This is a genomic window from Chromobacterium sinusclupearum (assembly GCF_002902845.1).
Lineage (GTDB): Bacteria > Pseudomonadota > Gammaproteobacteria > Burkholderiales > Chromobacteriaceae > Chromobacterium > Chromobacterium sinusclupearum.
Genome location: NZ_PPTF01000068.1, coordinates 132164 through 242624, shown reverse-complemented (window position 1 = coordinate 242624; position 110461 = coordinate 132164). Strand labels below are relative to the sequence as shown.

At 63.5% G+C, this 110461-nt stretch carries 114 protein-coding genes, 1 tRNA gene, 1 pseudogene and 1 riboswitch (1 of these 117 only partly in view); of the genes and pseudogenes, 64 read left to right on the top strand and 52 right to left on the bottom strand.

The genetic code is table 11. From position 1 onward, the window contains the following. Both C2134_RS15145 and C2134_RS15140 read left to right on the top strand, forming a co-directional pair. Positions 1-540, top strand: the 3' portion of a protein-coding gene (locus tag C2134_RS15145) for a glycosyltransferase family 2 protein (RefSeq protein ID WP_103320969.1). It extends 213 nt beyond the left edge of the window; 540 of the gene's 753 nt are visible here — the last part of the coding sequence; its start codon lies off the left edge, out of view; the stop codon is at positions 538-540. 56 nt (positions 541-596) lie between these two features. Then, complete coding sequence (locus C2134_RS15140; RefSeq protein ID WP_103320968.1) at positions 597-1049, top strand: GNAT family N-acetyltransferase; 453 nt, start codon at positions 597-599, stop codon at positions 1047-1049. A 471-nt stretch (positions 1050-1520) separates the two neighbouring features. Here the strand turns inward: C2134_RS15140 and aac(6') are convergent, their stop codons facing one another. The 5 genes from aac(6') to C2134_RS15115 form a co-directional block, all read right to left on the bottom strand. Further along, a complete protein-coding gene (gene aac(6'), locus C2134_RS15135) occupies positions 1521-1961 on the bottom strand; it encodes an aminoglycoside 6'-N-acetyltransferase (RefSeq protein ID WP_103320967.1) in 441 nt (146 codons plus the stop codon). Continuing rightward, positions 1958-3268 carry a hemolysin family protein gene (locus C2134_RS15130; protein WP_103320966.1) on the bottom strand — a complete coding sequence of 437 codons (1311 nt, stop codon included), beginning with the start codon at positions 3266-3268 and terminating at the stop codon, positions 1958-1960. Before C2134_RS15130 ends, aac(6') begins: the two co-directional genes overlap by 4 nt. Before the next feature lie 80 nt (positions 3269-3348). Next, positions 3349-4071, bottom strand: a complete 723-nt coding sequence (locus C2134_RS15125) for a uracil-DNA glycosylase (RefSeq protein WP_103320965.1) — start codon at positions 4069-4071, stop codon at positions 3349-3351. Between the two features lie 113 nt (positions 4072-4184). Beyond that, the gene (locus C2134_RS15120; protein ID WP_103320964.1) at positions 4185-4511 is read right to left on the bottom strand and encodes a rhodanese-like domain-containing protein; all 327 of its coding nucleotides are present in this window, start codon (positions 4509-4511) and stop codon (positions 4185-4187) included. A gap of 2 nt (positions 4512-4513) precedes the next feature. After that, positions 4514-5173: a protein-L-isoaspartate O-methyltransferase family protein gene (locus C2134_RS15115; RefSeq protein ID WP_103320963.1), complete on the bottom strand. Its 660-nt coding sequence runs from the start codon at positions 5171-5173 to the stop codon at positions 4514-4516. Between the two features lie 114 nt (positions 5174-5287). Continuing rightward, a riboswitch (TPP riboswitch) is annotated at positions 5288-5434 on the top strand. 76 nt (positions 5435-5510) lie between these two features. On the opposite strand from C2134_RS15115, the gene thiC reads away from it, so the two are divergent. Further along, the gene (thiC, locus tag C2134_RS15110; protein ID WP_103320962.1) at positions 5511-7409 is read left to right on the top strand and encodes a phosphomethylpyrimidine synthase ThiC; all 1899 of its coding nucleotides are present in this window, start codon (positions 5511-5513) and stop codon (positions 7407-7409) included. A 105-nt stretch (positions 7410-7514) separates the two neighbouring features. Next, positions 7515-7754 carry a DUF2789 domain-containing protein gene (locus tag C2134_RS15105; RefSeq protein ID WP_103320961.1) on the top strand — a complete coding sequence of 80 codons (240 nt, stop codon included), beginning with the start codon at positions 7515-7517 and terminating at the stop codon, positions 7752-7754. A gap of 72 nt (positions 7755-7826) precedes the next feature. Here C2134_RS15105 and C2134_RS15100 read toward each other — a convergent pair whose 3' ends face one another. Genes C2134_RS15100 through C2134_RS15090 form a run of 3 tightly spaced genes read right to left on the bottom strand, consistent with a single transcriptional unit; the run spans position 7827 to position 9919 of the window. After that, entirely contained in the window at positions 7827-8159 is a 333-nt protein-coding gene (locus C2134_RS15100) for a gamma-glutamylcyclotransferase family protein (RefSeq protein WP_103320960.1), read from the bottom strand. A gap of 12 nt (positions 8160-8171) precedes the next feature. Then, a complete protein-coding gene (locus C2134_RS15095; protein ID WP_103320959.1) occupies positions 8172-8855 on the bottom strand; it encodes a M24 family metallopeptidase in 684 nt (227 codons plus the stop codon). A 20-nt stretch (positions 8856-8875) separates the two neighbouring features. Then, positions 8876-9919, bottom strand: a complete 1044-nt coding sequence (locus C2134_RS15090; protein WP_103320958.1) for an FAD-binding oxidoreductase — start codon at positions 9917-9919, stop codon at positions 8876-8878. 101 nt (positions 9920-10020) lie between these two features. Here C2134_RS15090 and pdxR point away from each other — a divergent pair, with 101 nt between their 5' ends. After that, positions 10021-11463, top strand: coding sequence for a MocR-like pyridoxine biosynthesis transcription factor PdxR (gene pdxR / locus C2134_RS15085; RefSeq protein WP_103320957.1), 1443 nt, complete (start codon positions 10021-10023; stop codon positions 11461-11463). 48 nt (positions 11464-11511) lie between these two features. Here the strand turns inward: pdxR and C2134_RS15080 are convergent, their stop codons facing one another. From C2134_RS15080 to C2134_RS15070, 3 genes are all read right to left on the bottom strand, one after another. Further along, positions 11512-12633 (bottom strand): GGDEF domain-containing protein, encoded by a 1122-nt coding sequence (locus tag C2134_RS15080; RefSeq protein ID WP_103320956.1) that lies wholly within the window; start codon positions 12631-12633, stop codon positions 11512-11514. Between the two features lie 142 nt (positions 12634-12775). Next, positions 12776-13345, bottom strand: a complete 570-nt coding sequence (locus C2134_RS15075) for a PTS sugar transporter subunit IIA (protein WP_103320955.1) — start codon at positions 13343-13345, stop codon at positions 12776-12778. Between the two features lie 109 nt (positions 13346-13454). Next, on the bottom strand, positions 13455-13748 hold the full coding sequence (locus tag C2134_RS15070; RefSeq protein ID WP_043626996.1) for a hypothetical protein: 294 nt from the start codon (positions 13746-13748) through the stop codon (positions 13455-13457). 147 nt (positions 13749-13895) lie between these two features. Here C2134_RS15070 and C2134_RS15065 point away from each other — a divergent pair, with 147 nt between their 5' ends. Then, positions 13896-14255 (top strand): EthD family reductase, encoded by a 360-nt coding sequence (locus C2134_RS15065; RefSeq protein WP_103320954.1) that lies wholly within the window; start codon positions 13896-13898, stop codon positions 14253-14255. Positions 14256-14258: 3 nt separating this feature from the next. Here the strand turns inward: C2134_RS15065 and C2134_RS15060 are convergent, their stop codons facing one another. Next, a complete protein-coding gene (locus C2134_RS15060; protein ID WP_103320953.1) occupies positions 14259-15467 on the bottom strand; it encodes a winged helix-turn-helix domain-containing protein in 1209 nt (402 codons plus the stop codon). A 133-nt stretch (positions 15468-15600) separates the two neighbouring features. On the opposite strand from C2134_RS15060, the gene C2134_RS15055 reads away from it, so the two are divergent. Beyond that, entirely contained in the window at positions 15601-15972 is a 372-nt protein-coding gene (locus C2134_RS15055) for a VOC family protein (protein ID WP_103320952.1), read from the top strand. 19 nt (positions 15973-15991) lie between these two features. On the opposite strand, the gene C2134_RS15050 is transcribed toward C2134_RS15055, so the two are convergent. Beyond that, positions 15992-16756 (bottom strand): substrate-binding periplasmic protein, encoded by a 765-nt coding sequence (locus C2134_RS15050; protein ID WP_103320951.1) that lies wholly within the window; start codon positions 16754-16756, stop codon positions 15992-15994. Positions 16757-16887: 131 nt separating this feature from the next. After that, positions 16888-18294 carry a pyruvate kinase gene (pyk, locus tag C2134_RS15045; RefSeq protein ID WP_103320950.1) on the bottom strand — a complete coding sequence of 469 codons (1407 nt, stop codon included), beginning with the start codon at positions 18292-18294 and terminating at the stop codon, positions 16888-16890. A gap of 749 nt (positions 18295-19043) precedes the next feature. Here pyk and glpK point away from each other — a divergent pair. The 4 genes from glpK (at position 19044) to C2134_RS15025 (ending at position 23886) form a co-directional block, all read left to right on the top strand. Further along, on the top strand, positions 19044-20546 hold the full coding sequence (gene glpK, locus C2134_RS15040) for a glycerol kinase GlpK (protein ID WP_103320949.1): 1503 nt from the start codon (positions 19044-19046) through the stop codon (positions 20544-20546). A gap of 64 nt (positions 20547-20610) precedes the next feature. Next, complete coding sequence (locus C2134_RS15035; RefSeq protein WP_103320948.1) at positions 20611-21312, top strand: MIP/aquaporin family protein; 702 nt, start codon at positions 20611-20613, stop codon at positions 21310-21312. Positions 21313-21569: 257 nt separating this feature from the next. After that, positions 21570-23081: a glycerol-3-phosphate dehydrogenase gene (gene glpD / locus C2134_RS15030; RefSeq protein WP_103320947.1), complete on the top strand. Its 1512-nt coding sequence runs from the start codon at positions 21570-21572 to the stop codon at positions 23079-23081. Between the two features lie 148 nt (positions 23082-23229). Continuing rightward, complete coding sequence (locus tag C2134_RS15025) at positions 23230-23886, top strand: B3/B4 domain-containing protein (RefSeq protein WP_103320946.1); 657 nt, start codon at positions 23230-23232, stop codon at positions 23884-23886. A gap of 224 nt (positions 23887-24110) precedes the next feature. On the opposite strand, the gene C2134_RS15020 is transcribed toward C2134_RS15025, so the two are convergent. The 8 genes from C2134_RS15020 to C2134_RS14985 all read right to left on the bottom strand — a co-directional run bounded on the left by C2134_RS15020 (position 24111) and on the right by C2134_RS14985 (position 35334). Continuing rightward, the gene (locus tag C2134_RS15020) at positions 24111-25733 is read right to left on the bottom strand and encodes a methyl-accepting chemotaxis protein (protein ID WP_103320945.1); all 1623 of its coding nucleotides are present in this window, start codon (positions 25731-25733) and stop codon (positions 24111-24113) included. A gap of 350 nt (positions 25734-26083) precedes the next feature. Further along, positions 26084-27202 (bottom strand): ABC transporter ATP-binding protein, encoded by a 1119-nt coding sequence (locus C2134_RS15015; RefSeq protein WP_103320944.1) that lies wholly within the window; start codon positions 27200-27202, stop codon positions 26084-26086. Between the two features lies 1 nt (position 27203). After that, positions 27204-28721 carry a beta-N-acetylhexosaminidase gene (gene nagZ / locus C2134_RS15010; RefSeq protein ID WP_103320943.1) on the bottom strand — a complete coding sequence of 506 codons (1518 nt, stop codon included), beginning with the start codon at positions 28719-28721 and terminating at the stop codon, positions 27204-27206. Continuing rightward, on the bottom strand, positions 28718-29572 hold the full coding sequence (locus tag C2134_RS15005; RefSeq protein ID WP_103320942.1) for a carbohydrate ABC transporter permease: 855 nt from the start codon (positions 29570-29572) through the stop codon (positions 28718-28720). The genes nagZ and C2134_RS15005 overlap by 4 nt, the downstream gene beginning before the upstream one ends. A 9-nt stretch (positions 29573-29581) precedes the next feature. Further along, the gene (locus tag C2134_RS15000) at positions 29582-30451 is read right to left on the bottom strand and encodes a carbohydrate ABC transporter permease (RefSeq protein WP_103320941.1); all 870 of its coding nucleotides are present in this window, start codon (positions 30449-30451) and stop codon (positions 29582-29584) included. 75 nt (positions 30452-30526) lie between these two features. After that, complete coding sequence (locus C2134_RS14995) at positions 30527-31783, bottom strand: extracellular solute-binding protein (RefSeq protein ID WP_103320940.1); 1257 nt, start codon at positions 31781-31783, stop codon at positions 30527-30529. 37 nt (positions 31784-31820) lie between these two features. Continuing rightward, complete coding sequence (locus C2134_RS14990) at positions 31821-33212, bottom strand: OprD family outer membrane porin (RefSeq protein ID WP_103320939.1); 1392 nt, start codon at positions 33210-33212, stop codon at positions 31821-31823. Positions 33213-33633: 421 nt separating this feature from the next. After that, positions 33634-35334 (bottom strand): HAMP domain-containing methyl-accepting chemotaxis protein, encoded by a 1701-nt coding sequence (locus C2134_RS14985; RefSeq protein WP_103320938.1) that lies wholly within the window; start codon positions 35332-35334, stop codon positions 33634-33636. 206 nt (positions 35335-35540) lie between these two features. Here C2134_RS14985 and C2134_RS14980 point away from each other — a divergent pair, with 206 nt between their 5' ends. The 13 genes from C2134_RS14980 to C2134_RS14920 all read left to right on the top strand — a co-directional run bounded on the left by C2134_RS14980 (position 35541) and on the right by C2134_RS14920 (position 45973). After that, the gene (locus tag C2134_RS14980; protein ID WP_103320937.1) at positions 35541-37517 is read left to right on the top strand and encodes a peptidase U32 family protein; all 1977 of its coding nucleotides are present in this window, start codon (positions 35541-35543) and stop codon (positions 37515-37517) included. 244 nt (positions 37518-37761) lie between these two features. After that, complete coding sequence (locus C2134_RS14975) at positions 37762-39072, top strand: glycosyltransferase (protein WP_103320936.1); 1311 nt, start codon at positions 37762-37764, stop codon at positions 39070-39072. Positions 39073-39350: 278 nt separating this feature from the next. Next, positions 39351-39752, top strand: coding sequence for an MAPEG family protein (locus tag C2134_RS14970; protein ID WP_233196466.1), 402 nt, complete (start codon positions 39351-39353; stop codon positions 39750-39752). A gap of 168 nt (positions 39753-39920) precedes the next feature. Beyond that, positions 39921-40970, top strand: coding sequence for a linear amide C-N hydrolase (locus tag C2134_RS14965; protein WP_199179950.1), 1050 nt, complete (start codon positions 39921-39923; stop codon positions 40968-40970). Between the two features lie 57 nt (positions 40971-41027). Further along, on the top strand, positions 41028-41471 hold the full coding sequence (locus C2134_RS14960) for a YiiD C-terminal domain-containing protein (RefSeq protein ID WP_103320935.1): 444 nt from the start codon (positions 41028-41030) through the stop codon (positions 41469-41471). A 73-nt stretch (positions 41472-41544) separates the two neighbouring features. Beyond that, positions 41545-42726 (top strand): alkaline phosphatase family protein, encoded by a 1182-nt coding sequence (locus C2134_RS14955; protein WP_158248778.1) that lies wholly within the window; start codon positions 41545-41547, stop codon positions 42724-42726. Positions 42727-42816: 90 nt separating this feature from the next. Further along, positions 42817-43272, top strand: coding sequence for an NUDIX domain-containing protein (locus C2134_RS14950; protein ID WP_103320933.1), 456 nt, complete (start codon positions 42817-42819; stop codon positions 43270-43272). 32 nt (positions 43273-43304) lie between these two features. Then, positions 43305-43613, top strand: coding sequence for a putative quinol monooxygenase (locus tag C2134_RS14945; protein ID WP_103320932.1), 309 nt, complete (start codon positions 43305-43307; stop codon positions 43611-43613). Then, positions 43606-44103 (top strand): DinB family protein, encoded by a 498-nt coding sequence (locus C2134_RS14940; protein ID WP_103320931.1) that lies wholly within the window; start codon positions 43606-43608, stop codon positions 44101-44103. Before C2134_RS14945 ends, C2134_RS14940 begins: the two co-directional genes overlap by 8 nt. Positions 44104-44155: 52 nt before the next feature. Then, positions 44156-44629, top strand: a complete 474-nt coding sequence (locus C2134_RS14935; protein ID WP_146042171.1) for a P-loop NTPase family protein — start codon at positions 44156-44158, stop codon at positions 44627-44629. A 72-nt stretch (positions 44630-44701) separates the two neighbouring features. Further along, on the top strand, positions 44702-45091 hold the full coding sequence (locus C2134_RS14930) for a YkgJ family cysteine cluster protein (protein ID WP_103320929.1): 390 nt from the start codon (positions 44702-44704) through the stop codon (positions 45089-45091). A 41-nt stretch (positions 45092-45132) separates the two neighbouring features. After that, on the top strand, positions 45133-45495 hold the full coding sequence (locus tag C2134_RS14925) for a nuclear transport factor 2 family protein (protein WP_103320928.1): 363 nt from the start codon (positions 45133-45135) through the stop codon (positions 45493-45495). Then, entirely contained in the window at positions 45455-45973 is a 519-nt protein-coding gene (locus C2134_RS14920) for a DMT family transporter (protein WP_199179949.1), read from the top strand. Before C2134_RS14925 ends, C2134_RS14920 begins: the two co-directional genes overlap by 41 nt. 32 nt (positions 45974-46005) lie before the next feature. Here the strand turns inward: C2134_RS14920 and C2134_RS21285 are convergent, their stop codons facing one another. After that, complete coding sequence (locus C2134_RS21285) at positions 46006-46185, bottom strand: hypothetical protein (RefSeq protein WP_146042170.1); 180 nt, start codon at positions 46183-46185, stop codon at positions 46006-46008. Positions 46186-46855: 670 nt separating this feature from the next. After that, entirely contained in the window at positions 46856-47299 is a 444-nt protein-coding gene (locus C2134_RS14910) for a Spy/CpxP family protein refolding chaperone (protein ID WP_103320925.1), read from the bottom strand. A 348-nt stretch (positions 47300-47647) separates the two neighbouring features. Here C2134_RS14910 and C2134_RS14905 point away from each other — a divergent pair, with 348 nt between their 5' ends. Further along, a complete protein-coding gene (locus C2134_RS14905) occupies positions 47648-48169 on the top strand; it encodes a DUF2946 family protein (RefSeq protein ID WP_103320924.1) in 522 nt (173 codons plus the stop codon). 65 nt (positions 48170-48234) lie between these two features. On the opposite strand, the gene C2134_RS14900 is transcribed toward C2134_RS14905, so the two are convergent. The 7 genes from C2134_RS14900 to C2134_RS14870 form a co-directional block, all read right to left on the bottom strand. Continuing rightward, on the bottom strand, positions 48235-49494 hold the full coding sequence (locus tag C2134_RS14900; RefSeq protein ID WP_103320923.1) for a CynX/NimT family MFS transporter: 1260 nt from the start codon (positions 49492-49494) through the stop codon (positions 48235-48237). Between the two features lie 9 nt (positions 49495-49503). Further along, positions 49504-50193, bottom strand: a complete 690-nt coding sequence (locus C2134_RS14895) for a FadR/GntR family transcriptional regulator (protein WP_103320922.1) — start codon at positions 50191-50193, stop codon at positions 49504-49506. A 74-nt stretch (positions 50194-50267) separates the two neighbouring features. After that, complete coding sequence (gene fliD, locus C2134_RS14890) at positions 50268-51800, bottom strand: flagellar filament capping protein FliD (RefSeq protein ID WP_158248777.1); 1533 nt, start codon at positions 51798-51800, stop codon at positions 50268-50270. Between the two features lie 156 nt (positions 51801-51956). Further along, positions 51957-52211 (bottom strand): hypothetical protein, encoded by a 255-nt coding sequence (locus C2134_RS14885; protein ID WP_103320920.1) that lies wholly within the window; start codon positions 52209-52211, stop codon positions 51957-51959. A 41-nt stretch (positions 52212-52252) separates the two neighbouring features. Beyond that, positions 52253-52930, bottom strand: coding sequence for a molybdate ABC transporter permease subunit (gene modB / locus C2134_RS14880; protein WP_103320919.1), 678 nt, complete (start codon positions 52928-52930; stop codon positions 52253-52255). Then, complete coding sequence (gene modA, locus C2134_RS14875; protein WP_103320918.1) at positions 52927-53655, bottom strand: molybdate ABC transporter substrate-binding protein; 729 nt, start codon at positions 53653-53655, stop codon at positions 52927-52929. Before modA ends, modB begins: the two co-directional genes overlap by 4 nt. A gap of 57 nt (positions 53656-53712) precedes the next feature. After that, a complete protein-coding gene (locus C2134_RS14870) occupies positions 53713-54354 on the bottom strand; it encodes a DUF3313 domain-containing protein (protein WP_103320917.1) in 642 nt (213 codons plus the stop codon). 239 nt (positions 54355-54593) lie between these two features. On the opposite strand from C2134_RS14870, the gene mltG reads away from it, so the two are divergent. From mltG to C2134_RS14835, 7 genes are all read left to right on the top strand, one after another. Then, positions 54594-55586, top strand: coding sequence for an endolytic transglycosylase MltG (gene mltG / locus C2134_RS14865; RefSeq protein WP_103320916.1), 993 nt, complete (start codon positions 54594-54596; stop codon positions 55584-55586). Then, on the top strand, positions 55583-56227 hold the full coding sequence (gene tmk, locus C2134_RS14860) for a dTMP kinase (protein ID WP_103320915.1): 645 nt from the start codon (positions 55583-55585) through the stop codon (positions 56225-56227). The genes mltG and tmk overlap by 4 nt, the downstream gene beginning before the upstream one ends. After that, positions 56227-57231, top strand: a complete 1005-nt coding sequence (locus tag C2134_RS14855) for a DNA polymerase III subunit delta' (RefSeq protein ID WP_103320914.1) — start codon at positions 56227-56229, stop codon at positions 57229-57231. The genes tmk and C2134_RS14855 overlap by 1 nt, the downstream gene beginning before the upstream one ends. A gap of 23 nt (positions 57232-57254) precedes the next feature. Continuing rightward, positions 57255-57632 carry a PilZ domain-containing protein gene (locus C2134_RS14850; protein ID WP_043621644.1) on the top strand — a complete coding sequence of 126 codons (378 nt, stop codon included), beginning with the start codon at positions 57255-57257 and terminating at the stop codon, positions 57630-57632. 70 nt (positions 57633-57702) lie between these two features. After that, complete coding sequence (locus C2134_RS14845; protein WP_103320913.1) at positions 57703-58473, top strand: TatD family hydrolase; 771 nt, start codon at positions 57703-57705, stop codon at positions 58471-58473. A gap of 13 nt (positions 58474-58486) precedes the next feature. Then, complete coding sequence (locus C2134_RS14840) at positions 58487-58870, top strand: hypothetical protein (RefSeq protein ID WP_103320912.1); 384 nt, start codon at positions 58487-58489, stop codon at positions 58868-58870. Between the two features lie 15 nt (positions 58871-58885). Beyond that, positions 58886-59662 (top strand): MBL fold metallo-hydrolase, encoded by a 777-nt coding sequence (locus C2134_RS14835; RefSeq protein WP_103320911.1) that lies wholly within the window; start codon positions 58886-58888, stop codon positions 59660-59662. A gap of 47 nt (positions 59663-59709) precedes the next feature. Here the strand turns inward: C2134_RS14835 and C2134_RS14830 are convergent, their stop codons facing one another. The 4 genes from C2134_RS14830 to C2134_RS14815 all read right to left on the bottom strand — a co-directional run bounded on the left by C2134_RS14830 (position 59710) and on the right by C2134_RS14815 (position 62137). Then, the gene (locus tag C2134_RS14830; protein ID WP_103320910.1) at positions 59710-60174 is read right to left on the bottom strand and encodes a CreA family protein; all 465 of its coding nucleotides are present in this window, start codon (positions 60172-60174) and stop codon (positions 59710-59712) included. 86 nt (positions 60175-60260) lie between these two features. Beyond that, positions 60261-60572, bottom strand: a complete 312-nt coding sequence (locus C2134_RS14825) for a chorismate mutase (RefSeq protein ID WP_103320909.1) — start codon at positions 60570-60572, stop codon at positions 60261-60263. A gap of 13 nt (positions 60573-60585) precedes the next feature. Then, the gene (trpS, locus tag C2134_RS14820; RefSeq protein WP_103320908.1) at positions 60586-61608 is read right to left on the bottom strand and encodes a tryptophan--tRNA ligase; all 1023 of its coding nucleotides are present in this window, start codon (positions 61606-61608) and stop codon (positions 60586-60588) included. Between the two features lie 211 nt (positions 61609-61819). Further along, positions 61820-62137, bottom strand: coding sequence for a hypothetical protein (locus C2134_RS14815; protein ID WP_103320907.1), 318 nt, complete (start codon positions 62135-62137; stop codon positions 61820-61822). Between the two features lie 250 nt (positions 62138-62387). Between C2134_RS14815 and C2134_RS14810 the strand changes: the two genes are divergently transcribed. Continuing rightward, positions 62388-62744 carry a translation initiation factor Sui1 gene (locus tag C2134_RS14810; RefSeq protein ID WP_103320906.1) on the top strand — a complete coding sequence of 119 codons (357 nt, stop codon included), beginning with the start codon at positions 62388-62390 and terminating at the stop codon, positions 62742-62744. Positions 62745-63080: 336 nt separating this feature from the next. Here C2134_RS14810 and ppsR read toward each other — a convergent pair whose 3' ends face one another. Continuing rightward, positions 63081-63902 (bottom strand): posphoenolpyruvate synthetase regulatory kinase/phosphorylase PpsR, encoded by an 822-nt coding sequence (ppsR, locus tag C2134_RS14805; RefSeq protein WP_103320905.1) that lies wholly within the window; start codon positions 63900-63902, stop codon positions 63081-63083. A gap of 283 nt (positions 63903-64185) precedes the next feature. Between ppsR and ppsA the strand changes: the two genes are divergently transcribed. Further along, on the top strand, positions 64186-66573 hold the full coding sequence (ppsA, locus tag C2134_RS14800; RefSeq protein WP_103320904.1) for a phosphoenolpyruvate synthase: 2388 nt from the start codon (positions 64186-64188) through the stop codon (positions 66571-66573). 66 nt (positions 66574-66639) lie between these two features. On the opposite strand, the gene C2134_RS14795 is transcribed toward ppsA, so the two are convergent. The 4 genes from C2134_RS14795 to C2134_RS22165 form a co-directional block, all read right to left on the bottom strand. Beyond that, a complete protein-coding gene (locus tag C2134_RS14795; protein WP_103320903.1) occupies positions 66640-67299 on the bottom strand; it encodes a thioredoxin domain-containing protein in 660 nt (219 codons plus the stop codon). A gap of 107 nt (positions 67300-67406) precedes the next feature. Continuing rightward, positions 67407-68723, bottom strand: coding sequence for a dicarboxylate/amino acid:cation symporter (locus tag C2134_RS14790; protein ID WP_103320902.1), 1317 nt, complete (start codon positions 68721-68723; stop codon positions 67407-67409). Between the two features lie 373 nt (positions 68724-69096). After that, entirely contained in the window at positions 69097-69699 is a 603-nt protein-coding gene (locus C2134_RS14785; protein WP_043621679.1) for a MarC family protein, read from the bottom strand. A gap of 429 nt (positions 69700-70128) precedes the next feature. Further along, positions 70129-72672 (bottom strand): THUMP domain-containing protein, encoded by a 2544-nt coding sequence (locus C2134_RS22165; protein WP_369406781.1) that lies wholly within the window; start codon positions 72670-72672, stop codon positions 70129-70131. Positions 72673-72801: 129 nt separating this feature from the next. Here C2134_RS22165 and mutY point away from each other — a divergent pair, with 129 nt between their 5' ends. The 14 genes from mutY to C2134_RS14710 all read left to right on the top strand — a co-directional run bounded on the left by mutY (position 72802) and on the right by C2134_RS14710 (position 86544). Further along, positions 72802-73845 carry an A/G-specific adenine glycosylase gene (gene mutY / locus C2134_RS14775; protein ID WP_103321012.1) on the top strand — a complete coding sequence of 348 codons (1044 nt, stop codon included), beginning with the start codon at positions 72802-72804 and terminating at the stop codon, positions 73843-73845. Positions 73846-73938: 93 nt separating this feature from the next. Continuing rightward, positions 73939-76143 (top strand): RelA/SpoT family protein, encoded by a 2205-nt coding sequence (locus tag C2134_RS14770; protein WP_103320901.1) that lies wholly within the window; start codon positions 73939-73941, stop codon positions 76141-76143. A gap of 238 nt (positions 76144-76381) precedes the next feature. Further along, positions 76382-77149: a deoxyribose-phosphate aldolase gene (deoC, locus tag C2134_RS14765; protein ID WP_103321011.1), complete on the top strand. Its 768-nt coding sequence runs from the start codon at positions 76382-76384 to the stop codon at positions 77147-77149. A 110-nt stretch (positions 77150-77259) separates the two neighbouring features. Next, complete coding sequence (gene deoA, locus C2134_RS14760; RefSeq protein WP_103320900.1) at positions 77260-78585, top strand: thymidine phosphorylase; 1326 nt, start codon at positions 77260-77262, stop codon at positions 78583-78585. A gap of 15 nt (positions 78586-78600) precedes the next feature. After that, positions 78601-79818: a phosphopentomutase gene (locus C2134_RS14755; RefSeq protein ID WP_103320899.1), complete on the top strand. Its 1218-nt coding sequence runs from the start codon at positions 78601-78603 to the stop codon at positions 79816-79818. Between the two features lie 101 nt (positions 79819-79919). Beyond that, positions 79920-80630, top strand: coding sequence for a purine-nucleoside phosphorylase (deoD, locus tag C2134_RS14750; RefSeq protein ID WP_103320898.1), 711 nt, complete (start codon positions 79920-79922; stop codon positions 80628-80630). A gap of 379 nt (positions 80631-81009) precedes the next feature. After that, entirely contained in the window at positions 81010-81438 is a 429-nt protein-coding gene (gene rplM / locus C2134_RS14745; RefSeq protein ID WP_043621694.1) for a 50S ribosomal protein L13, read from the top strand. Between the two features lie 15 nt (positions 81439-81453). Further along, positions 81454-81846 carry a 30S ribosomal protein S9 gene (rpsI, locus tag C2134_RS14740; protein WP_103320897.1) on the top strand — a complete coding sequence of 131 codons (393 nt, stop codon included), beginning with the start codon at positions 81454-81456 and terminating at the stop codon, positions 81844-81846. Positions 81847-81991: 145 nt separating this feature from the next. Then, positions 81992-83020 carry an N-acetyl-gamma-glutamyl-phosphate reductase gene (gene argC, locus C2134_RS14735; RefSeq protein WP_103320896.1) on the top strand — a complete coding sequence of 343 codons (1029 nt, stop codon included), beginning with the start codon at positions 81992-81994 and terminating at the stop codon, positions 83018-83020. A 121-nt stretch (positions 83021-83141) separates the two neighbouring features. Beyond that, a complete protein-coding gene (gene erpA, locus C2134_RS14730) occupies positions 83142-83474 on the top strand; it encodes an iron-sulfur cluster insertion protein ErpA (RefSeq protein ID WP_390861608.1) in 333 nt (110 codons plus the stop codon). Positions 83475-83540: 66 nt separating this feature from the next. Beyond that, positions 83541-84398, top strand: coding sequence for a CheR family methyltransferase (locus tag C2134_RS14725; RefSeq protein WP_103320895.1), 858 nt, complete (start codon positions 83541-83543; stop codon positions 84396-84398). 104 nt (positions 84399-84502) lie between these two features. Beyond that, a complete protein-coding gene (locus tag C2134_RS14720) occupies positions 84503-85759 on the top strand; it encodes a D-amino acid dehydrogenase (RefSeq protein WP_103320894.1) in 1257 nt (418 codons plus the stop codon). Positions 85760-85797: 38 nt separating this feature from the next. Beyond that, positions 85798-86187, top strand: a complete 390-nt coding sequence (locus C2134_RS14715; RefSeq protein WP_199179948.1) for a group II truncated hemoglobin — start codon at positions 85798-85800, stop codon at positions 86185-86187. A gap of 69 nt (positions 86188-86256) precedes the next feature. Then, positions 86257-86544, top strand: a complete 288-nt coding sequence (locus C2134_RS14710) for a hypothetical protein (RefSeq protein ID WP_103320893.1) — start codon at positions 86257-86259, stop codon at positions 86542-86544. Positions 86545-86551: 7 nt separating this feature from the next. On the opposite strand, the gene C2134_RS14705 is transcribed toward C2134_RS14710, so the two are convergent. Beyond that, complete coding sequence (locus C2134_RS14705) at positions 86552-86911, bottom strand: dihydroneopterin aldolase (protein ID WP_043629044.1); 360 nt, start codon at positions 86909-86911, stop codon at positions 86552-86554. 82 nt (positions 86912-86993) lie between these two features. On the opposite strand from C2134_RS14705, the gene plsY reads away from it, so the two are divergent. Continuing rightward, positions 86994-87614, top strand: coding sequence for a glycerol-3-phosphate 1-O-acyltransferase PlsY (gene plsY, locus C2134_RS14700; protein ID WP_103320892.1), 621 nt, complete (start codon positions 86994-86996; stop codon positions 87612-87614). Between the two features lie 65 nt (positions 87615-87679). Here plsY and lepB read toward each other — a convergent pair whose 3' ends face one another. Together lepB and C2134_RS14690 are read right to left on the bottom strand one after the other, a co-directional pair. Next, entirely contained in the window at positions 87680-88348 is a 669-nt protein-coding gene (lepB, locus tag C2134_RS14695) for a signal peptidase I (RefSeq protein WP_103320891.1), read from the bottom strand. Between the two features lie 28 nt (positions 88349-88376). Then, positions 88377-89336, bottom strand: coding sequence for a histone deacetylase family protein (locus C2134_RS14690; RefSeq protein ID WP_103320890.1), 960 nt, complete (start codon positions 89334-89336; stop codon positions 88377-88379). A 73-nt stretch (positions 89337-89409) separates the two neighbouring features. Here C2134_RS14690 and C2134_RS14685 point away from each other — a divergent pair, with 73 nt between their 5' ends. Genes C2134_RS14685 through C2134_RS14675 form a run of 3 tightly spaced genes read left to right on the top strand, consistent with a single transcriptional unit; the run spans position 89410 to position 93171 of the window. Beyond that, complete coding sequence (locus C2134_RS14685; RefSeq protein ID WP_103321009.1) at positions 89410-90315, top strand: AAA family ATPase; 906 nt, start codon at positions 89410-89412, stop codon at positions 90313-90315. Beyond that, positions 90299-91246 (top strand): DUF58 domain-containing protein, encoded by a 948-nt coding sequence (locus tag C2134_RS14680; RefSeq protein WP_103320889.1) that lies wholly within the window; start codon positions 90299-90301, stop codon positions 91244-91246. Before C2134_RS14685 ends, C2134_RS14680 begins: the two co-directional genes overlap by 17 nt. Beyond that, positions 91243-93171 (top strand): transglutaminase TgpA family protein, encoded by a 1929-nt coding sequence (locus tag C2134_RS14675; protein ID WP_103320888.1) that lies wholly within the window; start codon positions 91243-91245, stop codon positions 93169-93171. Before C2134_RS14680 ends, C2134_RS14675 begins: the two co-directional genes overlap by 4 nt. 45 nt (positions 93172-93216) lie before the next feature. On the opposite strand, the gene rpoS is transcribed toward C2134_RS14675, so the two are convergent. From rpoS to nadA, 5 genes are all read right to left on the bottom strand, one after another. Further along, positions 93217-94167, bottom strand: coding sequence for an RNA polymerase sigma factor RpoS (gene rpoS, locus C2134_RS14670; protein WP_103320887.1), 951 nt, complete (start codon positions 94165-94167; stop codon positions 93217-93219). A gap of 49 nt (positions 94168-94216) precedes the next feature. Further along, the gene (locus C2134_RS14665) at positions 94217-95224 is read right to left on the bottom strand and encodes a peptidoglycan DD-metalloendopeptidase family protein (RefSeq protein ID WP_103321008.1); all 1008 of its coding nucleotides are present in this window, start codon (positions 95222-95224) and stop codon (positions 94217-94219) included. Positions 95225-95373: 149 nt separating this feature from the next. Further along, complete coding sequence (locus C2134_RS14660; protein ID WP_103320886.1) at positions 95374-96042, bottom strand: protein-L-isoaspartate(D-aspartate) O-methyltransferase; 669 nt, start codon at positions 96040-96042, stop codon at positions 95374-95376. Next, positions 96027-96770 carry a 5'/3'-nucleotidase SurE gene (surE, locus tag C2134_RS14655; RefSeq protein ID WP_103320885.1) on the bottom strand — a complete coding sequence of 248 codons (744 nt, stop codon included), beginning with the start codon at positions 96768-96770 and terminating at the stop codon, positions 96027-96029. Before surE ends, C2134_RS14660 begins: the two co-directional genes overlap by 16 nt. Positions 96771-96886: 116 nt before the next feature. Continuing rightward, the gene (gene nadA / locus C2134_RS14650) at positions 96887-97804 is read right to left on the bottom strand and encodes a quinolinate synthase NadA (RefSeq protein ID WP_071109462.1); all 918 of its coding nucleotides are present in this window, start codon (positions 97802-97804) and stop codon (positions 96887-96889) included. A 396-nt stretch (positions 97805-98200) separates the two neighbouring features. On the opposite strand from nadA, the gene C2134_RS14645 reads away from it, so the two are divergent. From C2134_RS14645 to xerD, 7 genes are all read left to right on the top strand, one after another. Further along, on the top strand, positions 98201-100876 hold the full coding sequence (locus C2134_RS14645; RefSeq protein WP_103320884.1) for a bifunctional acetate--CoA ligase family protein/GNAT family N-acetyltransferase: 2676 nt from the start codon (positions 98201-98203) through the stop codon (positions 100874-100876). Between the two features lie 106 nt (positions 100877-100982). Then, positions 100983-101234, top strand: coding sequence for a 30S ribosomal protein S16 (gene rpsP, locus C2134_RS14640; protein ID WP_011137222.1), 252 nt, complete (start codon positions 100983-100985; stop codon positions 101232-101234). A 34-nt stretch (positions 101235-101268) separates the two neighbouring features. After that, positions 101269-101775, top strand: coding sequence for a ribosome maturation factor RimM (rimM, locus tag C2134_RS14635; protein WP_103320883.1), 507 nt, complete (start codon positions 101269-101271; stop codon positions 101773-101775). Continuing rightward, positions 101775-102542: a tRNA (guanosine(37)-N1)-methyltransferase TrmD gene (gene trmD, locus C2134_RS14630; RefSeq protein WP_103320882.1), complete on the top strand. Its 768-nt coding sequence runs from the start codon at positions 101775-101777 to the stop codon at positions 102540-102542. The genes rimM and trmD overlap by 1 nt, the downstream gene beginning before the upstream one ends. A gap of 3 nt (positions 102543-102545) precedes the next feature. Beyond that, positions 102546-102914: a 50S ribosomal protein L19 gene (rplS, locus tag C2134_RS14625; RefSeq protein ID WP_043624391.1), complete on the top strand. Its 369-nt coding sequence runs from the start codon at positions 102546-102548 to the stop codon at positions 102912-102914. A 72-nt stretch (positions 102915-102986) separates the two neighbouring features. Continuing rightward, positions 102987-103448, top strand: coding sequence for a methylated-DNA--[protein]-cysteine S-methyltransferase (locus C2134_RS14620; RefSeq protein WP_103320881.1), 462 nt, complete (start codon positions 102987-102989; stop codon positions 103446-103448). Beyond that, positions 103435-104322: a site-specific tyrosine recombinase XerD gene (xerD, locus tag C2134_RS14615; protein ID WP_103320880.1), complete on the top strand. Its 888-nt coding sequence runs from the start codon at positions 103435-103437 to the stop codon at positions 104320-104322. Before C2134_RS14620 ends, xerD begins: the two co-directional genes overlap by 14 nt. A gap of 68 nt (positions 104323-104390) precedes the next feature. Here the strand turns inward: xerD and clpA are convergent, their stop codons facing one another. Beyond that, entirely contained in the window at positions 104391-106673 is a 2283-nt protein-coding gene (clpA, locus tag C2134_RS14610; RefSeq protein ID WP_103320879.1) for an ATP-dependent Clp protease ATP-binding subunit ClpA, read from the bottom strand. Then, a complete protein-coding gene (clpS, locus tag C2134_RS14605; protein ID WP_043624381.1) occupies positions 106673-106981 on the bottom strand; it encodes an ATP-dependent Clp protease adapter ClpS in 309 nt (102 codons plus the stop codon). Before clpS ends, clpA begins: the two co-directional genes overlap by 1 nt. Before the next feature lie 225 nt (positions 106982-107206). Here clpS and C2134_RS14600 point away from each other — a divergent pair, with 225 nt between their 5' ends. Continuing rightward, entirely contained in the window at positions 107207-107410 is a 204-nt protein-coding gene (locus C2134_RS14600) for a cold-shock protein (protein ID WP_011137214.1), read from the top strand. A gap of 75 nt (positions 107411-107485) precedes the next feature. Here C2134_RS14600 and C2134_RS14595 read toward each other — a convergent pair whose 3' ends face one another. Beyond that, a complete protein-coding gene (locus C2134_RS14595; protein WP_103320878.1) occupies positions 107486-108028 on the bottom strand; it encodes a GNAT family N-acetyltransferase in 543 nt (180 codons plus the stop codon). 93 nt (positions 108029-108121) lie between these two features. Here C2134_RS14595 and C2134_RS14590 point away from each other — a divergent pair, with 93 nt between their 5' ends. The 4 genes and pseudogenes from C2134_RS14590 to C2134_RS21735 form a co-directional block, all read left to right on the top strand. After that, positions 108122-109015: a LysR family transcriptional regulator gene (locus C2134_RS14590; protein ID WP_103320877.1), complete on the top strand. Its 894-nt coding sequence runs from the start codon at positions 108122-108124 to the stop codon at positions 109013-109015. Positions 109016-109113: 98 nt separating this feature from the next. Continuing rightward, positions 109114-109203, top strand: a tRNA-Ser gene (locus C2134_RS14585). 454 nt (positions 109204-109657) lie between these two features. Continuing rightward, on the top strand, positions 109658-109861 hold the full coding sequence (locus C2134_RS14580; protein WP_083338705.1) for a cold-shock protein: 204 nt from the start codon (positions 109658-109660) through the stop codon (positions 109859-109861). Between the two features lie 112 nt (positions 109862-109973). Next, a pseudogene (locus C2134_RS21735) lies at positions 109974-110132 on the top strand (IS256 family transposase); the annotation flags it as partial. A gap of 87 nt (positions 110133-110219) precedes the next feature. On the opposite strand, the gene C2134_RS21920 reads toward C2134_RS21735, so the two are convergent. Continuing rightward, positions 110220-110461 (bottom strand): MOFRL family protein (locus C2134_RS21920; protein ID WP_304529170.1); only part of this gene is annotated, 242 nt, incomplete at its 5' end.

Sequence of the window (110461 nt, the reverse complement as noted above, 5' to 3'; positions counted from 1 at the left end):
GCAAGCCATGACTGGGTGTTGTGTTTGGATGCGGACGAATATCTGTCGCCTGAATTAGCCTTATCGATCAATAAGATACTCGACAATCCACAGGCTGAAGCCTACCGCTTTGCCCGCTGCAACCGTTTCATGGGCCGTTTCCTGAAACACGGCGAGGGCTATCCGGATTGGTCGCTGCGCTTGTTTGATCGCCGCCGCGCGCGCTGGTCCGACGACGTGGTGCATGAGTACGTGATCTGTGAAGGCCCTGTGGAAAAACTCGATGGCGACTTGATGCACGAGTCCGGCGAAGACATCGCGCGGTATTTATCCAAGCAGAACCGCTACACCACGCTGCAGGCGGAACAGTTGTTCGCCCGCGGCAAAAAGGCGGGCGCCGCCAAGCTGGTGTTCAGCCCGCTGCTGCGTTTCTTCAAGTTCTATCTGGTTCGCCGCGGTTTTCTGGACGGCTTGGCCGGGCTGGTCCATATCTCCATCGGCTGCTTCAACAGCTACATCAAGTACGCCAAGCTGATCGAGCTGCATCGGCTGAGTAAATGACATTTGGTTTATCAGGCCGCTTGCCTTAGCATCAGTCTTTTTCCGGAAGCGACGGCATGCCTGCAAACCAGATCCTCATCCGGCCCATGACGGAGGCCGATATCCGCGCGGTGGCGCGTTTATGCGGCGACCTCGACTATCCGACCACGCCGGAGCAACTGGCGCGGCGCTACGCCGCGGTGCGCGCGTTTCCCGATAACGAGATCTGGGTGGCGGAGCGCCATGGCGAAGTGGTGGGGTGGCTGCATGGCCACGGCGGCCATCTGCTGGAAGCGGAAAGCTATGTCGAGATTGGCGGCATCGTGGTGGATCCGGCCTGCCGCGGACTCGGCATCGGCCGGGGTTTGCTGGCCGCCTGCGAGAAGTGGGCGCAGTCCTTGGGCTACCCGCGCATCCGCTTGCGCTCCGGCGTGCAGCGCGTCGAGGCGCATGCTTTTTACCGTCATATCGGCTATCAGCAGAAAAACACCGGCCTCACTTTTGCGCTCGACCTGCCGCGACAAGACTGAGCGGCGCACTTTATCCACAAGCTTTTGCAAGTCAGCATGCCGATCCGCTTTTTCATCTGCCTTGCGCCCGCAACGGCATGGCCAACTCGAAGCCGCGCGGGACGGTTTGCCGTATTGGGTGGGGGTGGGCGCCGGCATCGGCCACGTACCGCCGCAATGGCGGCTGCTTAACGGCGCCTGGGCGGCCTGGCAGGTAGCGGGGGAGGGACGGGTGGCTTGTCGCAGCGCCAGGCGCGCTGAGGGGCCTTAACGTCGGTTTATGGCCAGGGGTGGTTGACGATTGCGGCGCGGACCGCGCATGCGCTCCGCCAAACCCGCTGGGCCGGGGGCTTTTCGCGGCGACGCTCCGTTATGGACTGGCGCGGAAGGCGGTAAGTCGACATGGAGGGGGCTGCGCGGCCGCTGGGCGGCTTTGCAGGCGTTTGGACAGGCGCGGGTGGCTTGAGGCGGCGCCAAGCGCGCCACGGGGTCTTACAGCGCCATCCGGTAGAACACCACGCGCTCGGTCTCCTCGAAACCCAGCGCCAGATGGGCGGCTTGCGCCGTCAGATTATCCAGGGCGGTGTCGGAGGCCAGTTCGGCGCAGTCCCGGGCGCGGGCCCATTCCCGCGCCGCGCCCAGCAACAGGGCGGCCACGCCGGCGCGGCGATGCGATGGCGCGACGTAAATACCCTCGACAAAGGCCACCGGCGAGCGGCTGGTGCCGTTGACGTAGTCGTTGCGAATCGCAACTTCAAGCAGGCCTATTGCCGCGTCGTCGTCGCGGGCGACAAAGGCGGCGAAGCGTGCGGGATTGGCCGTTTGTTCGGCGATTTCCTGCTGGTGTTCAGCGGCCGGGCAGTCCGGCCACAGCGCCGTGCGCAGGTTCAGCCAGTCAGCGGCATGGAAAGATGCGGGGCTGAGCGAAATCATATCGATTCGAACTCCGGTTGCGGCATGTGGCGGCGTTGCACCAGGATTTTGTCGACACGGGTTTTATCCATGTCGACCACTTCAAAGCTGAAGCCGTTCCACTCGAAACGGTCGGTGACGCTGGGAATGCGGCCGAGCTTGTACATCATCACGCCGCCCAGCGTGTGGATGTTGCCGCCGGCTTCGCCCGGCAGCCTGCTGTCCAGTTCGAAAAACTCGCGGAAGTTGTCCAGCGACACCATGCCGTCCACCAGCCAGCTGCCATCCTCTCGCTGCACAATCTCGTCATCTTCGCCGCTAATGGCCTGCATATCGCCGACGATGGCTTCCATCACGTCGTTGATCGATACCAGACCTTCCAGCTCGCCGTACTCATCCACCACCAGCGCGCTGTGGCTGCGCGCCTGCTTGAACTGCTCCAGCAACTGCATCAATGAAGAGGTGGCCGGCACGTATAGCGGCGGGGCCAGGTCGGCGGAAAAATCAACCGGCTGGCCGGTCAGCAGGCGGTCCAGCAGCCGCTTGGCGTTGAGGATGCCGATGACCTGGTCGGTGTCGCCGCGGCACACCGGGAAGTGGCTGAAGGCGTGCTGCAGCAATACTTCGCGGTTTTGCTCGGGGCCGTCTTCCAGATCGAGGATCACCACGTCCTTGCGCGGCGTCATCACCGAGGCCACCTTGCGATTGTCCAGCCGGAAAATGTTTTCCACCAGCTCCTGTTCGGCGCGGTCGAACACGCCTTCGTCGGCGCCTTGTTCCATCAGCGTGCGGATCTCGTCCTCGGTGATGGACGGCTCGTCGCTTTTCTTGGCGCGCAGCAAGCGCAGCAGGCCATCGGTGATGCGGCTGAACACTTGCACCAGCGGCCCGCTGGCGCGCGACAGCAACAGCATGGGCCGCGCCAGCGTCATCGCCACCCGTTCCGGATTCAAGAGCGCCAGCCGCTTCGGCACCAGTTCGCCCAGGATCAGCGACAGGGTGGTGATGAACAGCACCATGATGGCCACTGACAGCGGCTTAGCGTACGGCGCCAGCAGCGCGTAGTGGCTCAGCGCGCCGCGCAGATGCTCGGACAGCGCCGCCTCGCCGTAGACGCCGGACAGGATGCTGATCGAGGTGATGCCGATCTGGATGGTGGACAGGAAGCGGGTGGGTTCGGCGGCCAGTTTCAGCGCGGCGCGGGCGCCCTTGTGGCCTTCGTCGGCCTTTTGCTGCAATCTGACTTTGCGGGAGGAGACAATGGCGATTTCGGCCATCGCAAAAACGGCGTTCAACAGCACCAGGCCGAGCAGCAGCAAGATTTCCACGATGTAGAGAGAGGAGTGGCGGAGCTACTAGCTTAGGGCAAGCCGTCCGCCGCGAAAAGTGGCGCAGCGGACAGTCTTGTTTAGAACAGACTGCTCTGCGTGGCGGCGGGCGCCCAGCGCACCGGCTGGCGGCCGCGTGCGATCAGCCAGGCATTGACCTGGGAGAAGTGGCGGCAGCCGTGGAAGCCGCGGCTGGCGGACAGCGGCGACGGGTGGGCGGCGGTCAGCACCAGGTGGCGGCTGGTGTCGATGCGTTCGGCCTTGGTGTGCGCCCAGTTGCCCCACAGCAGGAAGACGCAGCCCGCGTTATCGCGGTTGACGACGTCGATCAGTGCGTCGCTGACCATTTGCCAACCCAGCTTGCCGTGGCTGCCGGCCTTGTCGCGTTCGACGGTCAGCACGCTGTTCAGCAGCAGCACGCCCTGTTGCGCCCAGTGGCTGAGGTCGCCGCTGGCCGGAATGCCCAGGCCGAGGTCGGCCGCCAGTTCCTTGTAGATATTGCGCAAGCTGGGCGGCACCCGAACGCCTTCCGGCACCGAGAACGACAGGCCCATCGCCTCGCCGTCGCCGTGGTAGGGGTCTTGGCCCAGGATCACCACCTTGACGTCGGCCGGCGCGGCGAAGCTCAGCGCGTTGAACACTTGCGGCGGCGGCGGAAACAGCGTCTTGCCGTCTTGCTGTTGCTGGCAAAGCTGGCGATCGATTTCGGCCAGTTTTGCGGCGATGGCCGGCTGCCGCAGTACGGTTTCCCAGGCGGGATGGACGCGGGCGAGGGCGGGAGACAGGTAAGTCAGAGCGGACATAAGGTTTCTTTGCGGCGGGTCATGCGGATAACGAGGCTTGGAATGGGGACGGCGCGATTCGTTCCAAACAAAACACCGCCCGGAGGCGGTGTCGTCTGGCGGGCGCGGCGCGCTTAGTAGCGGGCGATGGACGCATCCACCTGCGTCGACCAGGCGTCGATGCCGCCTTGCAGATTGATCACATCGTCAAAGCCGGCATTCTGCAGGAACAGCGCCACCTGGGCGCTGCGCATGCCATGGTGGCAGATGGCGACGATGGTGGCGTCGTCCGGCAGCTCGCTCATCCGGATCGGAATCAGATTCATCGGGATGTGCATGCTGCCTTCGATGTGCGCGAGCTGGTATTCCCAGCCTTCGCGCACGTCCAGCAGCACCGGGCGCTTGGCCTGCGGGTCTGCCAGTTGTGCGGCGAGGGCGGGGGCGGTGATTTCGCGCAGCATGATCAGAAGCTGAAACGGGCGGGTTCCACCGCCTCGAATTTTTGCAGCCGCTCGATACAGGTTTCGAACAGCGCCGTTTCGCGGAAGCTGGTTTCGGTTTCGCGCTGAATCAGCTTGCAGCTCATCACCGGCAGATCGCCGACCACCAGAATCAGGCGGCCGCCGACGGCCAGCTGGTTCTTCAGTTCCTGCGGCACGACCGGCAGGGAGCCGCCCACCACGATCACGTCGTAAGGCGCCTGGTCCGGCAGGCCCAGCACGCCGTCGCCCTCAACCAGGGTGACGTTGGCGATGCCGGCTTTTTTCAGATTGGCGGCGGCGCGTTCTTTCTGCGCCGGATCGATTTCGACGCTGACCACCTGCTTACCCAGCTTGGCCAGCAGCGCGGTCAGATAGCCGCTGCCGGTGCCGATTTCCAGAATCTTGTCGGTCGGCTGGATGCCGGCGTCCTGGGCCAGGCGCGCTTCCATTTTCGGTTGCAACATCTTGCGGCCGTTGGGCAGCGGCAGTTCGGTATCGACGAAAGCCAGCTGGCGCTGGCTGTCGGCGACGAAGTCCTCGCGTTTCACGTGGAACAGCAGATCCAGAATGGTCTGATCCAGTACATCCCACGGGCGAATCTGCTGTTCGACCATGTTGAAACGGGTTTTTTCGAAATCCATCAACTTACACTCCGGAGGGCTGGGAGTCCGCTCCGCCGGATGGAAGACAGCGGCGGCGGCAAGACTCTGGTCATGACGATAACTTGCGATTATCCCATATTTGCCTTACCTTCACAGCATCGCTAGGGGTCCTGCCCCCGGCGTCCGTCGTAAGGGCTACCCCAGTGTAGTCTGCCGTGACGGGCGGCGGGACGCGGGTGAGAAATACCCTTGGAACCTGACCCGGATAATACCGGCGTAGGGAAGCGTCAACTGCCCTCACAGGCCCGCCCGGGCCCGCAGCCGGCCACGCCGGATCGCTCCTTGCGCCGTTTCATCGTTTTTGGAGACCCGCCCGATGAACGCGCCCGTGAACCAAGCCATGGTGGTGGATGCCGCCGCCATCCAGCCTTTGCCGAATTCCCGCAAAATCTATGTAGAGGGCAGCCGTCCGGACATTCAAGTGCCGATGCGCGAGATCCGCCAGGCCGACACGCCGACCCAGTTCGGCGGCGAACAGAATCCGCCCATCTTCGTTTACGACACCAGCGGCCCATACAGCGATCCGGGGGTTAACATCGACATCCAGAGCGGCCTCGCGCCGCTGCGCGCCGGCTGGATCGCCGAGCGCGGCGATTGCGAACAACTGGATGGCTTGTCCAGCGAATACGGCCGCGCGCGCGAGGCCGATCCCAAGCTGACCGAGCTGCGCTTCAATCTGCAGCGCAAACCGCGCCGCGCCAAGGCCGGCCGCAACGTCAGCCAGATGCACTACGCGCGCCGCGGCATCATCACGCCGGAGATGGAATTCGTCGCCATCCGCGAAAACCTGAATCGCCGAGCCTATGTGGCATCGCTGCAAGCCACCGGCAACCAGCGCCTGCTGGACCTGATGACGCGTCAGCACAAGGGCCACAGCTTCGGCGCCAATCTGCCGGAAGAGATCACCGCCGAATTCGTGCGTCAGGAAGTGGCCGCCGGCCGCGCCATCATCCCGGCCAACATCAACCACCCGGAATCCGAACCGATGATCATCGGCCGCAATTTTCTGGTGAAGATCAACGGCAATATCGGCAATAGCGCGGTAACGTCGTCGATATCCGAAGAAGTGGACAAGATGACCTGGGGCATACGCTGGGGCGCCGACACCATCATGGACCTGTCCACCGGCAAGAACATCCACGAAACGCGCGAGTGGATTCTGCGCAACTCTCCGGTGCCGATCGGCACCGTGCCGATCTACCAGGCGCTGGAGAAAGTGAACGGCAAGGCCGAAGACCTGACCTGGGAAATCTTCAAGGACACGTTGATCGAGCAGGCCGAACAGGGCGTCGACTACTTCACCATCCACGCCGGCGTGCGCCTGGCCTATGTGCCGATGACGGCGGGCCGCATGACCGGCATCGTCAGCCGCGGCGGTTCCATCATGGCCAAGTGGTGTCTGGCCCATCATCAGGAAAATTTCCTCTACACCCACTTCGAGGACATCTGCGAAATCATGAAGGCCTATGACGTGGCCTTCAGCCTGGGCGACGGCCTGCGTCCCGGCAGCGCCTGGGACGCCAATGATGAGGCGCAGCTGTCGGAGCTGAAGACGCTGGGCGAGCTGACGCAGATTGCCTGGAAGCACGATGTGCAAGTGATGATCGAAGGCCCGGGCCACGTGCCTATGCAGCTGATCAAGGAGAATATGGACAAGGAGCTGGAATGGTGCCGCGAAGCGCCGTTCTACACCCTTGGGCCGCTGACCACCGACATCGCGCCGGGCTACGACCACATCACCTCGGCCATCGGCGCGGCGCAGATCGGCTGGTACGGCACCGCCATGCTGTGCTACGTGACGCAGAAGGAGCATCTGGGCCTGCCCAACAAGAATGATGTGAAGGAAGGCATCATCACCTACAAGCTGGCGGCGCACGCGGCAGACCTGGCCAAGGGCCACCCCGGCGCGCAGATCCGCGACAACGCGCTGTCGAAGGCGCGTTTTGAATTCCGCTGGGAAGACCAGTTCAACCTGGGCCTCGATCCGGACAAGGCGCGCGATTTCCACGACGAAACGCTGCCCAAGGACAGCGCCAAGGTCGCGCACTTCTGCAGCATGTGCGGGCCGCACTTCTGTTCGATGAAGATCACGCAGGATGTGCGCGATTTCGCCGCCAAACAAGGCATCAGCGCGCAGGATGCTTTACACAAGGGAATGGAAGCGAAGTCCATCGAATTCGTGCAGAGCGGCGGCAAGCTGTACGACAAGGTTTAAGTATGGCTGGAACAACAGGCGGCGGCGCAGACCGCCGCTTTTTTCATGCCGCCACGATGGCTTGGGTATACGATGAGCGTATCTCCCTCACCGCAGGAGCCTGCTATGGATACCAGCAGCCATCTGTTGCCTGGCCTGTTCCGCCAGCTGGGCTTGTCCGACGATCCGGCGGCGATGCGCGCCTTCATCGCCAGCCATCCGCTGCCGCCCAAGTCCAATCTGGCTGACGCGCCGTTCTGGAGTCCTGCGCAGGCGGCCTTCCTGCGCCAATCGCTGGAGAATGATGCCGAATGGAGCGAGGCGGTGGACGAGCTGGCGGTGTTGCTGCAGCAAGGCGAATCCTGAAGCTGTGGATAAAAATAGAAACGGGCGATGGTTGTGGATAAGCCATCGCCCCTTGTCTATGGCCTTTTGCGGCTAAGCGGCGATATAGACCCAGGCCCGTTCGCCCGTATCCAGCAGCGCTTCTACCCGCTGGTAATCATCCACCTCATAGCGGTCCGCCAGTTCCAGCTCTTCATCGCTGATGTCGAACACGCTGCCGGCAACGCAGTCTTGCGGATTCTCGCTCAATCGGACGATGGGATGGTGGGTCTTGCCGCTGGCGCGCACCACTTCGGCATCGCGAATTTCCAGACTATCCAGCTTGAAGCCGACTAATTGAGCCGGGCGGCCGCGCAATAGGTGGCCGAAGGTGGCGAGCTGCACATTGTCTTGTTGCAGCGTGCCGTAAGAGAACAATTTGGGCATATCGCGTCTCGCTTACAGGTAGTGACTGTCGTCCAGCAGCATGTCTTCAAAAAAAGCGCCATATGCCTCATTGGGATGGCGGATATGGATTTCCAGCACCCATAGCAGCGCGCTCGGCGCATGGTCGAAGTCCGCCAATGCGCCATTGTGTATGGCGGCATGGGGGAAATCTGCCAGCCTGTGGCCAGAAAGGTCGAGATTCAATCGCCAGCCGCGGCGATGGGCGCAGTCTTCGGCGTAGCGGTATAGTTCTCGTCCGCTGCAGCCCTCCTTCAGCCAATGGCTCCTCACTTCATGGAAAATGGCGCGCGCATCGTCGGCGCAGCGGATGCGCTCCGGATCGCTGCCGGTGACGAAGGTATCGCCAGCGTCGCCTTCCCACTGTTTCCATACCGGACCGATGTCGATGAAGAAAATGTCGTTTTCGCCAAGATAGACGCCTGGTTCCGATGGCGCGCCAAAGGTTTTCAGCGTGTTGCGGCCAAAGCGCACGTAGACGTCGTGCCAACCCCGCAGCATGCCGGCATCGGCCAACACGTCGCGAGCCAGTTCCACCGCGTCTTCTTCCAGCATGCCGGGACGAATGTGGGATGCAATTTTGTGCACGGCATCCCGTGTGCGGCGTCGCACGTCCAGCATGGTTTCGCGGTTGAAAGCCGCGCCAACGGCTTCTTGCGGCAAACAGGTTTCTTGCATGGTGGTTCTCCTTGTAAACATCAGCGATGGGCGGCCAGAGACAGGCCGTTCAGTTCGGTGCTCAGCTTGATTTGACAGGCCAGGCGATGCGCCGGCGATGGCTCATCCAGCGCGGCCAGCAGCCGTTGCTCCTGTCGAGAAGGTTGCGGCAGCTGGCTCAGCCAATTGGAATCGATGGCGACACGGCAGGCTCCGCAAGCAGCCTGCCCGCCGCATACCGGCAGCACCAGACCGGCGGCGGCCAGCGCGGTTATCAGCGGATCTCCTTCAACGGCGGGTACTGTCAGCCAGTCGCCTTGCGGCCGGCGCCAGCGCACAGTCAGATTGCCGTGGTTGGCGGCAGGTGCTTGCGCAGGGACGAAGGCATCGGCGTGAAAGCGCTCAGCGGGCAGATGGCAGCGATCCGTCAGCAACGCGCGTGCCTGCTCCACCATGCGCGGCCCGCCGCAGGCGTAGACGCGAGCGCTGCTCAGGTCGGGATGGTCTGTGGCGGCGACGTCTTGGACAAAGCCGCGGCGGCCGGTCCATTCAGCCGGCGCATTGCTCAGTACGGGGATGAAACGCAATAACGGCCAACGCAGAGCCAGACTGGCAAAGTATTCGGCCAGATAGAGATCGGCGTCTTCGGCGCCGCCCCAATACAGATGCATCGGCGTGCGGCATCCCGCCGCGTGGGCGTATTCCAGCATGGCTTTCAGCGGGGCGATGCCGGTGCCGGTGGCCAGCATGACCACACGGTCTATCGCTGCCTGCTCCGCCTCCCATACGCAGTCGCCGAAGGGACCGCTAATAGTCAGCATCTGACCAGGACACGCTTCATGCCGCAGCCATGCGCTGGCCTGGCCGGCTGCGCGCAGCCGGATGTGGGCCTCCAGCCAACCATCGTTGCGCGGAGCGCAGGCCAGGGAGTAGCTGCGTGTGATGCCGGATGGGAGTTGCAGGCTGAAGAATTGGCCTGCCTGGATGGACAAGCCGCGGTGGCATTCCGGGCGCAACAGCAGACGCAGCGTGACGCCATCCAGCCAGTGCAGTGCTTGCAAGCGGTAAGAATAGGTTTCGATCATCGTGCATATCTCCCAAAAACATGCTTATGCTATAAGAGTGATGGACCAGTAAAAACATCCAGTTTTTATAAATTGACTGGTCCAGATGCGGGGAGACACGCATGCTGAGACCCTGGTCCATGTTGCTGACCATACGGCGCGAAGGCGGCTTGCCAGCGCATCTACAGATCGCGCAGCAGGTGGCGGACGAGATCCAGCGCGGCAGGCTCAGGCCGGGCGATGCGCTGCCTGGTAGCAGGGAACTGGCGGATAGGCTGAGCTTGAACCGCAAGACGGTGGTGCTGGCCTACGACGAGTTGGCGGCGCAGGGGTGGGTAACGGCGGAGGGGCGGCGCGGCACGTTCGTTGCGGCATCGCTGCCGGCGCCGTTGGCGGAGGAGGCTGAACTGGACTTCATCCTGTCGCGGCAGCAGGCCGAGCAGATGCCGAAAGCGGATCTGATCGATTTTTCCGAAAACGTTCCGGATTCCCGGCTGATTCCTTTCGACGCGCTAGGCAGGGCCTATAGGCGCGCCCTGATCGCCACCGCCCGGTCGGGGCGCTTGTCCTATGGCGATCCGCGCGGCGAGCTGGGGCTGCGCCAGTCATTGTTGCGCATGCTGACCATGGAGCGGGGCCTGTCGGCTACGTTGGAGAATATTTGCCTTGTGCGCGGCAGCCTGATGGGCATCTATCTGGCCGGCAAGGTGTTGTTGAAACCCGGCGATGCGGTCGTGGTGGACCGTTTGAGCTATCCATCGGCGCGCAATGCATTTCGCTCGCAGGGCGCGCAGTGTCTGGATGCGGCAAGCGACGCTCAAGGCATGTTGTCTGGGGAACTGGAGTCCTTGTGTCGCCGTTATCCGGTGAAGGCGGTGTATCTGACGCCACACCACCAGTTTCCCACCACGAAGATGATGCCGGCGGAGCGACGGCTGCAGTTGTTGGCCTTGGCGGAGCGCTATGACTTCCACATCATCGAAGACGACTACGACCACGAGTTCCATTTCACGCATCGGCCGATGTATCCGCTTGCCAGCCTGCCTGGAGGACGGCGAGTGGTTTATGTCGGCTCGCTGTCCAAAGTGTTGGCTCCGGGGTTGCGCATAGGTTTTGTGCTTGCGCCCGCGGCGCTGATCGAGCGTTGTGTCGACAACATCCTGCTGATTGATCGCCAGGGCAATCCTGTGACGGAACAGGCGGTGGCGGAATTGATGGATAGCGGCGAGTTGAGGCGCCATGTGCGGCGGGCATGGCGCGTCTATAAACACCGGAGGCAGGTGTTGGTGGAGGCGCTGCAGTGGGAGTTGAATGGCAAGGCCGATTTTGAGTTGCCGGCGGGAGGCCTGGCGATCTGGCTGCAGTTGGGCTCGAATATCGATATGACGCGCCTAGTGGAGGATGCTCGGCGACGAGGCGTGAAGATATTGGCCGGCAGTCATTTCACCGGCGATGGCAGCGTAGTGCATGGAATCCGCTTGTGTTACGCCGATTTGGAGGATGAGGCCCTGCTGCTGGGGGTGAAACGCTTGGCGCAGGCTTTGTCCGAACAGCATGCCGAGTAGCGGGCAAGCTGTTCAGGGCTATGGCGTGTTTAAGGGCAGACAGTAACGTTACAGCCGGCACACCTGGTTGCGTCCGCCCTGTTTGGCCTGATACAGCGCCTGGTCGGCCTTTTGTTGCGCGGTGGCGAAGTCCTGCTGCCGGCACTGCCATTCGCACACGCCGGCGGAGAAGCTGCAACGCAGCTCAGGATGGCTCGGCAGCGGCTGCAGCTGGTTGAATTGCTGGCGCAACCGTTCCGCCACCGCAAAGCCCACCTCGGCGGAGGTATCCGGCATCACCAGGCAGAACTCCTCACCGCCGTAGCGGATTAGCAGATCGTTTCCGCGCACGCCGTTGTTGAGCACGGCAGCCAGCATCTGCAGCACCGCGTCGCCGGCCGGATGGCCGAAGCGGTCGTTGATGGATTTGAAGTGGTCGATATCCAGCATCACCACGCAGACGCGCTGGGTCGAGGCATCGAGCGTGTTCAGCCAGTATTGCAGCGCGCGGCGGTTGCCGGCGGCGGTGAGCGGGTCGATATTGGCAGCGTCTTGCAGCCGGCTGTTTTGCCGCTGCAGGGCGATGTTCAGAAAACCCACGGCGCCGCAGACCTGTGCCGCAGCAGCGACGGTCAGCGCCAGATGATGCATGCCGTCTTGTGGATGCGGCAGGACGGGCAAACCGTGCAGATGCCGCCACATGTCGGCGCCGTCGCGCCAGATGTACAGCAGCGCGCCGATCAGGAAGAGCAGGGCAGTAGGGCTGAAGCGGTTGCGGCACACCTGCCGTTCGGCCTGCTGATACAGCCAGGCGGCGGCCAGATACAGCACAGGGATTTCTGCCGCATCCAGCGCCATTTGCAGCGTCTGCCACGGTATCCAGTAGTCGAGACCGGCATAGGCGCCGACGGCGAGCCACAGCCAGCCAGGAGGGCGCATGCCGATCAGTCGGGCGATCACCATCAATTGCAGCGTGATGCCGGCGGTAGTGATGGCGGGTCCTACCGACATCTGCAGTGGCCCCCAGCCAAACAGCCTCCCCTCCACCAGCATGCCGGCGGCCAGCAGCAGCGAGGCCTGCAGCCAGCGCCGTCTGGCGCGGATCAGGTCAGCGCGGATGCTGTGCTGCCAGGTGATGACGCCTATGCTGGCGACAGCCAGTGAAACCATGATCAGCAGGTAGTCGGACATAGGGCGATGGCAGTTGATGGGGCGGTAACTGATTCATTTTAGCAAACGCCGTTCCGCTGCCGGCGCTTTGTGGAGAACCGGCGCGCCACTTGTGCCAAGCCTATCCGGCCAACGCCGCGGGCAAAGACCTGGAACCTGCGCTTTAGAAGCGGGCCACGACCTTGCGCCGTATGCTGTAATCCGGCCTCAGGCTGGCTTCGGCATCAAGGAAGTAGCGGTTGCTGTCGAGCAGGAAATGCGGATCGTTGTCGGCGTCCGGATCGGCCCACAGTTGGAACAAGCGCAGCACTTGCTGCGGATGGTGGCTGCGCGCCAGCGCTTCGCGGAACGGCCGCTCGCTGAACATGCGGGCAATGGAGGCCAGCAGCTGCAGATGGGGCGGGCGCGTCTCCTGCGGCAGCAGCAGGAATAGAAAGCTGTGCGCCGGCGCGTGGTCCGGGGCATCGAACTCCAGGCCCTGCTTCAGGCGTAGAAACAGCGCATGGGCTTCGGCCAGGCCGGAAATGCGGCCGTGCGGCAAGGCCAGGCCATGCCCCAGGCCGGTGCTGCCGGATTGCTCGCGCAACAGCAGCGCGGTGGCCAGCGTCTGAGCGTTTACGGCGTGGCGCTGGCCCAGCTGGCGGGCGGCGAATTCAAACAGCTGGTGTTTGTTGTCTATGTCCACGTCCAGCAGGATGTCGCTGATCTGGCAGATATCGGGCAAGGTTTGCATGGCGGTGCGCTCCCGTGTTGGGTGAGGGTGACGCAGCCATGCTAGGACGCGGCGGCTAAATTGCAGCTAAATATCTTGCCGCGCCGCATCAAAATCTTGTCAACAGCCTCTAATCGGCCGGCTTGATCGCGCCTTTCAACGCGGAGGCCTGTTCCTTCAGCTTGTCCACTTGCTGTTTCAGTTCCGGGTTGAGCACGGTGGCGGCGGCGCCCACCTGTTTGGCTACCCCAAGGGCGGCGCTGGCTTGCTGTTGCAGCTGGCCTAAGGGGGCGCTGGCGCCGTCCACGCTCTGATGCACGCTGCCGATGGCGGCGGAGGCGGCTTGTTGCAACTGGCTGGTTTGTTGCTGGTTGCAGCCAGCCAGAATCAAGGCGCTGCTGGCGGCGATGATCACGGTGCGCATGGTGTTGTCCTACAAAATGGAATGTTGTTACAGAGCGGTTGGACAGGCGGCAAGTTCCGGCCAATGAGCCAGTTTTCGCTAAATGACATTGGAAATGCAGCTGTTTGGGTTTAACTTGTCGTTTGTCCTAACGATATGGAGCCCGTCATGATTACTGTCAGCGTCCTCTATCCGCAACGCGCCGGCGCGCATTTCGATTTCGACTACTACCTGCAGCGCCACATCCCCCTGGTGCAGCAGCTGCTGGGCCCGGCCTTAAAGGGCGTGCGGGTGGAGCGCGGTTTGGCCGGCATGGAGCCGGGTAGCCCGGCGGGTTATGCGGCGCAGGCGTTGTTGCTGTTTGATTCGATTGAGGCGTTTCAGCAGGCCTTTGCTCCAGTAGCGGCGCGCATTACGGGCGATATTCCGCATTACACCGATATCACGCCGCAGCTGCAGTACAACGAACTGCTGCTGTGGGACGAGCGGCCGGCCGGCGTCCACGGCTGGTATGCGAACGCGGAGTGATCTTCAGCCGGCCAGCCGTTCTGCCAAGCCATCCGGCGCCTGACCTATCGCCAGCCGCGGCGTGCCGTGCCAATCGGCCATCCGGCTCAGCGCGCGTTTGAGGTCATCGCTCAGCCGCTGGCTGACGCGCACGCCGGGCTCCAGGTGCAGCGATTTCACCTCGAATACGCCCTGGGCGCGGTGGGCTTTGGCGTCCAGCCGGCCCACCAGTTTGCCGCGATGGAGAATCGGCAAAGTGAAGTAGCCATACTTGCGCTTGGGCGCCGGCGTGTAGCACTCGATCTTGTAATCGAAGTCGAACAGCTCCAGCGCGCGCTTGCGGTCCCATACCAGCGGGTCGAACGGCGACAGGATGGCGGTATTGCCGCTGTTCAGCGTGCCCGCCGCGGCCTGCTCCAACTCGGCAGCCAGGCTGGCGTGGACGAAGGCGTCGTGGCTCCAGCCTTCCACTTTCACGGGGATCAGCTCGCCCTGGTCGGCCAGGCCGTGCAGCAGCTCGCCATACGGTGCGCGCTTGAGCCGGTAGTAATCGGCCACCCAGCCGGCCTTGACGATGCCCAGCGCGCGGCAGCTGTTGCGCACTTGTTCCAAGAGCGCCTCTTCCGGCGTGGGCAGGTCGCGCGCGTCGTCCCAGTCTGGCCTTACCCGTTCGGCCAAATCATAGACGCGCTGGAAGGCTCGCCGCTCCTTCACCATCAGCCGTCCCAGCGTGAACAACACCTCAAGGTGGCGCTTTTCCGGCTTCCAGTCCCACCAGCCGCTTCCTTTGCCGCCTTTGCGCTCGAAATCGGCCGAGCGCACCGGGCCGTGGACGCGAATATGCTCGACGATGGCCTCGATATCGGCGCGGTGTTGATCGAACCAGCGCTGCGAGAATTTCCAACCCAGGCTTTCCGCGTTCAGCATGCGGTGACGCATCAGGCCATAGTCTTCCGCCGGCACGAAGCAGGCTTCGTGCGCCCAGTATTCGAACAAGGCCCCTTCGGCCAGCAATTGGTCCAGCCAGCCCGGATCGTAGGCGCCGACGCGGCTGTACAGCACCAGATAAGGACTGCGCGCCACCACGCTGATGGTGTCGATCTGCAACAGCGCCATGCGGCGGATGGCGGCCAGCACATCGGCCTGGGAGGCTTTGCGCCGCGGCGCGGACAGCAGGCCCTGGGCGGCCAGTTGCAGGTGGCGGGCTTGCTGCTGCGACAGATGATGCGTCATGGGCTAGGCATGGAAAAGTGGGAAAGACGACTATATCAGGCCCTGCCGTCGCAGTCTTTTGTCGATGCTTTTGGCATGACATGGCGTCAGCTTTGTGGCAGTGTGGACAGCTCTATTGTTTTGGAGCGACAGCATGATCAGCCATATCGACCACCTTGTCCTGACGGTACGGGATACCGAAGCCGCGGTGGCTTTCTATCAACGCGTGTTGAAGCTGGAGGCGGTGAGTTTCGGCAACGGCCGCCGCGCGCTGCGCTTCGGCAACCAGAAGATCAATCTGCAAACCCTGGGCCAGGAGACGCGCAATCATGCGGTGATTGGTTCCGGCGACCTCTGCCTGATCACCGATTCCCCGCTGACCGAGGTGATGGCGCATCTGAAGCAGGAGGGCGTGGCCATAGTAGAGGGACCGGTGACGCGCAGCGGCGCGATGGGGCCCATCACCTCGGTGTACTTCAACGACCCGGATGGCAATCTGATCGAAGTGGGCACTTATAGTTTTTGAGGAGGCAGGATCAGAGCTATCACGGCGCAGCCGGCTTGCCGGCCAAGACCTCGCGCATGATCGTCTCGTAGCTGCCGTCCTTGCGCATGGCTTCCAGCGCCTGATTGAAACGCGTCAGCAGCGTGCGCTGCGGTGAGGTCTTGTTGATGGCGAGGTAAGAGAGATTGCTTACCAGCGTTTCCTGTGTCAGCGTCACATCCTGATAGCCGCCTTCGCGCAGCACCAGTTGTAGCGATTCGCGTATGCCCAGCACCACATCGAGCCTGCCCAATTTGAGTTGGCGCAGGTTTTGCGCGTCGCTGTCGCTGTCGAATGCCAACAGCTTGCCCTCTTTGCGCGCCAGGTCGAAAGCGTCGCCGTAGCTCCAGCCCGCAATCACGCCCACGCGTTTGCCGAACAGATCTTCCAGGCTGTGATAGCGTGGCGCTTGCGCCGGATAGGCCATGACCACGCGTTCCTGAAAGATGGGCTGGCTGAAGTCGAACTGCTTTTCGCGGCTGGCTGTCTTGATGATGCCGCCGGCGGCCGCGCGGCCGTCGCGCAGTTCCTGCAGGGCAAAACGCCAAGATCCCGCGCGCAGCGTGACGGCGATGCCCGCGCGTTCGCAAACCTTGGAAATCAAAGCCGGGTAAAGCCCCGCCGGCCCTTGCTTGGCCGCATACATCAGCGGCGGGTTGCTGGCATCGAAATTGATGACCAGACCAGAGGCTTCGCTGGCCCGGGTGGAGCACGAGATAGCCAACAACAGGATGGTGAGGAATGCGTGAAAGGATTGCCGCTGCATCGTTAACGTTCCGGACGATTCGCTACCGTATCAGCATAGTATCGGCAGCGGCCGCAACGAAGGGCGCGCAGGGCCGCGCATGAAAAAACGGAACCCGCAGGTTCCGTTTTGCTTTCCTACGCCGCTTGCGTTTACGGGTAGACGATGCGCAGCAGATTGGTGGAGCCGGGGGTGCCGAAAGGCACGCCGGCGATGATCACCATGGGCTTGCCCTGTTGGGCCAGGCCCAGCTTGGTGGCGCAGAACGTGGTCTTCACCACCATGTCCTCCAGGTTTTCCGCGTCCGGGCCATGGTAGGCCACCACGCCCCATACCAGCGACAGGCGGCGCGCCGTGGCCAGATTCGGCGAGATGCCCAGTATCGGCGTGGACGGGCGTTCGCGCGCCAGATAGATGCAGGTGGAGCCGCTGGTGGTGAAGGCCACCGACACGGTGACCGGCAGCAGCGTGGCGACTTTGCGCACACAGGCGGCAATGGCGTCGGTGCGGTCCGGCTCGTCCGCCACGCTGTAGTCCAGCGCCATCACCTTGCGGTAATCCGGGGCGCTTTCCACGCGGCGGATGATGCGGTCCATGATCTGCACCGCTTCCAGAGGATATTGTCCGGCGGCGGTTTCGGCCGACAGCATGACGGCGTCCGCGCCTTCGTACACGGCAGTGGCCACGTCGTTGGCTTCGGCGCGCGTCGGCGTCGGCGCGGTGATCATCGATTCTAGCATCTGGGTGGCGACGATGACCGGGCGGCCCAGGTGGCGGCACTGATGCACGATCTTGCGTTGCACCACCGGCACGTCTTCCGGCGGCAGCTCCACGCCCAGGTCGCCGCGCGCCACCATGACGGCGTCGGACAGCGTGGCGATGGCGTCCAGATCATCCACCGCGGACGGTTTTTCGATCTTGGAAATGATGCCGACGCGCTTGCCGACGATGTCGCGCAGCTCCTTGACGTCGGCGCCGGTTTGCACGAAGGACATGGCCAGCCAGTCCGCGCCTTCCGCCAGCGCGAATTCGGCGTCTTTGCGGTCTTTTTCGGTGATGACCGACAGCGGCAGCACGGTGTGCGGCAGGTTGAAGCCCTTGTTGCTGGACAGTTCGCCGCCGACTTCCACGCGAGTGACGATGCGGCGCGGTTCCACATGTTCCACGTGGAACGCCAGCTTGCCGTCGTTGACCAGGATGCGGTGGCCCGGCAGCAGCGCGGCGAAGGCCTCCGGGTGCGGCAGCGTGGCGCGCTGGGCATCGCCCTGCACCTCGTCCAGCACGAATTCATAGCGATCGCCGGTTTTTACCGGCGTGGCCTGCGGGAACTTGCCGATGCGCAGTTTGGGACCCTGCAGGTCCACCACCACGCCCAGCGGCCTGTCCAGCGCCTGTTCGGCGGCGCGGATCGCCTGCAGACGGGCGCGATGGTCGTCATGACTGCCGTGGCTCATATTGAGCCGGAAGATATTGACCCCGGCGCGGGCCAATTCCAGGATTTGTTCCGGTGTGCTGGAGGAAGGTCCCAGCGTGGCGAGAATTTTGGTGTTGCGAAGCATGACAGTCCTTTGCGGCCCATCCGGCCGATTGATCAGGAGCGATTGCGTGTTGTGGGCCGACGCTGCTTAATCCCTGCGCGCGACAGGACGTCGCAATGCAGGGGTGTCCGCTGGGCGGACGGCAAGGCCTCACCGGCGATGATGCCACAGCGGCGCGGCGGTTTTTTTGCGCTGGGTCCAACTCTTGGCATCCGGCGACGCCATTCATGCTGCCATAAGCGGCGTGTAGCGTCATAACTACGTAAATGTGTGTTTCTGATTATAAAACAACGTTTTGTGGCTTTGCGTGGCGGAAATTCCTCAGCCTTTATTTTCGATAATTTTCTTATTTTTTCCTTTGCGCTGATTTGCCTGTAACGCATGCAAATGCTTGTTGTAAAGCGGGATTTGTGGATTTCCCTTCTCGCGGGCGTGGGAATCTATCCGGACCTTGCTTGCTGAAATGGGAAACGCGTGTCTTTTATTCTATCTGGAGCGGCACACTTGTTTGATGTGAAAATGTAGCGCTGCGCTACATTTTTTAATCATTTGATATTAAATGATTTTTCATGATTTTCCTGTTGTCGGGTGCGCTGGATTTCGCCGAAAAGTGTATTTTTTTTTACCGAATTATTGACAACTGTCTGTTCGGGCATAGAATTGTTCGCAAATAAAACGAACGTCATAAGCAAAAAAAGCAACATACAACGCAACGTTGACATCCCCGGCTGTTAACCAAGCCGCCTTACCGGCAATCAGGAGAAGACACAATGAGCGATCAGTACGTACTGGCTTTGGACCAGGGCACCACCAGTTCCCGCGCCATCCTGTTCAACCGCAGCGGCGACATCGTGTCGCTGGCGCAAAAGGAATTCCGCCAGATCTACCCGCAACCGGGCTGGGTGGAACATGATCCGCAGGAAATCTGGGGCGGCCAGGTGGGCGTGGCCGCCGAAGCCGTGGCCAAGGCCGGCATTGATGGTCGCAACATCGCCGCCATCGGCATCACCAACCAGCGCGAAACCACCATTGTGTGGGACCGCGAAACCGGCCAGCCGGTGTACAACGCCATCGTGTGGCAAGACCGCCGCACCGCTGAATTCTGCGACGAGTTGAAATCGCGCGGCCTTGGCGAACTGATCCGCTCCAAGACCGGCCTGCTGGTGGATGCCTACTTCTCCGGCAGCAAGATCAAGTGGATTCTGGACAATGTGCCGGGCGCCCGCGAACGCGCCCGCGAAGGCAAGCTGGCCTTCGGCACCGTGGACAGCTGGCTGATCTGGAACTTCACCCACGGCAAGGTGCACGTGACCGACGTGTCCAACGCCTCGCGCACCATGCTGTACAACATCCACACCCTGGAATGGGACGCCGAGCTGCTGGACATCATGGGCATCCCGGCCAGCATGCTGCCGCAGGTGAAGAGCTCCTGCGAAGTGTACGGCCATACCCATGCCGCCCATCTGGGCGTGGAAATCCCGATCGCCGGCGTGGCCGGCGACCAGCAGGCCGCGCTGTTCGGCCAGCAGTGCACCACGCCGGGCATGGTGAAGAACACCTATGGCACCGGCTGCTTCATGATGCTGAACACCGGCGACAAGCCTATCGAATCGTCCAACAACCTGCTGACCACCATCGCCTGGAAGGTGGACGGCAAGGTGCAATACGCGCTGGAAGGCTCCATCTTCATCGGCGGCGCCGTGGTCAAATGGCTGCGCGACGGCCTGGGCATCATCCGCCACTCGGCCGATGTCGGCCCGCTGGCGCAGGAAGTGGAAAACAGCGACGGCGTCTATCTGGTGCCGGCCTTCGCCGGCCTGGGCGCGCCGCACTGGAACGCCAACGCCCGCGGCACCATCGTTGGCGCCACCCTGGGCACCAAGGCCGCCCACATCGCCCGCGCCGCGCTGGACAGCATCGCCTACCAGACCCGCGACGTGCTGAAGGCCATGGAAGCCGACGCCAAGATGAGCATCGCCGAACTGCGCGTGGACGGCGGCGCCACCGTCAATGAGCTGCTGATGCAGTTCCAATCCGACATCCTGAACGTGGATGTGGTGCGTCCCAAGATCACCGAAACCACCGCGCTGGGCGCCGCCTATCTGGCCGGCCTAGCAGTGGGCTACTGGAAAAACCTGGACGACGTGCAGGGCCAGTGGCAGCTGGATCGCCGCTTCAAGCCGGAGATGGCCGCCGCCGAAGTGGCCGGCAACGTCAAGGGCTGGCAGCGCGCGGTCAACGCCGCCAAGGTGTGGGCCGACGACCAGGCTTGATCTCCCCTAAGACCCGCCGCCGCGCGCGGCGGGCATCCCTAGATAAAGTTGGAAAGAGACAATCATGAATCCTTTGATGGGCGAATTCATCGGCACCGCCTTGCTGGTGCTGCTGGGCAACGGCGTGGTGGCCAATGTGCTGCTGAAGAACACCAAGGGCCATAACAGCGGCCTGATCGTGGTGGCCTTCGGCTGGGCGATGGCGGTGTTCGTCGGCGTGTTCAGCGTGGCCGCGATCAGCGGCGCGCACCTGAACCCGGCGGTGTCGGTGGCCTTGGCCGTCGCCGGCAAGTTCCCGTGGGACAAGGTGCCGGGCTATGTGGCGGCGCAGATGCTGGGCGGCATGGCCGGCGCCGGCCTGATGTGGCTGATTTACCGCAAGCACTATGAAACCACCGATTGCGCCGACACCAAGCTGGCCACATTCTGCACCGGTCCGGCCATCCGCAGCCTGCCGGGCAACCTGGTGTCCGAGATCGTCGCCACCTTCGTGCTGGTGTTCGCCATCCTGTCCATGGTGGGTCCGAAAATGTCGCTGGGCGCGATCGAAGCGCTGCCGGTGGCCCTGCTGGTGCTGGGCATCGGCGTCTCGCTGGGCGGCACCACCGGCTACGCCATGAGCCCGGCGCGCGATCTGGCGCCTCGCATCATGCACGCCATCCTGCCGATTCCGGGCAAGCGCGACAGTGACTGGGGCTATGCCTGGGTGCCGGTGGTCGGTTCGCTGCTGGGCGGCACGCTGGCGGCGCTGGCTTACACCCTGTAATCAGTGCGACGGCGCGCTCCCGGCGCGCCGTTTTTCCTTTTTTGTTCGTTTCTCTCGCCTGCGCTGGAATTCGGAAAAATCCCTTCCTACATAAGCAGTTGTCTCTCGCTTTCCTTCGCCATTTCTGGCTTTTTTGCCGCGCTTCTGCGGTGTCTGTGGCAAAAACGAAAAATAACGAACGAAAAATGTTTTATTTGTGTTCCTTGTTAACTATTGTGGATAGAATGACGAGGACGGAATAAGCAAGGATCGGGCAAATGAAGGTATACGACTTGATGGTGATCGGCGGCGGCATCAACGGCGCCGGCATCGCGCGCGACGCGGCTGGCCGCGGCCTGTCGGTGGCGCTGTGCGAAAAGGACGATCTGGCTTCGCACACCTCCTCGGCCAGCACCAAGCTGATACACGGCGGCCTGCGCTATCTGGAATATTACGAGTTCGGCCTGGTGCGCAAGGCGCTGCAGGAGCGCGAAGTGTTGCTGAAGGCGGCGCCGCACATCATCTGGCCGCTGCGCTTTGTCATGCCGCATGCGCGCGACCAGCGTCCGGAATGGATGATACGTTGCGGCCTGTTCCTGTACGACCATCTGGCCAAGCGCGAGGTGTTGCCCGGTTCGGAAACCGTCAGCTTCGCCAAGCATCCATCCGGCGCGCCGCTGAAGGACGCTTTCAAACGCGGCTTCGTCTATTCCGACGGCTGGGTGCAGGATGCGCGGCTGGTGGTGCTGAATGTGATGGACGCGGCCGAGCGCGGCGCCCAGGTCTACACCCGCACCGCTTGCGTGGCGGCGCGCCGCGACGGCGAACACTGGCTGACCACGCTGCAGCGCGAGGACGGCAGCCGCTTCGAAGTGCGTTCGCGCGCGCTGGTCAACGCCGCCGGCCCGTGGGTGCAGAGCCTGATCGAAGACAAGCTGGCCATGCCGTCCAGCAAGTCCATCCGCCTGGTCAAGGGCAGCCACATCGTGGTCAAGAAAATCTTCGACCACCCGTTCGCCTACATCTTCCAGAACCCGGACAAGCGCATCATCTTCGCCATTCCGTACGAGAAGGAATTCACCCTGATCGGCACCACCGACGTCGAATACCAGGGCGATCCGGGCCAGGTGGCGATAGATGACAGCGAAATCGCCTACCTGTGCGAAATGAGCAACCGCTATTTCCACAGCCAGATCTCGCCGGCCGATGTGCTGTCCACCTATTCCGGCGTGCGCCCGCTGCTGGACGACGCCTCGGACAACGCTTCCAGCGTTACCCGCGATTACGCGCTGGAAATGGATACCCAAGGCGCGCCGCTGCTGTCGGTGTTCGGCGGCAAGATCACCACTTTCCGCAAGCTGGCGGAAGAGTCTGTGGACAAGCTCGCGCCCTTGCTCGGCAACCACAAGGCCACCTGGACCGCCGACGCGCCGCTGCCGGGCGGCGACATGCCGGGCGCCGACTTCGGCCGCTTCCTGCGCGATTTGACGCAGCGCCACCCGTGGCTGCCGGCGGAGCTGGCGGAACGCTGGGCCCGCGCCTACGGCACGCGCGTGGCCAAGCTGATCGGCCAGGCGAATGCCCTGGCCGACCTGGGCGCGGAAATCCTGCCCGGCCTGTATGAAGCCGAGCTGCAGTATCTGGTGGACGCCGAATGGGCGACGCGCAGCGAGGACATCCTGTGGCGCCGTTCCAAGCTGAAATTGCATCTGCCGGCCTATGCCGACAAGGTGATCGACGCCTGGCTGGCCGCCCGTTCGCAATCCTCGCGCGAAGCCTTGAGCGCCTGATCGTCCTGATTCGCCATGGCAACAGCCCGGTCCGCCGGGCTGTTTTGCATGGCGGCGCGGCATGCTTATGCCCCATTAAAAGCTTTCGTTTCCCGCTGCGCCAGCGTTTGGCTAGCATGAGCCATCGATAGCGAAAAGGGAGAGCGAAATGCGCGTCGCGTTGAGCCAGGCTGTGTTGGGACGGTTGCCGGGAATGGAGGTGGAGGGTTTGCTGGCGCTGGGTGTGAACCAGGCGGCGCTGCCTGCCGCCGTGCTGGCCTTGCCGGAGCCGGACGTTGATCTGGATGCGCTGCTGCAGCGCTGGAAGGCCTTGTACCGTGAGTTGCCGGGCGACAAGAAGGCGCGCTGCTCGTTGGAGTATCTGGTCAAGTCGGCGCAAAAAGACAAGTTGCGCCGCATCCTGCCGCTGGTGGACCTGTACAACCAGGCCTCTTTGCAGAGCCTGGCGCCGTTTGGCGGCGAGGACATCGACAAGCTAGGCGGCGAATTGCGGCTGGATCTGGCGCGCGGCGACGAAAGCTTTTTGCCGCTGGGCAAAACGGAAGCCGAACAGCCGCAGCCACACGAAGCGGCATGGCTTAACGGCGACGGCGAAGTGGTGTGCCGCTGCTTGAACTGGCTGGAGTCCGATCGTTTCAAGCTCGACGAAACCAGCCGTAATGTGGTGTTCGTCAGCGAGCGCCCGGATGCCGGCTTCCCGTCCGGCGCGGCCGGCATGGACTGGCTGGCGCGCGAGCTGGCACCGCATGCCGGCTCGCTGGTACGTTTCCGGTTGGATGCCGCCCATCCCGCGTTCGCAATGTAGGGCGGGCAGGCCATAGGCCTTGCCCGCGGCGCGGTGGGCTTTTGGGTCGATCCAACGCCTATGGCCTCTCACCCGATGCCGTCATGAATGGCGCGGGCAAGGCCAGGGCCTACCCGCCCTACGGGCTGGATGCTGTCCATCCCGTGTTTGAGAGGTAGGGCGGATGCCCCGCAGGGGCGATCCGCCGTGGTTGGCGGAACGCCCGGCTTTGCCGGGCTTCCGCCCTACAGGCGGAATTTTTCCACCATTTGCCGCATGTGCTCGGCCAGTTCGTTCAGGCTGAGCACCGCGCCATGCAGTTCGCTGGCGGCCTCGGTATTGTCGGCCACCATCTGCGACACGGTTTCGAAGCTGCCTGCGATGCTGTTGCAGACGCTTTTCTGTTCGGAAATGGCGTCGCGGATCTGGCCGACGCCGCCGCTGGCTTCCTGCACGCTGTCGTTGGCTGCCTGCAGATTGGCGATCACCGTCTCCATCGTGCTGCGGCTCTGCCGCGTGGCGTCGATGCCGCTCTGCACCGTCGCGCCCACCGAGTGGGCGTTCTGGTTCAGGCGTTCGGTCACCATCTTGATTTCGCTGGCGGCTTTGGCCGAGTTTTCCGCCAATTTGCGCACCTCGTCCGCCACCACGGCGAAGCCGCGGCCGGTTTCTCCGGCGCGCGCCGCCTCGATGGCCGCGTTCAGCGCCAATAGATTGGTCTGCTCGGCGATGTCGCGGATCTGGCCGGTCAGGTGGCCGATGGCCTCGGTGCTGTCGCGGAAGGCCTGCGAGGCTTGGTCCACCTGGCCCATCACCGTGTCTATCGTCGTTGTCTGACGGCGCAGGTGTGCCACTTCTTCCAGCCCGTTGCGGGTTTTCTGCGCGCTGGTGTGGGAGTCCTCGCTGATGCGCACGGTTTGTTCGGCGATGGTGTCTATGCTAGTGGCCATTTGCTCCAGCGAGGCGGCGTTGCTGGCGATGGCGTCGTTCTGCGTCTCGGCGCCGCTGGCCAGCGCGCGGGCGGAGCGGCCCAGCTCCTGGCTGGTGTCGCCCACCTGCTTGGCGGCGTTGATCAGCTCCGCGATCAGCGCGCCCAGATGGGTGCGCACCGTTTCGCTGCAGGCGGCGATCTGGCCGATCTCATCCATGCGGCCTGGCTGGAACGGCCGGGTGAAGTCGCCCTCTGCCAGACGGGTCAGGTCTTCAACCAGCCGGCGGGCCCTGGAAACTATGGCGCGGTTGACGTAGTACAGGAACAGGGCCAGGCCCAAGACGGTGGCGACAGCCATGACGATGGCCACCCGCCACAGCGCGGCGTTGGCGCTGGCCACGGCGGACTCGGCATTGCTTTGCGCGCGCTTGGCCAGAAAGTCGCTGGCCTGGGTCAGCAGCTCGGTCGGCGGACGATCCATGCCGGCCACCTGCTTGTCGCCCACCTTGAAATCGGCGCCGGCTTGCTTATAGGCATCCAGCCCGCGCCGGTAGTCCTCGCCCATTTTCTGGTGGGCGGCGACGAATTGTTGCAGCAGTTGCTGCGCTTGCGGGTCGGGCACCGAAGCGGCCAACGCATTGCCCTCATCCCGCACCTGGTTTTCCTTCTTCTGAAAATTGCCCCAGTACTTGGCCAGCTTGGCCGGGTCCTGCCCACGCAGCAGCGTGTCTTTCCACTCCTGCACCTGTTTCTTGAAGTCCACCTGCATGGTCAGCACCTGCTGCACGCTGCTTTGGTCCTGGGCCACCTGATCGCGGAAGGTGCGGATGCTGCCCCATAGTTGCGACAGCGAGAAAATCGCGGCGAGCAGCAGGATGGCGATGGCGAGTCCGACAATGGCAGCCAGCTGCCCGGCGAGAGAGGATTGGCGGTTCATGGAGAACCTCCGTGCTAGAACGAATCTTGCTCTAGTTGTAGGGCAGTTCGCGATGTCTTACGAATATTTACTTAGCTAAATCAAAGGTTTTTCACTATTTTCCCACGCGAGCCGCTGCTGTGGATAAATCCACCATTTCTTTTGGGCTGTGGATAAGGGCTTTAGTCGGGCGGCGGCAGGGGCGAGCGAGACTCGCTTTTCCCTCAGACCGCTCTCCCGCGAGAGGAGAGGGCCTTTCGTCGGCGAACTTGAGTGAGGGACAGGGGCAAGCCGGCGACGGCAAGATTGTGGATAAGTCTTGAACGCGCGGGAAGCTGTGGATAAGGGCGAGGCGAGGCCTCGCCTTTGTCTTACACGATCAGCGCGGCGTCTTGCTCCACCGTTTGCTGCGACAGCCTGGGCAGGGACTGGCCTTGGCCATCGAACACATGGCAGTGGCGCGGATCGGGTTGCACGAAACGCAGGCTGCCCGGCGCAGGCTCCGCCTCCTGGCCGCTCAGTTTCAGCGCGATCGGCTCCTCGGCGCCTTCCACGCGCAGGTAGACGATCTGCTGGTCGCCCAGGTGCTCCACCAACTGCACCGTTACCGGCAGGCCGGTTTCGGCGAAGAGCAGATGCTCGGCGCGCACGCCCAGCGCCAGTTCGCCGCTGCCGGCGTCGCTCAGCGGCAGGGTGAGCCGGTAGTCGCCGGGCAGTTGCAGCTGCAGGCCGCTGGGGGTGTGCTGCAGCGCGCGCGCCGGGATGAAGTTCATCTTGGGGGAGCCGAGGAAGCCGGCGACGAAGCGGTTGGCCGGCTGGTTGTACAGCTCCAGCGGGCTGCCCACCTGTTCGATGCGGCCGGCGTTGAATACCGCGATGCGGTGGCCCAGCGTCATCGCCTCGACTTGGTCGTGGGTGACGTAGATCATGGTGCTGCCCAGCTCCTGGTGCAGCCGCGCCAGCTCGATGCGCATCTGCACGCGCAGCGCGGCGTCCAGATTGGACAGCGGCTCGTCGAACAGGAACACGCCGGGCTTTCTGACAATGGCGCGGCCGATGGCCACGCGCTGTCGCTGGCCGCCGGACAGGGCCTTGGGTTTGCGGTCCAATAGATGTTCGATTTGCAGGGTCAGCGCGGCGCGATGCACGGCGGCATCGATTTCCGCCTTGCTCTTGCCGGCCAGCTTCAGGCTGAAGGCCATGTTTTCGCGCACCGTCATGTGCGGATACAGCGCGTAGCTCTGGAACACCATGGCCAGGCCGCGCTTGGCCGGTTCGATGTCATTGGCCAGTTCGCCGTCTATCCATAATTCCCCTGCCGTGATGTCTTCCAGGCCGGCGATCATGCGCATCATGGTGGATTTGCCGCAGCCGGACGGCCCGACGAAGACCATGAATTCGCCGTCGCGGATGTCCAGACTGACGTCGTGGATCACGGCGTTGCCGTCGTCGTACACCTTGCGGATGTGTTTCAGCGCGAGTCGGGACATCTCATTGCTCCTGATAGGGTTGGCCCAGGTCCACCGGCAGGCGGCCGACGGCGGCGATCTCGCCGGCCAGGCAGCGGCTGGCGGCTTCCAGCGCGGCATCGGCGAAGCCGTAGCTGATCAGCGCCGGCGCGGCGATGTCGGCGGCCGAGTAGGGGTTCCATAATGCCAGATGCAAATCCGGCTTCCAGCTGTGCTGTTCGCGCCTGCCGTAGCGTTCGCGCGTGGTGGAGGCCAGCACGGTGAAGACGCCGTCCTGCGGCAGGGTGGACCAGTCGAGCGCGGCGCGCTGCGCGAAACGCACCACTTCCAGCGCGTGGCGGCGCGACAGCGCGGCCACCAGCTTGCTGGCGGACAGGCCGGCTTCGGATACGCCGTCGGACGGCGCCTGGTCCTGCACCACCAGCCGCAGCCGCTGGCCGGCCGGCAGCGTGGGGACGTCGCCATGGGGCGTCAGCGCGCGCCGCCAGGCGTCGGCGAACAAGGCTTCGTCGGCCGCGCGTTGTTCGGCGGCATAGGCGTAATCGTCCACGCTGGGATAGCGGCGGATCAGCGCGTCCACGCGTTCCGCAGCTTCTTCCAGCCGCGCCTGCGCCAGGTCTCCGCTTTGCAGGGCCGCGCGCAGCGCGTCGAAGCTCGCTTCCATTTCGTCGGCGAATTGCAGCACCAACGCCAGGTCGGCGCCGGCTTTGAGCGTTTGCACCGCGCCGGCGGCCTGGCCCCAGCGCTCGCGTATCGCGCGCATGTTCAAGGCGTCGGTGATGGCGACGCCCTGGAAGCCCAGTTCCTGCCGCAGCAAACCGGTGAGGATGGCCGGCGACAGGGTGGCCGGCCATTCGGCGTCCAGGCTGGGGAAGCGGATGTGGGCGCTCATCAGCGCCGGCGCGCGCGGCGCCAGCGTCTTGAACGGGGCGAGTTCGTAGTCGCGCAGTTCGGCCTGCGGCTTGTCCACCACCGGCAGGTCCAGGTGGGAGTCGGTATGGGTGTCGCCGTGTCCGGGGAAGTGCTTGACGCAGCAGGCCACGCCCTCTGCCAGATGGCCTTCCATCCAGGCGCGGGCCAGGGCGGCGGCCCGCGCCGGGTCCGCCCCGAACGAACGCTCGCCTATCACCGGATTGGCCGGGTTGTTGTTCAGGTCCAGCACCGGGGCGAAGTTCCAGTTGATGCCCAGGCTCTTCAGCCCGCGGGCCACCGCAGAGCCGACTTTGCGCGCCAGCGCATCGTCGTCCGCGGCGGCCAGCGCCATCGCCGCCGGCGCTTGCGGCAGGAACAGCGTGCGCATCACGCCGCCGCCTTCCTGGTCGATGCCGATCAGGATGTCGTCGCCCAGCGCGCATTTGAGGTCCGCCACCAGGCGGCGGGTGGCGGCCGCGTCCGGCACGTTGCGGCGGAACAGGCAGACGGCGCGCACGCGCATGCGCTGCAGCCGCGCCGCTTCTGCATCGCTCAAAACCGGGCCTTCCACATCCACCATCAGGCAGCGGCCGGCCAGGGCATCCAGTTGTTCAGGGGTCAGGGTCATTTCACCGCTCCGTCGAATCCGCGCAGGAAATAGCGCTGGGTAAACAGGAAGACGATCAGGATGGGCAGCACGGTCAGCACCGCGCCGGCCGCCACCACCCGCGTCTTGAAGCTGAAGGCGCCGGCCAGATACAGCACGCCGACCGACAGCGGAAACTTGTCCGGGCTGGACATCACGATGGATGGCCAGATGTACTGGTTCCAGGCCGATACCGTGGTCAGGATGGTCAAGGCCGCCAGCGCCGGGCGCGACAGCGGCAGCATGATCTTCCAGAAGATTTGCCACTCCGACGCGCCGTCCACGCGGGCGGCGTCGATCAGATCCTGCGGCACCGCCTCGAAGGCCTGTTTCATCAGGAAGATGCCCACCGCGCCGGCAAGCGTCGGCAGCACCACGCCGCTGTAGCTGTCGGTCAGTTGCAGCTTGGACACGGTGATGAAGTTGACCAGGAAGTTGACCTCGCTGGGCAGGATCATGGTGGCCAGGATGGCGCCGAACACCAGCCGGCGGCCGGGAAACTGCATCCGCGCCAGCGGGTAGGCGGCCAGCGCGCTGACCAAGAGCGTGCCGGCCACCGTCAGCGCGGTGATGGCCAGCGAGTTGCGATAAAAGGCCAGGATGTCGATGCTGGAGATGGCCTCGCCGAAGTGGGCCAGCGTCGGCGCCGTCGGCAACAGCGGCGGCGGAAAGGCGAACACCTCGCCGTCGCCGGACAGAGCCGTCACCAGCGTCCACCAGAACGGATAGACCGTGATCAGGGCGATGACGCTCAGCGCCAGGTAATGCAAGGCGCGGTTGCCCAGGCGGTCCAGCCGCGGCGCGGCGGCGGGCAGAGTAGTGGTGGGGGTCATCGCGCCTCCTCAGCGGTCTCGCGGTTGCAGGTAACGGAAGTTCAGCCAGGCCAGCACGATGCAGAACGCGGACATCACCAGGCTGGCGGCCAGGGCGCGGCCGAAGTTCAGCGACTTGATGCCGAACTCGTAGGCGTAATACAGCGCGGTATAGGTGGACTGCATCGGCCCGCCCTTGGTCAGGATCTGCACTTCCTCAAACGCCTTCACCGCCGCCAGCACCGACATGACCGAGCACAGCAGGATGGTGGGCGCCAATAGTGGCACGGTGATGCGCCAGAAGCGCTGCCAGCGGCCGGCGCCGTCCAGCTGCGCGGCCTCGTGCACGTCGGCTGGAATGGACTGCAGGCCGGCCAGGTACAGCACCATGTACCAGCCTATGCCGCGCCACACGGTGATGAACATCACGGCGAACAGAGCGATGTGGTCGTCGCTGAGCCAGCCCACCGGATCATTGATCAGGTGCAGCCAGCGCAGCACGGCGTTGAGCACGCCGTCTTCGGTGTACATGAAATTCCAGATGATGCCGATCACCGATACCGAGGTGACCACGGGCAGGTAGTAGGCGGCGCGGAACAGCTTGATGCCGGGCAGATTATTGTTGACCAGCACCGCCAGCAGGATGGCCAGCAACTGGATGACCGGCACCACCACCAGATACAGCGCCGAATTCTTCAGCGCCGACAGGAACAGCTCGTCGCCGAACAAATCGCGGAAATTGTCCCAGCCCACCCATTGCGGCGCATCGATCAGGTTGTAGCGGGTGAAGGCGAGAAAGGAGCCGAAGCCCACCGGCCAGAACGAAAACACCAGCAGCAACAATAGGGCTGGCGCCAGGAACAGATAGGCCTGCAGGGTGGTCTTGCGGTGATTGCGCATTGCTCATACTCCCGGTGGGGTTGCGAAAACGCCCATCCGCCGGTTGCGCGCGGCGGATGGGACGCTGCGGGAGGCTTACAGCTTGCTGGTCCAGTAGGCGGCGGCTTCGTCCAGCGCGGCCTTGACGTCCTGGCGGCCGGTCACGGCTTTCTCCACCGCGGCCGACAGCTTGGCCGACAGCACGTCGGCGTTCTTCACCGACAGGAACAGGGTACGCGTCTTGTCCAGATTGGCGGCGGCGATGCTCACGGCGCGCTCGGCGGCGCCGGCGTTGTCGGCCACTTTCTGGAAGTGCGGGTCGGCGGCGGCCTGGCGTGCGGTGGGCAGGGTGCCGGCCAGCTTGGCGAAGGCCAGCTGGTTTTGCGCATTGGTCAGGTAGTTGCCGAACTTGCCGATTTCCGGCAGCAGCGCCTTGTCCACATTGCGCGCCACGGCGAAGTTGAACATCCAGCCCCCGGCGGCGATGCCGGTGGGGCCGAGCGGAGCCGGGGCGACGCGGGTATGGGCATAGAGCTTGGGCGCTTCGTCGCGCACGCGGGTCAGCGTGGTCGGCGTCGATTCCAGCATCGCCAGACGGCCGCCGTTATACGCCGCCATCGCCACCTGGAAGTTGTCCTGGGAAAACAGGTTGTCCTTGAGCAGCGCGCCGGCCTTGTAGGCGTCGGCCAGCTTCTTGACGAAGGCCACATGGGCTGGGCTGTTGAAGGCCGGCTTGCCGTCCTTGACCACGTCCAGGCCGTTTTGCATCAGCAAGGCTTCGATCTTGGTCGGGCCCAGCGTCGGCGCGAAACCGGCCACGCCGGTCTTGGCCTTGATGGTCTTGGCGTATTGCAGCTCCTCGTCGAATGACTTGGGCGGCTTGTTCGGATCGAGGCCGGCCTTCTTGAACAGCTCGGCGTTGTAGGCGATGACGTTGGCGCCGTTGTAGTGCGGGAAGGCGTAAACCTTGCCGTTGAAGGTGACGTCCTTCAACGCGCCGGCGACGTATTGGCTCTTGTCGATCAGGTTGTCCAGCGGCTGGATCAGGCCTTCTTGCTGGTAGTCATAGGCCCAGGGCACGTTCAGATTGACCAGGGCCGGCGGCTTGCCGGCGCCGACGGCGGCGGTGAACTTGGCCTGGATCACGTCCCAGGGGTAGTCGGTCCACTTCACTTCCACATTCGGGTGCTGGGCGTTGTACTGAGCCACCAGGTTCTTGAAATAGCCGTCGAATTTGGGCGACAGGCTCATGGTCCACACTTCCAGCACCGGCTTGTCGGCGGCATGGGCGGCCAGCGGGATGGCGGCGGATGCGGCGATCAGCAGCGACAGGGTCAGGCTTTTCAGTTTCATGTCTGCGTCCTTATCTTTCTTGAGTTTGGCCCGGTCATCAGAAGGTCTTACTGTAGGAGGCGATCACTTTTACGTCGTTGCGGTCCTTCTTGCCGTAGAAGTCGCCGGAGCGGTACCAGGCCGGGTAGACGCCTATGCTGGCGCCCTTGAGCCAGCCGCTTTGCACGGTGTAGCCGGCGCTCAGGTCGATTTCATGCGCCTTGCTGTCTGCCGCGCCGTTCGGGTTTTTCAGGCCGGTGGCGTAGTTGGCGCTGGCGCCAACAGTGAAGCCGGGCAGGCCGGATTTGGCGAGGTCGTAGTTCACGCCCAGCTTGAGCACTTGGGTGCCGTCCCAGACGAAGTCGTCGTCCTGGCCCCAGGTCTGGATGAAGTTGCGGTTGTCGCTGTTCCCGTACGGCGTCATGCGGAAGTTCACTTCGCCGCCGTCGGGGTTGCGGCTCTTGCCGATGCCGCCCATCAGCGACAGGCCACCGGTGGTGTAGGTCATGCTGCCGCTGGCATGCCAGGCGGTTTGCGAATTCTGCATGCCCAGCTGCGATTCGTCCTTGCCCTGGAAGTAGTAAGCGACGCCGGTCAGCGTGTCGCCGCCGGAGAGCTTCCAGGTGTAGGAGCCGGCAATCTGCGCGGTGCGGCGGTAATCCTTGCCTTCGCCGAAGCCGATGTCGATGAAGGCGTTTTCCGGGGCGTAGCGGAAGCCCACGCTGTTGACGTAATCGACTTTCTTGGCTGTGCTGCCGTTGCTGCGGCCCTGTTCCCAGGAGTTGGTCATGTCGCGGAAGCGATAGTCCCACTCATTGCGGAACTGGTCGGCCCAGCCATAGCCCAGCTCGAAATCGCCGATCTTGTATTTGCCTTCAAAACCGCGATAAGCGTGTGACTGCAGGCCGCCGGAGGTGCCCATGGTGCCGATGCTGATCGGGGTGTAGCCGGCGCGGAAGGACAGGCCTTGGCCGTCCGGGTTCTGGCGGAATTTGATTGCCGCCTGGCTTAGCACCGCATCGCTCTTGTCCCTGCCGCCACCGCCCTCGGCCGGGTCGCTCATGTCGTTGTAGTCGTGGTACAGCACTTCGGAAAAACCGATGCCCTTGGTCAAGCGGATCGAGCTGTGCGCCGCGGCGTCGAAGCCCAGCTTGTCCCAGGCGTAGCCGGATTTGAAATTCAGGCCCAGGTTCAGCGCGTTGACCCGGATATCGCCGGCATTGCTGTTATTCGGCTGCTTTTCCTGCCGGTCGCGGCCGTAGTACAGCGCGCTGAAGGTGGTTTCCGATTTGGTCAGCAGATCATAGACATTGCTTTCGGGTATGGCTTGCGCCGTGCCTTTCAGTGCGGGGCCATCGCTTGCCGGAGGAACGGCCGGTTCTTCCGCCGCCAGGGCGACGCCGGTGAACGCAGCCAGTACTGCCAAGAGAAGTGAGCGTTGCGTATGCATTTTTCTTAACTCCAGGTCCAGTTGCGGAATCCATATGTGGAAATCCTGGAGGCAAATTATCTGGTCTTATAGTGGTCTTCAATTGGTATGAGACTATTCCAATGGAAATTGCCTGTAATGCTGTTGCAATGTTGCCATGCAAGATGCATCTTATGATTAAAGTCATGAATTGGCGAGAGTTTTTACACGAAAAATCTAATTAATTGGGAATGTTTGATCTTTGTGATCAATTTACATTCATATGCGAAACAAATAATAAAAGATTAGCGTTAAATATCCACTTCAATACCAATTTGTTTTCGAAAGCGAACAAAATCAGAGCTCACATGTTTTGTGCGGCGCACAAAAAAAGATGGCGAACTGCTGTTCGCCATCTTGACTTGCGCAATGATTAAGAGCGGCAGCTCAAGCTGCCAGCGGATCAGGTTTGCCAGGCGGTGGGAGAGGCGGCGGCTTGCAAGGCGGGCTCGCCGGCCGTGGCTTGGCCGCCAGCCGGCAGGCGGAAATGGCTGATCGCCGATTGCAGCGCGACGGCCATCTGCTCGACCTGACTGGCGGCATTCGCTGTCTGCAGGGCGGCGGTGCTGGTTTCCTCGGACATTTGCGCCACTTGCTCCACATTGCCGGCAATGGCCGTGCCGGCCTGTTGTTGTTCGTTCAACGAGATGGCGATGCCGGACAGCGACTGTTTCACCCGCTCCGCGTTGCCGGTGATGCCGGAGATAGCCTCGCGGGCGCGTTCGGCCTGGCCCAGCCCGGCCTCCATCCGTTCCACCGTGCTATGGATGTTGTCCACCACGTGCTGGCTGCAATCCAGCATGTCGCGGATGCTGCCGCTGATTTCCGTGGTGGAGTGCGAGGTGCGTTCCGACAGCTTGCGCACTTCGTCCGCTACCACCGCAAAGCCGCGGCCCTGTTCCCCGGCCCGCGCGGCCTCGATCGCCGCGTTCAGCGCCAGCAGATTGGTTTGCTCCGCCACGTCGCGTATCACCTGGATGACGCTGGCGATTTCCTGGGAACGGCTGCCCAACAGGTCGGCCTGCTGCTGCGCTGACCGTGCCTGTTCGGCGACATGGGTCATGGTTTGCAGCGTTTCGTTGATGATGCTCTCGCCCTTGCGCGCCAGCTCGCCGCTGGATACCGAATCCTTGGCCACATCGGAGGTGTTGTCGCTGACCGAGCTGATGCTGACCGACAGCTGCTCCACCGAGGCGGACATCGAAGAAGCGGCGCGGGTTTGCTCCTCGGCGCTGCTGGCCACCTGTTCCGACGCCGCGGCTAGCTCGGTCGCGCTATTGGTCAGCCGCAGCGTGATGTCCTGCATATTGCGCACCAGTTGGATCAGCGCGCTCTGCATCAGCGCCATCGAGGCGACGATGCTGGATTGGTCTCCGTTCTTCACCGGCAGTTTTTGGCTGAGGTCGCCTTGGGCGACGCGGCCGGCCAGCGCCACCACGTCGCGCGGCTCGCCGCCCAGCTCGGCCAGCAGGCCGCGCACGATGGTCTGGGCCAGCAGCAGACCCAGCAATACCCCGGCTACGATCAAAGCGATGTTGACCAGCCGACTGCTGGCGGCGCGCTGCTGCGCCGAGGCGAATTCCTCGGCGGCGACGCGCAGCTGCAGGTCCACCAGGGCGGAAATGCGCTGCGCCACCGGATCCAGCGCCGGATACATATCGTGTTCCACATAGTTCTGCAGCGCGGCTTCGTCGCCGCGCTCAACGATCTGCCGCAGTTTCTCGACGCTGCGGTCGGCCGCGGCCATGGCCTGATCCGCCTGATCGGCCAGCTGTTTTTCCTCCGGCGTCAGATAGGTGGCGCGGTAGTCGCTCCACTGCTTTTTGACATCGGTTTGAGCCTGCTTCAGGTTGGTGAGAAAGGTGCTGGCGGTCTGGCTGTGATTGCGCAGTTTGTGCGCGTTGTCGACGATGCCGACGGCGTAGCCGTCGCCGACGATTTTCAGTTGTTTCAGGCAGACCACGCGGTCGTTGTAGGTGGTGGCGAAGTCGCCGAGGATGCCGTCCTGGGTGTGCAGGCCATACAGGCCAACCAGAATGGGAACGGACAGCAACGCCGCAACCATGATGGCCAGACGCTGGAAGATGGAGAGATTGTGGAACATGACGAACTCGCAGGATAGGAGGACACGCCTCCAATATTCTTTGGGTAGCAGCCGTCATGAGGGTAATCAATCCGTATAAATAATCCTAGGTAGTTGCACTTATCCGCACTATGAAATCCACCGGTCTATCTATAAGCTGCTGATTCCGTTATACTTCCGGCCCGCCCGTCCAGCCGAATAACCTTAAGAGCATCCCCGGAATCGCCATGAGCCTGTTGCCGCACCAAGTCGAACTGCTGTCCCCCGCCAAAACCGCCGAAATCGGCCGCGAAGCCATCCTGCATGGCGCGGACGCGGTGTATATCGGCGGGCCGTCGTTCGGCGCGCGCCACAATGCTTGCAATAGCGTGCAGGACATCGCCGGGTTGTGCGATTTCGCCCACCGCTACCACGCGCGCATTTTCGCCACGCTGAACACCATCCTGCACGATGCCGAGCTGGATGCGGCGCGCCAGCTGATCTGGCAGCTGTACGATGCCGGGGTGGACGCGCTGATCGTGCAGGATATGGGCATCCTGCAGATGGACTTGCCGCCGATACAGCTGCACGCGTCCACCCAGTGCGACATCCGCGACGCCGACAAGGCGCGCTTTTTGTCCGACGCCGGTTTCAGCCAGATCGTGCTGGCGCGCGAGCTGACCATTCCGCAGATCAAGAACATCGCCGACCGCGTGGCCGGTTCCGCCACCATCGAATACTTCATCCACGGCGCGCTGTGCGTGGCCTTCTCCGGCCAGTGCTACATCAGCCATGCCGACACGGGCCGCAGCGCCAACCGCGGCGACTGCTCGCAGGCCTGTAGATTGCCGTACACGCTGACCGACGAGAAAGGCGGCGTGGTGGCCTTCGACAAGCATTTGCTGTCGATGAAGGACAACAACCAGAGCGACAACCTGGAAGCGCTGTTGGACGCCGGCGTGCGGTCTTTGAAGATCGAAGGCCGCTACAAGGATGTCAGCTACGTCAAGAACATCACCGCTCATTACCGCCTGCTGCTGGACGAAATCTTCGAGCGCCGCCCGGAACTGGCGCCGGCCGCCAGCGGCAGCAGCGAAATCTTCTTCACGCCGAATCCAGACAAGACTTTCCACCGCGGCGCGACGGATTACTTCGCCACCGGCCGCAAGCAGGACATCGGCGCCTTCGATTCGCCCAAGTTCGTCGGCGTCGGCCTCGGCACCGTGCACAAGGTCGGCGATAGCTGGCTGGAGATCGCCACCACGGAGCAGATGTCCAACGGCGACGGCATCAACTTCATGAAAAAGCGCGAGGTGGTGGGCATGCAGCTCAACACCGTCAAGCAAGTCGGGAAGGCTGAGGGCGGCCTGCTGGTCTGGCGCTGCGAGCCTAACGATCCGGCCGTGCTCTCCGGCCTGAAGCCAGGCACCGATATTTGCCGCAACCGAGACCACGCTTGGGAACTGGCGCTGCTGAAAAAATCGGCGGAGCGCCGCATCGGCGTGTGGGCCACGCTGTCGGAAACCGCCACAGGCCTCGCGCTGACTTACACCGACGCCGATGGCTGCAGCGCCAGCGCCGGTGTCGATTTGGCGCTGGAGCCGGCCAAGGATGCCGCCCGCGCCGAGCAAAGCCTGCGCGACGCCGTCGCCAAGCTCGGCAACACCCTGTTCCAGGCGCACGATGTGTCGCTGAATCTTTCCCAGCCGTGGTTTGTGCCGGCATCCGTCATCAATGGCCTGCGCCGCGAGGCGGTGGAAAAGCTGGAAGCCGCCCGCCTGGCCGCCTGGGCGCGTCCCGAACGCAAGGCAGGGGTGGAGCCACCGGCGGTCTTCCCGCAGAAGGAGCTGAGCTATCTGGCCAACGTCTACAACGCGCTGGCCTGGGACTTCTACAAGCAGCACGGCGTGGAAGTGATAGAGCCGGCCTACGAGGCGCACCAGGAAGAGGGCGAGGTGTCGCTGATGATCACCAAGCACTGCCTGCGCTTCTCCTACAACCTGTGCCCGAAGCAGGCCAAGGGCGTCAAGGGCGTGATGGGCCAGGTGCGCGCCGATCCGATGATTCTGAAATCGGGCGACGAGACCTATACCCTGAAGTTTGAATGCCGTCCCTGCGAGATGCACGTGATGGGCAAGATGAAGAAACACATCTTGAAGACGCCGCCGCCGAGCGAAATCCCCGCCAGCGCGCCTATCACTTTCTTCAAGCAACGGCCGCAGTGATTGGCTAGGGCGCCGTCGCCCGCCAGCGGGCGGCGATGCAAAGGAATCGATTCACACCAAGGGCAAGCCACTAAGGCTTGCCCTTTTGCATGGTTCCAGCGGCGGCGCGGCTGGCTTGCCAATACGCGTCTCTTGCCATCAAACTGCATGTTTTAGTCATTTTTTATGGGCGGATTCATCGAGCGGCGCGGGTGAACCGCGGCAGAAAATTGCCGGTGCCGAACTATGCCGCCTGGGAGATGCGATGGACAGGACGCTGGAAGTAGCTGGCTCACATCCCGCTGCCGCAGACGATGACCAGCCCTTGCTGGTATTGGCCTGCAGCGGCACCGGCGGGGATATCCTGCCGTTCATCGCGCTAGGCCAGCAGTTGGCGGCGCGTGGCCATCGCGTAAGGCTGCTGGTGCCGGCCTACCATGTGGCTTGGGTCCGCGGGCATGGCCTGTCCTGCGAGGGTTTCGGTTCGGCGCAGGCTTTTCAGGCGCATCTGGACAATCCGGATTTGTGGGACGCGCGCAAGGGGTTTGGCGTGGCATGGCAGAGTGTGGCGCCGCATCTGCTTGTCTTGCGCCAACTGGCGGCGCGCGAGTCCGGCCACTGCGTGTTGCTTTGCCATCCCATCATGCTGGCGGCCGCGCATCTGGCTAAGGCGGCTTATCCCGATTTGCAAGTGGCCGCGCTGTATCTTTCTCCGTCCGGCTTGTGCAGCAGCCATGAATTTCCGGTGATGGGAGCGCGGCCTTTGCCGGCTTGGCTGCCGGTATCTTGGAAGCGCCAGTTGTGGCGCGGTATCGATCGTCTGGCGCTGTCCCCCGTCGCCTTGCCTGCTATCAACGCCGCGCGGCAGGCGTTGAACTTGCCGCCGTTGGATAGTTTCCGCCGCTTGTTGAGCGAGACGCCGGATGCGGTGATCGGGCTATTTCCGGACTGGTTCGCCGCCACGCAGCCGGATTGGCCCAGCCGATATGTCGAAGCCGGTTTTCCGCCTGATCCAATAGAACAAGCAACGGAATTGTCCACAGAATTGCAGGCCTTTCTGGCGGCCGGGCCGGCGCCGATAGCGTTTACCCCCGGCACCGGCCACAAGCATGCGCGCGCGTATTTTGAGGCGGCCTTGGCGGCGCTGGCGGCCTGCGGCCGGCGCGGGATATTCCTCACGCCTTATCCGGAGCAATTGCCCGCGGCGTTGCCGCCGGAGGTGATCTGGCAATCGCGTGCGCCGTTTGCGCGGCTATTGCCCGAAGTGGCGGCGCTGGCGCATCACGGCGGGGTGGGCAGCTGCGCCGCGGCTTTCCGCGCCGGGGTGCCGCAGCTGATCTGTCCCTATGCATTCGATCAGTTTGACAATGCCTGGCGCGCGCGCCGCCTGGGCGTGGCGGAAACGGTTTTGGCCGGCAAGCTGGACGCCAAGAAAATGAGCGCCGCGCTGCAGCGTTTGCTGGCATCTGACAAGGTGGCGCAGGCCTGCGCCAAAACGTCGCGGCTAGCCCGCGTCGATGCTCTTCCACTGGCCGAACGCGTGGAACAGGCGCTGACGCTGCAGGCGAAGCGATGAGTATTGGTTTGATCGAAGCGGGCAATTGCCATTTGTACGAGAAACTGGGTTTTATCCGTTTCGGCGCAGCCAGACCCGTGCTGCCGGGAATGCATCTGGTTTCCTACCGGAAAGGTGTCGTTGCTTAGGCTATTTTTGTTTGGCGTAGCATTCGCCTCAATCGGCAACGCGATAAATTCGATGCTTTGCGCTGAGCGAGGCATCGGGATGGTCGGAGGCAAAAATGGCTGGCATGCCAAGACGGGATGGGAAGTGAGGGCGGTTCTATGAAAGGGACGATGATGATCTACCCGATGTTCGCGCTGGTGTTGCTGACTTTCTTTGTGGGCATCCGCCTGGGGCGCGCCCGTTTCGCCAACGCTCGTTCCGGGCGGGTGAAGGGCAGCTATTACCGGCTGATGCAGGGTGATGTGCCGCCGGACAGCGAAGTGAAGCTGGCGCGCAATTTCTCCAATCTGTTCGAAGCGCCGACGCTGTTCTATGTGGCCGGCGCCATCGTCATCGCCAAAAACCTGGTCACGCCGGCCGTATTGGCGCTGGCCTGGGGCTATGTCGCGCTGCGTCTGGTCCATACCGTTATCCACCTTGGCTACAATCACCCGATCCACCGTTTCCTGGCCTTCCTGGCTTCCAACGCGCTGTTGCTGGCGATGTGGGGCTGGCTGGCGTACACCTTGTAAGCGCCGCGTTTCCTGCCCAGATATCCGTTGGGCATGGCCAGCAGCGGCCTGCTTTTTCCGTGGCTTCACGTTTTGCCAGGCAGTTTCCGGCGTTTCGGCATGGAACCGCTCGCCTTAGGCGCTGTCTATAAGTTTTTGATAATTTTCGACAAAGGGTCCCGGATGGATATGAAGACGGCTCTGCACAGCCTGCTGATCGCGTCGACGACATCGTTTGTGCTATGGTCTCCAGCGGCGGATGCCTGCACCCGCACGCTGTGGAACACCAACCATCTCGCCGTGCTGGCAGGGCGGTCCATGGACTGGGCCGAATCCACCCAACCCCGGCTGATGATCCTGCCGCGCGGCATGGCGCGCGATGGCGGCAAGCTGGGGCCGGCCACCGTGATCAAGGACAATGCGGCGCGCTGGACTGCCAAATACGGCAGCGTTGTGACATCGGCCTATGGCGTCGGCGCGGTGGACGGCATGAACGAGAAGGGGCTGGCCATGCACCTGTTGTTCCTGACCGCCACCGACTACGGCGCGCGCGAACCGGGCAAGCAGGGCGTGCAGGCCGGGCTGTGGGGCCAGTATCTGCTGGACAACGCGGCGACGGTGGCAGAGGCGCTGGAGGCGATGCAGCGGATTCAGCCGGTGATGGTGGAGTACGCCGGCTTCAAGTCCTCGCTGCATCTGGCGATTGAGGATGCCAGCGGCGATTCGGCGCTGATCCAGTACGTTGACGGCAAGCCCAAGATCTATCACGGCCGGGAATTCCGCGTGCTGACCAACGATCCGCCGTATGAGCAGCAGCTGGCGGAACTGAAGAAGTGGGATTTCTCCCAGGCCACGCGCGAGACGCCGCTGCCGGGCAATGTCAATCCGGTAGACCGCTTCATCCGCGCCAACTACTTCCTGAGCACGCTGCGCGAGCCGCAGAGCCAGCGCCAGGCGGTGGCGTCCATCCTGTCCGTCGCGCGCAATGCCTCGGTGCCGTTCAACGCGCCGTACAAGACGCCGGGGTCGACCTATGACACCGAATACCGCACCGTGGCGGACCTGAGCAATCGGCAGTATTTCTTCGAGCTGGCCAGCAGCCCCAATGTGATCCGGGTGGACCTGGACCAGATAGACTTTTCCGCCGGCGCGCCGGCGCGGATGCTGAATCCGGACAATGTGGAGCTGTCCGGCAGCGTCAATCAGCAATTCCAGCCGCTGGCCAAGGCGCCGTTCTGATCATGATCGTCGCTGAAAATGGCTTTATCATGAGCCGGCCCGGTTCCAGGAGATGCCATGCACGCTGAGCAACTGCAAGCCTATCTGCACCAGAACATCCCGCTGTCCCGCGCGATGGAGGTATCGGTGGCCGCCATCGATCCGGACCAGGTGAGGCTGACCGCGCCGCTTGCGCCCAATATCAACCACTGCGCGACGGTGTTTGGCGGCAGCGCGTCGGCGCTGGCCATCCTGGCGGCTTGGTCCTTGCTGCATATCCGGCTGAGGGCCGAGGATCGGAACGCTACATTGCTTATCCAGCGCAACAGCATGGAGTATGAGCAAACCATCGCCGGCGAGTTTTCCGCGCGCGCCTTCCTGGCGGACGCGGATAGCTGGCCGCGTTTCATCAAAACCTTGTCGCGTCGCGGCAAGGCCCGCATTGCGGTGACGTCGGTGTTGGAACATGAGGGCGCGCAGGCGGGCCGGCTGTGCGGCGAGTTTGTGGCCTTGTCGAGCTAGCATGGCGCGGTCAGTCGTTGACGCGCCGGGCGGCGAGGACAACAATGCGGTTTTCCCAATCGGCATAGCCGCCATGTCCAATCTGAAATCCCGTTGCTCCGGGGCCGCCTGGCCGGATTATCAAGGCGGCGGCCTGCTCAACCTGATGCAGACGCTGAGTTGGGAGCTGGGCGGTCCGGATCTGGGTTATCCGCCGCTGGCCACGGATGTGCTGGCCGGCATCGGCCATCACCGCCATGTCTGCCTGTTGCTGATAGACGGGCTGGGTGCGGCGCAGCTGCGGCGGCTGGGGCCGGAAACCCGCTTGAATCTGCGGCGGCGGGCCACCTTGAGCAGCGTGTTTCCGCCCACCACGACGGCGGCGGTGACCACGGTGTTGACCGGCCAGCCGCCGGCTCGCCATGGCCTGATAGGCTGGCATCAGTTGCATGGCGAGGAAATCATCGCGCCCTTGCCGCTGTATGTGCGCCAGCCTGCGGGCAGCGCCAGCGCGCCGCAGCAGCTGGCCGATACGCTGTTTAGCGCGCCGCCGTTGTTCGAACATTTTTCCCGCCCGGCTTTCCTGATGTTGCCGGAGGACATCTGCCACTCTCCCTGCAGCCGCCACCATGCCGGCAGCAGCATGCGCCTGCCTTACCGCGATTCCGAGGATGCCTTCGTCCAGCTCACGGCGCGGCTGTATTCGCCGGTGCCGGCTTTCCATTATTTGTATCTGCGGCAGATGGACACGCTGATGCATGAGATCGGCCCGGACGACGAGGCGGCCGCCAGGCTGCTGGCCGAGCTGGACGGCGATTTCGGCCGCCTGCTGGACGCGGCCAAGCAGAACGACGCGGCGGTGGTGGCGATTGCCGACCACGGCTTTGTCGCCGCGCCGGCCGAACAATGGCTGGATGTGGACGAGATTCCGGAACTGTACAGCTTGTTGGCGCGCCCGCTGTCCGGCGAGACGCGCATGAGCTACTGCCATGTGAAGCCAGGCTGCATGGAGCGTTTCATCGAGCTGGCGCGCGCGCGGCTGGGCCACGCCTGCTGGGTGGAGCCAAGCGCGGAATTGCTGGCTGCCGGCGTGTTCGGCCCGGGGCCGGCGCATCCAGACCTGGCTCATCGTTGCGGCGATGTGGTGCTGATCGCCAAGCCGGGCTGGAACCTGCGCGACACGCTGCCAGGAGAGCGCAAGCTGCAATTGGCCGGCACGCATGCCGGCGTGCATCCGGACGAGATGGAAATCCCTTTGATCGTCTACCGCCCCTGAACGCGCATTTTTCTGCCTGCCGCCTTGTTTTATGCAATGCCAAATACATAATTGATTTGGTATACTGGCGGGTTTCCAGGGAGGAATGGCATGCAACATCGGATAGGCGCCGGCGTGATCGTCGAGCATGAGGGCAGGGTGCTGATGGTGCGGCATTGCAAGCCGGGGGTGTACGACTTCAGGGTGGCGCCGGGCGGCGGGGCCATCGATGACGAGCCGCTGGCGGACGCCGCGCGGCGCGAAGCGTGGGAAGAGTGCGGGTTGCGGGTGGAAATCGGGCCGCTGGCCTATATCGAGGAATTCGCCAGCCCGCAAACCCGCGAGTGCAAGTTCTGGTTCACCGGCAAGCTGCTAGGCGGCGCCATCGATTGCAGCGCCGAGGAAGCGGTGCGCGAGCACATTGTCGAGGCGGCCTGGCTGGCGCGCGGCGAGTTTGCCGGCAAGACGGTGTTTCCTCCCATGCTGCTGGACGATTATTGGCGCGACCGCGAGCATGGTTTTATTGCGCCGCGCTACGTCGGCCTGCGCCAGATGGAATTCTATTGAGTCGATGGGCTCGCTTCAAACCGGGATACGCCATGTTTCCGTTGATTGTGACGCTGCAAGTGAAGGAGCCTGCCGAGGCGCCGGCGGTGGCCGCCGCGCTGGTGCGGATGCGGCCGATGTGTCTGGCCGAGCCGGGCTGTCTGCTGTGGGAGGCCTATCATTCCCAGGCCGATGCCAGCCAGTTTGTGCTGGTGGAGCATTGGGAAAGCCGCGGCCATTGGGAGTCGCACGGCAAATTGGCGGCGATTCAGGAGATTTATCTGCCTGAGGTGCTGCCGCGGGTCCATCGCGCCGCGCATCCGTGCGACAGGCTGGGACGGGAGGCGGAGCGCGATGACTGAGCACCCCTTGCTGCTGCAGGCCTACTCGCAGCTGCTGATCCAGCTGGAAGAACTGCCGGTGTTTTTGCGCAGGACCCTGTCCGGCTTGCCGGGCGAGGTGTGGGGCCGCCAGCCGATACATGACCGTTCGCCGCTGTTGGAGCATGTCTGGCATGTGCACGATTGCGAGACCGATCTGTACGGCATGCGCATCCGCCGCGTGCTGAGCGAGGAGCGGCCGCAGCTGGCGCCGATGGAGGTGTCGTACTGGCCCGAGACGCGCGCCTACCATGCGCGCGACGGCGAGGCCGGCATTGCGGCCTTCGTCGCGCAACGGGCGGCGCTGCTGGCCCAGTTGAAAAGCCTGGATACCAAGCAATTGGGCCGCAGCGGCATACGCGGCGATGGCACCACGATCAATGTGCTGGGCCTGGTGGAACAACTGGCCGAACACGACCGCGACCATCGCTGGCGCATCGCCGCCATTCTGCGCAGCTATGCCGGGATGTGAGACGCCGCGCCGGGTGCTGATCGTCAGCGGCAGCGGCGCCGGAAAAAGCACCTTGGCGAAGTTTATCGGCCGCGCGCTGGCCTTGCCGGTGGTGGAGCTGGACGAATGGTTCTGGGGGCCGGGCTGGATTCGCCAGGACGGGTTTGAGGCCAGGGTGGCGGCGTTGGCTCAGGACGAACGCTGGCTGGCCGAAGGCTGCTATGGTTCCGCGCTGCGCCAGTTGCTGCCGCGCGCCGATCTGGTGATCTGGCTCGACTATCCCCTCCGCTTGATGGCGTGGCGCATCGTGCGCCGCAGCCTCTGGCGGGCATGGCGCGGCGAGACGCTGGCGCATGGCAACCGCGAAACCTTGCGCGGCACGCTGTGGGGGCCGGATTCCCTGCTGCGCTGGGCCTGGCGCAGCCACGACAAGCGCCGCGCCGAACTGGCCGCGCTGCGCGACGCGCATCCGTTGGCGCAGTGGCATGTGCTGCGCGGCCCGGACGAGACGACGCGCTGGCTGCGCGCCTTCCGCTTGCCGGTTTGACGCGGCATCCGTAGAATGCGCGCTTTCCCGCAAGGGGAAAGTATCGCGTATTCAATGTGTTAAGGATGCCCCGTGGCCGACATCAACCGCCTGGAAACCTGGATCAAGTACAAGAACGGCCTGTGCGGCGACTGCATGGCGTCCTGCTGCACCATGCCGGTGGAAGTGAAGCTGCCGGATCTGGTGCGCATCGGCGTGGTGGACGAGTTCGAGCTGGAAGAGCCGATCAAGAACATCGCCAAGCGGCTGGAAAAGCAGCGGGTGATCCAGCATTTCAATTTCAAGAACAGCCTGTTCACCTTGGCGCAGCGCGCCAACGGCGATTGCCTGTATCTGGATGCGCAAACCCGGCGCTGCACCATTTACGATCGCCGCCCCAATACCTGCCGCAACCATCCCAAGATCGGTCCCAAACCGGGCTTTTGCGCCTATACGCGCAATAGCCGCGCGCCAGGCAAATAATTCAATTAACATGTTTGCCTTCGAATAGATCGGGAGCCGGCATGTCCGCACAGCTGATCCGCCGCTATTGGGAATGCGCCAATGCGCGCGATTGGACCGCATTCGCTAACACCTTGCATCCGGATGTCGAATACCGGGTGCCGCAGACGCGCGAACGGATCCGCGGCGTGGACCAATACGTGGCATTCAATGCCACCTATCCCGGCGACTGGCGGGTGGAGATTGTCCGGGTGCTGGCCGATGGAGACCAGGCGGTCAGCGAGATCGCGTTTCACGTGGAACAGCAGACCCTGACCGGCATCAGTTTCTTCACCCTCCAGGATGGCCTGATCCGGCGCATAGAAGACTGGTGGCCGGAGCCGTATGAAGCGCCGCCGCGCGCAGTGGCGGTGGAACGATATTGAGAAAGGCGTGACGATGCAGGCGATTTATCCCTTGCTGGCGTTCCTGGTCGGCGTAGTGGTGCCGATGCAGGCGGCGGTCAACAACCAGCTGCGGCAACTGATAGGCGGCAGCACGCTGCTGGCGGCCCTGGTGTCGTTCAGCGTCGGTTGTTTGACCCTGGCCCTGCTCAGTCTGGCTACCGGCCAGCGTTGGCAGAGCCTGGCGGCGCTGAGCCGGGTGGAGTGGTGGATGCTGCTGGGCGGCGTGCTGGGCGCCGGTTTCGTATTCGGCACCACGCTGTTGGCGCCGCGGCTGGGCGTGGCCACCATGGTGTCGCTGATCATCGCCGGCCAGGTGTGCACTTCGTTGCTGTTCGATCGCTTTGGCTGGCTGGCGATGCCGCTGCGCGATCTGAGCGCGGCAAGGCTGATCGGCGCGCTGCTGGTGGTGGCGGGCGTGTTGCTGGTGAATTTCGGCGACCGCTGGTTCGGCCGATAAAGACAGCCCTGCCGGGACGGCAGGGCGTAGGCTCATTGCGCGGGCTTGGCGACGACGTCGCTGGGTTTGGTGGGCTGGTTCATCTCATGCAGCGACAGCGGCACGCTGGGCAGCACCACGGTGCTGTCGAACGGGCGGGTATTGGCATCCTGGGCGCTGGCCAGACTGGACGACACGAGCAGAGCGGCCATTAGTGGAGCGAACAGTTTCATCGTGAACTCCTTCTTGGGCGTGAGCGGCGATTCGGGGCGATCGGTTCGATGCGCCTCCGCGCGATGGCCTGACCGGCGGCCAAGCCTGATTTCAGTATGACTCCCTGTTTTGCCCAGCGTGCGGAGATGGCGGCGCGATTGTGTTTCTATGTCTTAAGCGCCGTTTGCGAAAGGCGAGGCGGCTTCAGCCCGCCGGCGCCATCGGTTGCGAGGGGCTGGCCGGAGCGGGCGGAGTGGCGGGCGCCGCCGGCGCCTTAGGCGCGGGGTAGGGATAGATCGGAACGGGGTAGAAGTACCATATGCCGCCCACGATCCACCACCAGCCGTAGCGGCCATCATGGTTGCCATGGCGCCAGTGGCCACCGCGCCAGTTGTGTGACGTATCGTCACTTGGCCTATCGGCGCCGGCGATCGCCGGGCCGGCCAGTCCAACGAGCAATAACAGCAGGGATAAAAGCTGGCGGCTTGTCATGACGCGTCGTGGCCATCTGTTGGCGTTTGCTATCGCTTTGAATCCGCCGCGCGGGGGCGGATGCCGGTCCGACACAGATCGAACGCGGCGAGCGCAGCGTGTCAGGAAGTAAAACAGGCAGCGCGTTAAACTGGCCGCTGCCTCCTTATTCGCAAGGCTGCCGGGAAAGCCTGATCAGAGACGGCCCCGCCGCGCCGCTCAGCCGTGATTCGGGCTGGATGCCTCGCGCTTGCCGCGATGTTGCCACTCGCCGCCCGGGCGATGCAAGTTGTCCATCACTTTGCGCTGCTCAGGCGTCAACTGTCCGTAGAAGGTTTTCAACGCGTCCAGCCGTTGCTGCATTTCGGCCTGCTGCTGTTGCATCATCTGTTCCATTCTTTCCGGCGCACTATCCTGGCCCTCCTTGGGCGGCATGGGCTTGCGCGGCTGCATGGCTTTGACGAAGTCCTGCCAGGCGCCTTCCTGTTGCGGCTGCAGTTTCAGCTTGTCATGCAGCATCTGCATATGCCTGGCCATCATTTTCTGGTGCATGGCCGGGTCCATCTGCCTATCCGGGCGCTGCGGTTCGGCCGTTTCCGCGGCTTGAGCGGCGCTGACGCAGAGAATGCTGGCAAGAAGCAATGACCTGTAGAGCAGTGGCATGGCGGACACTCCTTTTAGTGCATGAACTGTGGGCAGTATCGGCGAAATTTGTCACCGGAGTATTGCGGCGGGCAAGCCGGATGTTCAGCTTTGTTAAAGCGCGGTACCTCCTAGGGGCTGTTGACGTTTGGTGAGCGGTCGCGCCGGGATGCGTTTTGCGGCGAATCGAGGCGTTTCGCGCGCCGCATAGCATTCTCTGCCAGCGCGGAACAACGAAGAGTCGGCGCGAAAGGCGCCCGGCCCTGCGGGTTTGGCGGAGCGCAAACGCGATCCACTCACCAAACGTCAACAGCCCCTAGGGCAAACGATGGATAATGAACAAGCGGGGCCACCCGCGGGAGGAGAACGATGGACGCAATAGTATTGGCCGCAATGGCCAAATGGCCCAATGTGCCGGCGGTATTCGGCTGGCTTAGGCTGGACGCGCGCGGACAGTGGTGGATCAAGGATGAACGGCTGCAGCACGAGGGCATGGCGGAGTTCTTCAACCGCAACTACAGCCGCGACGGGCAGGGGCGCTGCTATGTGCAGAACGGCCCGCAGAAAGTGTACGTGACGCTGGACGCCGCTCCGCTGGTTGCCAGGCGCACGCCCAAGGGATGGAGCACGCAGCCCTACGACGACGATGTGCCGGCGCGCTCGGCCTGGCTGACGCCGGATGGCGTACTGCTGCTGGAAATCGGCGGCGAGCTGGCCGTGGTGGATGATCGCGATTTGCCGTCGCTGCTGGATGAAGGCTTGCCGGGCTGGGACGGCGACATGGCGGCGCTGCCGACGACGCTGAAGCTGGCCGAAGCCGTGCTGCCGCTGGCGAGCGAAACCCTGCCGGCGCTGCAATCGCGCTATGGCATCGTCGCGCGGCCCAAGTGAGTGGATGGCCGCCGCAAGACAAAGCCCGCCTGACGGCGGGCTTTGTCATGGCGGGATCGCTCCGGTCAGATCGGCTCGGCTTTGACGCCCACCAGCCGCTTGCGGCCGGCCATCATGCCCACGCTGAACGCCGCCGCGGCGATCAGGCTGAACAGCAGCGCCAGCGGCCACGTCGCATGGCTATGGCTGCGGATCAGGCCGACGGCGAACGGGCCAAGCGAGGCCAGCATATAGCCTATGCCCTGCGCCATGCCGGACAGGTGAGCCGCCACATGTTGATCCGGCGAGCGGTGCGCAAGCAGGCTCAGCGCGGTGCTGAACAGGCCGCCTTGGCCGAAGCCGAGCAGCACCGCCCACAAAACCAGGCTGTCGGTGGGCGCGTACAGCATGCCCAAGAGGCCGCTGATCACCATCAGCAGGGTGGCGACAATGGGCGGGCGCTGGTTGCGGCAGCGATGCGCCAGCATCGGCACCAATAGCGAGGCCGGCACCTGCACCATGGTGGACAGCGATAGCATCAGGCCGCCCTGCATCGGCGTCAGGCCGCGGTCGATCAGAATGGACGGCAGCCAGCCGAACACGATATAGGCCAGCGACGATTGCAGGCCCATGAACAAGGTAACCTGCCAGGCCAGCGGATCGCGCAACAGGCCGCGCACCTGCCACTGGCCCTGTGCCGCGGCGTGGCGGGTATTCAGCTGCGGCCACCATACCGCCAGCGCCAGCACGGCCGGCAGCGCCCACAGCGCCAGCGCCGGCCGCCAGTCATGGCCGAAATGCTCGGCCACCGGCACAGTGAAGCCGGCCGCCAGCGCCGCGCCCAGGCACAAGGCCATGGTGTAGACGCCGGTCATCAAGCCGGCGCGGCTGGCGAAGTCGCGCTTGACGATGCCCGGCAGCAGCACGCCGATCACGCCGATGGCGGCGCCGGCCAAAGCCGAGCCGGCAAACAGGCCGAAGGTGCCAAACACGGTGCGCAGCACGACGCCGGCGGCCAGCACCATCAGCACCAGCGCGATGGTTTTCTCGCTGCCCAGCCTGCGGGCCAGGTGCGGCGCCAGCGGGCCGAACAGCCCTAAGCAGGCCACCGGCAGCGTGGTCAACAGGCCGGCCAGCGTCGGCGTCAGGCCAGTGTCGCGGCTGACCATGCCCAGCACCGGCGCCAGGCTGGACAGCGCCGGGCGCAGGTTGAGGCCTACCAGCACCAATCCCAACAGCAGCAATAGCGTGCGGACGCGGCTGCCCTCCAGGGCGGCGGCAGGCGTGTCGTCGTCGATCAGCAGTTCATCGGCGATCGGTTTGGACCGATTCGTGTTCTCTTGCATGGTGCTTCCTTATCGTTGCTTGTGCAGCAGCCGGTCCAGCGTGGCCAGCAGCGGACGGGTGATGGCGGCGGCGGCCTGGCCGGCATGTTCCGGCTTGCGGTCGCGTATGGCCTCATAGATTGCGGCATGGGCGGCGAAGTCCGGGTCGGGCAGGGCCTCGTCGCGTATCGAATCCTGCACGCTCTGCCGCACCGCGTCGGAGAAGTAGCGGTACAGGCTGGCCAGCGCCTGGTTGCCGCAGGCATCGGCGATGGCAACGTGGAAATCCAGGTCGCGCTCGGCATAGCGTTCCGGCGTTTCGCCATCCTGCGGCCGCAGCTGCTCCAGCGCGGCGGCGATGCGGGACAGCTCGCCCGGGCCGGCGCGTTTCGCCGCCAGCTTGGCCGCGCTTTCTTCCAGCAGGCAGCGCACCTCCAGGTGTTCGCGCAGGCTGGCGCGGCTGATGGAGCGCATCGCCTCGCCGGGATTGACCACGGCGCGCACATAGGTGCCATCGCCCTGCCGCACTTCCAGCAGGCCAGCGTACAGCAGCACGCGAATCGCTTCGCGCACGGTGTTGCGGCTGATGCCGAGTTCCTCGGCCAGCTCAGGCTCCGTTGGCATGCGGCTGCCCAGCGGCCAGCGGCCGGCGGCGAGTTGTTGGCTCAGATTTTCCAACGCGATGTCGACTAGCGAGCGTTTGGCGGCGGCGGGGAGCATAGGGCGTGTCCAATACATCCAATCATCCGATGAATTGTAACGCGAAAAATGCCGCCGATGAAAGCGGGGGGAACTCAGGCAGTGGCGGAGAAACTACCGGATGTGGACAGGCCCAGTCCTTGGCCGACCAGCAGCGACTCCAGCGCGTAAGGTGCGCCGATGGAGTAAATCAAAGCATAAGTGGCAAGGCCGCTGATCTGCTGGGCCGTCAGCGCGGCGTTGCTGGACGGGTAGCTCAATAGATTGGGCAGGTTGTAAGGAAATTTATTAGGTGTGTCCGGCGTGTTGATCACCAGCTGGCCGGTGCGTTGTTGCGAGAGCAAGGCATTGGTTTCATTGACCAGCGTGCCGTTGCCATAAGTGGTGTAGCTGTTGGCCAGCGTGTTCAGCGCTTGGGCGGCGGTGAAGATCAGATTGGCCGCGCCGCTGGCGTCGCTGTTGTAGGCGGCCTGCAGCGAGCTGACATTCAGGTTCAGCGTGCCGCCCAGCCCGTATTGCGACGGGCTTTGATAGAGCAGGCCCAGCTGGCTGAGCAGGGTCAGCGTGGAGCTGCCATTGTTGTAGCTGGCCTGGGCCTGTTGATTCAGCAGCTGCGGCAACTGGGCGGCGATGGGGTCGTTGCCCGGCTTGACCTGGTTGCCCAGCAAGCCATTGATGCTGCCCTGAGCGGTGTTGAAGGCGCTGACCAGCGATTGCGCATTATTGTTGAGCAGGCCAAAGTCCACATTGACGGCGATATTGCTGCTGCCGGTGGCCAGCAGATTGGCCGACACGCCGCTGCCCAATTGGATGCCAAAGTTGCTGGCGCTGGTGCCGGTGGCGCCGTTGACGGTGTAGCTTGCGTTTTGCGCGGCCTGGGTCTGGGTCAGGTTCTGCCCGCTGCCGACAGCCAGGGTCTGGTCGAAGGCTAGGCGCGACAGCCCGCTCTGGTCGGTGTTGTTGCCGTCGTTGTCGCTGACGGTGATGCGGAAGTTGTTGCTGGCGCCGGTATTGGCCTGGCTGATTTGCAATTGATAGTTGCCGGACGAGTTTTGGATCACATTGGCTACCACGCCGGCGCCTGCGCCGTTGATCGAGCTGGCGATGCTGGACAGCGTGCCGTTGCTGATGCTGACCGTTGTGGGCGTGCCGGTGGCGCTGAAGCTGGAGGCCGAGGTGGGGCTGGTGTAGGCATAGGTGCCGGTCGTGATGGTCAGGCTGCCGCTGCCCACCACGGTGCTGCTGCTGTCAGGCAGCGAAAATGCGGTTGTCGCGCTTTGTGCCTGCGCCAATTGAGAGATATTCAGCAGGTAGCTGGATGTCTGCGCGCTGGCCGAGGCGCTGACGCTGGCCACGGCGGGATTGCTGCTGCTGGCGCTGGTGTTGTTGAAGCGATTGTATGGGGCGTAGATCTGCTGCAGGCTGCTCTGGAAGGTGTTGAGGACGGACATCAGTTGTCCCAGCGTGGACAGCTCCACTTGAATCGGGTCGCTCGGCGCGTTGCTGGATGCGTTGCTTGTCCCATTGGCCGAGCCAAGCAGCAGGCCGCCAGACAATAAACTGCTCAAGTTCGGCAGCAAACTGTCGAAAGACGAGAGAGTGGAGTTGTATCCTGACAGGGAGTTCATCGCCAATACGTGCAAGCCATGCCTTGTACAAGTGTAGACCATTGTCGCCAAGTCATTGGCGACTAAGTGGTTTTTTGCGTGCCGGCCGTGGTTTGCTTGATTGGCGCAGTAAAAACGGCATGGCCTTGGCCATGCCGTTTCGATTGTGGCGGGGGCTTACTTGGCCATCGCATCCTTCACGCATTTCTTGGTAAAACTTTGCTTGGCCGCGCCGGCCAGTTTTTTGTCGGCGGCCTTGGCGTCGCAGCTGGCCTGTGCGGCGGCGGTGTCTTTCTCGCACTTCTTCAGGAAGCTTTGTTTGGCGGCGCCGGCCAATTTCTTTTCGGCGGCCTTGGCGTCGCAGGCGGCGTCGGCCAGCGCCAGGTTGGCGCTGAACAGGGCGAGGACGGCAAGAAGCAGGGATTTGCGCATGTTTCTATCTCCGGAGTAAATGCCCGTTTCAAGGGCTAAGTCTATTGTTCCGCGTTTTTCTGTCTGGCATTCAGCCAGTAGACCAGCGACAGGGCCGCCAGCGAGAACAGCAACAGCATCAGCGCCAATTGATGGGCTGAGGCGTAGTCGGCTTGCTCAACCTGATTGTACAGCGCGATCGATATCACCCGGGTTACGCCGTCAATATTGCCGCCTATCATCAGCACCACGCCGAACTCGCCTACGGTATGGGCAAAACCCAGGCAGGCGGCGCTGAGCACGCCGGTGCGGCAGGATGGCAGGATCACGTGGCGCATCCGCTGCCAGGCCCCGGCGCCCAATAGCAGGGCGCTTTCCAGCTCTTCCTGCCGCACCGCGCGGAAGCTGGCCAGCAGCGGTTGCAGCACGAAGGGCAGCGAGTACAGCACCGAAGCGATCACCAGGCCGGCAAAGGTGAAGGCCAGGCCGGGCAGACCTAGCGACGAGGTCAGCCAGCCTACCGGCCCATGAGGGCCGAAGGCCAGCAGCAGATAGAAGCCCAGCACGGTGGGGGGCAGCACCAGGGGCAGCATGGCCGCCGCCTCCGCCAGCGGCCGCAGCCGCGAACTGCCGCGCGCCAGCCACCAGGCAAGCGGGATGCACAACGCCAGCAGCAGCAAGGTGCTGATGCCGGCCAGGCGCAAAGTCAGCGCGATGGCGCTCCAGTCTTGCGAGGTCACGGTTTGAAGCGGTAGCCGGCCTGAGCCATCAACGCGCGCGCCTGTTCGCCCTTCAGGAAAGCCATCAGCGCGCCGGCTGCCGGCGTGGGCTTGATCTGCAGCGCATCCTGGCGGATAGGTTGATGCAGTTTTTCCGGCACCAGCCAGTAATGGCTGTGTATGCCTTGTTCCAATAGTTGCGAATAGGCGACAAAGGCGAAGTCGGCCCCGCCGACCTGGGCGAACTGCATGGTCTGGCCGATATTGTCGCCGGTCAGCAGCTTGGGCTTGACCGCGGCGTCCAGCTTCAGCGCGGCCAAGGTTTCCATCGCGGCGCGGCCATATGGCGCGGTGGTTGGGTTGGCCACCGCCAGCTTGTTGAAGTCGCCGCGGCGCAGCGCGCCCTCGCCGGCGTCGTCGCGCTGCTTGCTCCACAGCGCCAGCTGGCCATAGGCATAGGTGAACTGGCTGGACGGCACGCCTACGCCGGCTTTCGCCAGCTCGGCCGGCCGCTCGTCGTCGGCGGACAGAAACACGTCGAACGGCGCGCCTTGGCGGATCTGCGCCGCCAGCTTGCCGGAGGCGCCCGCGCTGGCCTTGATGTCATGGCCAGAGGCGGCCTTGAAGGCGACGGCGATCTTGTCCAGCGTTTGCTGGAAATTGCTGGCCACCGCCACCGTGACCGTATCGGCCAGGACGATGGGGGAGAGGAACAGGCAAAGCACGGCGAGGCGAAGGCGCGGCATGGCGGATTCCAAGGTTTCTGTTGAGCTGCCTGTCATTATGCCGCCAAGCAGCGCATGCTAGCCAGCGGCCAAGGCGCTTTCGCCCGCTTGCAGCAAGCGCGGCCAGTCGCAGGCCAGCAAGGCCTGCCAGCTGCCGGCTTGCGATGGTTCCGGCGGCAGCCGCACGTCCAGCAGATTGACGCCGCCGCCCAGCAGTTCTCCGCTTTGCGCATCGGACAGCTGAACCACGCTGGCCACTTGTTCCAGATAGGGCGCGATGCCGCTCAGCAAGGGCGAGCGGGCGTCGATGGCGCGCGGCGGGCGCAGGAAGGGCGGCGGCGCGCCGATGTCGACCAGATAGCCGCGCACCGCCAGGCGCATTCGCATGACGCCCGGCCCGGCTTCCTGCGCCAGCGGCATCTCCGGCAGCCAGGCGTGCAGCAGCGTCTGCAGCCGCAGGTTCAGCCCGTTGCCCAGCGCGGTGGCTGTCAATTGCCAGCGGCCATTGACGTTATGGTTCAGCAACCAGATCGGCTCCAGCAGCAGCGAACCGTAGCTCGTCAGCCGCGGCGCGGTTTCGTGGCAGATGAATTGCCGTTTGTCCCGTCCTTGCTGGAATGGCAGCGGCGTGGCGCCTTCCGGACGGCCGCGGGTCCGGCTGATCCGGCATAATTCGTTCCAGGCGACCAGCGCGCATCCTAGATTGAAGAAAGGTTTCATTTCGGGCCGTGCTCGCAGTGGTTAAGATGGCCGGTCGTGGGGGCGACGCGGCGGCGCCTGCCGAAACGGCATGCTGTCAGCTGGAAAATAGGCAAAACCGCGGCGCTTGCTGTTGATGTGGGACAAACTATGAGAATTCCGGCGCGATGGGCCTGTCATGTCGGACAGGGCTGCTTGCTGGTATGATTCCGCCTTTGCCGCCTGGACGGCTGTGAAACCGATCATCGTTGCTGAGCCTTATGAAAAGATTACCCGGCATTCTGTTGTTGCTCCTGTTGTGCGCCATCGGCTGGCTGGGCTGGGCCGCGCTGATGCCGGTATCGCTGCCGGATGCCGGCTACCGGTTGCTGGTTGGGCCTAACCGCACCATGAAGCAGATCGCCCGCACGCTGGGCGAGGATGGCGCAGTCCGCAGCCCGCAGTTGCTGGTGGCGCTGGCGCGGCTGTCCGGCTCGGACCGCAAGATCAAGGCTGGCCTCTATCGTTTCCAGGGGCCGCAATCGCTGCTCGACGTGTTGCAGAGGCTGCGCGAAGGGCGGCCGGACGAGGCCAGCCTGACCACGATTGAAGGCTGGACCTTCCGCCAGTTCCGCCAGGCGATAGACCGGAGCCCGGACTTGAGCCATGACGCGCAGAAGCTCAGCGACGCCGAATTGATGAGCAAGCTGGGCCTGCCGGGCGCGGACCCGGAGGGCTTGTTCTTCCCCAGCACCTATCTGTTCACGCCGGGCGCGTCCGATATGGATCTGTATCGCCTGTCGTTCGAGAAAATGCAGCAGCAATTGGCTGCGGCCTGGGAGTCGCGTAAGCCGAATCTGCCCTACCGCACGCCGTACGAGATGCTGATCATGGCCAGCCTGATCGAAAAGGAAACCGCCAACGAGCTGGACCGGCCCATGGTGGCATCGGTCTTCGTCAACCGGCTGAAGCTGGGCATGCGGCTGCAGACCGACCCCTCGGTGATCTACGGCATGGGCGACCGCTACCAGGGCAATATCGGCAAGGCGGACCTGCGCCGCGATACCCCGTACAATACCTATACCCGCGCCGGCCTGACGCCGACGCCGATCGCGCTGCCTAGCCGGGCCGCGCTGTATGCCGCCGCCCAGCCGGCGGAGTCCACCGCGCTGTATTTCGTCGCCCGCGGCGACGGCAGTTCGCAGTTTTCCAGCACCCTGGAAGAGCACAACCAGGCGGTGCGCAAGTACATCCTGAAGAAAGGCAAGCAATGAGCAGTCAGCAGCAGGCCCCGCGCGGCCGATTCATCACGCTTGAGGGCATAGACGGCGCAGGCAAGAGCACCCATCTGGCCTTCATCCGCGATTGGCTGGCTGGCCATGCCATCGACGCGGTGTTCACGCGCGAACCCGGCGGCACGCCGCTGGGCGAAAAGATCCGCGAGCTGCTGCTGGCGCCGGAAACCCGCGTCTCGCTGGACGCGGAGGCGCTGCTGGCCTTCGCTTCGCGCCAGCAGCACATCGCCGATGTGATCGAGCCGGCGCTGTGCGCCGGACGCTGGCTGGTGTCGGACCGGTTCACCGATTCCACCTACGCCTTCCAGGGCGGCGGCCGCGGCGTGTCGTTCGAACGCATCGGCGCTCTGGAGGACTGGGTGCAGCGCGGCTTGCAGCCGGACCTGACATTGCTGTTCGACCTGCCGCTGGAAGTGGCCGCCGGACGCATGGCCGGCACCCGCCAGCTGGATCGCTTCGAACAGGAAGCCGCCGATTTCCATCAGCGCGTGCGCGAGGCCTATCTGCGCCGGGCGGATAGCGAGCCGCAGCGCTTCGCGGTGCTGGATTCCAGCCGCGGCATCGCCGAGATTCAGGCCGATATCGCCGGCCATCTGCAAAAACTGCGGGAGCGCGGCTGATGCTGTACCCGTGGCAGAGCGAAGACTGGCAGCGGCTGAACGCCGAGCGCGAACGGATGCCCGGCGCCTGGCTGCTGACCGGCGGCGCGGGCATCGGCAAGCTGGCCTTCGCCGAGCATCTGGCACAGTCCCTGCTGTGCGAAAACCCCGGCGCGGGCCATCAGCCTTGCGGCCAGTGCCAGGCCTGCCGCTGGTTCGCCAGCGGCACCCATCCGGATTTTCGCCGCCTGTCGCCATTCTCCGATGAAGACGAGGAGGGCAAGGAGAGCAAAACCACCCGCAAGCTGCCGCAAATCAAGATAGAGGCGGTGCGCGAGGTGATCGACTTTGCGCATCTGACCGCCCATCGCGCCGGACGACGCGTGATCCTGGTGGAGCCGGCGGAGAACCTGAACCTGGCCGCCGCCAACGCCTTGCTGAAAATCTTGGAGGAGCCGCCGGAGGCGGTGCTGTTCCTGTTGGTATCGCATGCGCCGCAACGCTTGCTGCCCACCATCCGCAGCCGCTGCCGCCAGTTTGCGCTGACCCGTCCGGCCGAGGCTGCCGCGCTGGTCTGGCTGAGGGAGCAGGGCATTGCCAACGCCGAGGTGGAGCTGGCGCACAACGGCGGTGCGCCGCTGTTCGATCACGATCCGGATTTGGCGGCGCTGCGCGCCCAGTTCGTCCGCGGCTTGGGACAGCCTAGCTTCGCCGGAATGCTGCAACTGGCCGAACTGGTGGACAAGAACAAGCAGTTGTCGCTGCTGCAGCCTTTGTCCTGGCTGCAGAAATGGCTGCATGACCTGGCTGCGCTGTGCCTGGCCGGCCGGCTCCGCTATTATCCGGATCAGGAGCGCGCGCTGTCCGCGCTGGCGGCGCGCTGCGACACGACGCAACTGATGGCCTGCCAGAGAGGCTTGACCGAGCTGGCGCCGTTTGCGCAACATACGCTGAATAACCGCCTGCAGCTGGAGGCGGTGCTGATGGACTATCTGATGATCTTCGCCGGCTCCAAGGCCGGTTAAAGACGGAGAGGGCAAGCCCCGCTATGGACGCCGCGAATTCCCGGCCGGATCTGACCAACCCCAATCGCCCTGGCGTGCTGTCGCTGCACATCAAGGAGCGCAGCGCGCTGTTCGCCGCCTATATGCCCTTCGTCCGCAATGGCGGCATTTTCATCCCCACCAGCAAGGAAATGCAGCTGGGCGAGGAAGTGTTTCTGTTGCTTACGCTGATGGACGACCCGCAGCGCATCGCGGTGCAGGCCAAGGTGGTGTGGATCACGCCCAGCGGCGCCAACAACAGCCGGGTGCAGGGCGTAGGCGTGGAATTCGTTTCCGGCGACGCCGGCAAGCAGGCCAAGGACAAGATCGAGACGCTGCTGGGCGGGGTGCTCAATTCCAGCCGCCCCACGCACACGATGTAACGCGGCCGCGCGGCAAGGCGGTCCGCCGGCATGGTATGCTGTAGTCTGTTAGACAGATTCACCATCCGCCATGCTGATCGACTCCCACTGCCACATCAATTTCCCCGACCTGGCCGAGCGCCTGCCCGACGTGCTGGCCAATATGCGCCAGAACCAGGTCACTCACGCGCTGGTGATCGGCGTGAGCCGTCCCAAGTACCCGCAGGTGCTGGCGCTGGCCGAAGCGCATCCCAATCTGTACGCCACCGTCGGCGTGCATCCTGACGATCCCGATGCCGAGGAGTATTCCGAGGAAGAGCTGGTGCAGCTGGCTGCCCATCCGCGCGTGGTGGGCATAGGCGAAACCGGCCTCGACTACCACTGGTGCAAGGGCGATCTGGAATGGCAGCACGAGCGCTTCCGCACCCATATCCGCGCCGCCAAGCGCATGCAGCTGCCCTTGGTGATCCACACCCGCGAATCCGCCGCCGACACCATACGCATCATGCAGGAAGAGCATGCCGAGCAATGCGGCGGCGTGATGCATTGCTTCACCGAGACCTGGGAAGTGGCCGAGGCCGCGCTGGCGCTGGGCTTTTATATCTCCTTCTCCGGCGTGGTGACGTTCAAGAACGCCAAGCAGGTGCAGGAAGTGGCGCAGAAAGTGCCGCTGGAGCGGATGCTGATCGAAACCGACTCGCCGTATCTGGCGCCGGTGCCGTTCCGCGGCAAAACCAACGAGCCGGCCTATGTGCGGCATGTGGCCGAATTCATCGCCCAGCTGCGCGGCATCCCGTTTGAACAGGTGGCCCAGGCTACCACGGACAATTTCTTCCGCCTGTTCGTCAAGGCGGCGCGCTGAAACGGAGGCTGCCATGCGGCTTGTCGCCTTGTGTCTGACCGGCATGCTGGCCGCCGCGCCGGCCTTGGCCAATTGCGTCAACCTGGCCGGGCGCAGCTTTTGCGCGCCGCCGGGCGGACAGGCGGTGCTGCATCAGGGCCAGGCCTATTGCAGCGCCGGCGCCTGCGTGGTGGATTCGTTCGGCAATCTGTTCTGTTCGCCGTATCCCGGCGGCGGCGCCATCTTCGCCAATGGCAGTTTCTATGCCGGTCCGGGCCTTTGCCTGCTGGGGCCGGATGGCGCCCCGCATTGCGCGGCCGCGCCTAATGGCAGCTGCAATATCGGCCCCGCGGGCCAGGTGGTGTGCGAGGGCGGGTCTACGGTGGTGCCGGCGGTGCGGCCGCCATTGTGCCAATGAACGACAAGGGACGCTGTGGATAAGCTAGAAGTCACCATACTTGGTTGCGGTTCCAGCTCCGGCACGCCGGCCATAGGCTGCCGCTGCGCAACCTGCGTTTCGACCGATCCGCGCAACAAGCGCACCCGCGCCAGCGCCTATGTGCGCGTCGGCGAACTGGGTTTTCTGATCGATACCGGACCAGACCTGCGCCTGCAGGCGCTGCGCGAGGGCTTGGACAGACTGGATGCCGTGCTGTACACCCATCCGCACGCCGACCACCTGAACGGCATCGATGATCTGCGCGCCTTTTGCTACCTGAAGAAAGGGCCGATCTCGCTGTATGGCAATGAGTTCACCATGGCTAATATCCGCGAGCGTTTTGGCTATGCGCTGCAAGCGCCGTCCAAGATGTGGGACAAGCCGGTGCTGCTGCCGGAGACCGTGAGCGGACCCGTTCAGCACCAGGGCGTGGCGTTGACGCCGATTCCGCTGCAGCACGGCAGCTGGCCCTGCCTGGGCTGGCGCATCGGCAATATGGCCTGGCTGACCGATTTGTCGCACATCCCGGATAGCAGCTTGCCGCTGCTGGAGGGGCTGGAGCTGCTGTTCCTCGATTGCCTCAATGCCGATCCCTATCCGTCCCACCTGTGCGTGGCCCAGTCATTGGAGTGGGCGGCCCGCATCGGCGCCCGCCGCACCGTGCTGATCCACATGACGCACAAGCTGGAGTACCAGGCGCTCAGCGCGCAATGCCCGCCGGGCGTGGAAGTCGGTTTCGATGGCTGGCGGGCCGAGTTACCCATTGCATGATGGCCATCATGTTTAAAAAGATCATGACTATCAATAACTTGGCTTAATCACTTTTTCAGCGGGATTTTCTGGTCCAGCACGGCCACGGCGGTGATGGCGTTGTCCGGGCTGCCATCCACCAGCTTGTCAGAGTAAGTCAGGTAGGTCAGCACATTGCGCTTGGCGTCCACCATGCGCACCACCCGCACATGCTTGAACACGAAAGACGCGCTTTCCTTGAACACCTGTTCCTGTGGCGGCAGCGGCTGGCTGAAGCGGATGGGGCCAACCTGGCGGCAGGCGACGGAAAAGCGGGACGGGTCCTTGGCCAGGCCCAGCGCGCCCTGATAGCCGCCGGTCTTGGCGCGCGACACATAGCAGGCCACGCCCTGCACCGAAGGATCGTCAAAGGCTTCGACGATGACCTTGTCGTTGGGGCTGAGCAGCTTGAAGGTGGTGGATACCTCGCCCACTTCTTCGGCGTGGGCGAGGGCGGCTAGGCTGGCGAGCAACAGCAGCGCGATGGCTTTCATCGGTAGATTCTCCAGTGCGGAATGGGGCGAGCCGCCGCCGGGCTGCGGCGATGCCGTAGGCATTGTAGGGAAGCCGGCCCATCGGCTCAATCGATACGCGGCTGTTGCCTGAGGCGAAACACCGCCATTTCGTCGGCGACGAAGTATTCGATCATGGTCCGATAGACCGCCGCGGTCAGCGCGGCGTCCGCGCCCAGCTCGCCAGCCAGCCGCTCCACCCGGCGCATCACTTGGTCCGCCCGCTTGCCGCCTTCCACCTCGTCCCGGCTGTGTTTGAACGCCGCGGCTTGGCGCACGTAGATGCTGCGTTCGGCGATCAGCGCCACCAGCGCGCGGTCGATGCGATCAATCTGTTCGCGCACTTCGGGCAGGGTCTGGCATTGATAGAGCTGTTCCATGTCTGCCTCCCGCTCAGTAGTAGTTGAGGCCCATCGCCGCCTTCACCTCGGCCAGCGTGCGCGCCGCCACGTCGCGGGCACGGCGGGTGCCGGTTTTAAGCATGTCCAACACCGCGGCCGGGTCTTGCGCATAGTGCTCGCGGCGGGCGCGTATCGGGGCCAGCATCTCCTGCAGGCAGTCTTCCAGATGCTTTTTGATGACGGTGTCGCCCAGGCCGCCGCGTTGGTAATGCGCTTTCAGGCCCTGCACCAGCTCCTGGTCCGGGTGGAAGGCGTCCAGATAGGTGAAGACGACATTGCCTTCCACTTGGCCGGGATCGGCCACGCGCAGATGATTCGGGTCGGTGTACATCATTTTCACCGCCTGGCGGATTTCGTCCGGGCTGGCGGACAGCGTCAGGGTGTTGCCCAGCGATTTGGACATCTTGGCCTTGCCGTCTATGCCGGGCAGGCGCGAACCGACTTCCGGCACCACGGCCTTGGCCTCCACCAGCACCGTCTGTTCCACGCTGGCGTTGAAGCGGCGCACGATCTCGTTGGTCTGCTCTATCATCGGAATCTGATCGTCGCCCACCGGCACGATGGTGGCCTTGAAGGCGGTGATGTCGGCGGCCTGAGCGGCGGGGTAGGTGAGGAAGCCGGCCGGGATGTCGCGCTCGTAGCCGCGCTGCTTGATCTCGTCTTTGATGGTGGGATTGCGTTCCAGCCGCGCCACCGTCACCAGGTTCAGGTAGTAGGAGGCCAGCTCGGTCAGCTCCGGCACCAGGCTCTGGATGAAGATGGTGCTCTTGGCCGGATCGATGCCGACGGCCAGATAGTCCAGCGCCACCTGCAGCACGTTGTCGCGCACCTTCAGGTAGTTGCCCATATTGTCGGTCAAGGCCTGGGCGTCGGCCAGCAGCAGGAATTGGCTGCAACGATCCTGCAGGATGACGCGGTTGCGCAGCGAGCCCACATAATGACCCAGGTGCAGTTGGCCGGTGGTGCGGTCGCCGGTCAGGATGATGTCTTGGCTGGTGATGGTGTCCAGATTCATATCGCTCTCCGTGGAGTTCGGGGAAGGAGCCGACAGGGTGGACTGGGGGAGGTAAGGCTAAAAACAAACCCGGTGCGCCTTGTCGGCAGCCTCCGGGTTTTTGCGTGCGCGTTCGCCGGTGCCGCCTAGAAGAGGCGCCACCACCAAAATCGGATTACGAATGCGGATGCGGTATTCATGAAACCATCAAACCATGGCTGCGGCCGCGCCGTCAAGCCTCGGTTTGCAGCAGGGTGCCGATGGTCGGTCTGGAGGAGGGCGAATAGGCGCGCGCGGCGGAGCGGGCCTGCGACGGAGACGGGCGCGAGGAGCGGGTTTGCGGCTGGCTCAGCACGGCAGGCGGCAGGAAGGATGGCGCGAGCGCCGGCAGGGTATGGGCTGGGTTCTGCAGCACGCTGCGGTACAGCATCTCGGCGAACTCATGCTGCGGCTCGGCGCTGCTTCCCCGGCTGGATTGCACGCCGGCTAGCTGTTGCGGCCAAGGCCGGATCAGCTGGATCGGTGGCAGGTTGAAGTCGGGGATGTTCATGCAAGCGCTCTCAAATAGGGTTGATTGTTTGAGAGCGAATAATTGCTTTTGTTCGGTAATTTTCACAAATTTTACATATTGACAATGTTATTTGTGTTTTGTGAGTTTTTATGAATTTTGTTGGGGTGGCTTAATCCGGCCATGCTGGGCATCCAAATCAAAGCAATCGGGGCGCGGCGTGCCCGCTTTCTCCGCTTGTCCTGATGCGGCTTTGACGCGACCATGGCGTCTTTGCAGGAGAGCGCTGACGATGAAAGCAAAACAAAGCGGCGGGCTGGTGTATTCGACCGAGCATGGCCGGATGTGCCCGGTTTGCCGACAGCCTATAGACCAGTGCCAGTGCGGCCCGCAGACCGTGCCCGCAGGCGATGGCATTGCGAGGGTCTCGCGCGAGACCAAGGGCAGGGGCGGCAAGGCGGTGACGGTGGTGAAGGGCGTGCCGCTGGCCGGCGAGGCCTTGGCCAAGCTGGGCAAGCAGCTGCGGACGCGTTGCGGCAGCGGCGGCACCGTGAAAGAGGGCGTGCTGGAGATACAGGGCGACCACGTGGAAACCGTGGTCGCCGAATTGGTCAAGCTGGGATTCAAGACCAAGCGGGCCGGGGGCTAGTGGCGCTTGGGACTTGTTCACGATTGAATCCGCTGCGCGGATTGCCGTTTTCATTGCCGGGCTGCCGGCGGCAGGGAGGGGATATTTGCTTGGCCAAATATCCCCTCCACCCCTAAAAGCCACCCTGCAAGCCTGGCCTGCGGCTTCCCGCCGGTTCCCGTCAGGCCCGAGGCGCGGCTGAACTCGCGATTTGCTAACGTCAAATCGCTCGAACATGCAGCCGCTTAAGACCTCGGGCCTGCCGCCCGACGGCAGGCTTGAAGGGATGTAGGTGCATCGAAAACGTGTTTGTTTTTCACAAATCAGGTCTAAAAGCCAAAGATCGTGAACACGTTCTTAGAACTTCCTGCCCAGCGCCGCCTTGTGCATGATGGTGGAGGCGATTTCCTCGATCGACTTGTGCGTGGTGCTGATGAAGGGCACGCCGTGATGGCGGAACATCGATTCCGCCTCGTTCACCTCGCGCCGGCAGTTGTCCATGCTGGCGTATTTGGAGTCGGGCCGGCGTTCGGAGCGGATGTGGTGCAGGCGGTTCGGGTCGATGGTAAGGCCGAACATCTTGTCCTTGAACGGCAGCAGGATCTTGGGCAGGGTGGGGCTGTCCAGGTCTTCCGGCGTCAGCGGGTAGTTGGCGGCGCGTATGCCGTACTGCAGCGCCAGGTACAGGCAGGTAGGCGTTTTGCCTGAGCGGGAGACGCCGATCAGGATGACATCGGCCTCGTTCAGGTCTTTCAGCTTCACGCCGTCATCGTGGTTCAGCGAGAAATTCACCGCTTCGATCCGGTGATCGTATTTCTCCTCGTTGATCATGCCGTGCGCCTTGCCCACCGTCAGCGAGGCTTTCTGGCCCAGCTCCAGCTCCAGGTGGCCGATGAAAGTCTCGAAGAAGTCGATCAGGATCACGTTGCTGAGCCGCAGCGCCTCGCGCACTTCCGGATTGACGATGCTGGTGAAGACCAGCGGGCGCAGATGATCGCGCTCGGCCACGGCGCTGATGCGCTCGGCCAGCGTTTGCGCTTTTTCCACGGTGTCGACGAAGGGCACGGTTTCGCGCTGGAAGTCCAGGCTGTCGAACTGGGTCAATAGCGTATGGCCCAGCGATTCGGCGGTGATGCCGGTGCGGTCGGAGATGAAGAAGGCGGAGCGATGGTGCGGCATGGAAGACCTTGCTTGCTATGGGTTTGTCTGTGCAAAGTGTATACCGGCGCAAGGGCGGATGGTATCGGCTTGGCAGAGATTCGTTTTCTTCATGTAATCACAACATTACATGACATTTTCTTACTTTGGCCGGCCGGGGCTTTGGCAACTGATTGATTTTGCTGGTTTTGACATTCCGTCTGTCGCAAAAAATCTTGTGCGCTGCAAAAGTTGCTACGCAATCGGCGCGTAATTCGGCTAGAATGCGGCGCATCGTCCCAATCCCAACACAGGAAGTGAAGTGATGGCAGAGAACTACGTCATCTGGTTCGAGAAACTGCGCATGACCGATGTGGAAGAGGTAGGCGGCAAGAACGCCTCCCTTGGTGAAATGATCAGTCAGCTGGCCGGTTCCGGCGTGCGCGTTCCCGGCGGTTTCGCGACGACCGCGCAAGCCTACCGCGATTTCCTTCAGCATAACGGCCTGGCGGGCAAGATCAATGCCGCTTTGGCCAAGCTGGACATTGAAGACGTAAGCGAGCTGGCTCGCATCGGCAAGGAAATCCGTCAGTGGATTATCGATACGCCGTTCCCTGCCAAGCTGGATGCCGACATCAAGGAAGCCTGGGACAAGATGGTGGCCGATGCCGGCGGCGCTGACATTTCCGTCGCCGTCCGTTCCTCCGCCACCGCCGAAGACCTCCCCGATGCCTCGTTCGCAGGCCAGCAAGAAACCTTCCTGAATATCCGCGGCCTTGACAATGTCAAGGATGCGATGAAGCACGTTTTCGCTTCCCTCTACAACGACCGCGCCATCTCCTACCGCGTGCACAAGGGCTTCGCCCACGACGTGGTGGCCCTGTCCGCCGGCGTGCAGCGCATGGTGCGTTCCGACAAGGGCGCGGCCGGCGTGATGTTCACCATCGACACCGAATCCGGCTTTGAAGACGTGGTGTTCATCACCGCTTCCTACGGCCTGGGCGAGACCGTGGTGCAGGGCGCCGTGAACCCGGACGAGTTCTACGTGCACAAGCCGACGCTGAAGGCCGGCCGTCCGGCCGTGCTGCGCAAGACCATGGGTTCCAAGCTGATCAAGATGGAATTCACCGACGCGTCGCAAGCCGGCCGCTCGGTCAAGACCGTCGATGTGGAGCCTGCCCTGCGCAAGCAGTTCTCGATCAGCGACGCCGAAGTGGCCGAGCTGGCCCAGTACGCGCTGATCATCGAAAAACACTACGGCCGTCCGATGGATATCGAGTGGGGCCGCGACGGCCTGGACGGCAAGCTGTACATCCTGCAAGCGCGTCCGGAAACCGTTAAGTCGCAGGAAGACCGCAAGGACACCCTGCGCCGCTACCGCCTGAACAGCAAGTCCGAAATCCTGTGCGAAGGCCGCGCCATCGGCCAGAAGATCGGCCAGGGCGTGGTGCGCACCATCAAGGACGCGTCCGAGATGGACCGCGTCAAGCCGGGCGATGTGCTGGTGACCGACATGACCGACCCGGATTGGGAACCGGTGATGAAGCGCGCCGCCGCCATCGTGACCAATCGCGGCGGCCGTACCTGCCACGCCGCCATCATCGCGCGCGAGCTGGGCATCCCGGCCGTGGTGGGCTGCGGCGACGCCACCCAGGTGCTGAAGGAAGGCATGCAGGTCACCGTGTCCTGCGCCGAGGGCGACACTGGCAACATCTACGACGGCCTGCTGGACGTGGAAGTCATCGATCTGGAACTGGACAAGATGCCGAAGGCGCCGGTCAAGATCATGATGAACGTGGGCAACCCGGAACTGGCGTTTGACTTCGCCCAGCTGCCGAACGAAGGCGTGGGCTTGGCGCGGATGGAGTTCGTCATCAACCGCCAGATCGGCATCCACCCGAAAGCGCTGTTGGAATTCGACAAGCTGAGTCCGGAGCTGAAGGAAACCATTTCCGACCGCATCGCCGGCTACGCCAGCCCGGTAGACTTCTACGTCGACAAGATCGCCGAAGGCGTGTCCACGCTGGCTGCGGCGTTCTATCCGAAGAAGGTCATCGTGCGCATGTCGGACTTCAAGTCCAACGAGTACGCCAACCTGATCGGCGGCCAGCTGTACGAACCGCACGAAGAAAACCCGATGATCGGTTTCCGCGGCGCGGCGCGCTACGTGGCCGAGTCGTTCCGCGATTGTTTCGAGCTGGAATGCCGCGCCATCAAGAAGGTGCGCGACGTGATGGGCTTGACCAACGTGGAAGTGATGATCCCGTTTGTCCGCACGCTGGCCGAAGCCGAGAAAGTCGTCGAGATCCTGGCCGAAAACGGCCTGAAGCGCGGCGAAAACGGCCTGCGCCTGATCATGATGTGCGAGCTGCCGACCAACGCCGTGCTGGCAGAGAAGTTCCTGCAGCACTTCGACGGCTTCTCCATCGGCTCCAACGACATGACCCAGCTGACGCTGGGCGTGGACCGCGACTCCGGCGGCCCGATCGCCAGCACTTTCGACGAGCGCAACGAGGCGGTCAAGGCCATGCTGCACATGTCGATCCAGGCTTGCCGCAAGCTGGGCAAGTACGTGGGCATCTGCGGCCAGGGCCCGTCCGACCATCCGGACTTCGCCAAGTGGCTGGTGGAAGAGGGCATCGAAACCGTGTCGCTGAACCCGGACACCGTGGTGGAAACCTGGCTGTACCTGGCCAAGGAACTGAACAGCTAGGCTGACGGCCATCCATCAGTGAATGAGAAACCGCCCGGAAACGGGCGGTTTTGTTTTATCTAAGCTTCAGCGGTTGCCGTAGCTGGTTTTGGGCGGGGTTTGCTCGATCTGGCGCGCTTTCTCCACCAGCCGCTCGGTGCCCAGCTCGCGCTCCGCCAATTGCTGTTGCCGCGCTTCCTCGGCGGCGCGCTCCGCTTCCAGCGCCTGCTGCTCGCCCTGCTGCAGCAAGGCATCGATGGCGTCGAAGTCGAACATGGCGCGGGTATCGACCAGCCGTTCGGTGTAGTGCGCCACATTGTTGGCATCAGCCAGGATGATGGCCGGCGCGGTGTAGCCGCTCAGCGGAAATTCCGTGATCAGCACGCCGTAGCGTTTGTGGAAGTCGCGTCCGCGCAGGGTGGACAGCAGCGTGGTGTGGGGCAGGCCGTGCTCGTGGCGCGCCCGGGCCAGCGAAGATGGCGAGTCCACGGTGATGACGATCAGCTTCAGGTGCGGCCAGCGATCCAGGCAGCGGCGGGTTTCGCGCAGCAGCAGAATGCCGCCGTGCTCCTCCTCGTCCACAGACAGCAGCGTGACGATGACCTTGGGGCCAAGGTAGCTTTCCAGCGCCGCGTCGCGTTTTTGGTCATCCACCAGCATGAAACTCGGCAGATAGTCGCCGACTCTGGGAAAGTCGCCTATCACCGGCAGCATCTCGTCGCCGTATTGCAGCCAGAAATCAGTCATGATGTGACCCCTCCTCAGTATTCATCGTGGACGCGGGAAGGGCAAAATCAAGCATTGATTCTAATGCCAACAAAAACCCCCGCCTTGGCGGGGGTGGGGTGTTGCGTTTAGCTCAGTTGCGGCGCCGGCTGCTCGCGGGGTTGCGGCGGCGGTTCGGATGGCTGGTCGCCGGCCAAGACACGGTTCATTTGCTCAACGTCCAGCGCTTTTTCCCACTTGGCGATCACCACGGTGGCGACGCCGTTGCCGATCAGATTGGTGATGGCGCGCGCTTCGGACATGAAGCGGTCGATGCCGATCAGCAGCGCCAGGCCTTCCACCGGCAGCTTGCCGCCCAGCGTCGCCAGCGTGGCGGCCAGCGTGATGAAGCCGCCGCCGGTCACCGCAGCCGCCCCCTTGGAGGTCAGCAGCAGCACGCCGATAATGGCCAGCTCCTCGCCCAGGGTCAGGTTCACATTGGTAGCCTGGGCGATGAAGATCGCCGCCATGGTCAGATAGATGGAAGTGCCGTCCAGGTTGAACGAGTAGCCGGTGGGCACCACCATGCCGACCACCGGCTTGGCGCAGCCCAGGTTTTCCAGCTTCTTCATGATGCCCGGCAGCGCGGACTCGGATGAAGACGTGCCCAGCACCAGCAGGATTTCTTCCTTGATGTAGACCAGGAAGCGCCACAGGCTGAAGCCGGAGAAGCGGGCGATGGCACCCAGCACGATGAAGACGAAGGCGAAGCAGGTCAGATACACGCAGGCCATCAAAAAGCCCAGCTGCTTCAGCGAGCCTATGCCGTATTTGCCGATGGTGAAGGCCATCGCGCCGAAGGCCCCGATCGGAGCCAGCTTCATCAGCATATTGATCACGCCGAACAGAGCGTGCGAGAACTCGTCGAGGATGTGGACGATGGTCTTGCCGTTGTCGCCCATCTTGGTCAGGGCCAGGCCCAGCAGCACGGAGAAGGTCAGCACCTGCAGGATTTCGCCGCTGGCGAAGGCGCCGACGACGGTGTCCGGAATGATGTGCAGCAGGAAGTCTACCGTGTTCATTTCCTTGGCGCCGGCGGTGTACTTGGCGATGTCCTTGGCGTGCAGGGTGTGCGGGTCGATATTGAGGCCGGCGCCGGGCTGCAGCAGGTTGACCACGATCAGGCCGATCACCAGCGCCAGCGTGGTGACGGCCTCGAAGTAGAACAGCGCCTTGACGCCGACGCGGCCCACTTCCTTCATGTCGCCCATCTTGGCGATGCCGACGACGACGGTGGCGAAGATAATCGGCGCGATCATCATCTTGATCAGCTTGATGAAGGCGTCGCCCAGCGGTTTCATCTTGGCGCCGAGGTCCGGCGCGACGGCGCCGAGCGTGACGCCCAGCGCGATGGCGATCAGCACCTGCACGTACAGGCGCGAAAAGAATGGGGTCTTGGTTTGCATGGTTCTCCCGACTGGCGTTGGTTGCTTCGGATGCGGACTCTATCGGTCCATTTGAATCCGATGCTAACAACTGTCGTCAGCTGGGGGCATAGGCGATATCCCTATCCGGGATAACCCTGATGCGATATCTGCTTTGCATGATAAAAAGCCATTTGCCACGAACTCCACGAAAGACACGAAACAAGGGAGCTTGAATTGTGGTGAGCTGCGAGAGGCCTTCGTGTTTTTAGACCCGCTAACAAAACCCCTGATCCTGCGTTGCGCCTCCTTGCCGTACTCAAGTACTGTCTGCGTCGGCGCGCCTTGGCTCAGGTTCTCTAACGAGGTTTCGTTAGCGGCTCTATAGTGGGTTTCGTGGCGAAATCGGTATTGCTTAGTGCAGCTGCTTCCAGTAGGACGCGAAACCGCTGAGCAGCATCTCGACGGAGATGGCGGTCAGCACCAGGCCCATCAGGCGCTCCAGCGCGGTGATGGCCTGTTCGCCCAGCAGCTTCTGCAGACGACTGGAGAACAGGAAGACCACGGTGGTGACCAGCATGCAGATGGTCAGCGCGCCCATCCATTCCAGCATGCGGCCCGGCTCGCGGGTGGACAGCAGAAGCACAGTGGCCATGGCGGACGGGCCGGCGATCAGCGGAATGGCGATGGGCACGATGAAGGGTTCGCCGCTCATTTTGTCGCCGCCGAACACGGAGCCCTCGCCGGGGAAGATCATCTTGATGGCGATCAGGAACAGGATCACGCCGCCGGCGATGCGCATGGATTCGTCGGTCAGGTGCATCAAGTCCAGGAAGTTGCGGCCGAACAGCATGAAGATGGTCAGCACCAGGAAGGCGATCAGGCATTCGCGGTAGACCACCCGCTTGCGGCGCTCCGGCTTGACTTGTTTCAACGCGGCGATGAACAGCGGAATATTGCCCAGCGGGTCGGTGATCAGGATCAGCAGGATGGTCGCGGACAGGAAGGAGGTTTGCATGGGTATTGCCAGGTGGGTGGAGCAGCCGGCGATTATCGCATGCCGATGGGGTTCCGGCGAGCGGCGGCACATGATTTGTCCAACTTCATTATTTGCCACGAAACCCACGAAACGACACGAAAAAATATCGGCGGAGTGCCTGTTGTTTCGTGTTTTTCGTGCGTCTCGTAGTAAAAAGATGGTGCTGTGCTGCGGCGCGCAGCATCGTGATTCGCGCCACGAAACCCACGAAACGACACGAAAAAATATCGGCGGAGTGCCTGTTGTTTCGTGTTTTTAGTGCGTCTCGTAGTAAAAAGATGGTGCTGTGCTGCGGCGCGCAGCATTGTGATTCGCGCCACGAAACCAACGAAACGACACGGAAAAATATCGGTGGAGTGCCTGTTGTTTCGTGTTTTTCGTGGGTTTCGTGGCTGAAACGGTTGTGGCTTACTGCTCGTCGTCGCCGCTTTCAACGTCGGCGGCTTCTTCGCCGTCCTTCTGCTTGCGCGCGCTGCCTTCCACCATATTGATCACGAACAGACGGCATTGCAGCGAGCCGTTGAACAGCGGGGTGCGGCGCTTCGGCGCCAGGCGGATCAGCTTGCCCAGGCGCAGATCGCCGCTGAACAGGCAGGCGGTCCAGCCGGCGAAGTGGGCCTTCAGCCAGTCGCCCAGTTCCGGATACCAGGTAGCCAGCTGATCCTGTTCTTCCAGCCGCACGCCATACGGCGGATTGGTGACGATCAGGCCGTGTTCGGCGTGCGGGCGAGTGTCCGCCACGTCGGCCGCCTTCACTTCCACCAGGTCGCCCAGGCCTGCGCGTTCCAGATTGGCGCGGGCGATGTTGACCATGGCTTGCGAACGGTCCGAGCCGCGGATGGGCAACGATGCCGCCGGCAGCTCGGCCTTGCGCGCGTCCAGCTGCAGTTTTTCCCATGACGCGGAATCGAAGCTCGACAGCGCCTCGAATCCGAAGCGGCGGCTGCGGCCCGGCGCGCGGTTCAGCGCGATGTCGGCGGCTTCCACCAGGAAGGTGCCGCTGCCGCACAGCGGGTCCAGCAGCGCCTGGCTGCCGTCATAGCCGGCCAGCAGCAAAATGCCGGCGGCCAGGTTTTCGCGCAGCGGCGCCTCGCCGGTTTCCTCGCGCCAGCCGCGCTTGAACAGCGGCTCGCCGCTGGTGTCCAGGTAAACGGTGGCGGTGTCGGCGGTCAGGAAGACATTGATGCGGACGTCCGGATTGCGGGTGTCCACGCTGGGGCGGCCCAGCTGCGCTTGGCGGAAGCGGTCGCAGATGGCGTCCTTCACCGTCAGCGCGATGTAGTCCAGGCTCTTGACGCGGGCGGCGATGCCGTCGGCCTTCAGCTTGATGGTGCGCGATACATCGAACCAGCGCGGCCAGTCCACGCTCATCGCCAGCCGGTAGATGTCCTGCTCGGCATGGTAGCCGCCGTGGGCCAGGCGCAGCAGGATGCGGCTGGCGGTGCGGCAATGCAGGTTGGCCGCCATCATCAGGCGCGCGTCGCCGGCAAAGGCCACGCCGCCGTCGGCGGGCGCGATGTCGCCGGCGCCCAGCGCCAGCAGTTCATCGGCCAACACCTGCTCCAGGCCGCGCGGACAAGGCGCGAACAGCGACAATCTGCTGTCCAGGCGGCCGGTGATGCTGCGTTCGATGCGCGGCGCCTGCTCCTGCTCTTGCTGGCGGTCAAACGAGCGCTGCTCGAAGCGGCGTTGCGGGTTGTCCAGGCGGTGGTTGTCCTTCAGCGGCTGAAGGCCGCGCGCTTCGTCGCGGAAGCGGTTGTCGCGCGCCTCTTCTCCCGTCTTGGAAAACAGCTTGCGCGGAGCGTGCTGTTCGCGAGCCGGGCGGTCTTCGCGCGGGGCGCGATCCTGCCACTGCGGCTTGTCGTCGCGACGGAAGCGGTTGTCGCGTTCGCCGTCCTCGCGCTTGGAGAACATCTTGCGCGGGGCATTTTCGTCGCGAGCCGGGCGGTCTTCGCGCGGGGCGCGATCGTGCCATTGCGGCTTGTCGTCGCGGCGGAAACGGTTGTCGCGTTCGCCGTCCTCGCGCTTGGAGAACAGCTTGCGCGGGGCGTTGTCATCGCGCGGCGGGCGGTCTTCGCGCGGGGCGCGATCCTGCCATTGCGGCTTGTCGTCGCGGCGGAAGCGGTTGTCGCGTTCGCCGTCCTCGCGTTTGGAGAACAGCTTGCGCGGGGCGTTTTCGTCGCGCGGCATGCGGTCTTCGCGCGGGGCGCGGTCTTGCCATTTGGCCTGATGCGTTTCGCCCTCGGCGCGCGGCTTGAACGGACGCGGCGCCGCGTCTTCGGTGTGCAGCGGCTTGCGGCCGGAGGGGCCGCGGTCACGGCTGTAGCGCTTGTCCTGAGCGGGGCCGTCGCGGCGGAAGTCCGGCGCGCGCTCCGCGCCTTCCGGCAGCGGTTTGCGGCTGGACGGACCGCGGTCGCGGTCGTAACGGCGCTCCTGGCCGGCTTCCGGCGGGCGTTTGTCGAAGCGGCGGTCGTCCTGGCGCGGCTGCCAGTCCGGCTTGCCGGCTGGGCGGTCGAAACGCTTGTTCTGTCCTTGTTCCGGGTGCGGGCCGCGCTTGTCGAAGCGGCGGTCGTCCTGGCGCGGCTGCCAGTCCGGTTTGCCGGCCGGTCGGTCGAAACGCTTGTCCTGTCCTTGCTCCGGGCGCGGGCCGCGCTTGTCGAAGCGGCGGTCGTCCTGGCGCGGCTGCCAGTCCGGCTTGCCGGCCGGTCGGTCGAAACGCTTGTCCTGTCCTTGCTCCGGGCGCGGGCCGCGCTTGTCGAAGCGGCGGTCGTCCTGACGCGGCTGCCAGTCCGGCTTGGCCGCGCCGGGGCGCGGGCCGGAGTACGGCGCGCGCGGCGGCTTTTCGCCATCCCGCGGCGGCTGGTTTCCGCCTGCCGGCGAGTTGGCCGCGCGTTCGCGGCTGGTTTGATCGCGGCGCTGGCTGGCGCGTTGGCGGGAGCGGAAACTGGACATTGAAACGACCTCGAATTGAACAACTAAATAAGTAATCTTTTAATTTTACCGCATTTGGCCTCCGGCTGCTTGGTGACGCTGCGGCTTTCCGTTACCATAACCGGTTCGATTGGATACTGGATCGCGATGTTGCACAGCAGTTTCGCCCCCCGACTGGTGGCCTGGCAGCGGCGGCACGGCCGCCACGATCTGCCCTGGCAGGTTAGCGACCCCTACCGCGTATGGTTGTCAGAGATCATGCTGCAGCAGACGCAGGTCAAGAGCGTGCTCGACTACTACCCGCGTTTCCTGGCCCGTTTCCCGGATGTGGCGGCCTTGGCGGCCGCGCCGGTGGACGACGTGCTGGCGCAATGGAGCGGTTTGGGCTATTACAGCCGTGCGCGCAATCTGCACAAGGCGGCGCGAATGGTGATGGACGAATTCGGCGGCGTCTTCCCGGCCGAGCGCGAACAGCTGGAGCGGCTGCCGGGCGTGGGACGATCCACCGCCGCCGCGATCTCCGCCTTCGCCTTTGGCCGCCGCGAAACCATACTGGACGGCAACGTCAAGCGGGTGCTGGCCCGTTGTTTCGGCGTGGAGGGCTTCCCCGGCGAAAAGACCGTGGAGAAGCGGATGTGGGCGCTGGCGGAGCAGATACTGCCGCGCGACGCCGCCGACATCGGCCCGTATGTGCAGGGCTTGATGGACCTGGGCGCCACGGTATGCAGCCGCGGCAAGCCGGCCTGCACCGCCTGCCCCATGCTGGATGGCTGCGTGGCGGCGCGCGACGGGCGTACCGGCGAGTTGCCGACGCCGCGGCCGAAGAAAACGGTGCCGACCCGGCAAACCGTGATGTTGCTGGCGCAGCGCGGCAATCAGGTATGGCTGCGGCGCCGTCAGCCGACAGGCATTTGGGGCGGACTGTTGTCTTTGCCGGAGTTCGCCACCACGTTCGAGATCGAAGACTGGCTGCGCGCTGCGGGCGAGGGCGATATGCTGCCCGCCTGGCCGGAGCTGGAGCATGTGTTTACGCATTTTCGCCTGATCATCACGCCGCAGCCGGTCCGCATAGACCAGTTTAGGGCTGCGGGCGTCGCCGAGGCTGATGGCCAGTGGCTGGACATCGATCAGGCGGTGGACGCCGGCGTGCCGGCGCCGGTTCGCCGCTTGCTGTTGAGGCTGGCGCAAGTTTGAAGAGGGCGGGGCGCATCCCGCCCATGTGGCAAATCCGATGGCCGGGCCCGCCCGGCCGTGGCTAAGACGGCAGGTCCGTCCAGATAGACAGATATGGTTTCCGTAGTCCGCACCGTTGCCGATACCCTGGCCGACGCCGCCGATCCGGCGCGCTGGCTGGAGCGCTTGTCCGCCGCTTATCCCGCGGAGGACGGCGCCCTGCTGGCCCGCGCCTTCGAGGCCGCCCGTCAGATGTATGCCGGCAAGACCGTCCCCGCCACCGGCGAAGACCTGTTCAGCCATGCGGTGGCCGCCGCGGCCATCGTCGCCGACCTGCACCTGTTGCCGGACGCCATCGCGGCGACGCTGCTGTTCTCCGCGCCGGATTACCACCCGGAATGGCAGCAGTGGCTGACGGAAACCTTCAATCCCACCGTGGCCATGCTGGTGGACGGCGTCGGCGGCGTGCGCCGCATCACCGAATTCGCCCGCATCGACAAGATGGCCACGCCGGAAGACTGCGCGCGCCAAGCCGAGACCATGCGCAAGATGCTGCTGGCGATGGTGGCGGACATCCGCGTGGTGCTGATCAAGCTGGCCTGGCGCACGCAAACCATGCATTACCTGGCCAATGTGGCTGACGAGGCGGTGCGCCGCCGCATCGCCGGCGAAACGCTGGAGCTGTTCGCGCCCTTGGCCAACCGGCTGGGCGTATGGCAGATCAAGTGGGAGCTGGAGGACTTGGGCCTCCGCCACACCGAGCCGGACACCTACAAGAAGATCGCCAAGTTGCTGGACGAGCGGCGGCTGGAGCGCATCGACTATATCGAGCGCGTGCTGAACGTTCTGCGCGAAGAATTGAGCAAGGCCGGCGTCAAGGCCGAAGTGGCCGGCCGGCCCAAGCACATCTATTCCATCTGGAAGAAGATGAAGAAGAAAAAGCTCGACTTCTCCGAGCTTTACGACATCCGCGCGGTGCGCATCCTGGTGGACAAACTGCCGGACTGCTACACCGCGCTCGGCATCATCCACGGCATGTGGCAGCCGATACGCGGCGAGTTCGACGACTACATCTCCCATCCCAAGGCCAATAACTACCGCAGCCTGCACACCGCGGTGATCGGCCCCGAGGACAAAGCGCTGGAGGTGCAGATCCGCACCTTCGAGATGCACGAGCATGCCGAATTCGGCGTGGCGGCGCACTGGCGCTACAAGGAAGGCGGCAAGGGCGACGCGGCTTACGAGGAGAAAATCTCCTGGCTGCGCCAGCTGCTGGATTGGCGCGAGGAAATGTCCGACCGCGAAGGCCTGGCCGAGGCGTTCAAGACCGAGCTGTTCGCCGACACCATCTACGTGCTGACGCCGCAGGGCAAGGTGCTGGCGCTGCCGCAGGGGGCCACCCCGATCGACTTTGCCTACGCCATCCACTCCGGCCTGGGCAACCGCTGCCGCGGCGCCAAGGTGGAAGGGCAGATCGTGCCGCTGTCCACGCCGCTGCAGAACGGCCAGCGCGTGGAAATCCTGGCGGCCAAGGAAGGCGGCCCGTCGGTCAACTGGCTGCACGACGGCTGGGTGAAGAGCCATCGCGCCATCTCCAAGATCCGCCAGTACATCCGGCTGCAAAACGCCGACACGGTGCGCGAGACCGGCAAGGCGCTGTTCGAGCGCGAGCTGGCGCGGCGGCCGCACATTCAGCCCAATCTGCAGCAACTGGCAGAGAAGCTTGGCTACGACAAGCTCGATGAAGTCTACGGCGCGCTGGGGCATGGCGAACTGACCATGCGCGCCGTCAGCAACGCCATTACCAGCTTCGCGCCGCCGCCGGCGGTGGAAGTGCTGCCGGAAAGCCTGGTCAAGGCCAGCAAGGGCGGCCACGATGCCGGCGGCGTGCTGATCGAGGGCGTGGACAACCTGATGACGGTGCTGGCCAAGTGCTGCAAGCCGGCGCCGCCGGACCAGGTGATGGGCTTTGTGACCAAGGGCCGCGGCATCTCCATCCACCGCAGCAGCTGCATCACGCTGAAAAAGCTGTCGCAGGAGGTGCCGGAGCGTTTGATCGCGGCGGAGTGGGGCGACCAGAAAAACAGCGTGTTCCCGATAGACATCGAGGTGATCTCGATGGACCGCCCCGGCTTGCTGCGCGATCTGTCCGATGTGCTGTCGCGCGAGAAGCTGAACCTGATCGGCGTTAATACGCTGGCGCGCGACCATCGCAGCCGGCTGCGGCTGACGGTGGAAGTGAGACAGGTGCAGGATATCAGCCGCGTGTTGTCTCGTTTGATGGAGTTGCCCGGCGTGCAGGAAGCGCGCCGGGTGTAAGCCAAACAGTAAAGGAAGCCGGCTGAAAGGACCGCGTGGCGGGCGTTTCAGCCGGTTTGGTTTTTTAGATGATGCTCACGCCAAGGCCGCCGGTTTGCGTTTAAGCAAGTCCGTGCGATTCGCGATTTGCTTTCACGTGAAGAAATTTTCATAATCGCATCCAGTGGCTCGGACAAAACGCCGTCATGTCGACGGGGGCTAGCCGGGGCCGAGCGATGCCTTTCTAGAGAGAATGACCATGTCTGCATTGATTGAAGCCGCGCGCCGCGCGCTGTCCCTGATGGACCTGACCACCCTCAACGACGACGATACCGACGCTAAGGTGATCGCGCTGTGTCAGAAAGCCAAGAGCCAGGACGGCACCGTGGCCGCCGTGTGCGTGTTTCCGCGCTTCGTGCCCATCGCCAAGAAAACGCTGCGCGAGGCCGGTTGCCCGGAAGTGCTGGTGGCCACCGTCACCAACTTCCCGCATGGCAATGACGACGTCGCCATCGCCGTGGCCGAGACGCGCGCCGCCATCGCCTACGGTGCGGACGAAGTGGACGTGGTGTTCCCGTACCACGCGCTGATGGCCGGCAACCGCGATATCGGCTTCGAACTGGTCAAAGCCTGCAAAGAGGCCTGCGGCGACAAGCTGCTGAAAGTCATCATCGAAAGCGGCGAGCTGAAAGACCCGGCGCTGATCCGCGCCGCCAGCGAGATTTCCATCCGCGCCGGCGCCGATTTCATCAAGACTTCCACCGGCAAGGTGTCGGTCAACGCCACGCTGGAAGCGGCGGACGTGATGCTGAACGTGATCAAGGAAACCGGCGGCAAGTGCGGCTTCAAGGCTGCCGGCGGCGTGAAGAGCGCGGCCGAGGCCGCGCAGTACCTTGACCTGGCCGGGCACCTGCTGGGCGACGGCTGGGTGACGGCCGCGCACTTCCGCTTCGGCGCGTCCAGCCTGCTGGCCAATCTGCAGATCGAGATCGCCGGCGGCGTCGCCAAGCCGAGCAGCGGCTACTGATTATTTAGGAATTCGCGGGGGTACCGCACTCTGGCCGGGCGATTTCCCGGCCGCATCGCCCATTGCCGTTTCATTCTGCAGCGCAGTGGGTATCAGGCAGGGAGAATGCCATGTTTTTGCCGCAGGAAATCATTCGCAAAAAACGCGACGGCGTGATGCTGTCGCAGCAAGACATTCAACAATTCGTTGCCGGCATCACCGACAACAGCGTGGCGGACAGCCAGATCGCCGCTCTGGCGATGGCCATCTACTTCAACGGCATGGAGCTGGAAGAGAACGTGCACCTGGCGCTGGCCATGCGCGACTCCGGCCGCCGCATGCACTGGAAGGACTTGAACCTGCCCGGCCCCATCGTGGACAAGCACTCTACCGGCGGCGTGGGCGACGTGGTGTCGCTGATGCTCGGGCCCATGGTCGCCGCCTGCGGCGGCTTCGTGCCCATGATTTCCGGCCGCGGCCTGGGCCACACCGGCGGCACGCTGGACAAGCTGTCGGCGGTGCCGGGCTATAACCCGTTCCCGGACCCGGAGCTGTTCCGCAAGGTGGTGAAAGAAGTCGGCGTGGCCATCATCGGCCAGACTTCTGACTTGGCGCCGGCCGACCGCCGCTTCTACGCCACCCGCGACGTCACCGCCACCGTCGAATCCATCGCCCTGATCACCGCTTCCATCCTATCCAAGAAGCTGGCGGCGGGCCTGGACGTGCTGGTGATGGACGTCAAGGCCGGCAGCGGCGCCTTCATGCCGACCATGCAGAAGTCCATCGAACTGGCCGAACGCATCGTCAAGGTAGGCAACGGCGCCGGCGTGGCCACCACCGCGCTGATCACCGAGATGAGCCAGCCCTTGGCCTCCACCGCCGGCAACAGCATCGAAACCCGCGAGGCCGTGCGCTATCTGAAGGGCGACGAGCGCAACCCTCGCCTGCATGAAGTGACCATGGCGCTGTGCGCGCAGATGCTGATCGGCGGCAAGCTGGCCAGCGACGAGGCCGATGCCCGCGCCAAGCTGCAGGCCGCGCTGGATTCCGGCCGCGCCGCCGAGATCTTCGGCCGCATGGTGACCGCGCTGGGCGGCCCGGCTGACTTCCTGGAAAACTACGATCGCCATCTGGCGCCGGCGCCCATCGTGCGTCCGGTATTCGCCGATAAGACCGGTTTCGTCGGCGCGATGGATACCCGCGGCATCGGCATGGCCGTTTGCGCGCTGGGCGGTGGCCGCCGTCTGGCCAGCGACGAACTGGATTTCCGCGTAGGACTGTCGCAGTTCGTCGAACTGGGCCAAAATATCAGCAAGGACACCCCGCTGATGATGATCCACGCCGCTGACGAGGCGAGCTTCGAAGACGCGGCGCGTCGGGTCAAGGCAGCCATCCGCATCGATGAAATCGCGCCGGCCACGCTGCCGCAGGTTTACCAGATCATCCGTGGCGAATAAGGCCAGGGAGGCAGCATGAAACGCGCAATTATCATTATTCTCGATTCGCTGGGCATTGGCGCCGCGGCGGACGCCGACAAGTTTGGCGACGCCGGCAGCAACACGCTCGGCCACATCGCCATGGAAGCGGCCGCCGGCCGCGCCGACGTGGGCCGCAGCGGTCCGCTGAAGCTGCCCAATCTGTCCAAGATGGGCCTAGCGCACGCCTGCCAACTGTCGTCCGGCTACTTCCCGGAAGGGATGGACCCGGCCGCGCCGCTGGCGGCCTACGGCTACGCCAGCGAAATCTCCAGCGGCAAGGACACCCCGTCCGGCCACTGGGAAATCGCCGGCGTGCCGGTGCTGTTCGACTGGGGCTATTTCAGCGAGCACGACAACAGCTTCCCGCAGGCATTGCTGGACGCCATCGTCGAGAAGGCTGGCCTGCCGGGCTATCTGGGCAATTGCCACGCCTCCGGCACCGAGATTCTGGACCGCCTGGGTGAAGAGCACATGCAGACCGGCAAGCCGATCTTCTACACCTCGGCCGACTCGGTGTTCCAGATCGCCTGCCATGAAGAGACCTTCGGTCTGGACCGGCTGTACGAGCTGTGCAAGATCACCCGCGAACTGCTGGAGCCGTACAATATCGGCCGCGTGATCGCTCGCCCGTTCATCGGCGAGGGCAAAGGCAAGTTCGCCCGCACCGGCAACCGCAAGGACCTGGCGGTGGAGCCCCCGGCGCCGACCGTCCTGAAAAAGCTGGCCGACGCCGGCGGCGACGTGGTGTCGATCGGCAAGATCGCCGATATCTACGCGCATGTCGGCATCACCCACAAGCACAAGGCCACCGGCTTTGACCAGTTGTGGGACGCTACGCTGACCGCCATGCATCAGCATCGGGACAAGCCGGCCATCATCATGGCCAACTTCGTCGATTTCGACTCCAGCTACGGCCATCGCCGCAATACTGCCGGCTACGCCGCGGCGCTGGAAGAGTTCGACGCGCGCTTGCCTGAGGTGATGAACGCGCTCGGCGACGACGATATCCTGATCCTGTCGGCCGACCACGGCTGCGATCCCACCTGGCCGGGCACCGACCACACCCGCGAGCACATCCCGGTGTTGTGCTACGGCAAGTCGGTGAAGCCGGGCAGCGTGGGTGAGCGAACCACCTTTGCCGACATCGGTCAGAGCGTGGCCAGCCATCTTGGCCTGCCTGCCATGGATTACGGCACGTCCTTCCTGGACTGAGTCCTACCTGCGGGCCGCCTGGCGGCCCGCTCACCGCATTTGAGCGGCCCGGATCACGGGCTGCCGCCAGACTATTGCATATCGCTTAGAGGAGACTTTCAATGGCTACCCCGCATATCAACGCCAAGGATGGCGCTTTCGCCGAAACCGTACTGATGCCGGGCGATCCGCTGCGCGCCCAGATGATCGCCGAAACCTTCCTGGAAGGCGCGGAGCAGGTGACCAATGTGCGCAATGTGTTCGGCTACACCGGCACCTACAAGGGCAAGCGCCTGTCGGTGATGGCACACGGCATGGGCATCCCGTCCGCCAGCATCTACACCACGGAGCTGATCAAGGACTACGGCGTCAAGAACATCATCCGCATCGGCTCCTGCGGCGCGGTGACGCCCAACATCAAGCTGCGCGAGCTGTTCATCGCCATGGGCGCGTCCACCGACAGCAAGGTGAACCGCATGCGCTTCAACGATCATGACTACGCCGCCATCGCCGACTACACGCTGCTGCGCACGCTGGTGGATACCGCCGCGGAGCAGGGCAAGAAAGTGACTGTCGGCAATGTGTTCTCCGCCGATCTGTTCTACGGCGTGCAGCCGAACATGCTGGACGTGCTCTCCAAGATGCAGGTCAATGTGATCGAGATGGAGCTGGCCGGCATCTACGCCGTGGCGGCCCAGTACGGCGCCCGTGCTGCCGGCATCCTGACCGTGTCGGACATTATTCCGACCGGCGAAGCCACCAGCGCCGAGGAGCGCCAGACCTCTTTCCGCGACATGATGGAAGTGGCACTGGACGCGGCGATCAAGCTGTAAATCGCTGATTTGCCGATGAAACGGGCGCCGGCGGCGCCCGTTTCGCCTTGCTGTGGCAAGGGTGTCTCATTGGCGCACATCATTTATCGTGCAGTGCACAAAAATTGCTTGCCTAATCCCGGTGGGATACTGATAATCGGTATTGCATCAGGGCGTTACGCACTGTGGCACCCTGATGTTGTCTCCTCCATCCTCCTTCTCAAAGGTGGAACTTGGCGCAACACGCAGCAGCGTTGCGCTTTTTTTTTTTTTGACCATATTTACCACGCCTCGCACAGTTTCCCGCCCTCCGGAAATCTGTTGTGTCACAAGGGTTTGACAGCGACCCGGCCATTGCTCTAAAATCCGTAACTTTCAAGAATTACGATGGAAGAGTTCCATGAAGACCTTTTCTGCCAAGCCGCATGAGGTAAAGCGCGAGTGGTACGTGGTCGACGCCGCCGATAAGGTGCTGGGTCGCCTGGCTGCCGAAATCGCCCGCCGCCTGCGTGGCAAACACAAGCCGGAATTCACTCCGCACGTAGATACCGGCGACTTCATCGTTGTGGTGAACGTCGAAAAACTGCGCGTGACCGGTACCAAGGCCCAAGACAAGAAGTACTACCGTCACTCCGGCTACCCGGGCGGTATCTACGAACGCACTTTCACCGAACTGCAAAACCAGTTCCCGGAACGCGTTCTGGAGAAAGCCGTCAAAGGCATGCTGCCGAAGGGTCCGCTGGGTTACGCCATGATCAAGAAGCTCAAGGTGTACTCTGGTTCCGAGCATCCGCACTCCGCCCAACAGCCCAAAGTGCTGGAAATCTGATTTTAAGGCATAACAATGAACGGTAAATACTACTACGGCACCGGCCGTCGCAAGAGCTCCGTCGCTCGCGTGTTCATGCAAAAAGGTTCCGGCCAGATCATCGTTAACGGCAAGCCGGTTGACGAGTATTTTGCCCGCGAAACTGGTCGCATGGTCATCCGCCAGCCGCTGGTCCTGACCGAAAACCTCGAATCCTTCGACATCAAGGTAAACGTGGTTGGCGGTGGTGAAACCGGCCAAGCCGGCGCAATCCGCCACGGCATCACTCGCGCCCTGATCGACTTCGATGCCGCTCTGAAGCCTTCCCTGTCCGCCGCTGGTTACGTTACCCGCGACGCTCGTGAAGTTGAGCGTAAGAAAGTCGGCCTGCGCAAAGCACGTCGCGCCAAGCAGTTCTCCAAGCGTTAATCGCTCGGTTCTGCATGGAAAAAAACCGCCTGGCCTTGGCCCGGCGGTTTTTTCTTTTCTTTATGTGTTGCCGCGGTCTTGCCGCGACAGCTTTCACTGCCTAAACTGTCGCCTTTGCGACATTTTTTTATATAAAGGGCTGGCCATGATCAAGGTTGGGATCGTCGGAGGAACCGGTTACACCGGGGTGGAATTGTTGCGCTTGCTGGCCAAGCATCCGCAGGCCCGGGTAACGGCAGTGACCTCGCGCAAGGATGCCGGCATCCGCGTCGACGAGATGTTCCCCAGCCTGCGCGGCCGCATCGACCTGGCGTTCACCACGCCGGATGAGGCCAGGCTGCAGGATTGCGATGTTGTGTTCTTCGCCACGCCTAACGGCATTGCCATGCAGGAAGCGACGGCGTTGCTGGATGCCGGCGTGCGGGTGATAGACCTGGCGGCGGATTTCCGCATCAAGGACGTCTACGAGTGGGAGAAGTGGTATGGCGTCAAGCACGCCGCGCCGCATCTGGTGGCCGACGCCGTTTACGGCTTGCCGGAAGTGAACCGCGAGGCGATCCGCAGCGCGCGGCTGGTGGCCAACCCGGGCTGTTACCCGACCGCGGTGCAACTGGGCTTCCTGCCGTTGATCGAGGCGGGCATGGTCGATGCAGGCAGCCTGATCGCCGACTGCAAGTCCGGCGTGTCCGGCGCCGGCCGCAAAGGCGAGATCGGGGCGCTGCTGGCCGAGGCCGGCGATTCCTTCAAGGCTTATGGCGTGGCCGGCCACCGTCACCTGCCGGAAATCCGCCAGGGTCTCTCCCATATCGGCGGCAAGCAGGTCGGCCTGACTTTTGTGCCGCACCTGACGCCGATGATACGCGGCATCCATGCCACGCTGTATGCGCGGCTGACCAAGGATGTCGATCTGCAGCAGCTGTTCGAGCGCCGTTACGCCGGCGAAGGCTTCGTCGATGTGCTGCCGTCCGGCAGCCATCCGGAAACCCGCTCGGTGCGCGGCGCCAACCTGTGCCGCATCGCCGTGCATAGGCCGCAGGGCGGCGACACCGTGGTGGTGTTGTCGGTGATAGACAATCTGGTCAAGGGCGCGGCCGGCCAGGCGGTGCAGAACATGAATCTGATGTTCGGCCTGCCGGAAACCGACGGCCTGGATGTGGTGCCCTTGCTGCCCTGATGGCGGGTATGGGGCTTGAAGGCTCGCCATTCGCCCCGATATCCGACTAAAATAGTGGGTGAATGGCCGCGAACCGGCCCGACTGAATGCGAGGTTACACATGACAGAAGCTGCTACCGAAATGCCGAGCCCGATCAACTTCACCGACAGCGCCTGCACCAAGGTGCTGGACTTGATCGCGGAAGAGGGCAATCCCGACCTGAAGCTGCGCGTCTTCGTGACCGGTGGCGGCTGTTCCGGCTTCCAGTACGGTTTCACGTTCGACGAGATCGCCAACGAGGACGATACCGCCATCGAGCGCCAGGGCGTGACTTTCCTGGTGGACCCGATGAGCTACCAATACCTGGTCGGCGCCGAGATCGACTACCAGGAAAGCCTGGAAGGCTCGCAGTTTGTGATCCGCAATCCCAACGCCACTACGACTTGCGGTTGTGGTTCTTCGTTCTCGGTGTGATACTGAGCGAAGGTGAGAACCAGGCTCGGGCACTTGCCCGGGCCTTTTTGCTGTGGAATCCACGACATGAACAAACTGCCGCCAGTGGTATTGCCCAAGATAGAATTCAACCGCGAGTTCACTTTCACTGACGCCGATTTCGAACGCATCCGCAAGCTGATCTACAAGGAAGCGGGGATCGCGCTCAATCCATCCAAAAAAGACATGGTGTACGGCCGGCTGGTGCGCCGCATCCGCGAGCTGAAGCTGCCCGGCTTTGCCGCCTACGTCGATTTTCTGGAGTCGATAGGCGGCAAGCGCGAGTTCGAGCAGTTCGTCAACGCGCTGACCACCAACCTGACCTTCTTCTTCCGCGAGGAGCACCATTTTCCCATCCTGTCGGAGCATCTGAAGAAGCGGGCGGCGGCCGGCGGCGAGTTGTCCATTTGGTGCGCGGCGGCTTCTACCGGCGAGGAGCCGTACTCGCTGGCGATCACCGCGCTGGAGGCCTTCCCCGGTATGTCGCGGCCGAATGTCACCGTGCTGGCCACCGATCTGGATACCAGCGTGCTGGAAACCGGGCGCACCGGCATTTATTCGGCAGACAAGATCGCCCGGCTGCCGGCTGGCCATGCGGTCAAGTATTTCGACAAGCTGCCGAACGGCAGTTACCAGGCCAAGCAGGCGCTGCGCAATATGATCACCTTCCAGCGGCTGAATCTGGTGGAGGGAAACTGGAGCGTGCGCAAGCAGTTCGACGCCATCTTCTGCCGCAATGTGATGATCTATTTCGACCGCGATACCCAGTTCGGCGTGCTCAAGCGCTTCGCCCCGCTGTTGAAGCCGGATGGCCTGCTCTTCGTCGGCCACTCGGAAAACTTCTATTTCGCGTCCGATTATTTCCACCTGCGCGGCAAGACCGTGTACGAGCACGCCAAGAAATAGGCGGTTTGTCCGACAAAATAGTCGCCGCCGCGCGCATTTGGCTTTAACATTCCGCCATAACGGGCAAGCGCGTCTTGCCCGTTGTCTTGTCTGATGGAGGCGGAATGCGTGTGGCAGTACTTGGGGCCGGCGTGGTGGGCGTGTCCACCGCCTGGTTTCTGGCCAGAATGGGCCATGAAGTGGTGGTGCTGGAGCGAGCCTGCGGCGCGGCGCGCGAGACCAGTTTCGCCAATGGCGGCCAGTTGTCGGTCAGCCAGTCCGAGCCGTGGGCCAATCCACGCGCGCCGTGGCAGGTGCTGCGTTGGCTATGGCGCGACGACGCGCCCCTGCTGTTCCGGCCCCGGCTGGAGCCGGCGCAATGGCGCTGGATCGCCGATTTCCTGCTGGAATGCCTGCCAGGGCGCGATCACGGCAATACGCGGCAGATGGTGGCCTTGGGGCTGTATAGCCGCGATGCGATGCGCCAGCTGCGCGAGGAAACCGGCATTGCCTACCGTCGCCTGTCGCGCGGCATTCTGACCTTGCATTACACGGCCGGCCAGTTGGCGCAGGCCGAGCGCGCCGCCGCCAGGATGCGGCGGCTGGGGGTGGACAAACGGATTCTGGCGCCCGATCAGCTGCTGGCGCTGGAGCCGGCCTTGGCGTCGGCGCTGCCTCAGCTGGCCGGCGCCAGCTGGTGCCCGGACGACGAGTCCGGAGATGTCCATCTGTTCACGCGCGGCCTGGCCGAAGCGGCCGCCGGCCTGGGCGTGGAGTTCCGCTACAATACCCGGATCAATGCCTTGGAGACGATGGCCGGCGCAGTCAGCGCCGTGTCGGTGACGGGGCCGGACGGCAGTTACCAGCGGGTGACGGCCGACGCTTACGTGTTGGCGCTGGGCAGCCATTCTCCGCTATTGACTGCGCCGCTGGGTCTCAGGCTACCCATTTATCCGGCCAAGGGATATTCGGCGACGGTGCCGGTGAAGAGCCTGGTGGCCGCGCCCATGGTCAGCATTACCGACGAAGCGCATAAGCTGGTATTCAGCCGCCTGGGCGACGAGCTGCGCATCGCGGGCACGGCTGAGTTGTCCGGCTATTCGTCCCATCTCCATCCGGCCCGCTGCGCGGCTTTGCTGCGGCGAGGGCAGGCCCTGTTTCCCGACGCCTGCGACTGGGATGCCGCGCGTTTCTGGACCGGTCTGCGGCCGGCCACGCCGGGCAATGTGCCGCTGATCGGCAAGAGCGGCATCGGCAAGCTGTATCTGAATACCGGCCACGGCACGCTGGGCTGGACCGAAGGCGCGGGCTCGGGGCGGGCGCTGGCGGAAATCATCAGCGGCCGCAAGCCGCAATTGGATTTTGCCTTCCGCGGCGTTTGAAATACCGCCGGCGCATTGGGCCGGCATCTGGAGCAAGAATGAGCGAAGTGCAGGAAATGACGCCGTACCAACTGTTGGGCGGCGAAGGGGTGGTGCGTTGGTTGACGGACCGGTTCTACGACATCATGGACAGCGAGCCTGCTGTAAAGCCGCTGCGCGACATGCATCCAGCCGATTTGTCCGGCTCGCGCCAGAAGCTGTTCATGTTTTTGTCCGGCTGGCTGGGCGGCCCGTCTCTGTATATGGAGGCTTTTGGCCATCCGCGCCTGCGCATGCGCCACATGCCCTTTGCCGTCGACGAGGCGGCGCGCGACCAGTGGATGCTGTGCATGCGGCAGGCGGTGAGCGAACTGGTGGTGGAGGATTGGCTGAAGGACAAGTTGCTGGAGGCGTTCTACAACACCGCGGACTTCATGCGAAACCGCTGATTTACAAGCGGTTCTTGACGGCTGCGCGGCTTGGTCCATGATTAAATTGTCAATGGATGGAGTCGTGGCATGGTCGGCCGTCTGCTGTTCTCGCTTGCCATCTGGCTGCAGTGCGCAGCCGCGCTGGCGGCTTGCCTGCCGCAGGCCTTGATGTGCGCTTCGCCGCGAGATGCGGCCGTGCAGAAGCAGGATTTGACGCCGCAGGGGCTGCAGCTGGGGCCGGTGCGGCTGGAGCAGGATGCCGACGGCCATACATTGCGGCTGGTGCCCAATGTGGATCTGGGCAAGCGCACCCATCTGACCGTCAAGATGCACAATAAGGACGTCGGCCTGAAGCTGCGCTTCAATACCGACTGATCCGGTCTCAGCGCGGCCGGTGGCCGCGTTCTATCTGCACGCCTACCCGTTTGACGCCAGGCAGAATGCCCAGCTTGGTCACGGCTACCCTGACCCAGGGCGCGCCGAATTCCTCGCGCACCATTTTGGCGATATGCTCGGCCAGGGCCTCCAGCAGCAGGAAGTGCTGTTCCTCCAGCGATTGGCGCAAACGTTCCACCACGACGCCGTAGTGTATGGTGTCGCCGATATTGTCGCTGTGGCAGGGCGTGTCGCTGGGAATGCCGATTTCCAGGTCGATTTCAATGGTCTGGGCGGCTGTGCGCTCCCAGTCGTACACGCCGATCACGGTGTCGGCGCGCACTTCGCGCAGGAATATGATGTCCATCAGTCCTAGGAGGTTGGGCTTTGGCGCCCGATACCGTAAAATCCGAAACCTCCTATTCTAATCTAACGGACACACCACCACCATGACCACGACCGCATTTGCATTTGTCCTGGCGGCCTATCTGATCGGTTCGCTGTCTTTCGCCGTGATCGTCAGCAAGGCGATGGGCATGGCCGACCCGCGCAGCTACGGCTCCGGCAACCCCGGCGCCACCAATGTGCTGCGCAGCGGCAAGAAGCTGGCGGCGGTGCTGACGCTGCTCGGCGACGGCGCCAAGGGCTGGGTGGCGGTGGCGCTGGCCGCCTGGCTGGGGCCGCGCTACGGCCTGAGCGAGCAGGGCATCGCCATGTGCGCGCTGGCCGTGCTGTTCGGCCATATGTGGCCGGTGTTCTTTGGTTTCAAGGGCGGCAAGGGCGTGGCCACCGCGGTAGGCATTCTGTTCGGCATCAGCCTGCCGCTGGCGCTGGCGGCGATCGCCACCTGGCTGTTCATGGCCTTCGTGGTGAAGATTTCCTCGCTGTCAGCCCTGGTCGCCTGCGTGTTGGTCCCGGTTTACGCCTACTTCATCCTCGGCCCGCAGAGCGTGTTCTTCGGCACCTGCATCATCATCGCCATCGTGGTGATCCATCGCCACAAGTCGAATCTGATCAAGCTGATGACTGGCCAGGAAGACAAGATAGGCGGCAAGAGCGACGCCAGCTGACGATTGATTTTCGGCCAAGAAAAAGCCGTCCCGGATGGGTCGGCTTTTTGTTTGGCGATGGACGATCAGTGGAAATCGCTGGCAAAACGCTCCCAGCGCGGCATCCAGTTGCCGGTGATGTCGGCGGAGGCGATGATTCCGACGGCGCGGCCGATCAGCAGATTGCGCGGCACCAGGCCGAAGTAGCGGGAGTCGGCGCTGTCGTCGCGGTTGTCGCCCAGCATCATGTACTGCCCCGGCGGGATCGTGATTGGACCGAAGCTGCTGCGGGCGTTGACGCCTGCCAGCCATTGCATGCGGTGCGGCGGCAGCACGCCGCTTTCTTGCAAGCGCAGCGCAGGCAGCGCCACATTGTCCGCCACGGTCTCCGTCAGTTGCTGCAGCGGTTGGTAATGGGCGGTGCGGCCGTTGATGATCAGTTCCTCATTGCGCATTTCCACCATGTCGCCGGGCACGGCCACCAATCGCTTGATCAGCCGCGTGCCGTCCTTGGGCGATGCGAAGGTGACGATGTCGCCGCGCTGAGGTTCGCCGGTGCGATGCAGGATGACGTTGCTCAAGGGCAGCTTCAGGTCGTAGGCCAGCCGGTTGACCAACACCACGTCGCCTTCCAGCACGGTGGGACGCATCGAACCGGATGGGATCGGGTTCCAGTCCGCCACCGCGGTGCGGAACAGGCCGAATACCAGCAGGAAAACCAGAAACCCGCGATTATTTTGGAACCAGCGCTTCATTTCAGTCCTTTGTCAGTGAGATTGGCGTTCAGCCATCTGACAGCACCCGGATATGGGCGGCGACGCTGCGCCCCAGCGCCGACAGGTCGTAGCCGCCCTCCAGCACCGATACGATGCGGCCAGCGCAGTATTGGTCGGCTATCTGCAGCAGATGGCGCGTCACCCATTCGTAGTCGGCTTCGGTCAGGCCCAGCGAACCCATATCGTCTTCGCGGTGGGCGTCGAAGCCGGCGGAGATGAACAGCATTTGCGGCTGGAAGTCGTGCAGCAGCGGCAGCCAGACGTTTTCCACCGCCTCGCGGAACTCCCGTCCGCCGCTGCCGGCTTTCAGCGGCACGTTGTGCATGTTCGGCCCCTGCGGCTTATCGCCGCAATAGGGGTAGAACGGGTGTTGGAAGATGGAGACCATCAGCACGCGCGGATCGTCGTGCAGGATTTCCTCTGTGCCGTTGCCGTGGTGGACGTCGAAATCCACCACCGCCACCCGTTCGAACTTGTATTGGGCCAGCGCGTGGGCGACGCCGACGGCGATGTTGTTGAAGAAGCAGAAGCCCATCGCCTTGTCGCTCTCGGCATGATGGCCGGGGGGGCGGATGGCGCAGAAGGCGTTGGGCGCTTTGTCCTCGGCCACCAGCTCCACCGCCTTCACCACGGCGCCGGCCGCGCGGTGGGCCGCCTTCAGCGTGCCAGGCGACATCGCGGTGTCCGGGTCCATGCGGAAGGTGCCGACGCTGGGCGCGCAGGCTTCCAGATATTCGACGTAACGGGGCGGGTGGACGCGCGCCAGCTGTTCATAGGTGGCTTCCGGCGCTTCGACTTCCTGCAGGGTGTCGAAGATCTGCGAGGCCATCAGCTGGTCGCGGATAGCCGTCAGCCGCTCCGGGCATTCCGGGTGGCCCACCCCCATATTGTGCAGCAGGCAGTCGGGATGGGTGATGTAGGCCGTCAGGCCGTTGCGCTGCAGGCGGTTTTTCAGCCAGTTGAACACGTACGCTCCCTACGCGCTTACAATGGATGGCGATTATGTGATTTTGATAAATACTGCGCGCAACCGGGGTCAAATGCAATCTCTCTCCCTTGCCTACCGGCAACTGAACACGCTTATCCTGGGCAAACCGCAGCCGATCCGGCTGGCCTTCGCTTGTCTGATCGCGCGCGGCCATCTGTTGATCGACGATGTGCCCGGCGTCGGCAAGACCACGCTGGCGCACGGCCTGGCCACCGTCTTGGGCCTGGATTACCGCCGGGTGCAGTTCACCAGCGACTTGCTGCCGGCCGACATCCTGGGCGTCAGCATCTATCAGCGCGATGGCGGGCGCTTCGAGCTGCACAAGGGCCCGGTGTTCACCCAGGTGCTGCTGGCCGACGAGATCAACCGCGCCTCGCCCAAAGTGCAGTCGGCCTTGCTGGAGGCGATGGAGGAGCGCCAGGTGTCGATAGACGGCGAGACCCATGCGCTGCCGTCGCCGTTTTTCGTCATCGCCACGCAGAACCCCGGAGAGCAGATGGGAACGTTTCCCTTGCCGGAATCGCAGCTGGACCGCTTTCTGATGCGGATTTCCCTCGGCTATCCGCCGCGCGAGGCGGAACGGGCGCTGCTGATGGGCGAGGACAGGCGCGACCTGCTGGCGCGATTCCAGGCGGTGATGTCGCCGGGCGAGCTGCTGTCGCTGCAGCAGCAGGCCGCCGCCGTGACGGTGTCGCCGGCCCTGGCCGATTATCTGCTGGCGCTGCTGGAAGCCACGCGGCGTCCCGGCCTGTTCGTCACCGGGCTGAGTCCGCGTGCCGGGCAGGCCCTGGTGGCCGCCGCCCGCGGCTGGGCCTTGCTGGCTGGGCGCGATCATCTGTTGCCGGAGGACGTGAAGGCGATCTTTCTGCCGGTGGCGGCGCACCGGCTGCAGTCGGCGTCCGGCGCGGACGTCGGCCAGGAACTGGAGCGGCTGCTCGCCCATGTTGCCATTCCGTGATCGCTTCCGGCATTGGTGGCTGGCGCGGCTGCCGCTGCAGAACCGCTGCGAACTGACGCAGCGCCGGATATACCTGCTGCCTACCCGTTTTGGCTTGCTGTTGCTGGCGGTGGCGCTGGCGGTGTGGGTGGGGGCGCTGAATTACCAGGTCAGCCTGGCCTATGCCCTGGCGTTCTGGATCGTGGGCCTGGCGCTGGTGGCGGTGCTGATGGCCTATCGCCAGTTGTCCGGCCTGGTCGTGTCGGCAGAGGCCGGCGCGCCGGTGTTCGCCGGCGACCCTGCCGGTTTCCGCTTGCGGCTGGACAGTCCGCAGCCGCAGGCGCGGCAGCTGTCGCTGCATCTCTTGGGCCAGGACGATGCCCTTATTCCCTGCGTTTTCGATGGCCATGGCGGCGAGGCCGTGCTGGCGGTGCCGACCACCCGGCGCGGCTGGCTGGCGCTGCCGCCATGCGTGGCGCAAAGCGACGCGCCATTCGGCTTGATCCGCGCCTGGGCAGTGTTGCGCCTGAACGCGCGGGCGCTGGTCTATCCGGCGCCTTTGCCCGATGCGTCGCGCGGCGCCGGCGAAGGCGATGGCGGGGAGGGGGGCGACGCTCGGCCTGGCGGCGACGACTTCTCCCACCTCGACGCCTACCGCCATGGCGATACGCCGCGGCAGATCGCCTGGAAGGTGCTGGCGCAGCGCGACACGCTGGCCAGCAAGCGTTTCGTCGGCGAGGCGGGCAGCGCGCTGCGGCTGATCCGCTGGAGCGATTACGGCCAGGAGACGGACGCGGAACGGAGATTGTCGCGGATGGCCTGGCGGGTGGAACAGTGCGAGCGGCAACGCCAGCGCTACCGGCTGTGTCTGCCCGATGCCGAGATCGGTCCGCAGCCGCGGCAGCGCGATCTGGCGCTGGCCGCGCTGGCCTTGTTCGGGAGCCGCGGATGAGCGGGGCGGGGCAGGCCATGCGCCATGGTCCGGTGCTGCTGGCATTGGTCTGGGTCATGCTGCCCTTGGCATGGTTTCTGCCGCTGTGGTTGATGGCCCTGGGCTGCGTGGCCTTGCTCGGACGCGGCTGGCTGGCCCGTCGCGATGGGCGCTTGCCGTCGCGCTGGTTGCTGTTGCCGCTGTTGATGTTGTCCATCGGCGGGGCTTGGCTGCAGCTGGGCACCTTGATCGGCCGCGAGGGCGGCGTGGCGCTGCTGGTGCTGCTGACGGCGTTCAAGGCCTATGAAACCGCCACGCTGCGCGACTGGCGCGTGCTGCTGGCGCTGGGTTTTTTCCTGGCGGCGATGCCGCTGTTGTTCAACCAGTCGCCGCTGATGGCGGCCTGGCTGGCGGCCGCCTTGTTGCTGCTGACCTGGGCCACCGCCATGCTGGCCGGCGGCTTGCCGCGCGGCAGCTGGCGCAGCGCGGCGCAGGCCTTGCTGTTGTCGCTGCCCATCATGCTGGTGCTGTTCGTGATGATGCCGCGCCTGCCGGAGCCGCTGTGGAGCATGCCGCAGCAACAGCCTGCCGCCGGCAGCGGCCTGGGCGAGGACATGGAGCCCGGGAGCATCAGCAAACTGATTCTGAATCGGGAGCCGGCATTCAGCGTGGTGTTCGACGGGCTGCCGCCGCGCCAGGATCAGCTGTACTGGCGGGTGATGCTGTTGGACGCGTTTGATGGCCGGCGCTGGCGTCGAGCGTCCGAGGAGAGTGTATCGCCGCTGACGCTCACGGGTGGCCGTGAGTTGGCATACAGCCTGACGCTGCGCGCCGATCAGGGACGTCTGCCGGCGCTGGAGATGCCGCAGGCCGCCGCGCCGGGCAGTCATATGGCGCCCGGCGGCTTGCTGCGGCAGGATCGCAGCCAGGACGATCTGGCGCGCTATCCGCTAGTCAGCATGGTTGGGGCGCGCGTCACGGAGCCGCTATCGGCCGGCAGGCGCGCCTTTTATCTGCAACTGCCGGCGGGCAACGCCAGAAGCCGGGCGCTGGCATGGCAACTGCGGCAGCGCGGCGGCGGCGAAAGCGGCTTTGTGCGGGAGGCGTTGCAATATCTGCGGCTGGGGGGCTTCCGCTACACCTTGCAGCCGCCATTGCTGGGCGAGCAGCCGGTGGACGCGTTTCTGTTCGGCGCGCGGCAGGGGTTTTGCGAGCATTACGCCTCGGCCTTCGCCTTTCTTGCCCGCGCCGCCGGCATGCCGGCGCGGGTGGTCATCGGTTATCAGGGCGGGGAATACAATCCGCTGGGCCGCTTCTGGCTGGTGCGCTCCTCCGACGCCCACGCCTGGGTTGAGGTCTGGCTCGCGGATCAGAGGCAATGGCTGAGAGTGGACCCGACCTCGGCCGTTTCTCCGAATCGGCTGGAGCAGGGGGCGGAGCAGTCTCTGCCGGCCTTGCGCGGCGCGGACTTCGCGGGCGCGGCGCTGCCGCCGCAGTGGCTGCGCCGGTGGCGGCAACAATGGCAGGCGGCGGATTTCGCCTGGCAGCAGTGGGTGGTCGGTTACGATGCCGCCCGGCAGCGCGGCCTGTTCCAGCGTCTGGGCTTGGGAGACGATGTCGATGGCGGCAGCGTGGTGCGCGGCCTGCTGATCGGCATGGCGCTGGCGCTTTTGCCGCTGGCTTGGTGGTGGCGTAGACGGCCGCGGCAGCCGCCGCTGGCCGAAGGATGGATGAGGCTGCGGCAGCGGCTGGCGCAGCGTGGCGTCGCAGTCTCGCCCGCGCTTGGACCGATTGAGCTGCTGAAGGCGGCCCAGGGCCTGCCGCGCGATGATTTTGCTCGTCTGCAGCGGCTGGTGAAGGAGTATGTCGAGTTGCGCTATCGCCAGCCGCAGGCCGATGCGGCGGGGGAGCGGCGCTGGTTGCGCCAGGCGCGGCGCTGGAAATGACAAGGCCCGGCATGGGGCCGGGCCGATGCGCGAGGTTTGCCGCGCTTAGAGCAGGAAGTCGCGAGAGATGCCCTTGCGGCGCAGGATGCGGCGCAGCTGTTCCAGCCCTTCGATCTGGATCTGCCGCACGCGCTCGCGGGTCAGGTTCAGCGAGGCGGCCAGCTCTTCCAGCGTGCAGATCTCGTAGCCGTTCAAGCCGTAGCGCCGTTCGATGACCAGCCGCTGTTTTTCGTTCAGCTGGCCCAGCCAGTCGTGGACGAAGGTTTCCAGCTGGCTGTTGTGCAACTGCAGCTCCGGCTCCTCATGCTGCTCGTCCGGGATCGATTCGCCGATGGACAGCATCGGATCGATGTCCAGCGGCGCATCCAGCGAGGCCATGCGCTCGTTGAGGTTCATCACCTTGCGCACGTCGTCCACCGGTTTGCCGACCAAATGGGCGATTTCGTCCAGCGTGGGTTCGCGGCCGATCTGGCTTTCCAAGTGGCGCGAGGCGCGCAGGTAGACGTTCAGTTCCTTGATCACATGCACCGGCAGTCGGATGGTGCGCGACTGGTTCATGATCGCCCGCTCTATGCTTTGGCGTATCCACCAGGTGGCGTAGGTGGAGAAGCGGAAGCCGCGCTCCGGATCGAACTTTTCCAGCGCGTGCATCAAGCCGATATTGCCTTCCTCGATCAGATCCAGCAGCGCCAGCCCGCGGTTGATGTAGTGTTTGGCGATGTTCACCACCAGGCGCAGATTGTGCTCGATCATTTTCTGGCGAGCTTCAAACTCCCCGGCGACTACGCGCCGCGCCAGCGCCAGTTCTTCCTGCGGGGTCAGCAGCGCGTTGTTGCCGATGTCGTTCAGGTAAATCTGGGTGACATCGGCGACCACGTCTTCAAAGACCGCGGTGCTGTCCGCGCTTTCTTCGGCTTCGGCCTCCGCTGCACCTTCTTCGGCGGCTTCCTCGTCGAGAATCTCGCTCTCGTCCAGAATGTCGATTTCGTTGCTCATGACTCTACCCCCGTCGCTGTCTGGTCCCGGCGGGGGCTGAGCCTACCCGCTAGGACTTGTGTTCAAGATACTGCATCGGATCCACAGGCTTGCCGAAACGGCGCACCTCAAAGTGCAGCTTGACTTGGTCGGCATCGGTATTGCCCATTTCGGCAATCTTCTGCCCTTTCTTGACAGACTGTCCCTCCTTGACCAGCAGCTGGCTGTTATGCGCGTAAGCCGACAGGAAAGTCTTGTTGTGCTTGATGATGATCAGCTTGCCGTAGCCGCGCAGCCCGGTCCCGCTGTACACCACCTTGCCATCTCCTGCCGCGAGCACCGGCTGGCCCATGCGCCCGCTGATTTCAATGCCTTTGTTGCTTTCCGAGAAACCCTTGATGAGCTTGCCCTCGGTCGGCCACAGCCATGCCACCGCGTCTTCTTCCTGCTTGGCCGCGGGGGCGCTGGCCTCCTGCGCCGGCGCGGCGGCAACTGCCGTGCTGGCTTCCTGCTTTTTCCCCGGGGCGGGGGAAGGGGTTGAGCTTGATGCCTGAGCGTTGTTTTTGACGCCACCGCGGCCCTCGCTCTGAGCCGCGATGTCCTTGGCCGCTTCGCTGCTGTAAGGCAGCTTCAGCGCCTTGGGATACGTCTTGACCGCGCCGCCGGTCGCCGCGGCGGTGACTGACTCCACTGGCGCCGGCTGCGCCGCTGCCGCCGTCGTAACCGGCGCCGGGCTTGCATCGCCGCCTGGCGGCGTCAGCCGCAGCACCTGTCCCACCTTGATGCCGGTATCCGGCAGGTTGTTCCAGGCGGCGACATCCTTGTATTTCAAGCCGTGGTTCAACGAGATCCGGAACAGATTGTCGCCCGGCTTCACCACGTAAGTCTGTTCGCCTGCGGCAGGCGCAGACGCTGCCGGCGCTTGGCCCACGGGCTGCATATTCAGGTTGCCGGCGTCCCGGTAGGGCATGGCTTCCGTATTGGCCGCATGGTTGGCGTTGGCTGCCACCGGGGCCGGCTTGTTGCTGCTTATCGTCGAGGGCGCCGCGGATTCCACCGGCGCCGCCTGCTGTACCATGCTGCTGCAGCCGGCCAATGCGGTGGCGGCTAGCGCAGCTAATATATGGGCATACCTGCAATGCATTTTTAGCATGTTTTTGTGTAGAAACGTTTAAGTTGGGGTCTTGCTCGATTGTCTGACAGTGATAGTGTTGCGTTTTTGCAGTTTTAACTGCGTCCATTCAGCAGTGGAACAAATTTCACTGGATCGAGCCTAGTCTTTTGCAAACCTTGCGCTGTTTTCTCCAACAGCCATAAATGTTGCTCGCCCTCTCCCAGCGGCAGCACCATTCTGCCGCCATCGGCCAGCTGATCCACCAGGGCGGTCGGCACCGCGCGCGCGGCGGCGGTGACGATGATGCCGTCGAAGGGAGCGGCCTCGGCCAGGCCGGTATTGCCGTCTCCGTGCACCAAGCGGGCATGGACCAGCTTGGCGGCGCGCAGATTGCGTCTTGCTTGGTCCAAAATCGTGCCCAGTCGTTCCACTGAATAGACTTCGGCGCCAGCCTTCAGCAGCACGGCCGTCTGGTAGCCGCAACCGGTGCCGATCTCGAGGATCTTGCCCGGCGGGCGACCCTGGATCAGCAGTTCGGTCATTCTGGCCACCGTCAGCGGCTGCGAGATGGTCTGGCCGTGGCCGATGGGCAGCGACACATCGTCGTAGGCGCGGGTGGCCAGGGCCTGATCGACGAACAGATGGCGAGGCACTTCATGCATGGCAGTCAGCACTCGCTCGTCGGCGATGCCATGCTGGCGCAGACGGTCGGTCATGCGCCGGCGCGTGCGCTCGGAAAGCATGCCGTAAGCCTGGCTGTTCTGTGTCAGCGGTGAAGCCATGTGGAAATCCTGTCCAATTGCCCGTAGGCGGTCAGATCCAGCATCAGCGGCGTCACCGAGGGCTGGTTCGCCGCAATGCAGCCGAAGTCGGTTCCGGCCCCGGCGTCCTGCACTGTGCCGACCGGCCCTACCCAGTATATCGTCTCGCCGCGAGGATTCTGAGATTTGATCACCGGCTGCGCGGCGTGGCGGCGTCCCAGCCGGGTCACTTGCATCGCGCCGAGTTGTTCCGGCGGCGCGTCCGGTACGTTCACATTCAGCAGAACCGGCTGGGCAAACGGCTGTTCCAGGCAACGTTCGACCAATTGTTCCACCACTTTGCCGGCGGTGGCGAAATGCTTGCCGCTATGCCCGGCCAGCGAAACCGCGATGGACGGGATGCCCAGCATGAAGCCTTCGGTGGCGGCCGCCACCGTGCCGGAATATAGCGTGTCGTCGCCCATATTCGGGCCGTGGTTGATGCCGGTGAACACCATGTCCGGCTTGAAATCCAACAGCCCGGTCACCGCCAGGTGCACGCAGTCGGTGGGCGTGCCGTTGACGTAGTAAAAGCCGTTGTCCGCCGAGCGCACCGTCAACGGGCGGTCCAGCGTCAGCGAGTTGCTGGCGCCGCTGCGGTCGCGGTCCGGCGCCACGACCACCACCTCGCCATAACGCCGCAGCGTTTGGGCCAGCATGGCGAGGCCAGGGGCGGCGTAGCCGTCATCGTTGCTCAGCAGAAACTTCATACTGTCTTTCCGTATTCATCGCGTGATTGTAGCGCCGCCATCATGACAGCGAATAGTGCCGCGAGGCGGCGGCGGCCCGTAAAAAAACCCGCGTCGGGCGGGTTGTGCGGCCTGGCTCAGGCGTAGTAGCGTTTGCTGAATTCCAGCATGCGTTCGATCGGCACGCGCGCGGCGTCCATCTGCTCGGCGCTCAGGTAGTCGATCACCAGACCTTCGCCTTGCTGGGCGCGCTTGACCGCTTCGATGCTGTTCATCTTCATGTACGGACAGGAGTTGCACTGGCAGCCGGCATAGATCGGCGCCTGGCGCAGGTCCAGGTCCGGGCGGGCCAGCCCCATGTTGTACAGGATGCCGTCCTCGGTGGCGACGAAGATCACCGCCTTGGTATTGCCCTGGTAGTTTTTCACCCAGTTCAGCATGCCGGAGGTGGAGCCGACGTAATCGGCCTTCTTCAGCACCGGCAGCGGGCTTTCCGGGTGGGCGATCAGGTATTTGTCGCCGGACGCGGCGGCGAAGGCCTCGTTCAGCGCGGCCTCGTTGAACTTGTCGTGCACTTCGCACACGGCGGACCACAGCGGCATGTCGTAGCCGTATTGGTCGTTCAGATAGCCGCCCATATTGCGGTCCGGCGAGAAGATGACTTTCTTACCTTCGGCATACAGATGCGCGATGATGTCATCGACATTGCGGCTGGTGACGATCCAGTCCGACACCGCCTTGTGTTCGGCGCTGGAGTTGATGTAAGCGACGTGGACATGGTCCGGGTAACGCTTGCGCCACTGGGTCAGCTCGACGACGTCGGTTTGCGTCACCAGCGAACAGGTGGAGCCTGCGTCCGGCAGGATCACCGTGGCTTCCGGGTTCAGGATCTTCGCGGTCTCGGCCATGAAACGCACGCCGGCGAACACGATGATGTCGGCCTGGGCTTCCTTGGCGTACAGCGACAGTTCCAGGCTGTCACCCACCTTGTCGGCCATCTGCTGGATTTCCGGCTGGGTGTAATAATGAGCGAGTGTGACGACGCGTTTCGTCATGGTGTGTCGGCTCCTGCCTGGCCGAGGGTTTCCCGGCCGGTTGCGTGCTGCGGCGCAAAATACGTTTATTGCGAAACTGTAAAGGTTAGCAATATTGTAAAGGCTGCGCCACTAGCTCGATATGGCGGGCGGCGAAATTCAACCGTTGCGGACCAGCTTACCCACATGTGTATGGTTTGCCGGAGGTCAATATGACGCGCAGGTTTGCTCTGCATGATGGCAAGGGCTGGCCGCCGCCGCATGACGGCGGCTACACCGTCCTTCCTTCCCGCTTTGGCAGCCGATGCTGTCGCGCGCATTTCGCATGGATCACGTAATCTTGCAGGTGGCGTGGCTGCAGCCAACGCCTGCCGGCAGGGCGCTACTGATTGATATTGTTTCCGAGGACACGCACGCATGAGGCCACATTATCTGACCCCGCTGTTTTCCCCGCGCACTGTCGCCGTGGTCGGAGCCAGCGATCGTCCCGGCTCCATAGGCCAGGCCGTCTTCGCCAATCTGCTGGCCGGTTCTTTCCAGGGCAAGCTGTTTCCGGTCAATCTGAATCACAAGGTGGTCGGCGGCATTCCGGCGGTGTCTTCGGTGCGGCAGATCGAGGAGCCGATAGACCTGGCCGTGGTGGCGACGGCGATACGCTCGCTGCCGGGCATCGTCAAGGATTGCGGCAAGAAGGGCGTCAAGGCCGTGCTGCTGGCCAAGGAGTTTTCCGACAGCGAACAGTTGGAGCAGGAGCTGATCAACGAGGCGCTGTCCATCGCCCGCCACTTCGGCATCCGTCTGCTCGGCCCGAATGTGCTGGGCCTGATGCGGCCGGTGGCCGGCTTCAACGCCAGCAATTACAACGGCAAGGTGCGGCCGGGCAATCTGGCGCTGGTGTCGGAGTCGTCCGCCCTGTGCGCGGCGATGCTGGACTGGGCGGACAGCAAGGAGATCGGTTTTTCCAGCGTGGTGTCGCTGGGCGGGGCGCTGGATGTCGGATTCGGCGAAATCCTCGATTACCTGGTGGCCGACAATGCCACTCAGGGCATTCTGTTGCATGTTCACCACATCTACGATGCCCGCCGCTTCATGTCGGCGCTGCGCGCGGCCGCCCGCACCAAGCCGGTGGTGGTGATCAAGTCCGGCCGTTTCGAGAACGATGCCGGCGGCCGCACCCACGCCAGCAATCTGGTGGCCAGCGGCGATGTGTTCGACGCCGCGCTGGCGCGTGCCGGCGTGCTGCGCGTGTCGTCCATCGCCCAGTTGTTCACCGCCGCCAAGGTCTTGGCGGCCAATTACCGCGTCGGCGGCAAGCGGCTGGCCATCGTGACCAACGGTTTCGGGCCGGGCCTGCTGGCGGCCGACAGCGCCGTGGATTGCGGCGTGGAGCTGGCCAAGCTGAGCGAGGGCACCATGAAGCTGCTGGACAGCGTGCTGCCGCGCAATTGGTCGCACGGCAATCCGCTGGACATCATCGGTGACGCCAGCCCGATGCGCTTTCGCACCGCGGTGAAGGCCTGTGTCGATGATCCGGGCGTGGACGGCGTGATGGTGATCTTCACGCCGCAGGCCGGCACCGATCACCTGACCACCGCGCAACTGATGATAGGCCTGCAGCGCGAGACGACCAAACCCTTGTTCCTGTCCTGGCTGGGCGACGCCAAGGTGTCGGAAAGCCGCGAGCTGTTCTCCAAGGCCAAATGCGCGCACTTCAGCGCGCCGGAATACGGCATCGAGGTGTTCCGCCATCTGGCCGCCTATCAGCACAACCAGCAGCTGCTGTTGCAGACGCCGGGGCCGCTGGAGGGCCAGCGCGACGATCCCGACGTGGCGGCGGCGCGCAAGGTGATAGACGTGGCGCTGGCCGAAGGGCGGGAAATCCTGTCCGAGCGCGAGTCCAAGCAGGTGCTGGCGGCTTTCCACATCCCGGTCAATCCCACCACCTTGGCGCGCAAAGCCGACGAGGCGGTGCGCCAGGCCGAGGCGATAGGCTATCCGGTGGTGCTGAAGATCGATTCGCCGGACATTATCTATAAGAGCGATGTGGGCGGGGTGGAGCTGAACATCAGCAACGAGGCCACATTGCGCGCGGCCTTTGACGGCATCATCAGCCGCACCCGGCAGGCGCGTCCGGATGCGCGCATCGAAGGCGTCTCGGTGCAGCCCATGCGCAAGCGCCGCTTTGCCCGCGAGGTGATGGTGGGGGTGGCGCACGACGCCGCCTTCGGCCCGGTGGTGGCATTCGGCGCCGGCGGCATCGCGGTGGAAGTCATGCACGACCTGGCGTTGGCGCTGCCGCCGCTGAACGATTATCTGGTGGACAGCATGATCAGCCAGACCCGCATCGGCCAGTTGCTGGGGCCGTTCAAGAACCTGCCGCCGGTGGATGTTGACGAGCTGCGCCATGTCTTGCTGCAAGTGTCGGAAATGGTGTGCGAGCTGCCGCAGATCCGCGAGCTGGACATCAACCCGCTGGTGGCGGACGAGAAGGGCGTTATCGCGCTGGATGCCCGCATTGTGGTGCAGCCGGCGGGCGCCGAGCGCAAACGCTACGGCCACATGGCCATCATGCCTTACCCCACGCATATGGTGGTGTGCGCCAAGCTGCATGACGGCACGCCGGTGATGATTCGTCCGGTGCGGCCGGAAGACGCGGACATGCAGCAGGCTTTCGTCCGCAACCTGTCCGAGGAAAGCCGCTACAACCGCTACCTGTCCAGCATCAAACAGCTGTCGCAGAGCATGCTGGTCCGCTTCACCCAGCTCGACTACGACCGCGAAATGGCGCTGGCGATGACGCGGGAAGGCGAGGCGGGGGAGGAGATGCTGGCGGTTGCCCGCTTCATCACCGACCCGGACAACGAGGCCTGCGAGTTCGCGCTGGAGGTGGCGGATGACTGGCAAGGGCGGGGCATAGGCAATCTATTGATGCAGGCCTTGTTCGACGCGGCGCGCGAGCAGGGGCTGAAGCTGATGCGCGGCGAAGTGCTGGCCGGCAACAAAGGCATGTTGAAACTGATGCATAAACTGGGGTTTAGCGTGGAGCCGCACCCTGAAGACAGGGCGCTGACACTGGTGTTGAAGCCGCTCTGAGCGGTCTATCCGACACAGTCTTGCATTAAGCGCTTGCAAGATAAGGGAAAACTGACCTAAAATCGTGGGCTTTTCTATATCCAGTTTTTTTCAAGGACAATCGACAATGGTAGTGATTCGTCTGGCACGCGGCGGCGCCAAGAACCGTCCGTTCTACAACATCGTGGTGACCGATTCCCGTAACCGTCGTGACGGTCGCTTCATCGAGCGCGTTGGCTTCTACAACCCGGTAGCCAACGAGAAGCAAGAACGCGTCCGCTTCACCATGGACCGTCTGAACTACTGGGTAGGCGTTGGCGCCCAGCTGTCCGACTCCGTTGCCAAGCTGCTGAAAGAGCAGAAGGTCGTAGCCGCTTAATCCGGCTATCCAACATCAAGACGGATTTGGGCGCATGCGCGACGAAGATCTCGTAGTAATGGGCTTTGTGCGCGGCGCCTTCGGTATTAAAGGCTGGGTGAAAATCCATGCCGATACCGAATACGCTGACAGCCTGTTTGATTACCCGACCTGGTGGTTGGGCAAAAACGGCAGCTGGAAGCCGTACGCATTCGAAAACGGCGCTGTTCAGCCCAAGGCCCTGGCGGCCAAGCTGGAAGGCGTCGACGAGCGCGACACAGCGGAAGCGTTGCGAGGCATGCAGATTGCCGTGCCGCGCAGCGAGCTCCCCGAAGCTGGCGAAGGCGAATACTACTGGAACGATTTGATCGGTCTGGCAGTGGTCAACCAGCAGGGCGAGGCGCTGGGCACGGTGGAAACGCTGCTGGAAACCGGCGCCAACGACGTATTGGTGGTGAAGGGTGAGCACGGCCAAAGGCTGATCCCCTTCGTGGATCGATATGTGTTGGAGGTGCTGCTGGCCGAAGGCCGCATCCTGGTGGACTGGGGTCTGGATTACTGATGCAGATCGACGCGGTAACGCTGTTCCCGGAGATGTTCGACTCGATCGCCCGCTTTGGCGTCAGCCAGCGGGCGCTTGACTTGGGCTTGTGGCAGTTCCGTGCCTGGAACCCGCGCGATTTCACCCACGACAATTATCGTCGGGTGGATGACCGGCCGTATGGCGGCGGTCCCGGCATGGTGATGCAGATCGAACCGCTGGAGCAGGCCCTTGCCGCCGCGCGCGCGCGTCAGCGCGAAGCCGGCGCCGAGAGCAGCCATGTGGTGTATCTGTCGCCGCAGGGCGCGCGGCTCTCGCACGCCAAGGCGGTGGAGTTGTCGCAAAGGCCTGGCCTGATTCTGCTGTGCGGCCGCTACGAAGGCATAGACGAGCGGCTGATCGCCACGCAAGTCGACGAGGAGATTTCCATCGGCGACTACGTGCTGTCGGGCGGCGAATTGCCGGCGATGGTGCTGGCGGACGCTGTGGTGCGCTTGTTGCCGGGCGTGCTCAACGATGCGCAATCGGCGTACGAAGACTCATTTGTGGATGGTCTGCTAGACTGTCCGCACTATACCCGACCCGAAGAGTATCGAGGCATGCGGGTGCCGGATGTGCTGTTGTCCGGTAATCATGCCCTGATCGCCAAATGGCGGCTGAAGCAGTCGCTGGGACGCACGTGGCAACGTCGGCCCGAACTGCTGAAAGACCGTATTTTGACAAAACAGGAATCTCGGCTGCTGGCGGAGTACCAGCAGGAACAAGATGTCCAGAACAAATCGGAGTAAATCATGGATCTGATCCAAAAACTCGAGCAAGAAGAAATCGCACGCCTGGGCAAGACCCTGCCGGAATTCGCCCCGGGCGACACCGTAGTGGTTCAGGTGAAGGTAAAGGAAGGCAACCGCGAGCGTCTGCAGGCTTACGAAGGCGTAGTCATCGCCAAGCGTAACCGCGGTCTGAACAGCGCGTTCACCGTGCGCAAGATCTCCGCCGGCGAAGGCGTTGAGCGTACCTTCCAAACCTACTCCCCGCTGGTGGCTTCCGTTGAAGTGAAGCGTCGCGGTGACGTTCGTCGCGCCAAGCTGTACTACCTGCGCGGCCGTACCGGCAAGTCCGCTCGCATCAAGGAAAAGCTGCCGGCTCGCAAGCAGGGTTAATCCTGTCGGCGACCGCCGCTATCATCAAAGCGCAAGGCCTGGCCTTGCGCTTTTTTCGTTTCAGGGGGTGAGATGGAATATGCCGTGATCGCCGCGCCGTTTGGCAGGCTGGGTGTGGCTTGCCGAGACGGGGAGCTGGTCGAACTGCGTTTCCTGCCGGCGGATGCGGCCTTGCAGACGCCGGCTGCGGGGAGTTTGGCGGCCGAAGTGGCGAGGCAGCTGGACGCCTATTACACCGATGCGCGCCACGCCTTCACTGTGCCTTACCGCTTGCACGGCACGCCCTATCAGTTGCGGGTATGGGAGCGGATTGTCGCCATTCCCTGCGGCGAGACTCGTCGTTACCTCGACCTCTCCCAAGCGCTGGCCTCGTCGCCGCGTGCCGTCGGCGGCGCTTGCGGCCGCAATCCGATTCCCATCATCGTGCCGTGCCACCGCGTGGTGGCCAGCGCGGGGCTTGGGGGCTTCAACCAATCCACCGGCGACGAAACGCTGGACATCAAGCGATGGCTGCTGCGGCATGAGCTCGGATAAGGACAGCATCGACGCCTTTCTCGACCAGCTATGGCTGGCCGACGGGTTATCCAACAATACTTTGGCGGCCTATCGCCGCGACCTGTCCAAGCTGGCCGCCCGGCTGGCCGAGCTGGGCGCGTCGCTGGAGCGGGCCGGGCGGGACGAACTGGAGCAGGCGATGCTGATCGGGACGGGCAGCGAGAAGCCGGCCACCCGCGCCCGTCTGACTTCGGCCTTGCGCCGCTATTACCAATACCTGCTGCAAAGCGGCCAGCGACAAGATGATCCCAGCGCCAATCTGGCCTCGCCCAAGCAGGGCCAGCGCTTGCCCAAGTCCCTGTCCGAAGTCGATGTCGAGGCCTTGCTGGCCGCGCCGGATGTGGCGACGCCGCTGGGCCTGCGCGACCGCGCCATGCTGGAGGTGCTGTACGCCAGCGGCCTGCGGGTGTCCGAGCTGGTGGGCCTGACGCTGAACCAGCTGAACCTGCTGGACGGCGTGGTCAAAACCATGGGCAAGGGCAGCAAGGAACGGCTGGTGCCGTTGGGTGAAATCGCCCAGGACTGGCTGCTGCGTTATTTGAAAGAGGCGCGGCCGCTGCTGCTGGCCGGCCATCCCTGCGACGCGGTGTTCGTCACGCAGCGCAAGGCCGGGATGACGCGGCAGATGGCCTGGCATCTGATTTCGCAATACGCCGGCCGCCAGGGCCTGTCCAAGGTCAGCCCGCACGTGCTGCGGCACGCCTTCGCCACCCATCTGGTCAACCACGGCGCCGACCTGCGCGTGGTGCAGCTGCTGTTGGGACACGCCGACATCTCCACCACCCAGATCTATACCCATGTGGCGCGGGAGCGGCTGAAGCAACTGCATGCGCGCCATCATCCGCGCGGTTGATGCCGGGGCGAGCGCGCCAAACAAAACGCCCGCATGCGCGGGCGTTTGCTTGAGAGAACAGCCTAGGATCAGGCGGGTTCGGCCGTGGCGAGGGCATCCTGATCGAACTGCAGCTCCACCTTGCCGTCGATGACCGTCACCGTCACCTCGCCGCCGGCCACCAGGCGGCCGAACAGCAACTCGTCCGCCAGCGCCTTGCGCAGGGTATCCTGAATCAGGCGGGCCATCGGACGCGCGCCCATCAGCGGGTCGAAGCCGTTCTTCGCCAGGTATTGGCGCAGCTCGTCGGTGAAGTGGATATCGACATGCTTCTCCGACAGTTGCTGCTCCAGCTGCATCAGGAACTTGTCCACCACCTGCAGGATGATCTGCTCGTCCAGCATGCTGAACGGGATGATGGCATCCAGGCGGTTGCGGAACTCGGGGCTGAACATCTTCTTGATGTCGCCCATCTCGTCGCCCGCGGCCTTGGTCTGGGTGAAGCCCAGCGAAGGCTTGGACAGCGATTCCGCGCCCGCGTTGGTGGTCATGATCAGCACCACGTTGCGGAAGTCCGCCTTGCGGCCGTTGTTGTCGGTCAGCGTGCCGTGGTCCATCACCTGCAGCAGGACGTTGTAGATGTCCGGATGCGCCTTCTCGATCTCGTCCAGCAGCAGCACGGTGTACGGATGCTTGTTGATCGCTTCCGTCAGCTGGCCGCCCTGTTCGAAACCGACATAGCCCGGAGGCGCGCCGATCAGTCGGGACACCGCGTGGCGCTCCATGTACTCGGACATGTCGAAGCGGATCAGCTCGACGCCGAGGATGTAGGCCAGCTGGCGCGCCAGTTCGGTTTTGCCGACGCCGGTGGGGCCGGAGAACAGGAACGATCCGATCGGCTTCTGCGGGTTGCCCAGGCCGGAACGCGTCATCTTGATCGCGCTGGCCAGCCCTTCGATGGCTTTCTCCTGGCCGAACACGACGTTCTTCAGGTCGCGCTCCAGATTCTTCAGCACGTTCTTGTCGTCGCTGGAGACGGTCTTCGGCGGAATGCGGGCGATCTTGGCGACGATCTCCTCGATTTCCGATTTGTTGATGACCTTCTTCTGCTTGGACTTCGGCAGAATCTTCTGCGCCGCGCCGGCTTCATCGATCACGTCGATCGCCTTGTCCGGCAGGTGGCGGTCGTTGATGTAGCGCGCCGACAGCTCCGCCGCGGTGGACAGGGCCGATTGCGTGTACTTGACGCCGTGGTGGGCCTCGAAGCGGGATTTCAGCCCCTTCAGGATTTCCACCGTCTGCTGAACGGTAGGCTCGGTCACGTCGATCTTCTGGAAACGGCGCGACAGCGCGTTGTCCTTCTCGAAGATGCCGCGGTACTCGTTGTACGTGGTCGCGCCTATGCAACGCAGGCTGCCGTTGGACAGGGCCGGTTTCAGCAGGTTGGACGCGTCCAGCGTGCCGCCGGAGGCCGCGCCGGCGCCGATCAGCGTGTGGATCTCGTCGATGAACAGGATGGCGTTGGTGTCATCGGTCAGCTGCTTGATGACGGCCTTCAGCCTCTGTTCGAAATCGCCGCGGTACTTGGTGCCGGCCAGCAGGGCGCCCATGTCCAGCGCGTAAACGGTGGACTTGGACAAAATCTCCGGCACTTCGCCGTTGACGATGCGGCGCGCCAGGCCTTCGGCGATGGCGGTTTTGCCGACGCCGGCCTCGCCGACCAGCAGCGGATTGTTCTTGCGGCGGCGGCACAGGATCTGCACGGTCCGCTCCAGCTCCGGCTCGCGGCCGATCAAGGGATCGATCTTGCCGTCGCGCGCCATCTGGTTGAGGTTCTGGGTGTAGTTCTCCAGCGCCCCGCCCGGACCGGTGGCTTGTTCCTCGCTGTCCGCGTCGCTGTTGCTATTGTCGCGCGGCTCCTGCGGCTGCTGCTGCGACCGCTGCTTGGTGATGCCATGGGAGATGAAGTTGACGACATCCAGGCGCGAGATGCCCTGCTGGTGCAGGTAATACACCGCGTGCGAATCCTTTTCGCCAAAGATGGCGACCAGGATGTTGGCGCCGGACACTTCTTTCTTGCCCGACGACTGCACGTGCAGGATGGCGCGTTGAATCACCCGCTGGAAGCCGAGGGTGGGTTGCGTCTCGACCTCGGTTTCGCCGGGCACGGTGGGTGTGTGCTCGTCGATGAAGTCGGACAGTTGCTTTTTGAGTTGGTCGATATTCGCCCCGCAGGCTCGCAACACCTCTGCGGCCGACGGATTGTCGGTCATCGCGAGCAGCAGATGCTCCACGCTGATGAACTCGTGGCGCTTGCGCCGTGCGTCCATGAACGCCATGTGCAGGCTTACTTCAAGCTCCTGGGCAATCATCAGTTTTCCTCCATTACGCACTGAAGCGGATGCTGATGCGCTTTCGCATATTGCAACACCTGCTCGACCTTCGTTGCAGCCACGTCTTTGGTATAAACGCCACACACGCCGTGACCTTGCGTGTGGACTTGCAGCATGATTTGTGTGGCCTTCTCTCTGTTCATATGGAAGAACTGCTGGAGAACCTGCACCACGAAGTCCATCGGGGTAAAATCATCGTTCAATAACAACACCTTATACATCGGTGGAGGGTTTTCCCTAACCCGTGACGCCTCAAGCTGGGCATCGTCTTTGACCGAGGTGGACATGTCGACTTTCATGGAAACGGTGCCTTACTTCAATTTTGGTTCCCTCTGACTTTTTTTCAAGGGGGGCCGTAAGACCGCTATCACTTGACGTCGTCGCCTGTGTTGCGTAGAAATGCAGCTGGTGCTTGGCTTAACTGTTTGGCATTTTGCGATCCAGCAAGTTCTGTCACTCTATTAAGCTCTAAGTTGGTCGGCTTCACCAGCCTTTTTTTGCAAGGAAGTTAAATGGCATTTGGTACCGTAAAGTGGTTCAATGACGCAAAAGGCTTCGGCTTTATTACTCCGGATGAAGGCGGCGAAGATCTGTTCGCTCACTTCTCGGCCATCAACATGCAAGGCTTCAAGACTCTGAAAGAGGGTCAACGTGTAAGCTTTGAAGTGGTGTCCGGTCCGAAAGGTAAGCAAGCGTCTAATATCCAGAACGCCTAATTGGGTTCTGGGTCAGTCTCGCCGCGCGGCGAGCTGATAGTCGTATTCCAAAAAAGCCCGCCCCTGGCGGGTTTTTCATTTTCCGCATTCTCTGGCGTAGTCGTCTCGGCTCAGCATAAAGACCAGTGACGGCGGATCGCCGGGCACATCCGACAGTTGTCCAATCTGTCGAAAACCCTGCTTGGCCAACACGCGGATCGATTGCAGGTTGGCCGGCCGCACCATGCCGTAAATCGCCTCTCGCTCCCCCTCTCCAAACGCAAACCCTATAGACGCGCGGGCCGTTTCGCTGGCATAACCGCAGCCCCAGGCCGACGTGGCGAAACGGTAGCCCAGGTTCAGCCGCATTTCGCTGCCGTAGTCCTTATAGGATAGTCCACCAAAGCCGATCACATGGCCCGGCGCTTCTCTTTTTTCCACCGCCCACTGTCCGATCCCGTCGGCGGCCCAGCCGTCCAGCCAGCTGGCCATCCGTTGCCGGGCATAATCCAGGCTGGGGTAGGGGCCGTTGGGGTTGTAGAGATTGGTCGCCGGATCGCCGTAGATGTCGAACAAGGCCTGGGTGTCTTCTGCGGTCACGGCACGCAAAATCAGTCGCTCGGTTTCCAGGTAGCGCATGGAGTGGTCTCATTGAAAATGGAATGCCATTGTCGTGGCGGGCTGGATATTATGGAAGACGGTATCTAGTGATGTTTGATATGGGTTTTTGTTATGTCTATTGTCTTAAGCGATCTGCAATTGCTGCTGGATGCGGCGGAGCTAGGCAGCTTCAGCCAGGCTGCGGCAAAGCGCGGCTGGACGCAGCCGCAGGTCAGCCAGCGCATCGCACAGCTGGAGTCATCGCTGGGGGCCCGCCTGTTCAGCCGGCATCGCCGTGGCGCGGAACCGACAGCGGCTTGCCTGGCCTTTTTGCCTGCCGCGCGCACCGCGCTGGAGGCGCTGGCCGATGGGCGGGAGCAGTTAGGCGTGGGGCAGGGCTTGCCCAAATTGAAGCTGGCTTGCCTGCCTTCGCTGGCCGGAGTGATATTCGGCCCGCTATTGCGCAAACTGGCCGACGCGCCGTTGGAAATCCGTTGCGATACCGACCATTCGCCGCAAATTCTGCAGCAGCTGTTGGCGGGAACGCTGGATGTCGGATTTGTGCTGCAACGGCCTGCGCTTTCCGGCATAGCGCAGGAAGCGCTGGGCGAGTCGCCGATTGTGGCCGTGGTCTGCGCCACGCATCCTTTGGCGGGCGAGCGTGGCCTTTCCTTGCGCGAGCTTGCCGCTCATCCCTTGGCGCCGCAGCGCTGGGGAGACGCGGCGGAGGACTTGGTCAGGCGCTTGCGGCCGCTGCGTCAGTCCGACAGTCCGATCCATCTGCTGCAGCCGGCGACGGCCGCGCGCGACCTGGCCTTGTGGCATGGCTACGTGGCGTTCGTGCCCAGGCTGGCGGTGCGGGAAGAGCTGGCGCAGGGGCTGCTCCACGAATTGGACCTGGCCGAACCGGAGCTGGGGCGCTGGCGCGTGGTGATGGCCTGGCGCGGCGGCAAGCGCCGGGATGTCGCCAAGGAGACGGCGCTGACTGCGGCGCGACAACTGGCGCAGGATTGGCGCGCCGCCTAGGCTAGCCAAGCAGGGGCGGGGTTTGCCCGCAATAAGCTGCAACCGGGTATTGACAGGAAAAGCGCTTCAAACCATAATGCGCACCTCGACTGACCGCCGGAGAGGTGGCAGAGTGGTCGAATGTACCTGACTCGAAATCAGGCGTACGTGCAAGCGTACCGAGGGTTCGAATCCCTCCCTCTCCGCCAGTAGAACGCATCAAAGCCCTGAGCAATCAGGGCTTTTTTGTTTTCATCACTTCTTGTTGCATGCATATCCACTATGCCCCCAAGTTTTGCTACCCTACGGCAATTAAAAGGCATTTTCCATCGTCACGGCGTACAATAATTCGACTGATGATAGACATCACCCAAACACTTTCCCAGTGCGCAAATAAGATAGAAACCTAGCCAGTTTCAATGAATTTTAAAATTATTCATGCAATTCGTCGTGGATGCGGTCAGCCTACATTTTTCAAGATGACAAATCTTGTTGACAATTGAAAAGTAACCTGTGCATTATATGAGATAGCAGGATCTTCAAGCGTCATATCTATCGACACCGCGTTGCCCACCCAGTTGGTCTTCATTGTTTCCTTATCTATTCCTTGATTATCGTGCTTTTCGGCATTTTTATTGCCCTTACTGACTCAAGGAGTAAATTATGGAAACCGGTATCGTTAAATTTTTCAACGACGCAAAAGGTTTTGGTTTTATCACCCCGGACAATGGCGGTGATGATCTGTTCGCTCATTTTTCTGAAATTCGCGCCGATGGATTCAAATCGCTGAATGAAGGCCAAAAAGTGAGCTTTACCAGAGCCATGGGCCAAAAGGGTCCGGCAGCATCCGGCATTCAGCCTCTCTAAATTATTGCTGCTATCAAAAAAGCCCCTAGCGGGCTTTTTTTTGGTTGATCCCCGATGACAGGGGAACGCGGCCTTGATCTTCAGAAAGAAGTAGCCGTTGTCTTTCTGCAGCAAGCTCACCAAGAGTCGCAGCTCATTTCCGAGCGGCGAAGCCTTGTTGAAGTGGTTCTACCTAGCATTGAAAAATATCAGCCAGTAGTGGAGCATGTCGATCCGAGCCTGGAAGGCGGCCCTAACTCGCTTTGCCATCCAGTTCGAGTCACGCTTACCTTACCTAAACCCCGGTTACACAAGAGTTCGGACACGCTCGGGCACCTTCACAAGCCCATATTGTGGTCCTTCGGGTTCAAGACTCGCGCTAGCCCAGCAAGATCGCTCTGAAATCATTGACATTGGTGTGCGTCGGCCCGGTGACTAGCAGATCGTTCAGCGCGGAGAAAAAACCATAGCTTTCATGATCCGCCAGGCAGTCTTCGGCCTTGAGGCCTAGCGCAAGGGCGCGGGCCAGCGTATCTGGCGCGATCAGCGCGCCGGCATTGTCCTCGCTGCCGTCTATGCCGTCGGTGTCCGCCGCCAGAGCGTAGGCGCCGGGCAGACCGT

Bases quoted from the DNA above. Each gene is read 5' to 3' on its own strand.
- C2134_RS15140 (WP_103320968.1), top strand. From the start codon at position 597: ATGCCTGCAAACCAGATCCTCATCCGGCCCATGACGGAGGCCGATATC.
- C2134_RS15125 (WP_103320965.1), bottom strand. From the start codon at position 4,071: ATGTCCGCTCTGACTTACCTGTCTCCCGCCCTCGCCCGCGTCCATCCC.
- C2134_RS15120 (WP_103320964.1), bottom strand. From the start codon at position 4,511: ATGCTGCGCGAAATCACCGCCCCCGCCCTCGCCGCACAACTGGCAGAC.
- C2134_RS15115 (WP_103320963.1), bottom strand. From the start codon at position 5,173: ATGGATTTCGAAAAAACCCGTTTCAACATGGTCGAACAGCAGATTCGC.
- thiC (WP_103320962.1), top strand. From the start codon at position 5,511: ATGAACGCGCCCGTGAACCAAGCCATGGTGGTGGATGCCGCCGCCATC.
- C2134_RS15105 (WP_103320961.1), top strand. From the start codon at position 7,515: ATGGATACCAGCAGCCATCTGTTGCCTGGCCTGTTCCGCCAGCTGGGC.
- C2134_RS15100 (WP_103320960.1), bottom strand. From the start codon at position 8,159: ATGCCCAAATTGTTCTCTTACGGCACGCTGCAACAAGACAATGTGCAG.
- C2134_RS15095 (WP_103320959.1), bottom strand. From the start codon at position 8,855: ATGCAAGAAACCTGTTTGCCGCAAGAAGCCGTTGGCGCGGCTTTCAAC.
- C2134_RS15090 (WP_103320958.1), bottom strand. From the start codon at position 9,919: ATGATCGAAACCTATTCTTACCGCTTGCAAGCACTGCACTGGCTGGAT.
- pdxR (WP_103320957.1), top strand. From the start codon at position 10,021: ATGCTGAGACCCTGGTCCATGTTGCTGACCATACGGCGCGAAGGCGGC.
- C2134_RS15080 (WP_103320956.1), bottom strand. From the start codon at position 12,633: ATGTCCGACTACCTGCTGATCATGGTTTCACTGGCTGTCGCCAGCATA.
- C2134_RS15075 (WP_103320955.1), bottom strand. From the start codon at position 13,345: ATGCAAACCTTGCCCGATATCTGCCAGATCAGCGACATCCTGCTGGAC.
- C2134_RS15070 (WP_043626996.1), bottom strand. From the start codon at position 13,748: ATGCGCACCGTGATCATCGCCGCCAGCAGCGCCTTGATTCTGGCTGGC.
- C2134_RS15065 (WP_103320954.1), top strand. From the start codon at position 13,896: ATGATTACTGTCAGCGTCCTCTATCCGCAACGCGCCGGCGCGCATTTC.
- C2134_RS15060 (WP_103320953.1), bottom strand. From the start codon at position 15,467: ATGACGCATCATCTGTCGCAGCAGCAAGCCCGCCACCTGCAACTGGCC.
- C2134_RS15055 (WP_103320952.1), top strand. From the start codon at position 15,601: ATGATCAGCCATATCGACCACCTTGTCCTGACGGTACGGGATACCGAA.
- C2134_RS15050 (WP_103320951.1), bottom strand. From the start codon at position 16,756: ATGCAGCGGCAATCCTTTCACGCATTCCTCACCATCCTGTTGTTGGCT.
- pyk (WP_103320950.1), bottom strand. From the start codon at position 18,294: ATGCTTCGCAACACCAAAATTCTCGCCACGCTGGGACCTTCCTCCAGC.
- glpK (WP_103320949.1), top strand. From the start codon at position 19,044: ATGAGCGATCAGTACGTACTGGCTTTGGACCAGGGCACCACCAGTTCC.
- C2134_RS15035 (WP_103320948.1), top strand. From the start codon at position 20,611: ATGAATCCTTTGATGGGCGAATTCATCGGCACCGCCTTGCTGGTGCTG.
- glpD (WP_103320947.1), top strand. From the start codon at position 21,570: ATGAAGGTATACGACTTGATGGTGATCGGCGGCGGCATCAACGGCGCC.
- C2134_RS15025 (WP_103320946.1), top strand. From the start codon at position 23,230: ATGCGCGTCGCGTTGAGCCAGGCTGTGTTGGGACGGTTGCCGGGAATG.
- C2134_RS15020 (WP_103320945.1), bottom strand. From the start codon at position 25,733: ATGAACCGCCAATCCTCTCTCGCCGGGCAGCTGGCTGCCATTGTCGGA.
- C2134_RS15015 (WP_103320944.1), bottom strand. From the start codon at position 27,202: ATGTCCCGACTCGCGCTGAAACACATCCGCAAGGTGTACGACGACGGC.
- nagZ (WP_103320943.1), bottom strand. From the start codon at position 28,721: ATGACCCTGACCCCTGAACAACTGGATGCCCTGGCCGGCCGCTGCCTG.
- C2134_RS15005 (WP_103320942.1), bottom strand. From the start codon at position 29,572: ATGACCCCCACCACTACTCTGCCCGCCGCCGCGCCGCGGCTGGACCGC.
- C2134_RS15000 (WP_103320941.1), bottom strand. From the start codon at position 30,451: ATGCGCAATCACCGCAAGACCACCCTGCAGGCCTATCTGTTCCTGGCG.
- C2134_RS14995 (WP_103320940.1), bottom strand. From the start codon at position 31,783: ATGAAACTGAAAAGCCTGACCCTGTCGCTGCTGATCGCCGCATCCGCC.
- C2134_RS14990 (WP_103320939.1), bottom strand. From the start codon at position 33,212: ATGCATACGCAACGCTCACTTCTCTTGGCAGTACTGGCTGCGTTCACC.
- C2134_RS14985 (WP_103320938.1), bottom strand. From the start codon at position 35,334: ATGTTCCACAATCTCTCCATCTTCCAGCGTCTGGCCATCATGGTTGCG.
- C2134_RS14980 (WP_103320937.1), top strand. From the start codon at position 35,541: ATGAGCCTGTTGCCGCACCAAGTCGAACTGCTGTCCCCCGCCAAAACC.
- C2134_RS14975 (WP_103320936.1), top strand. From the start codon at position 37,762: ATGGACAGGACGCTGGAAGTAGCTGGCTCACATCCCGCTGCCGCAGAC.
- C2134_RS14970 (WP_233196466.1), top strand. From the start codon at position 39,351: ATGATGATCTACCCGATGTTCGCGCTGGTGTTGCTGACTTTCTTTGTG.
- C2134_RS14965 (WP_199179950.1), top strand. From the start codon at position 39,921: ATGAAGACGGCTCTGCACAGCCTGCTGATCGCGTCGACGACATCGTTT.
- C2134_RS14960 (WP_103320935.1), top strand. From the start codon at position 41,028: ATGCACGCTGAGCAACTGCAAGCCTATCTGCACCAGAACATCCCGCTG.
- C2134_RS14955 (WP_158248778.1), top strand. From the start codon at position 41,545: ATGTCCAATCTGAAATCCCGTTGCTCCGGGGCCGCCTGGCCGGATTAT.
- C2134_RS14950 (WP_103320933.1), top strand. From the start codon at position 42,817: ATGCAACATCGGATAGGCGCCGGCGTGATCGTCGAGCATGAGGGCAGG.
- C2134_RS14945 (WP_103320932.1), top strand. From the start codon at position 43,305: ATGTTTCCGTTGATTGTGACGCTGCAAGTGAAGGAGCCTGCCGAGGCG.
- C2134_RS14940 (WP_103320931.1), top strand. From the start codon at position 43,606: ATGACTGAGCACCCCTTGCTGCTGCAGGCCTACTCGCAGCTGCTGATC.
- C2134_RS14925 (WP_103320928.1), top strand. From the start codon at position 45,133: ATGTCCGCACAGCTGATCCGCCGCTATTGGGAATGCGCCAATGCGCGC.
- C2134_RS14920 (WP_199179949.1), top strand. From the start codon at position 45,455: ATGAAGCGCCGCCGCGCGCAGTGGCGGTGGAACGATATTGAGAAAGGC.
- C2134_RS21285 (WP_146042170.1), bottom strand. From the start codon at position 46,185: ATGAAACTGTTCGCTCCACTAATGGCCGCTCTGCTCGTGTCGTCCAGT.
- C2134_RS14910 (WP_103320925.1), bottom strand. From the start codon at position 47,299: ATGCCACTGCTCTACAGGTCATTGCTTCTTGCCAGCATTCTCTGCGTC.
- C2134_RS14905 (WP_103320924.1), top strand. From the start codon at position 47,648: ATGGACGCAATAGTATTGGCCGCAATGGCCAAATGGCCCAATGTGCCG.
- C2134_RS14900 (WP_103320923.1), bottom strand. From the start codon at position 49,494: ATGCAAGAGAACACGAATCGGTCCAAACCGATCGCCGATGAACTGCTG.
- C2134_RS14895 (WP_103320922.1), bottom strand. From the start codon at position 50,193: ATGCTCCCCGCCGCCGCCAAACGCTCGCTAGTCGACATCGCGTTGGAA.
- fliD (WP_158248777.1), bottom strand. From the start codon at position 51,800: ATGAACTCCCTGTCAGGATACAACTCCACTCTCTCGTCTTTCGACAGT.
- C2134_RS14885 (WP_103320920.1), bottom strand. From the start codon at position 52,211: ATGCGCAAATCCCTGCTTCTTGCCGTCCTCGCCCTGTTCAGCGCCAAC.
- modA (WP_103320918.1), bottom strand. From the start codon at position 53,655: ATGCCGCGCCTTCGCCTCGCCGTGCTTTGCCTGTTCCTCTCCCCCATC.
- C2134_RS14870 (WP_103320917.1), bottom strand. From the start codon at position 54,354: ATGAAACCTTTCTTCAATCTAGGATGCGCGCTGGTCGCCTGGAACGAA.
- mltG (WP_103320916.1), top strand. From the start codon at position 54,594: ATGAAAAGATTACCCGGCATTCTGTTGTTGCTCCTGTTGTGCGCCATC.
- tmk (WP_103320915.1), top strand. From the start codon at position 55,583: ATGAGCAGTCAGCAGCAGGCCCCGCGCGGCCGATTCATCACGCTTGAG.
- C2134_RS14855 (WP_103320914.1), top strand. From the start codon at position 56,227: ATGCTGTACCCGTGGCAGAGCGAAGACTGGCAGCGGCTGAACGCCGAG.
- C2134_RS14850 (WP_043621644.1), top strand. From the start codon at position 57,255: ATGGACGCCGCGAATTCCCGGCCGGATCTGACCAACCCCAATCGCCCT.
- C2134_RS14845 (WP_103320913.1), top strand. From the start codon at position 57,703: ATGCTGATCGACTCCCACTGCCACATCAATTTCCCCGACCTGGCCGAG.
- C2134_RS14840 (WP_103320912.1), top strand. From the start codon at position 58,487: ATGCGGCTTGTCGCCTTGTGTCTGACCGGCATGCTGGCCGCCGCGCCG.
- C2134_RS14830 (WP_103320910.1), bottom strand. From the start codon at position 60,174: ATGAAAGCCATCGCGCTGCTGTTGCTCGCCAGCCTAGCCGCCCTCGCC.
- C2134_RS14825 (WP_103320909.1), bottom strand. From the start codon at position 60,572: ATGGAACAGCTCTATCAATGCCAGACCCTGCCCGAAGTGCGCGAACAG.
- trpS (WP_103320908.1), bottom strand. From the start codon at position 61,608: ATGAATCTGGACACCATCACCAGCCAAGACATCATCCTGACCGGCGAC.
- C2134_RS14815 (WP_103320907.1), bottom strand. From the start codon at position 62,137: ATGAACATCCCCGACTTCAACCTGCCACCGATCCAGCTGATCCGGCCT.
- C2134_RS14810 (WP_103320906.1), top strand. From the start codon at position 62,388: ATGAAAGCAAAACAAAGCGGCGGGCTGGTGTATTCGACCGAGCATGGC.
- ppsR (WP_103320905.1), bottom strand. From the start codon at position 63,902: ATGCCGCACCATCGCTCCGCCTTCTTCATCTCCGACCGCACCGGCATC.
- ppsA (WP_103320904.1), top strand. From the start codon at position 64,186: ATGGCAGAGAACTACGTCATCTGGTTCGAGAAACTGCGCATGACCGAT.
- C2134_RS14795 (WP_103320903.1), bottom strand. From the start codon at position 67,299: ATGACTGATTTCTGGCTGCAATACGGCGACGAGATGCTGCCGGTGATA.
- C2134_RS14790 (WP_103320902.1), bottom strand. From the start codon at position 68,723: ATGCAAACCAAGACCCCATTCTTTTCGCGCCTGTACGTGCAGGTGCTG.
- C2134_RS14785 (WP_043621679.1), bottom strand. From the start codon at position 69,699: ATGCAAACCTCCTTCCTGTCCGCGACCATCCTGCTGATCCTGATCACC.
- C2134_RS22165 (WP_369406781.1), bottom strand. From the start codon at position 72,672: ATGTCCAGTTTCCGCTCCCGCCAACGCGCCAGCCAGCGCCGCGATCAA.
- C2134_RS14770 (WP_103320901.1), top strand. From the start codon at position 73,939: ATGGTTTCCGTAGTCCGCACCGTTGCCGATACCCTGGCCGACGCCGCC.
- deoC (WP_103321011.1), top strand. From the start codon at position 76,382: ATGTCTGCATTGATTGAAGCCGCGCGCCGCGCGCTGTCCCTGATGGAC.
- deoA (WP_103320900.1), top strand. From the start codon at position 77,260: ATGTTTTTGCCGCAGGAAATCATTCGCAAAAAACGCGACGGCGTGATG.
- C2134_RS14755 (WP_103320899.1), top strand. From the start codon at position 78,601: ATGAAACGCGCAATTATCATTATTCTCGATTCGCTGGGCATTGGCGCC.
- deoD (WP_103320898.1), top strand. From the start codon at position 79,920: ATGGCTACCCCGCATATCAACGCCAAGGATGGCGCTTTCGCCGAAACC.
- rplM (WP_043621694.1), top strand. From the start codon at position 81,010: ATGAAGACCTTTTCTGCCAAGCCGCATGAGGTAAAGCGCGAGTGGTAC.
- rpsI (WP_103320897.1), top strand. From the start codon at position 81,454: ATGAACGGTAAATACTACTACGGCACCGGCCGTCGCAAGAGCTCCGTC.
- argC (WP_103320896.1), top strand. From the start codon at position 81,992: ATGATCAAGGTTGGGATCGTCGGAGGAACCGGTTACACCGGGGTGGAA.
- erpA (WP_390861608.1), top strand. From the start codon at position 83,142: ATGCCGAGCCCGATCAACTTCACCGACAGCGCCTGCACCAAGGTGCTG.
- C2134_RS14725 (WP_103320895.1), top strand. From the start codon at position 83,541: ATGAACAAACTGCCGCCAGTGGTATTGCCCAAGATAGAATTCAACCGC.
- C2134_RS14720 (WP_103320894.1), top strand. From the start codon at position 84,503: ATGCGTGTGGCAGTACTTGGGGCCGGCGTGGTGGGCGTGTCCACCGCC.
- C2134_RS14715 (WP_199179948.1), top strand. From the start codon at position 85,798: ATGAGCGAAGTGCAGGAAATGACGCCGTACCAACTGTTGGGCGGCGAA.
- C2134_RS14710 (WP_103320893.1), top strand. From the start codon at position 86,257: ATGGTCGGCCGTCTGCTGTTCTCGCTTGCCATCTGGCTGCAGTGCGCA.
- C2134_RS14705 (WP_043629044.1), bottom strand. From the start codon at position 86,911: ATGGACATCATATTCCTGCGCGAAGTGCGCGCCGACACCGTGATCGGC.
- plsY (WP_103320892.1), top strand. From the start codon at position 86,994: ATGACCACGACCGCATTTGCATTTGTCCTGGCGGCCTATCTGATCGGT.
- lepB (WP_103320891.1), bottom strand. From the start codon at position 88,348: ATGAAGCGCTGGTTCCAAAATAATCGCGGGTTTCTGGTTTTCCTGCTG.
- C2134_RS14685 (WP_103321009.1), top strand. From the start codon at position 89,410: ATGCAATCTCTCTCCCTTGCCTACCGGCAACTGAACACGCTTATCCTG.
- C2134_RS14680 (WP_103320889.1), top strand. From the start codon at position 90,299: ATGTTGCCATTCCGTGATCGCTTCCGGCATTGGTGGCTGGCGCGGCTG.
- C2134_RS14675 (WP_103320888.1), top strand. From the start codon at position 91,243: ATGAGCGGGGCGGGGCAGGCCATGCGCCATGGTCCGGTGCTGCTGGCA.
- rpoS (WP_103320887.1), bottom strand. From the start codon at position 94,167: ATGAGCAACGAAATCGACATTCTGGACGAGAGCGAGATTCTCGACGAG.
- C2134_RS14665 (WP_103321008.1), bottom strand. From the start codon at position 95,224: ATGGTACAGCAGGCGGCGCCGGTGGAATCCGCGGCGCCCTCGACGATA.
- C2134_RS14660 (WP_103320886.1), bottom strand. From the start codon at position 96,042: ATGGCTTCACCGCTGACACAGAACAGCCAGGCTTACGGCATGCTTTCC.
- surE (WP_103320885.1), bottom strand. From the start codon at position 96,770: ATGAAGTTTCTGCTGAGCAACGATGACGGCTACGCCGCCCCTGGCCTC.
- nadA (WP_071109462.1), bottom strand. From the start codon at position 97,804: ATGACGAAACGCGTCGTCACACTCGCTCATTATTACACCCAGCCGGAA.
- C2134_RS14645 (WP_103320884.1), top strand. From the start codon at position 98,201: ATGAGGCCACATTATCTGACCCCGCTGTTTTCCCCGCGCACTGTCGCC.
- rpsP (WP_011137222.1), top strand. From the start codon at position 100,983: ATGGTAGTGATTCGTCTGGCACGCGGCGGCGCCAAGAACCGTCCGTTC.
- rimM (WP_103320883.1), top strand. From the start codon at position 101,269: ATGCGCGACGAAGATCTCGTAGTAATGGGCTTTGTGCGCGGCGCCTTC.
- trmD (WP_103320882.1), top strand. From the start codon at position 101,775: ATGCAGATCGACGCGGTAACGCTGTTCCCGGAGATGTTCGACTCGATC.
- rplS (WP_043624391.1), top strand. From the start codon at position 102,546: ATGGATCTGATCCAAAAACTCGAGCAAGAAGAAATCGCACGCCTGGGC.
- C2134_RS14620 (WP_103320881.1), top strand. From the start codon at position 102,987: ATGGAATATGCCGTGATCGCCGCGCCGTTTGGCAGGCTGGGTGTGGCT.
- xerD (WP_103320880.1), top strand. From the start codon at position 103,435: ATGAGCTCGGATAAGGACAGCATCGACGCCTTTCTCGACCAGCTATGG.
- clpA (WP_103320879.1), bottom strand. From the start codon at position 106,673: ATGATTGCCCAGGAGCTTGAAGTAAGCCTGCACATGGCGTTCATGGAC.
- clpS (WP_043624381.1), bottom strand. From the start codon at position 106,981: ATGTCCACCTCGGTCAAAGACGATGCCCAGCTTGAGGCGTCACGGGTT.
- C2134_RS14600 (WP_011137214.1), top strand. From the start codon at position 107,207: ATGGCATTTGGTACCGTAAAGTGGTTCAATGACGCAAAAGGCTTCGGC.
- C2134_RS14595 (WP_103320878.1), bottom strand. From the start codon at position 108,028: ATGCGCTACCTGGAAACCGAGCGACTGATTTTGCGTGCCGTGACCGCA.
- C2134_RS14590 (WP_103320877.1), top strand. From the start codon at position 108,122: ATGTCTATTGTCTTAAGCGATCTGCAATTGCTGCTGGATGCGGCGGAG.
- C2134_RS14580 (WP_083338705.1), top strand. From the start codon at position 109,658: ATGGAAACCGGTATCGTTAAATTTTTCAACGACGCAAAAGGTTTTGGT.